Raw genomic sequence first — 112073 nt, forward strand, 5'->3', positions numbered from 1 at the left:
GGTTCGTCGGGCTCGAGCGGTTCGTCTGGCTCGAGCGGTTCGTCGGGCTCGAGCGGCTCTTCGGGCTCGAGCGGTTCGTCAGGTTCGAGCGGTTCGTCGGGCTCCAGCGGCTCTTCGGGCTCGAGCGGTTCGTCCTCTTCGTCCTCGTCGAGCAGCTCTTCCAGCTCGTCGTCCAGCAGCGGCTCGTCGGGCTCTAGCGGTTCTTCGGGTTCGACCGGTTCTTCGGGTTCGACCGGTTCCTCGGGTTCGACCGGTTCTTCGGGTTCCACAGGTTCCAGCGGATCGTCTTCGTCTTCGTCGAGCAGCTCGTCGTCGTCGAGCACCTCATCGGGTGCGACTTCGACCGGCAGCTCGTCCAGCTTCGGCGGCACCAGCAGCGGCAGCAGTGGCTCGACCGGGTCGAGCAGCAGCACCGGCTCCTCCGGCTCGTCCAGTTCCTCGTCCTCGTCGTCGAGCAGCTCTTCCAGCTCCAGCGGCGGCAGCAGCTCGACCGGTGGTACGGACGTTCCTGCTCCGCCAGCGATCCTGCTCTTCGGTGCAGGCGCGGTGGCCCTGGCAGCACGGCGTCGCTTTGCCAAGCGCAAGGACGATGCAAAGCGTAAGGCGGCCTGATCGGTCGGCAGCGTCCGTCACCGCTGCCTGATCATCAGCCGTTTTTCAGAAAGGGCGATCCCGGCACAGCCAGGGTCGCCCTTTTTTGCTGCGCGGCGCGCGCGATTGCGCATTGCATCCGGGCAGGCGGGCAGGGCATAGGCTGGGCGCATGCACGACATCAAATTCATCCGCGAAAACCCCGAAGCCTTTGACGCTGCCCTCGCGCGCAAGGGGCTCGATCCCGTAGCTGCCGAGATTATCGCGCTTGATGCCAGGCGCCGCGAAGCGCTGAACGAATCGCAGGCTGGCCAGGCCCGCCGCAACGAGGCGTCCAAGCTGATCGGTCAGGCGATGGCGCAGAAGGATACGGCGAAGGCTGATGCGCTCAAGGCGGAGGTCGCAGACCTCAAGACACGGCTGGCCGATCTGGAAGAACAGGCCAGGGCTGCCGACGCGGCGCTCACCGAACGGTTGGCGATTCTGCCCAACCTGCCTGCCGCCGATGTACCCGAAGGCGCGGACGAGGCCGGCAATGTCGAGATCAGCCGCTGGGGCGACCAGCCGCAGTTCGATTTCGATCCGAAGGAACATGCCGATATCGGCCCTGCTCTGGGCATGGATTTCGAGACAGCAGCCAGGATTGCAGGGGCGCGGTTCACCTTCATGCGCGGCGGCATCGCCCGGATGAACCGGGCTTTGGGCCAGTTCATGCTCGATGCCCAGGTGGCGCGCGGCTATCACGAGTGCGCAACGCCCTATCTGGTGCGCGACGAGGCCGTGTTCGGCGTCGGTCAGCTGCCCAAGTTTGCCGAAGACCTGTTCCAGACCACCGATGGCCGCTGGCTGATTTCCACATCCGAGGTCAGCCTGACCAACAGCGTGCGCGAGCAGATCCTCACGGCGGCCGAGCTGCCGATCCGGCTGACCGCGCTGACCCCGTGCTTCCGGTCTGAAGCCGGCTCTGCCGGGCGTGACACGCGTGGGCTGATCCGCCAGCACCAGTTCGAGAAGGTCGAGCTGGTCACCATCGCCGCGCCCGACCAGTCCGAAGCCGAGCATGAGCGGATGTGCGCCGCCTCCGAGGCAATCCTCCAGGCGCTGGGTCTGCCGTATCGCAAGATGCTGCTGTGCGCGGGCGACATGGGCCAGGCAAGCCGCAAGACCTATGACCTCGAGGTCTGGCTGCCGGGCCAGAATGCCTATCGGGAAATCGCCAGCATCTCCAACTGCGGCGATTATCAGGCGCGGCGGATGAACACCCGCTTCCGTCCCGACGGCGAGAAGGGCACCGAGTTCGTCCACACGCTCAACGGTTCGGCGCTCGCGATCGGACGCACGCTGGTGGCGATCGTCGAGAACTATCAGCAGGCCGATGGCTCGGTGCGGGTGCCGCCTGCGCTGGTGCCGTATATGGGCGGGGTTGACGTTCTGACGGCCTGAGGTATCTCCCCTCCCTTCAGGGAGGGGAAGGTTCAGCTTGCTGAACCGGGGTGGGCTGGGAGCACGATATCCTGCTCAGGCCCACCCCGGCTTCGGCTGCGCCTCCGCCCCCCCCTCCCGCAAGCGGGAGGGGAGAGAGACGATCAGAACTTCGCGCCGACCTGGACGCCGTACATGCGCGGTTCGCCCGCGATGAACGTCGCCGTACCGAATGCGCCGCCGGTGTTGCCCGCGTCGATCAGGTACTTCTCGTTGAACAGGTTGCGTGCAAACGCGGTGACCTCGAATGCGCCGTCGTTGAAGCGGACGCCCGCGCGGGCATGTGCCAGCACATAGCCGTCTTCGCTGATCGCAGGGGTATTGGGAATCTCGAAGAACTGCTCGCTGCTATAGGTAACGGTGGGCACGAAGAAGATCGACGCGCTGTCGCTCACCGGCACGTTGACGTCGATTCCGGCAGCGGCGGTGTGCTTCGACTGCAGACGGAAGCGATTGTCCTGGAACGCCGGGTCGGGCGATTCGATCTTCGCATCGATGAACGCATAGTTGGCAAACATGCGGACATTGGGGCTCAGTCGCAGCGCAGCTTCGACCTCGACGCCGAAATTGCCAGCATTGCCTGCATTCACCGGGACGACCTGGCCCTGCTCGTTGAAGAAGCTGGTCTGGAAGTTAGAGTAATCCTGGTAGAACGCGCCAACCGAGCCGCTGAACGCGCCGAACGCGCCCTTGATGCCGCCTTCATAGTTCCACACCGTTTCCTGGGCGACCAGGGTATAGGCGGGAACAGGACCGGTTGCCGTGGCACGTGCGCTCAGGTTGAGCACCGGCGCACGGCGGCCATTCGACACAGTGGCATAGACGTTGACCGCATCGCTGATCCGGTAGAGCACGTTGAAGCGCGGTAGCCATGCGTCGAAATTGTCGCTCTCGCGGAACGTCTGGCCGGCTGTGTCAACCGCGCCAAGCAGCGACACGCCACGAGCACCCAGTCCCGCAAAGATCTGGCTGCCCGGCTGGATCGCGCTGTATGTCGATGTGCGCTCTTCATAGAGATAGCGCAGGCCTGCGGTCAGCTCGAGACGTTCGGTGACATCGAACGTCATATCGGCAAAGGCCGAATAGCTGGTGTTCTTGCCGCCGTTGGTGAACTCGCTCGAATAGGGCAGTACGCTGGCCGCACCACGGGTCAGGATCGTGGTGGCACCAAGCGAGCGCGTCGGGCTGTTGAGTGCGGCGCACGTCTGGCTGGGCGCGACTCCGAGTGCACCGGCTACGCCTGCCCGAACGGGAGCAAAGGCGGCAAACGGCGCGCAGCTGATGTACGTGCCTTCGTCGGTGACGAACGGGACGCGCTGGGTGCCCTGTTCATGGAAGACGTTGAAGCCGAAGAAGCCGCGCAGGCGATCGCTGTTATAGGCAAAGCGGGTCTCGTAGCTGAACTGCTCGCCCTCGGCGTCTTCCGAAAATTCGAGGAAGAACAGGCCCGAGCCGTCGGCGTCGAACACCTCGAGGCTGTCGAACTTGCGATAGCCGCCGATCGCGGTCAGCGACCAGTTGTCGCTCATCGGGGTCTCGAAGGTCACGCTGGCGTCATAGACTTCGCGCTTGAGGCCCAGCTCGGGCAGGCCGAGGATTGCCTCGCTGAGCGCGCGCGGCGCACCGCCGACTTCGCCGACACGGAACGGGTCGGTATTGCCGCCGCTGCGCGGCAAGGTTCCGGAGATGAATGCGGTGCCCGGGTTGCGCTGCTGTTCATAGTTGAAAACGAAATCCATCGTGCTGCTGTCGGTCGGCCAGATGCGCAGCGAGCCACGCACCGCGAGCTGATCGATGCCGTTGAGATCATCCTGACCTGAACGGATGTCGCGTGCCGAGACGGTACCGGGATCGTTGGCGATGTTGCGGATATAGCCATCGCGCTTCTTGTACGATGCAGCGATGCGGCCGGCGATCTTGTCGTTGCCCGCGTTGATCATCGCGCGGCCTTCATACAGGTTGAAATTGCCATAGCTGCCACGAATGTCGGCCTTGAAACCCGGTTCGGGCTTGGCGGTGATCACTGAAATTGCGCCGATCGTTGCCGCCGTGCCGAACAGGGTCGCCTGCGGTCCCTTGACCACCTCGATCCGGTCGATGTCGAACAGGTCGAAATACGATCCGCGCGAACGCGAGACGTCGATGCCGTTGAGGTAGATCGTCACGCGCGGCGCGACCTGCGCGCTGCCCGAATCCGAAGTGATGCCGCGGATCACGAAGCCGGGGTTGTTGGCGCTCTGCTCCTGGATGTTGAGACCGGGAATGAACGCCGAGAGCTCGTCGAATTCGTCGATGCCGATGCTGTCCATCTGATCGCCAGTGATGGCCGAGACCGTGATCGGCACATCCTTGATAGACTGTTCGCGCTTCTGTGCGGTGACGATGATGAGATCATCATTGGTCGCATCGGCATCGGCCTGTTCCTGCGCGAGCGCGGGGCTGGCGGACAGCGCCATGGCGAGCGCAAACAGCGAAGCTTGAAGGGGATACGAAGGCGAGTGACGCATCGGGGCAAATCCTCAGATTGGAGTGAATGCCCGCGCCTTGCCCGCAACCGGCGACTTTTGTGCGTCGCATCAATTACCGATTTGTGGCGGTTTGGAGTTTCATTTGTAACATGCGGAGGCGCGCACAGGTGCCGTAGCGGAAAGCGCTTCAACGTTTCCTCACGACAAGGCGCCACCTCTCCCACGGCAGGAGAGGCGAGCGGGGAAAATGCAATCGGAAAAGGGGCTTAGCCCTGAAGCACCAGCCTGTGGTTGGTGTCGAAATCGCCCGAGACCAGCTCGGCAATCGCTTCGGCCACGACTTCAGGCTGCTTGACCGTGCTGGGGTCTTCGCCGGGATAGGCCTTGGCGCGCATATTGGTGCGGGTGCGGGCGGGGTCGACAATGGCGGTGCGGATGCCGCTCAGGTTGCGCATTTCCTCGCCATAGGATTGCAGCAATATCTCGAGCGCGGCCTTGGAGGCACCATAGGCACCCCAGAACGCGCGAGGGGCAGTGCCGACTGAGCTGGTGAGGGCGACGACGCGGGCCTTGCCGCTCTTGCGCAGCATCGGATCGAAATGCGCGATCATCGCCTGGCTGCTCAGCACGTTGAGCGTCATCAGCCGGTTGAACTCGGCACCGTCGATGGTGGTGACCGGACCCAGTGTGCCCAGCATCGCGGCGTTGAGCACCAGCATGTCGAGCGCCTCCCAGCGTCCGCTGATCGCGACCGCGAGCCGGGCAATGCTCTCGCCGTCCGACAGGTCGAGCGGCGCAATCGTCGCGCTGCCGCCCGCTTCGAAGATCGCATCTTCGACAGCTTCGAGATCCTTGGCGGTACGCGCCGTAAGGATCACGTGCGCGCCGCGTGCGGCCAGCGCCTTGGCAGTCGCGGCACCAATGCCACGGCTTGCACCTGTCACCAGGGCGAGCTGCCCATCCAGTACCTTGTCCGTCATGAAGAGTGTCCTCAGCCAGCGACCCGTTCGGCCAGCAGGGTCAGCTGGTTGGGCTGATCGCGCTCGGCAAGGTCGGTGAGGGTGGTGGGATAATCGCCAGTGAAGCAGGCGTCGCAATAGCGCGGGCGGTTGTCGTCGCGGCTGGCTTCTCCCAGTGCGCGATACAGGCCGTCGATCGACAGGAACGACAGCGAATCCGCCTGGATGAACTGACGCATTTCCTCGATCGACTTCTGCGCGGCGAGCAGCTTGGAGCGTTCGGGCGTATCGACGCCATAATAGCAGCTGTGCATCGTTGGCGGGCTGGCGATGCGCATGTGCACCTCTGCCGCGCCTGCATCGCGCATCATCTGCACGATCTTGAGCGAGGTGGTGCCGCGCACGATGGAGTCATCGATCAGCACCAGCCGTTTGCCGCTGATCAGCGGCTTGTTGGCATTGTGCTTCAGCTTCACGCCCAGATGGCGCACGCCGTCGCCCGGCTGGATGAAGGTGCGACCGACATAATGCGAGCGGATGATGCCGAGTTCGAATGGCAGGCCGGATTGCTGGGCATAGCCGATCGCTGCCGGCGTTCCGCTGTCGGGCACGGGGACGACCAGATCGACATCGACCGGGTTTTCCATCGCCAGCTGCGCGCCGATGGCCTTGCGCACCGAATAGACCGACGAGCCGTCGACGATCGAATCGGGGCGCGAGAAATAGACATGCTCGAAGATGCAGGGGCGCGATGCCTTGTCGGCAAACGGCCGGTGCGAGCGGATTTCGCCATCGCTGACGATCACCAGTTCGCCCGGATCGACACTGCGGACGAATTCCGCGCCGACAATGTCGAGCGCGACGGTTTCCGACGCGAAGATCACGGCATCACCGATACGGCCCATCACCAGCGGACGGATGCCCAGCGGGTCGCGACAGGCGATCATGCCGGCCTCGGTCAGGCAGATCAGCGAATATGCGCCTTCGACCTGCTTGAGCGCATCGATGAACTTGTCGAGCAAGGTCCGGTAGCGCGACGTGGCGACCAGGTGGATGATCGTCTCGGTGTCCGACGTCGACTGGAAGATCGATCCGGTCTGCACCAGATCGTGCCGCAGCTTCATGGCGTTGGAGATATTGCCATTGTGCGCGATGGCAAAGCCGCCCGATGACAGCTCGGCATATAGCGGCTGCACATTGCGCAGCGCGGTCTCGCCGGTGGTGGCATAGCGGACATGGCCGATCGCCGAATCGCCCTTGAGCGCGCGCATCGTATCTTCGGAATCGAAGTTGCCCGCCACATGGCCCAGGGCCTTGTGGTTGTGGAAATGGCGACCATCAAAGCTGCTGATGCCAGCGGCCTCCTGCCCGCGATGCTGCAGCGCATGCAGCCCCAATGCGGCCATCGCGGCGGCATCGGTGGCTCCGGCCACGCCAAACACGCCGCACTCTTCGCGCAGCTTGTCGTCTTCAAAAGGATGTGTGGTGATCATGTCGCGCGCCCGATTCGGTTGTCGCTGGCTGGTTCGCGACCCCCTATAGGCAGGGGAAAGGCGTTTGTCTTGCTTTTGTCACAGGTCATTTTTCGTTAACCGTGTTGCACGCCGCGCTGGGTGCGATTAACCGGGCGGAATGGCGGATGTGCGTGAAACCGGGCTGGCCCTGGACCCCAGATATGATGCTGCAGGGCTGATCACGGCCTGCGTCACCGATGCAGGCAGCGGCGCCTTGCTGATGGTCGCGCATATGAATGCGCAGGCGCTGCAGCTGACGCTGGACACCGGCGAGGTGCATTTCTGGTCCCGGTCGCGCAAGAGCCTTTGGAAGAAGGGCGAGTCCTCAGGCAACGTGCTCAAGCTGGTCGAGCTGCGGATCGACTGCGATCAGGACGCGGTCTGGGTGATGGCTTCGCCCGCCGGGCCGACCTGCCACACCGGTGCGTCGTCGTGCTTCTATCGCCGGGTGGCGAGCGACGGGTCGCTGGAGCGGATTGCATGAACCGCGCGCTCGCTCTGGTCTGCCTTTTGGTGGCGGCGTGCAGCGAGACCCAGGCCGGTGGCGAGGTGGACATGGTGACCCCGCTGGATGCGGCCGCGATCGATGCCGGCGTGATCGCCGATCCGCAGGTGATCGACCTTTCCGGCAGCTATGCCGATACCGGCGGGACCGGGAACGATGCCTTTTGCGCGCGGGGCAGCCGCGATCAGGGGTACAAGGTTGGCGTGCTGGTGACCTTTGGCAGCGGCACTCAGTGCGAGGGCACGGGTCGCGCGGCGTTGCAGGGCGAACGAGCCCGCATCAGCCTCAGCCGCACGGCCAATGGCGAGGCGATCGCCGGATGCAGCTTTGACGCGTATTTCGATGGCAGCGCGCTGGCTTTGCCCGGCAGCGTGCCCGCTGCCTGTGCTGCGGTCTGCAGCGACCGCGCCAGCCTGGCTGGGGCATCGTTCGCGTTGATCGAACAGGGCGATGCTGCCGCACGTGGCGCTGCGGGGCGTGACATGCAGAAGCTGTGCGCAGACTGATTCTGCTTGACGTTTACGTCAAGGGAATGTAGCTCAGCTCTCATGCACGACCGTTCGACACTTGGCCGCATCGACACCCCCGATCTTCAGAACCGGGATAGCTACACCATCTCCGATCTTTCGGACGAGTTCGGTGTGACCGCCCGGGCGCTGCGCTTTTACGAGGACGAGGGCCTGATCGCGCCCGAGCGCAAGGGCCTGACCCGGGTGTATTCCAAGCGCGACCGCGCGCGGCTCGCCTGGATCATGCGTGCGAAGAACGTGGGCTTCAGCCTCGGCGAAATCCGCGAGATGATCGATCTGTACGACATCGGGGACGGCCGCCGCGAACAGCGCCGCGTCACGCTGCAGCGCTGCAAGGAGCGCATCGCGCTGATGCGCAAGCAGAAGAAGGATATCGAGAGCTCGATCCAGGAGCTTTCGCAGTTCGTGAAGATGGTCGAGCAGGTGGAACGCGCCGACCTCGCCTGACCGACCAGTGCGTTTCCGGGCGGTTGCCAGCAAGGACCACGCCCGCATTTCCAGGCCACACACGGCCTGCTTTTGACGTTGAACCTTGAGAGGACAGCCAGATGCCCAAATATACCGCCCCTGTGCGCGATACGCAGTTCATTCTGACCGAAGTTCTGGGAATCGAGAAATATTCGAACCTGCCGGGTTTCGACAACGCCGCTCCTGACGTGCTGTCCGCCGTGCTCGAAGAAGCCGGCAAGTTTGTCGAGGAAGTGCTGTTCCCGCTCAACCAGGTCGGCGACCTCCAGGGCTGCACCCGCCACGCGGACGGCACCGTGACCACGCCCGATGGCTTCAAGGCTGCGTACGAGCAATATTGCGAAGCGGGCTGGGGCACGCTGGCCGCACCCGAAGAGTTCGGCGGACAGGGCATGCCGCATGTCGTCGGCATCGCGTTCGAAGAGTTCATGTCGTCGAGCAATATGGCGTTTGCCATGTATCCCGGCCTCACCCACGGCGCAGTCTCGGCCATCCTTGCCAAGGGCAGCCAGGAGCAGAAGGAAAAGTTCGCTCCTAACATGATCAGCGGCAAGTGGAGCGGCACGATGAACCTCACCGAGCCGCAGTGCGGCACGGACCTGGGTCTCATCCGCACCAAGGCTGTTCCGCAGCCCGGCGGCACCTATGCCATCACCGGCACCAAGATCTTCATCTCGTCGGGTGAGCATGACCTGACCGAGAACATCATCCACCTCGTCCTCGCCAAGACCCCCGACGCGCCCGACAGCGTCAAGGGCATCTCGCTGTTCATCGTGCCCAAGTTCATCGTCAACGACGATGGCTCGCTGGGTGAACGCAACGCGGTGTCGTGCGGATCGATCGAGCACAAGATGGGCATCCACGGCAACTCCACCTGCGTGATGAACTATGACGGCGCGACCGGCTATCTGGTGGGCGAAGAGAACAAGGGCTTGGCTGCGATGTTCATCATGATGAACGCCGCACGCCTCGGCGTCGGCGGGCAGGGCCTGTCGATGGGCGAAGTCTCGTACCAGAACGCGGTGCAGTATGCCGGCGACCGTCGCCAGGGCCGCGCGCTCACCGGTGCGCAGGATGCCGATGAAAAGGCCGACACATTGTTCGTCCACCCGGATGTCCGCCGCATGCTGATGGAAGCCAAGGCGATCAACGAAGGCCTGCGTGCGCTCATCCTGTGGGGCGGCCTGCAGGTCGATCTGACGCACAAGGCGCAGACCGAGGAAGAACGCGTCGCCGCCGACGACATCATCAGCCTGCTGACCCCGGTGATCAAGGGCTATGGCACCGACAAGGGCTATGAGATCGCCACCAACATGCAGCAGGTCTATGGCGGCCATGGCTATATCGCCGAATGGGGCATGGAACAGTATGTCCGCGATGCCCGCATCGCCATGATCTACGAAGGCACCAACGGCGTGCAGGCGATGGATCTGGTCGGCCGCAAGCTGGCGCAGAACGGTGGCCGTGCGGTGCAGACATTCTTCGGCATCCTTGACAGCGAATGCGCCGAGGCCAATGGCGACGAGCGCCTGGCCGATTTCGCCGGGCGTCTGGAAAAGGCGGCGGGCGAGCTCAAGGCCGCCACGATGTGGTTCATGCAGAACGGCATGATGAACCCCAACAATGTCGGCGCAGGCGCGCACAGCTACATGCACATAATGGGCATCGTGGCGCTGGGCCTGATGTGGCTGCGCATGATGCGCGCTTCGATTGCCGCGCTGGATGCGGGCACGGGCAACGCGGTGTTCTATGAGACCAAGCTCAAGACCGCGCGCTACTTCGCCGAGCGGATCATGCCCGATGCCGGCGCGCTGCGTCGCAAGATCGAGGCGGGATCGGAGGCGATCATGGCGCTTGAGCCCGAGCTTTTTGCTGCCGCATAACCGTCAAAACAGCTGCTAGCTGTTCTCAGGGGCGCTTCCGGGAGACCGGGAGCGCCCTTGTCATTTGGTTTTGCGATGAACCGAGCAGATCTTTGGTCGCTGATTGAAAACCGAGTGGCGCAGACGGCCCGTGTGGTGCGCGCCGGACAGACGCGCATTTGCGCCACTCTGCCGGAACCTGCTTTCCTCGCGTCCGGGCGCCCCAGCCGGGCAGGAACACAGGCATGGCTCTCTCGTTGATGCTGCGGAGCGAAGATGACCCTCCACAATATCTTAAAGGCCCTGCCGAGGGGTCACATAACGAGGAGTAAATCTCATGAAGAACACGATTTTTGGAGCCCTGATTGCAGCCGGCGCACTGGCCGCAACCCCCGCCATGGCACAGGAAATGACGCCTGAGACCCCGGCCACACCAACCCAGGAAGCGCCAATGACCGAAGCGCCGGCCACCGACAGCCAGGTTCCGCCCGCCACCCTCGATTCGAACGGCGACGGCACGATGGACGCCTGGGATCGCAACGGTGACGGCACTGCTGATGCCTGGGACACCGACGGCGATGGCAAGCCTGACAAGGCCGATCCGATGGAAGCCGCCGAATAACAGTTGCCCTCATCGGGTCGCAACGGAAGGCTGGGAGAGCAATCTCCCAGCCTTTTGTTTATTCGTCCCCCTTTGTCGGGGAACAACAATAACGGAAAATTTTTTGGTGCTAACAGCACTTTAGCTGCGCCACGCTTTCCTGATGGCGGATGTGTTAATACCTGTTTACCACCAAAATTGATCTTTTTGCATGCCGGAAACGCCTGATTAACCCGCTTTGGCTATGTCGTCTCCCACGAGTTGTTTTACCTTTTTTGGGAGAAAAGGAATGCAATCAGGATTGCAGGAGAGGCTTGAGTTTTACGGACTGGACCACAACGATCGTTCCACCTTCCGTCGGGTCAAACGGTCACTGAGCCGCCACGTCAACCGCGCTTTGGAAAAATTCTATCGCAAGGTCGGGGCTCTGCCCGAACTGAAGACGTTTTTCTCCGATCCTTCGCGGCTCGACTACGCCAAGAACGCACAGCACAGCCACTGGATGAAGATCTTCGGTGATGGCCTTACCGACGACTACATGAAGCGTGCAGTCGGTGTCGGCCAGGTCCATGCGCGGATCGGCCTGGAACCCAAATGGTATGTCGGCGGCTATGCGCTGATCCTGGAAGAGATGATCCACGGGATGATCTCGCCAGGCTACCTTCGTTTCATGCCGGGTCGTCGCAAGCTGGCACGCGATGTCGCAGCGCTGGTCAAGGTCTCGCTGCTCGACATCGATGTCGCGCTGTCGACATATTTCGTCGAAGCCGAAGAAAAGGTCCGTGGTGTCGTACTGGGCCAGATGGGCACTGCACTCAAGCAGCTCGCACAGGGCGATCTGACGGCCCGGATGGACGGCCTGCCGGTCGATTATGCGCAGGTCGAGACAGATTTCAACGCGGCGACGGCTGCGTTGCGCGAAACTCTGATGGCGGTGAGTTCCAGCGTGGGCGTCATCTCGTCGGGCAGCGGTGAAATCCGCTCCGGCGCAGATGATCTGGCCTCGCGGACCGAAGAACAGGCCGCATCGCTTGAGGAAACCGCCGCAGCGATGCGCGCAGCGACCGACATGGTGCAGGAAACCACCCGCAGCGCGGTTGCGGTCAATGCCGAAATGGCAAAGATGCAGGCCGAAGCAACCGAGGGCGGCGTTATCGTCGGCAAGGCAGTGGGTGCAATGGACTCGATCGAGAAATCGTCGAGCGAGATCGGCAAGATCATCACCGTGATCGATGGCATCGCGTTCCAGACCAACCTTCTGGCGCTCAACGCCGGTGTCGAGGCGGCGCGTGCGGGTGATGCCGGCAAGGGCTTTGCCGTCGTTGCGCACGAGGTGCGGGCGTTGGCCCAGCGCTGCGCTGATGCCGCACATGAAATCAAGGTGCTGATCAGCAACAGCACCGAACATGTCGACAATGGCGTGAAGCTGGTGGGCGAGACCGGAACCATGCTCACCCGCATTGTCGAACGCGTCGGCGAAGTCAGCCATGTGATTACCCGGATCGCTTCCTCGGCAGAAAGTCAGTCGGCCAGCATGATCCAGGTCAACTCTGCCGTGGGCGACATGGACAAGATGACCCAGCAGAACGCGGCCATGGTCGAAGAGACTGCGGCATCTGCGCGCAGCCTGGCCAGCGAAGCAGAAGAGCTGGCGACCAAGGTTGCTCGCTTCCGGTTGGGTGAAGTGCCGATGGCCCCCATCCAGCGCAGAAGCTATGCCGCCGCGCCCAGAAAGCAGGCGCGTGTCCCGATGGTCAGCGGCAATCTGGCCTTGAAGGACGAGGACGACTGGTCCGAGTTCTGATCGCAGTCCAGTTCCGCATCAGCAGTCGCCGGAACCCGTGCTCCGGCGACTGAATTGCGCAAATTTTCAGCTATGGTTTACCTTCGCTTATTGTCTCGCTGGCATAGCTGGCACGGCGTTTGTCCCATAGGAGGCGTCTGATGATGCACATCGATCCCAAGCAGCTCCGCGCCGAATCTGTCGCGCTGGGTGCGATCGAGTGCAGCTTGGTTCCTGGTGTTTCTTCTGCGGTTGGCAGGCTGGCCGCGCTGGCACCAGCCAGCCATGCATTCCTGCGAGACGGCTGGTTCTGCCGGGGTGAGCCGGAGGCGCTGACGACGCTGGTGGCCCGGCGCGGCGATGGGAGCGAAATTCTGGCCCTGCCGATGCGCCAGCTTGGCCCGCCAGGGTTCAGGGCGCGTTCGCTGGCGGGAAGCTATTGGCCGTTTCGCAGTGCCGCGATCGATCCGAGCATCGGCGTGGGCGATATGCGCGCGGTGCTCGATCATCCGATAACGCAGGCGGCCATCGGTCCGCTGCTGCGGATCGGCCCGGTCTATCAGGACGATCGTCTGGCCCAGCTGGTGGTCGCGGGCGCCGATGCCGCAGGTTGGCATGTGCTGATCCGCGACATGGGGCAGAGCTTTGTGCAGGATCTGCCCGAGCCCGGCGCGCCGGATGCATGGCCCAGCAAGTCGCGCCGAAAGAAGGTGCGGCGCATGGCGGCACGGCTCGAGGAGCAGGGGCCACTGACTGTGCGGATTGTGCGCGGCAGGGACTGGTCCGACGGCATTTTTCAGGATCTTGTGCGGATCGAAGAGAACAGCTGGGTCGGCAAGCGTACTGATCGCAGCGGCGCGAAGTTCCTCAATCCGCACATGCTGGCGCATTGGCAACGTGCCGTTGTCGACCCGAAGCTGGCCAGCATGCTGTCTGCGGCGCTTTTGTATGTCGGCGACCGGCCAATCGCCTTCTCGCTCGATCTCACCTGCGGTACCGTGCAATACGGCATTGCCAGCAGCTATGACGAAGAGTTCGCCGCCTATTCGCCGGGCCAGATCGTCACCGTCCATGCGATCGATGACAGCATCGCCCATGGCGTCCGCACCATCGACTGGGGCGCAGGCGACAGCGGCTACAAGCAGGAGCTGGGCGCACGCCCAGGTTCGCGCATTCACGACATGCTGCTGGTCCGCAGCGCATCGGTGGCCGCCGCCTTGCGCCCCCGGTGGGAGGAATCGAGCGGCTCGGGTACACGCGCCATCGTGGCTGGCCTCGCCGATGCCATCAAGGTCTCGGGGCTCCCGTCCAGCCTCACCCTGCGGCGGCTGCTGATGTCGGGCCTTGCGCTGTCGGCGGCAGCATCGATGCTGGCCGACTAGCCCTCGGGCTGCACGATCGGGGGCGTGGCTGCACCGCGCCGCTTGCGCCAGCGCCGTCGCTGCCGGTAAGGGTGGCGAATGCTGAAACCGCTTTTGCTCCTCGCCGCAGCCAGCGCTGCCTTGTCATTCCCCGCTTTTGCCCAGACACCGATCTCGGTCGATCCCGATCAGCTGACGCAAACCGTTCGAACTTTGGCCTCTGACACGTTCGAGGGGCGCGCCCCCGGCACGCGCGGCGAGGACCGGACATTGGGCTATCTGATCGCGCGGTTCGAAGCTTTGGGGCTCGAGCCTGCAGGCCCCGACGGCGGCTGGCTGCAGAAGGTGCCGCTGCTCCACACGCGGCTGCAGACCGCGCGTCGGCTTGATTTTGAAACGCCAGGCGGCGCTGTTCCGGCAAAGCCCGCCGAAGACATCTATATCTCGACCATCCGGCCCGAAGACACAGCGAAGATCGACAACGCGCCCCTGGTCTTTGTCGGCTATGGCGTGAAGGCGGACGAGCGCGGCTGGGACGATTTCAAGGGTGCAGACCTCAAGGGCAAGGTCGCGGTGTTCCTGATCAACGATCCCGATTTCGCCGCCCAGCCGGGAGAGCCCGCTGCGGGCAAGTTCGGCGATCGCACGATGACCTATTACGGGCGCTGGACCTACAAGTTCGAGGAAGCCGCGCGCCAGGGTGCGGTTGCTGCGCTCATTGTCCACAACGCCGCGGGCGTCGGCTATGGCTGGAACGTGGTCATCAGCGCCGGCGGCGAGAATTACGATATCGTTCGCGCGCCCGAGGCGCTGACCAGCCTGAAGCTGCAGGGCTGGCTCTCTGCCGAGATGTCGACCCGGCTGTTTGCGGCAGCAGGGCTGGATCTGGCGAAGCTCGAGGTCGCTGCCCGCTCGCCCGGATTTCGTCCGGTCGAGCTGAAGGGCGTGAGCTTGAACGCCGACATTCCCGTCGTGCCTGAGGTCGTCACCAGCCACAATGTGCTGGCGAAAATCCCCGGCATCGTTCAGCCCGAAGAGGTCGTGATGATCGGTGCCCACTGGGATGCCTATGGCGAGGGCAAGCCGGATGCGCAGGGCCGCATCTACCGCGCCGGTGCCAATGACGACGCTCTGGGCATCGCCGGCATGATCGAGATCGCGCGCGCGATGAAGGCGCAGCCCGCGCCTCGACGGTCGGTGGTGTTCGGTGTCTGGACGGCAGAAGAACGCGGTCTGCTGGGCTCTGAATATTATGCTGCCAACCCCGTCTATCCGATGGCGCAAACGGTCGCCAATCTGGGGCTCGACATTCTGCAGACCGCAGGCGCTGCGAATGATGTCGTGCTGGTGGGCAAGGGGCAGAATACGCTGGAAGACGATATGGCGCGCGTCGCGGCCACCCAGGGCCGCACCGTGACGCCCGAAAGCCTGCCTGAACGCGGGCTGTTCTACCGCGCCGACCATTTCTCGTTCGCCAAGCGCGGCGTGCCGGTGATGCTGCTGATGGGCATCGCGGGCGCTTCCGACCTCAAACAGGGCGGTAGCGCGGCCGGGCAGGCGTGGATCGATGCCTATACCGGCCGGTGCTATCACCAGGCCTGCGATGCGTGGGGGCCGGACTGGAACCTCGACGGCGCGGTGCAGGATATCGAACTGGTCGGAGTGATCGGTGCGGAACTGGCCAATTCCGCGCGCTGGCCGCAATGGAAGGCTGGATCGGAATTCAAGGCCATCCGCGATAAGGCGGGCGTGCCCACGCAGTAAGGTCGCCCTGTTGGTCAGGCGAGCGCGGCGGCCGAAATCACGTGACGCCCAAGCCTCGCCGCCACAGCCGCCTCGATCAGGGCATGAGCGATATTCTCGGCCGGGCTGATCCGCCATCCGCGCGGCAGCACGGGGCCAGCACGCGCAGGATCGCTTCCGACATGCGCTCGGCGGCGCGGAACTCGTCACGCTCGCCACCGATCAGCCCGGGGCGGTGACCTAGGTGATACGCGGGTCGGCCTGCGCCCTGGCAAGTACGATACCGCCTCCACGCCCGGTAGCCCCTGCAATCAGCAATGTCGCCCGGCATTCGCCGCGCAGCTTGCGGTTGGACGCTTCGATGAACGCATTGTCTATCGGCTTGACAGGGCGGGATAGGTCCAAGACCACACCGCGCTGGTAAGCTCGTTGCGCAGCCGCAGCCCCAATGGCCCAAAATTCAGGTGGCAGAGCAGCGGCACTCCCCAGAATTCGAACGAATGCCTTGCCGCTAGCGGGGCCATGATTTTCATCGCAGACAGACGACCACCGTTACTCCGGCGTTGAGGTAAATTGCTGCAGTCGATCGACCGCACCATCGGGTGAGGCTAGCAGCAGCATGTTTGCAAGCAAGTTGACTGCGCCAAGAGTGGCCGGCCTGTCTGGGAGAATCATGTCCGACAGCGTCAGTCCGCGAATGGCCCAGACCATCAATCGCATGACAGAACGCGCGGTTGCTTCGTTACCGCCATATTCTGCACGCAACTTGCTCAAAGCTCCTTCTTCAGCGGCCTTTTGCGTTGGGCCGACCATACGGGCCAGATCAGGATCACTGCGTGCCGCCTGAAGGATTTCAAGCACCGCCACGCCTGACGGCCGGGACAGTACGGACCAGAGAATATTTGGCCATTGCGAAAGCCGGTCCATTTCAGGCGATTGCACAATATCCTGATATTGTGCCATTTCATCCTCGAAAACCATCTTGACCACCGCCGCCATCAACTCCGCCTTGGTGTGGAAGTGATGCAGAAACGCCCCGCGCGAAAGACCCGCACGTTCTGAGATTATCGCTGTGGTGACAGCGGAATAGCCAAGATCATAGATCGCCGAAACCGAGGCACGGAGCAGTGCTGCCCTTGTCTCGGCTGATCGTTCTTCCTGCGTGCGACGTATCTTCAAGCCCTGATCCCTCCGGCTGCAACCTGCATGAAGCTCTTCCACGCATCCACCGAATTGTTCAAGGTACAGAAAAAACATTCATGCTTGAATGAATGTTTGTTTGTCTATAACCGGCAGCCGAGTTCAAAAGGACTGAAGGGAGAGTGATGTGAAAGCGTTAAAACTGTTTTTGGGGGTAAGTGCCGCAGCGATTGCCATGCCGGTCTGCGCGCAGGACGCCAGCGATGGCGCTGAAGGTGGCTTGGGCGAGATCGTTGTGACTGCGCAGCGCCGCAGTGAGAGCATTCAGAAAATCCCGGTCAGCCTTACGGCCGTAGGCGCCGATGAATTGCGCACGCGTCAGATCAACGATCTGGTCGGTGTGGCTCAGGCCGCGCCCAGCTTGCAAATCGGCCTTGATGCCAGCTTTTCGGTTCGCGGGGTCGGTACGCTGGCTTTTGCAGGAACGATTGATTCAAGCGTGGCGTTGGCGATTGACGAGGTAAACCTCGGACGTCCGAATTTGGGTACCCCGCTGCTGATGGATGTAGAACGGGTCGAAGTGCTCAACGGCCCACAAGGGCTGCTGTTCGGAAAGAACGCCTCGGCCGGCCTGCTCAACATCGTCACCGCAAAGCCGCGTCTGGGCGAGTATTCGGGTGGCAGCGATGTTGAGCTGACTTTCCGCGAAACGCCCGGGGCCGATCGCAACGCGCCCGGCATCATTGCACGACAGGTCCTGAACATCCCGGTCAGTGAAAATTCCGCACTGCGTGTCAACGCGCTCTACGGCTATCAGGAGCCGCCGGTGACGCGGATCGATACTGTCCAGCCAGGCCGTCGCGATGATCGCAACCGTCGCAATCTTCAGCTCAAGGCCAAGTATCTGCTCGAAGCGACCGACGCGCTCTCGCTTTATGTTATCGGCGATTACAATCAATTGACCGGCGCAGGCGCATTCTTTGACACGACGTGGCGAGCTTTTGGTGCCGGCAGCACCCGCCGCGAGATTTACGAGAATGCGGGTGGCACCGCAGGCCCGGACAACTTTCTGCTCACCGGCGATGGTGGCGCCTTCCGTGATATCGATACCGGCGGAGCGCAAGCGACAATAAGCTATGAACTGGATTCTGGCCTTGAACTGTCGAACATCTTTGCTTGGCGCTATTTTTCGAACAAGCAAAGCCTCGATGTCGATTTTCTCCCGGTTGACGAAGTCAACGTCAACGCCACCGATGCGCGCTATGACCAATATTCCAACGAACTGCGTCTTGCACTGCCCGCCGATGCACCACTCAGCGGGCAGGTTGGCCTGTTCTACTTCAAATCCACGCTCGACCAGTCGAGCGAAATTTACGGAAACATAGGCTTTCCGTCGTTCCTGCTGCCACAATATCCATTCTGCGTCGGTGCAGTGGCAACGCCCGGAGCTCCTCCGGGAACCTGCTCGGTCAGCAACAGCTTCTTCCTGGGCCGCGATGCCGACCTTGTGCTCGATACACAAAGCTACGCGGCGTTTGGTCAGCTAACCTACGAAGTGTCGCCTGGCCTGCGCCTGATCGCTGGTGGACGCTATACGCGTGATGAAATTCGTCTCGACCTTGCTCACGGACGTCGCAACTATTTCGTCACCCTATCTGGCCCCAACGGGCGCTATCGCGAAGCCTTCGATGTCAATAACTTCAGTTGGAAGCTTGGCGCGCAATACCAGGTAACCCCCGATATTCTGCTCTTCGGCTTCCAGGGCCGTGGGTACAAGGGGCCGGGTTTTAACGACACCGCCATCGCCGCTGCAAACGGCACGGCCTTTGTGCCCGCGATCCAGCCCGAAATATCGAACACCACCGAACTTGGCATCAAAACGGCCTTTTTTGATCGCAAGTTGACACTGAACGTTTCGCTCTACCGCACCATATTCGACGATTATCAGGTCCAGTCACTCGATACCGTGCTGCAGACGTTCGTTGTGCAGAATGCGGCAAAGGTGAAAACGCAAGGCATCGAGGTGGGCTTTACCGCCCGTCCGGTGCCCGGACTTTCGATCAATGGCGGCATGTCGTTCCTAGATGCCAAATTCCAGAGCTTCTCCGGCGCGCAGTGCTATTCAAGCCAGCCAACGCCAAGCTGCGCAACATCGGGTACGTTCGATGCCGCGGGCCTGAGCCTGCCGGTTTCGCCAAAATTCACATCAACCGTGCAGGCAGTCTACGATCTGCCGGTAAGCGGTGATGTGGTGCCGTTTCTGCAGGGCAACTGGTATCACCGCTCGTCGGTGAACTACATCCTGAATGGTGCGCCCGGTGGTTTATTCCGGGCGGTAGACACGTTCGGTGCAAACATTGGCGTGAAGGTGGGCAGCACCTTGCAGGCCAGCCTGTTCTGCAAGAACTGCACAAACCAGCATATTCCTCAAAGTATCGGGTTGAATTCTGGCGAGGAAAATGACGGTATCACATCATACGGACAGGTCTTCGGGTTGGATTCTGTGAGGTCTTTCGGACTTTCTCTGTCCCTGCGATACTAAAAGCCAAGGGCCGGGGTGGAAGGTCCACCCCGGTCTATTCTGCATGATGGTGCAAACGTACCTAACGAAGCAGCGAGTTTTACACATCATGATGATCACCCGGCGAGCCTTTTCCGGCCTTGTGGCAACTGCAGCGCTCGGGGCTGCCAGCCCTGCTATCGGCACCGCCAGGTCCCGCACCCCGTTCCCCAAGGGCTTCCAGTGGGGCGTTGCCACATCCGGACACCAAACGGAGGGTGACAATACTGCCAGCGACATCTGGTGGATGGAACATGCTGAACCCACGCTCTTTGCCGAGCCTTCCGGCTCAGCCACCGCCAGCTTTGATCTATGGCCTGCCGATCTTGATCTTGTCAAAAGCCTAGGTTTCAACACCTATCGCTTCTCGCTCGAATGGGCCCGGATCGAGCCTGAAGAGGGCCTGTTTTCGCAAGGCATGATCGCGCACTACCGCCGCATCATTGAAGGGTGCCACACCCGCGGGCTGGCCCCGGTCGTCACTTTCAACCACTTCTCGTGCCCGCGCTGGTTTGCGGCACTCGGTGGATGGACCAATCCAGCTGCGCCAGACCTGTTTGCGCGCTATTGCGAACGTGCCACTCAGGACCTCGGTGCCGGTATCAGCCATGCGGTGACTTTGAACGAACCGAACCTGCCCACGATCCTCTCGTGGATTGGCCTTCCACCTGCGCTTTACGAGGGTCACGCTGCCATGCTCAAAGCAGCAGGCGCAGCACTGGGGAGCCATAACTTCTCGGGCGGCTTCATGCTTTCGCGAGATGAACATCTCCCCATGATCCCGATCATGGGCGCAGCCCACCGCAAGGCGCGGGAAGCGATCAAGAATTTGCGGCCCGACCTTCCGGTCGGCCTTAGTCTGGCGGTGTCAGACGATCAGGCCACTGGCGTGACCACGATCCGCGACCGCAAGCGCGCCGAAGCCTATGAACCATGGTTTGCCTTTGCCGCGGATGATGATTTTATCGGTGTTCAGAATTATGACCGGACACGGTTCGATGCCAAGGGCGCACTCCCGCCGCCTGCCGGCGCCGTGCTGAACCAGATGGGGGCCGAGGTCCATGCCCCGTCGCTCGGCGGTGCGGTGCGCTATGTCCATCGCGCATCAGGCAAACCGGTTCTCGTCACTGAACATGGTGTAGGCATTGCCGACGATGCTGTACGGGTGCCATTCATTCTCGATGCGCTGGAAAGTCTGCGCGTGGCGATGGCGGATGGCGCAGAGGTGCTTGGCTACATTCACTGGTCCTTGTTCGACAATTTTGAATGGTATTCAGGCTATACGCCCCGGTTCGGACTGGTGGAAGTGGATCGCCAGACGTTCAAGCGCACGCCGAAGCCCAGCGCGTTTGCACTTGGGGCCATAGCAAGAAACAACGGTCATTAGACGCTCGAGGATGCACCATGCAGACGATGGTGTAGCTGAGATAATCGAGAGCTGCGATGCTCGCCTCGACCTCGCCCTTGGTGCGGTTTTAGAGCAGGCTGGAGGTCGCATCCGCGCCGATGGCGGAGACCAATGCAAAGCCCTGCGCGCCGTGCGCCCTGGCTGCGCGCGCGACAGCGAGCGGATAGTCATGATCGACGCGGACAAACGCCTCAGCCGCCCCCGCCTTGGCGCGCGTCGTCCCCAGCGCGCAGATGACGGCATCGCAGCGCCACCAATCGGCATTCAGCGGTAGCGCCTCGAAATCGGCGATGGGATTGGTGAGCTTCGCATGCGGCGGCAATGCGCGGCGTGTCGGTGCGATGACGTGGGTGATCCGCGGGTCATCCAGCGCGCGTGCGAGGGTTTCTCGCCCGACCAGGCCCGTTGCGCCAGCGATGAGAAGGGTGCTCATGGGCGTGCCTCCGTCGAGCCATTCATGCGCCGATACGGCGAAACATGAAAGCTGCCCAATCCGCACTCTCGCGAAACAGAACATGTGCGACGAAAGGAAAAATGGTGGAGCCTAGCGGGATCGAACCGCTGACCTCTACACTGCCAGTGTAGCGCTCTCCCAGCTGAGCTAAGGCCCCATATGCGCCGGTTTTGGGTCCCCGGCGTCGGGAAGGACAGCCCTTTAATCGAGCCATCGAGTGGTGGCAAGGGGCTAATTTCGCCCCTTGCCGATATTTCCGTGAAGCCCGATGGCCTCAGGTTTCCTCGTCCTTGTCGTCGGCTGCCGCCACGCCCAGGTCGTCGTCTCCGCCCAGGTCGACATCGTTGTCCGGCGAATCGCCGTCCTCGTCGATGTCCAGATCCTCATCGGCCAGATCCACGTCCTCCTTCTCGATGACCTTCTTCTTCTCTTCCTCGAAGGGCAGCGGCTGCTTGGACTTCAATACCGGTTCGGGCGTCCAGCTGTTGCCGCAATTGATGCAGGAAACAGGGTCGTCCTTGCCAAGATCGTAGAAGCGGGTGCCGCATTTCGGGCAACTGTGTTTGGCGCCCCATTCAGCCTTGATCATGAATAATGCCTCGGTTTTGGTAGGTGTTTGACAATGTGTGGAGAGCTGCATGCTTCCGCAAGGCGGCACGCGCCATGTTCGGAAAATCGGCGTGCGCCTTGCCATAGCTTTGCGCCGCTGTCAAAAGCTGCGTCGTTTTTCCTCCCCGCAGCAGACGCCTGCCCAAACCGGATTGCTTTGAACATCATGGCCCATCACACTCAGGAGGCCGCAACCCCGCGCCGCTTTTCCGCAGGCTCTGCGCTGACCGGAACGATCCGCGTGCCCGGCGACAAGTCGATATCGCACCGCGCGCTGATGCTGTCGGCGCTGTGCGTGGGCACCAGCCGCATATCGGGGCTGCTGGAAGGCGAGGACGTGCTGGCCACCGCCGCTGCCATGCGGGCCATGGGCGCGGATATCGTGCGCGGGGATGACGGCATCTGGACCGTGCACGGCGTTGGCGTGGGCGGGCTGATGCAGCCTGCGACCGCGCTCGACATGGGCAACAGCGGCACGTCGACCCGGCTGCTGATGGGGCTGGTCGCCAGCCACCCCATCACCGCGATGTTCACCGGCGATGCGTCACTGAGCCGCCGCCCGATGGCGCGCGTCACCGATCCGCTGGGCCTGATGGGGGCAGAGTTCAACGCCAGCCCCGGCGGCACGCTGCCGCTGATGGTGCGCGGCATGCACCCGGCGGTGCCGATCAGCTATCGTCTGCCGGTGGCGTCGGCGCAGGTGAAATCGGCAATCCTGCTCGCAGCATTGAACACGCCGGGCACCACCACGGTGATCGAGCCGGTGGCGACACGCGACCACAGCGAAAAGATGCTCAAGGGCTTTGGGGCGGACCTGGTGGTGGAGACCGATGCGGACGGCGTACGGCACATCTCGGTCACCGGGCCGTGCGACCTTGCCGCGCAGGACATTGTCGTGCCTGGCGACCCCTCCTCGGCGGCGTTCTTTATCGTTGCCGCGCTGATCGTGCCGGGATCGGACCTGACAATCGAGAATGTCGGCATGAACGTCACCCGCACCGGGCTGATCACGATGCTCGAGCAGATGGGCGGGCAGATCGAACGACTGAACGAGCGCACCGTGGGCGGTGAGCCGGTGGCGGACCTGCGCGTGCGGGCCAGTGCGCTGAAGGGCATCACGGTTGACCCCGTGATCGTGCCGAGCATGGTCGACGAGTTTCCGGTGGCCTTCATCGCGGCAGCCATGGCGGAGGGGACCACGATCACCAGCGGGCTCGACGAGCTGCGGGTCAAGGAATCGGATCGGCTTGCCACCATGGCACGCGGGCTGGAGGCCATCGGCGTTGCGGTCGAAGAGCGCGAGGACGGATTGGTCATCACCGGCAGCGGCGGTGCGTCTTTGCGGGGCGGCGGCCTGGTCGCAACGCTGCTCGATCACCGCATCGCGATGAGCTTTGCCGTGGCAGGGCTCGTCAGCGCCGATGGCGTCGAGGTCGACGACACCCGGCCGATCGCGACCAGCTTCCCCGATTTTCTCAGCCTGCTCGATAGCGCGCAGGGACAGACATGAACCCGCTGCTGGCCAATGTCATCGGCGTCATCGGCAGCGTGCTGTTCATGGGCGCGTTCGTCTATGCCAACCGGGTCGAGCAGATCGACAAGCTGCTGTTCAACGCGGTCAATCTGGTGGGCGCGGTGCTGTTGCTGATCTCGCTGTCGGTGCATTTCAACCTCGCGGCGGTGGTGCTGGAAACCGCCTGGGCGCTCATCGCCCTGGCGGGGATCGTCAAGGCGCTCCGCGAGCGGCGGGGGACAGCGAAATGATCATCGCGGTGGATGGCCCCACGGCCAGCGGCAAGGGAACGATCGCCAAGGCACTGGCCGCGCATTTCGGCCTGCCGCATCTCGACACCGGGCTGCTCTACCGCGCCGTGGGGGTGATGACGGTGCGGCTGGGCGGCGATCCCGACAATCCGGACGAGGCGCTGGCGGGCTGTGCATTCGACGATGCGCTGCTGGACGACGAGCATCTGCGCTCCGAAATGGCCGGCGGGCTCGCCAGCCGCGCCTCGCGCCATCCGGCAGTGCGTGCAGCCCTGCTCGAGCGGCAGCGCGCGTTTGCCGCGCAACCTGGCGGCGCTGTGCTCGACGGGCGCGATATCGGCACGGTGATCGCGCCCGGGGCCGAGGCCAAGCTGTTCGTCACCGCCAGCGTCGCGGCGCGCGCCGGGCGCCGTTTCAACGAGATGCTGCGGCGGGGCGAGGCGGTGACGCTGGAAGAGATTGCGGCCGATCTCGCCGCGCGCGACGCCCGCGATTCGAGCCGTGCGGTGGCGCCGCTTAAGCCTGCGGACGACGCGGTGCGGCTCGATACCAGCGACCTGACGGTGGGCGCGGCGATCAATTGCGCGATCCAGATCGTCGTCGATGCACTTGCCCGTTCAGGCAAGCCCGTCTGACGCGCTGGAATCACGGCGTATTCTTTCCGCGCCGCGGATTGTTACGATGTAGCGTCAAACCATCACAATAAGTTCACACAACCGCCGCTGAACTATTATCAACGCACGCTACGCCCCTGCAACAGTCTATGCGCGGGGAGTGGCATGCAGCGTTGGTCAGCACTTGTTGCATGTTACAATGAACAGGCATTTCTGCCCGAGATGCTCGCCTCGCTTCTGGCGCAGTCGGTCCCGTGCCGGATTGTCGTCGTCGACAACGGGTCGACCGACCTCACGCTGACGCTTGCCAAGGATCTGTTGAGCGGAGTGCCGGGGGCGACAGTCCTCAGCGAGACGCGGCCGGGGCAGGTGCATGCCCTGGCGCACGGGCTGCGGCATATCGACACCGAATTCGTTGCGATATGCGATGCAGATACCCTTTATCCCGCCAATTATCTCGCGTCTGCCACGCGCCTGCTCGACCGACCGAACCGCAACATCGTTGCCGCCTGTGCCTGGCCGCGGACCCAAGCGTCGTCGGTGCTGGCCAATGTGCTTGCTGCCGGTCACAGGTTGGCCGCGCAGCGGCTGATGCCGCGGCAGAACCATGTCAATGGCGGCAGCCAGACCTTTCGCACCGCCGCGTTGCTTGCCGCCGGGGGCTATGACGCCGCGATCTGGCCCTATGTCCTCAAGGACCATGAACTGATGAACCGGGTGCTGCATTTCGGTGACCAGGCGATGTCGGGCGACTTCTGGTGCAGCCCATCGCCCAGGCGCGGCGACCGGCGCCGGGTCCGTTGGACGCTGACCGAGCGGCTGGCCTATCACACGTCGCGGTTTCGGGCGCGCGATGCGTTCTTTCACGACTGGCTGGCCCCGCGGCTCGAAATGCGCGGACAGCGCGACACGGTGCTGCGCGACCAGCCCTGGAACGCGGCATGACCCGGCCGGCATCGCCCACTGCAGAGCTGACGTTGCCGGGACTCAACGGAGCGGCCTTGGCCCTGCCGCGGCTTGATCCGGACCGGCAGTGGCGCGCGCGCTGGTTCACCCGCGCGGTGTCGCTGGCGCTGCTGGCACTGGTCGCAGTACAGATCAGCGCGCTCGACCTGTCGGTGCTGACCAGCTTGAAGACCCAGCACCCGGGCTTCTGGCTGGCGTTTCTGGCGATGTATTTCACGTTGCCGGTGGCCGACCTGATCATCTTTCGTGGGCTATGGGGGCTACCGCTCCAGGGCTTCGGGCCGATCCTGCGCAAGCGGATCGGCAACGAGCTGTTCCTGTCCTATTCGGGCGAGGTCTATTTCTATTTCTGGGCCCGCCGCCATGCCGGCCTCACCAGTGCCCCGTTCGGAGCGATCAAGGACGTCAACATCCTCTCGGCGCTGGTGGCGAACTTCGCGACGCTGGCGCTGCTCTGGCTGGCATGGCCCTATATGGCAGGGCTCTTCCCCGGTCGGTTCGATTCCATCATCTGGGGGTCGGTCGCGCTGGTCCTCGCGCTGACGATGATTGCCTTCTTTTTCAGGGGCCGCCTGTTCACGCTTTCGCAGCGACAGCTCGTCTGGGTGGCGCTGGTGCATCTTGTCCGCATCACGCTGACGACGGCGTTGCTGGCCCTGGTGTGGCATCTGGCCATGCCCGACGGCCCGATCGGCCTGTGGCTTGAGCTGTCGGCGCTCCGGCTGGTGGTGATGCGGCTGCCGATGCTGCCTTCCAAGGACCTTGTTTTTACCGGGATCGCGATTTTCCTGTTCGGGTCCGATGACGAGATCGCGGTGCTGATCGCGCTCACGGCCGGGCTGACGCTGGTGACGCATATCCTGCTTGCGACGGTGCTGGCGATCACCGGGCTGTTCGATTCCAACGACAAGCCGGGAGAAGCGGCATGACCCGGGGCATCGCTGTTGCGTTCATGCTCGCCCTTGCGCCGATGGTGGCGGGCAACAGCTTTCCCGTGCCGCCAAGGGCGGAGCGCGGCAAGGCGGGCGCCCCCTGCCGACCCGGCGAAACGGGGCCGGCGGTGCGCGTGACCATAGCGGGGATCAAGGATGCCAAAGGCACGTTGCGGCTTGAACTGTACCCCGCCAATGACGCGGATTTCCTCGCGCCCGACAAGGTGCTGATTGCCTCCGGCAAGCCCTTTCGCAGGATCGATCATACCGGGTTTGGCAAAGGCAGCAGCGTGCTGTGCATCCGCGTCCCAGAAGCGGGAACCTACGCGTTGTCGGTGCTGCATGACCGTGATGGCGACGGCAAGTTCAGCTTTCTGGGCGATGGTGTCGGGTTCTCGCGCAATCCCAAGCTGACCCGCTCGAAGCCCAAGGCCAGCAGCGTGGCGCTGCGTGTTGGCCCGGGGGTCGAGGAGGCGCGGATCGTGATGAACTACCGGCGGGGACTGGGCTTTGGCCCGGTCGGGAATTCCTGATGCGGATCGTCGACGTCTGCGAGTTCTACGCCCCCCAGGGTGGCGGTGTGCGCACCTATATTCACGCCAAGCTCAATGCCGCTGCGCAGATGGGCCACCAGGTCGTGGTCATCGCGCCGGGGCCGGAGGACAGGATCGAGCACTGGCCGGGCGGCGGGCAGATCATCACGCTCAAATCGCCGCCGCTCCCGTTCGACCCGCGCTATGGCATGTTCTGGCACGAGGCTCCCGTGCATGCGCTGCTCGACCGGTTGCAGCCCGACGTTCTCGAAGCCTCCTCGCCGTGGCGCGGGGCCTGGGTGGCGGCGTCCTGGCGCGGCGCGGCGATGCGATCTTTGTTCATGCACCATGACCCTCTGTCTGCCTGGGCCTATCGCTGGTTCGATGCGATGGCGCCGCGCGACACCATAGACCGGCATATCGGCTGGTTCTGGCGCTATCTGCAGCGGATGTGCGGCAGTTTTTACACGGTCATCTGCGCCGCCCCCAGTCTGTCGGCCCGGCTGACGCAAGGCGGGATCGGCAACACGATAACGATCCCGATGGGTGTGGATGCCGGGGTGTTCTCGCCGTTGCTGCGCGATGAAGCGTTGCGCGCCGAGATGCTGGCGCTCACCCGGCTTCCACCTGCAGCCACGCTGGCCATTGCGGTTGGGCGTCATACGCCCGAAAAGCGGCTGCCCTTGATCATCGATGCCAGCACCCATGTCGCAGCAGAGGTGCCTTTGGGCCTTGTGCTGATCGGGGACGGGCATCAGCGCGCCCAGACGCTCGACCATATCGGCCACAATCCGCATATCTACGCGATGGCCCCGACGCGCGATCGCGGCTTGCTCGCGCGCATTCTCGCCAGCGGCGACCTGCTGCTGCACGGTTCGTCTGCCGAGACCTTCGGGCTGGTGGCTGCCGAAGCACGTGCCTCCGGTCTGCCGCTGGTTCTGCCCGATCAGGGCGCGGCCTGCGATCTGGCGCATGCCGATCATTGCGAGCTGTACCAGTCGGGCAATCGCCGGTCGGCAGCCGACGCCATCCGCCGCATGCTGGCGCGCGATCAGGCCGTGCTGCGTGCAGCGGCGAGGGATCGGGCGCTGGTGGCGCGCACTTTGACCGCACATTTCGAAGATCTGTTCGCCCATTATGCGGCCAGGCTGTCACCCTGCCAGGAGCAGGCGGCATGACCGGGCCGCTTGGGCCAGCGCGCATGCGCCCGAAGCGTTCGGCGGGCGCGGCATGGTGGCAGCTCGTCATGGGGCCCGGCCCGCTGCTCATTCGCGTGCTGATCTGGAGCCAGCGCAACGCCCGCCCCCAAGATCTGGCCGATGATGCTGTGCAAGCCGAAACCCCGCAGGTGGTTTCATCCCAGCCCAGTTCGAACTGCCCCGACCGCACCGCGACGCGCTCTTGCTAGATACCGGTGATTTGACTATAGGGCAGGCCGTCCAAAGAGCCGTAGAGCTGGTGGACGGCAGGACGCAGGGCGAACAATCGCTCAAGTCTTAGATGTGTCGATCATCGTGAACATCGCCCGCGCCGATCACGGCCCGCGCGAGTGTTTGCGCTTTTCCCATATCCAGCTGCCGCCGTCAGAATGCACGCTTTTCGGGCGCTTTCCGGTGCATTCGGCTCGGGGGGCAGGTTGGGCCAAGACCGCCGGAGACAACCGGCTGGCCGGACAAAACAGTTTAAGGAATACAGGATTTATGGCCTCTACGGCATTTCCCAGCCGCGATGATTTCGCAGCACTTCTCGACGAATCACTGGGCGGCGGCGCTGCTACCGACGGTGGATTCGAAGGCCGCGTCGTCAAGGGCACGGTTACCGCAATTGAAAACGACAAGGCTGTCATCGACGTTGGCCTGAAGTCGGAAGGCCGCGTGGCACTGCGTGAATTCGCAGCGCCCGGCCAGGACCACGGCCTGAAGGTCGGTGACGAAGTCGAAGTCTATGTCGACCGCATCGAAAATGCCGATGGCGAAGCGATGCTGTCGCGCGACCGCGCACGCCGCGAAGCCGCATGGGACAAGCTGGAAAGCGAATTTGGCGAAGGCAAGCGCGTCGAAGGCGTGATCTTCGGTCGCGTCAAGGGCGGCTTCACCGTCGATCTCGACGGCGCCGTGGCCTTCCTTCCCGGCAGCCAGGTCGATATCCGCCCCGTGCGCGATGTCACCCCGCTGATGGACATTCCGCAGCCGTTCCAGATCCTCAAGATGGACCGTCGTCGCGGCAACATCGTTGTCTCGCGTCGCGCCGTTCTGGAAGAAACCCGCGCAGAACAGCGCACCGGCCTCATCCAGTCGCTGGCCGAAGGTCAGATCATCGACGGTATCGTCAAGAACATCACCGATTACGGTGCGTTCGTCGATCTGGGCGGCATCGATGGCCTGCTGCATGTCACCGACATCAGCTACAAGCGCATCAACCACCCCAGCGAAGCGATCACCATCGGTGAGACCGTCAAGGTGCAGATCATCCGCATCAACTCGGAAACGCAGCGTATCTCGCTGGGCATGAAGCAGCTCGAAAGCGATCCGTGGGAAGGCGCCAGCGTCAAGTATCCCGTGGGTGCCAAGCTCACCGGCGCTGTCACCAACATCACCGAATATGGTGCGTTCGTCGAGCTGGAACCCGGCATCGAAGGCTTGGTGCACGTTTCGGAAATGTCGTGGACCAAGAAGAACGTCCACCCCGGCAAGATCGTTTCGACCAGCCAGGAAGTCGATGTCATCGTTCTGGAAGTCGATGCCGAAAAGCGTCGCATTTCGCTGGGCCTCAAGCAGGCACAGTCGAACCCCTGGGACGCCTTTGCAGACAAGCACCCCGTGGGCAGCGTCGTCGAAGGCGAAGTCAAGAACGCGACCGAATTCGGTCTGTTCATCGGCCTGGATGGCGACGTCGACGGCATGGTTCACATGTCGGACATCGCCTGGGGCATTTCGGGTGAAGACGCGCTCAACCTCCACCTCAAGGGTGAGCAGGTCAAGGCGATCGTTCTGGACGTCGATGTCGAAAAGGAGCGTATCTCGCTCGGCATGAAGCAGCTGGAAAAGGGTGCCCCTGCCGTTGGCGGTTCGGACAGCTCGAACCTGCGCAAGAACGAAGTCGTCACCGTCACCGTGCTCGAAGTGCGCGACGGTGGTCTGGAAGTCCAGGTTGGCGAAGACGGAGCCACCGGCTTCATCAAGCGCAACGATCTGGGCCGCGATCGCGACGAACAGCGTCCCGACCGCTTCCAGGTTGGCCAGAAGCTCGATGCGATGGTCACCGGTTTCGATCGCTCGCGCAAGCCGACCTTCTCGGTCAAGGCCCATCAGCTGGCTGAAGAAAAGCAGGCTGTTGCTCAGTACGGTTCGTCCGACTCGGGTGCGTCGCTGGGCGACATCCTGGGTGCCGCGCTCAAGCAGCGCGAGGACTAAGCACAAGTCCCGGCTCGCCCCATCCGGGCGGACCTTGTTTCAAAAGGGGGCATCGGCGAGCAGCCGGTGCCCCTTTTTACATCTGTCGGCCCCATCTGGGCGGCCTTTGCCAAGAACGGCGTTGAACTGAGCCGCGATTTCTGACAGCATAAAGCCGTTGGACTTCCGTTCGCGGCCGTCCGGCACATGCACCTGCGCCAACCGTTTGACGGCACGGCGTATTGGCTTGTCGGGGGGCTGGTCAATTGATTAACGGGCGGAGCTTCTGGGCGTGCTTCGTTGTACCCATCCCGTCGTGTAATCGATTGCAGGAGATTGGCCATGATACGATCGGAGCTTCTGGAACATCTTGCGGACGAAAATCCGGAGCTGCGGCCTGAAGAAATCGAAAAGATCCTCGACATTTTCTTCCAGAATATCATCCAGCGCCTGTCGGAAGGTGGACGCGTCGAATTGCGCGGGTTTGGCGCATTTTCCACTCGCGCGCGCGAGCCGCGCAAGGGCCGCAACCCGCGCACCGGGGAAGCGGTGGACGTGCCCGCCAAGCGCGTGCCCTATTTCAAGCCAGGCAAGGAAATGCGCGCCAGGCTCAATACGGACTGACGCGACCGAAAGCGTCCAAATGCGCCGCAGTCGCGATCGGGCTTGCCGCGCAATTCGTTCCCGGACTATAGACGCAGCCGTTCGTGCGGGCGTGGCGGAATGGTAGACGCAACGGACTTGAAGACAAACTGAGTGCACGCGGAGAAATCTGCGCTGTAGAACTGCTCAAATTCGGGGAACCCTGTCAGATGGCAATCCCGAGCCAAGCCCGGTCGAACAGCCGGGAAGGTGTAGAGACTAGACGGGCAGCACCTAAACCCTGCGTGATGCAGGGCAGGGTGAAGGGATAGTCCAGACCCCGAACGCTTCGGACGGAGCGGCGGCGAAAGCCGTAGCGGGTAAGAAAATCCGTCGGGCTTTGCCCGTGGGGGTTCGAGTCCCCCCGCCCGCACCAACATCCCAGGCGGCTTTGCCCCCAGGCAGCTTCAATTAGCATCAGGCGGCGCTGCGTTTGCCTGCGGAATGATCGTAGGAGCTAATGGCGCAGTTACGCCCGGCCGCCTTGGCCTGGTACAAGGCCTGGTCTGCCCGCGCGTACAGTGCCTTTGCGGTATCACCCGGCCGCCATCCCGCCACGCCCAGGCTGGCGGTGATATCCAGCGCCAGATTGCCGTGCACATGGAAAGGCTGCTGCGCAATCGCTGCGCGAACCCGTTCGGCAATGGCATCGGCGACTGCGGGGCGGGCGCGATCGAGGACGATCATGAACTCCTCGCCCCCCATCCGGCCCAGCGCGTCACCGGGTCGCAAAAGCGCCTGTACGCGAATGGCAAGGGCGCGCAGCGCATCGTCACCTGCGACATGGCCATAACGGTCGTTGATCGATTTGAAACTGTCGATATCGAGGATCAGTACCGCCAGCGCACTTGCCGGGCTCATCCGTTCGATGCGGCCTTCCAGTTCAGCCAGAATCTTGCGCCGGTTGGCGACGCCGGTAAGGCCGTCCAGCTCTGACAACAGCCTCAGTTTTTCATTGGCATCGTTGAGCGCGCGGGTGCGTTCTGCGACCCGTTCTTCCAGCTGGGAGTGCGATTGCCGAATGGCGCAGGCCATGGTCTCGAAGCGGCCAACCAGTTCGCTGACCTCATTGCCCCTGCGCGGGCCCTGGGGCAGTTCCAGCATCGATTCAGCCGCCAGGCCACGGGTGATGCGATTGGCATCGCGTGACAGGCGGCGCAGGGGCTTGGCCACCAGCTGGCGAAGCACCAGGGTCACGATCAGCAGGCAGATCGACAGCGCAATGACCGCCATCGCGGCAATCCGCGGGATCGGTCGCAGTGCTTCTTCAAGGATCAACTGTTGCGGCTTGACCGTCAGCGCATACCAGCCTGCTCCGGGGATCGGGCGCAGCGATACAAACGCTTCCAGCGCGGTTGCCTCGCCGGTGTAGCCTGTCTTGCCGTGTTTGCTGACCAGCTTCCACAAGGCGGCCAGCTCGGGCGTGTCGCTGGTGGTGATATCCAGATAGCCAGCGGTTTCCTGGCTGTGCTGCAGCGTGTAGCTGGGGTGATAGATCAGCCGGCCCTCGCGCGAGATGAGGATGACGTTTTCATCGACGGGTCCGGCAAAGCGGCCTGCTGGTGCAATCTGGTCAAGCGGTATCGAGGTGCCAAAGGTGCCTGCATGCATCCCGTCGCGATCGACGGGGGTCATGCACCCGGTTGTCCAAACCTCCTGATCCGCAAGCGAAATCAGCGATTGCAGCCCGGTGCACATCATCTTGCGCGCAGGGTTGGCGGGCAGCGTCGAGATGGTGGCAAATTCGCGGTCCTGGAAATCGAAATTCGCAGGCGCCGTCTTGCGATAGTATTCCAGCCGGTCGGCCCTGTCGGGCGCGAAGATCACGATGCCGTTGCGGGGCGTGAAATAATACAGGCTTTCCAGTTCGAAGCGGCTGCCTTCGCCCAGCCTGCGAACGGCATGAGTGGCAGCGACGAGATCGCGCACCGCCTCGTCATCGCGTTCGATCGCTGCGGGAATGAACCCAGCCATGCCCTGCGTCATGCCGATCGCCGATGGCCCGCCTTCAAACATCGCATCGGTGCTGCGCCGTGTGCCGTCGCGATAGCGCGGATACAGCAGATCGAATTCGCGGCGGGCCTGCGCCGTCGACAGCGCTGCCCGCTCTGTCCGGAACAGTGCGATCGCCTGGGTCTGGGTCTTGGCGATCCGGTCAAACTGGTCGGCGAGCTCTTCCACGACCTTCGCATTGCGCTGGTCCAGCCGCGCGAGCGATTCGTCGATGGCTATGGCATGTTCCTGCTCGAATGCGATCAGTGCCGTTGCAGCGATCACAAGCGTAAATCCGGCAGCGAGGCTCAGTGCGGTGCGCGTGCTGACCGATAACGTGCGAGACCAGGATGACAGGCGGGCGAGCATGGCGCCTTGTGCATGCTTTTGGTTAATTAACTGCAAATACAGACACATTGGTGGTCAATTGCCGGTAATATCCTATCGTTGCGAGCAGGAACGGCCGATGTTCCGACGGCTGGCAACGGGTGTGATGCGGGTCATGGTTTGACCGGTCAAGTCGGCTACGGTAGCATGTAACAGGGTCGTGAGCGGTTCCTGTATGGAGAGGCTTGGCGATGGGTAGAACAATCTTGAACTCTGCAGTTCGGGCAGCAGGTTTCGCTGCGATCATCGCGCTGGCGCTTCCCGTGCCGGCGCAGGCGCAGTTTGGCGGTCTTTTGCGATCCAAGCCCAGGGCAAGCGGCAAGACCGCGACGGGCTGTGACGACAGCGCAGGCAAGGCGGTGGGGCGTTCGGTGCTGGGCGGCGTCCTGGGCGGGCTGGCAAGCCGGGCAGGGCTGCCCAGCTTTCTGCCGACGCCCGAAGTCGCCGGGCTTCTGACCGATGCCATCGCCTGCAAGCTGGAGCCCGAGGAGCAGAAACAGGCGGCCGACGCGACGCTGGAGGCAACGCGCGGCGAAGAGGTGGGCAGCACCTCTACCTGGACCAGCGATACCCGCCAGAACGTATCGGGCACCTCTACCGTGCTGGGCAAGACCCAGCTGGCCGATGGCTCGACCTGCATGAACGTCAACGATGTCATCATCGTCGAGGGCGAGGAGACCACGGTATCGAAGCGCATGTGCAAGAAGCCGGGTGCGGCGCGCTATGAAATCGCGCAGGCCTGACAGCGTGCGAGTCCTGCACCGGATAGGCTTGAGCGTTGTGGCAGCGGCGCTGCTGTGCGGCCAGTCGCCGGTGAAGATGGACCCGGCCAACCCCAGCTGCCCGCAGTCGCCCGACTGGTCAGCGAACAAGATCATGGCGCTCAAGGTCGTCAAGAAGGGCGGGGCGCAGGTGCTGCTCGCCGAAGGGCCGATCGACCAGACGCTGCCCGACCGGCTGAAAAAGGCGCTCGCCGACAATCCCGATATTGCCGAGATCTGGCTGCGTTCGCCCGGCGGCAACGCGCGCGCTGGCAATGCGGCAGGCCGCCTGATCCGCGGCGCGCCGGGGCTGGTGACGCGCATTCCGGCGGGCTGGACGTGCTTTAGCGCGTGCAATTTCGTGTTCATGGGCGGCCAGCTGCGCGTGGTGGAGCCCGGCGGCAACTTCATGGTGCACATGTTCACGATGACGGGCGACCGCGATGCGATCGATCAATCGGTGGCGCTGGGCACCGAGACCACGGTCGAGCTGATCGGCGATATCGAACAGGAAAGCGCATTGCTCGCCAGCGAGGACAACGACTTCCTCATCCGTATGGGCGTCTCGCGCAAGCTGCTCACCGACATCATGTACAAGCAGAAGGCGGTGGCGAGCGGCGGAGGCGGCGACCAGTCCACCCGCCGGTGCCTGACGCAGGACGAGGTGTTCAAGTACAACGTGGCGAACGTGCAGGAGTGAGGCGCGTGCGCGGCTTCAGGCCCGCGCGCTGAGCAGCCACACCTTGTTGGCCATCATCACGCCCTTGCCCGGCACATGCCGCTGCCCGAACAGGCTGACGAGGTCGCTGTGGGCGCGGGCGAGCGTGTCTGCGCCTGCCTCAGCCAGCGCGCGGCCGATCGCCATCGAAGCCAGCGCAAAGTCCGCTGCTTCGTCCGGCGTGGCACCGGGGCCGCCGATCGCCTGCTCGCCCTGATACGGCTCAATGTCGGGCGCGGAAAACCCGGCGTGCGCCAGGATGTCGCGGACATAGTCCAGATCGGCAAAGGCGAATGGGCCGGGTGCGCGCGGATCGGGCGAGGGGATGTCGATATGCGACCGTGCGACGCCCATCAGCTCCATCATCCACGGATTGTCGCGCGGCGCCGCCCAGATGGCCAGGTCGATCCGCCCGCCGGACCTGATCAGGCCGTGCAGGTTGGTGAAGGCGGCATAGGGATCGGCAAAGAACATCGACCCGAAGCGCGAGATCAGCCGGTCATATGGCGCATCGTCGAGCGCGACGGTGGCGGCATCGGCGCAGATGAAGCTGACATTGGGATGATCCGTAGCGCGGCGGCGCGCCTCGTCGATCAGATCGGGCGAGATATCCAGCCCCAGCACCGCACCCTCCGGCCCGGTCGCGCGCGCGGCGGCGAGCGAGGTCAACCCCCCGCCACAGCCCAGATCAATCACCCGCTCCCCCTGAGCAATGCCTGCGCGCGCGAGCAGCGCGTCCCCGATGGGCGCGATCATGCCCTCGAACAGGTCGATATGGGTAAGCCACTTGCGCCCCATCTCGCCCGCCCAATCCTCGCCCTTGAGTTCGTTGGGGTCGGCGGTGGCGGTCATGGCGGGCTCTCCTGTGGTTATGTCGGAGAGGTTAGGGGGTGGTGGGGCGAGGTCAATGGGGAAGGTGCGCGCTCAAGCGGCCTTCAACGCCTCACGCGCGGCAGTGCCAATATCGGCGTTTGGCAGAATGCAAATTTCGGTATATCAACTGCAAAGCAATTGGTTCTGAAATTAAGGACTGCAGCATGTTGGCAACGCAGGGCACCGTAGGCATGGCCTGCTCTTATCTGGACTCGTTGACGCCGTCATGAACGCTCCCTTCAACCCTCTCTCTCTCGGATTTTACACCGTCCAAGACGCAGCGCGTCTGATTGAAGTCGGTAGTGCTCAACGCATTCGCGGGTGGCTTTCCGGCTATCCTCGCCGAAAGGTGGGGCCATTGCTCGTGCGTGACTACGAGCCGATAGGGATTGCCCAAGAAATGAGCTTCCTTGATCTAATGGAAGTTCGGTTCGTAGAGCATTTTAGAGATATTGGCGTGAAGCCTCAAACGCTCCGTCGTTGTATCGAAGTTGCTAGAGAAAAATTCAACGAGGATAAGCCCCTTCTAAAGCAAGGTGTCTTGTTTATCCCGACTGATGATCGACGTAAAGTTGTTGTCGAGGAGGTTCTAAAGCCGGTAGCAAAGGAACATAGGGACCGGAAGCTTTGGAATCTGGTCGATAGAAATTATGAATTTAACGACTTTATAGAAGGTTCTCTCGCCCGAGGCTTGGCGTTTGACCCGACAACTGAAATGACGTCGGAATGGCGGCCTAGGGTTATCGATTTCCCGCATGTTGTCATCGACCCTCGTGTCGCCTACGGTCAACCAACTGTGCCGAGCGGGGTTCCAACTAGCGTCCTATTTGACGCGTGGCGTGCAGAAGGCGAAGAAGTCAATCCCGTCGCTGATTGGTTTAATGTGCCAGTGGATCAGGTTCAAATGGCTGTGGGCTTCGAAAAGCTATTGATGCACGAGGAGCAGGCGCTCACTCCGTGACAAGAACGCGTGTGGCCTTGGACAGTTGCTTGTCGGAGCGATTAGTAGGGGTTCTAAATACACTCTACGGCCATAACGGATTCGAGTTTCTTCACGTAGGTAATCTTGTTCCTCCAAAAACAAAAGATGAGCACTGGGCGGATGTCTACAAAACATTTGGTGGTAAGATTGTTATTTCCGGAGATTGCAAAATAGCCTATAGACCGCATGAAGCGGTTGCATTTATTGACAATGGGTTTGTGTGTTTCTTCCCTTGTAAAGGGTGGGGTGATTTGCGCGGGCATGAGCAGGCAGCAGTTCTTGTACACCAGTGGCCCACTATGGTTCGTTGGGCGAAAGAAAATCCTGAGCCTGCATGTTGGCGGTTCAGCTTTGGCGGGAAGAATGGCGATCTTAGGTTGATCGACGCTCCCATGAGGAAATTAGAGATTCCCGATGATGTGCTCGAAGCAACTCCCCGGCGCGTTGCGAAGCGAAAAACTTAAGAATTGGTGCAAGAGTCAGAGGCGGACCGAAAAAAATCCTGCTGGGGAGAGCAGCTAGGTAGGGCCTCCAATTACAAACCGGTAGAGTGAGCCAGAATGACCAAAACAACACTGATTTTGTTGGCTACAGTCGGCGTTACGATTCCTGCGGCTGCATCCGCCGGATATGATTGTGAGAGTTCTGTTGAGGAATATAACTCCGCACTTGACGATATAAGTTCGTACCTACGTCGCTATTCGACCTGCGTGTCGTCGAGCAAGGGGACTGATGATTGCTCTACCGAATTCCGGCGATTGAGATATGCGCAAGACGCGTTTGAATCTGCCGTGTCGGATGTATCGTCTTACTGCGAGCTTTAGCGTCGCAAATTATGAACCTGCCAATATGCCCCCCCCTCAATGAAAATCCCGCGACTTCGGCAGTACCCTGGCATCCCGCGGATGGCGTGAGGGCACCGGCCGCGCCACCTCATCCCCCCGCGCCAGTGGTGGCGTGATCGCGCCATCGCCGCGCACCTGCGTCAGCGTCGCGAGCAGGTCCGTCCGATCCACCACGCGGTTGGCCATCAGGTGGACCACGCCTTCGCGGCTGCGTTGGAGGACGCCTTCGACCTGCATGAGCCGTGAGGCCATCACCGCGCGGCGGTAGCGTTCGAACAGGCGGGCCCATAGCACGATGTTGGTGACGCCGGTTTCGTCCTCGATCGTCACGAAGATCGCGTTGCCCTTGCCGGGGCGCTGGCGGACGAGGACGATGCCGGCGGTGCGCACGGTCTTGCCCGCCTTGGAATTGTTGGTGTCCTCGCACGACAGCACGCCGTCTTCGCGAAGGCCTGCGCGCAGGAAGGCCATCGGGTGGTCCTTCAGCGACAAGCGCAGCGTCTGGTAATCGGTCACCACCTCTTCGGACGCGGGCATGATCGGCAGCTGCATGTCGGGCTCGTCGCCCAATTCACTGACGAGGGGCTCGCGCGCACGCGCTGCAGCGAACAGCGGCAGTTCGCCCGAGGGCGTACGCCGCACCTCCCACAGCGCCTGCCGCCGCGACAGCCCAAGCGATCCGAACGCATCGGCATCGGCGAGCAGGCGCAAGGCGGCAGACGGCAGGTCGGCGCGGCGCGCGAGCATCTCGACCGAGGTGAAGCGGCCTTGTTGCTCGCGCGCGGCGACCAGAGCCTCGGCCCAGGCGATGCGGAAGCCATCCATCTGGCGATAGCCCAGCCGCAGCGCCAGCCGCCCGTGGCCATCGCGCTCGAGCGCATTGTCCCAGCCGCTCATGTTGATATCGATCGGGCGCACCTCGACCTGATGCTCGCGCACATCGCGCACGATCTGCGCAGGCGCGTAAAACCCCATCGGCTGCGAATTGAGCAAAGCGCAGGCGAAGACCGCAGGCTGGTGGCACTTGATCCAGGACGACACATAGACCAGCCGCGCGAACGACAAAGCGTGGCTCTCGGGGAAACCATAGCTGCCGAAACCCTCGATCTGCTTGAAGCAGCGCTCGGCAAACTCGGCGGTATAGCCGCGCGCGGTCATGCCCTTGACCAGCTTCTCGCGGAAATTGTGCATCGTGCCCACGTTGCGGAAGGTCGCCATCGCGCGGCGCAGATGGTTGGCCTCGCCCGGGGTAAAGTCCGCCGCGACGATCGCCAGCTTCATCGCCTGTTCCTGAAACAGCGGCACGCCATAGGTCTGGCCGAGCAGCGTCTTCAATTCATCCGGGTCGTGCGGCGGCGCGGGCGAGGGGTATTCGACCGGATCGATGCCCGAACGGCGGCGCAGATAGGGGTGGACCATGTCGCCCTCGATCGGCCCGGGGCGCACGATCGCGACCTGCACGGTGAGGTCGTAGAGCGTGCGGGGGCGCAGGCGCGGCAGCATGTTCATCTGCGCGCGGCTTTCCACCTGGAACACGCCGATGCTGTCGCCGCGGCACAGCATGTCGTACACCGCCGGGTCGTCTGCCTCGAGATCGACGGTGAGGTCGTGCTCGCCCAGGCCATGCTGGCGCATCAGCGCGAACGCCTTGCGGATGCAGGTGAGCATGCCCAAGGCCAGCACATCGACCTTCATCAGCCCGAGCGCATCGATATCGTCCTTGTCCCACTCGATGAAGGTGCGGTCCTCCATCGCGGCGTTGTGGATCGGCACGGTCTCGTCAAGCCGGTCCTCGGTGAGCACGAAACCGCCGACATGCTGCGACAGATGCCGGGGGAAGTGCAGGATCTGGTCGACCAGATCGCGCAGCCGCACGATCGCGGGATTGTCGGGCTCGAACCCGGCCTCTTCATAGCGTTTTTCCGCCATCGAGGACGAGAAGCTGCCCCAGATCGTGCTGGTCAGCCGCGCGGTGACATCCTCGGAAAAGCCCAGCACCTTGCCGACCTCGCGCACCGCGCTGCGCGGGCGATAATGGATCACGGTCGCGGCGATCCCGGCGCGGTGGCGGCCGTAACGCTGGTAGATGTACTGCATCACCTCTTCGCGCCGCTCGTGCTCGAAATCGACATCGATATCGGGCGGCTCGGCGCGCTCTTCGGAGACGAAGCGCGAGAACAGCAGGTCGTGCGTCACCGGATCGACCGAGGTGACGCCGAGCAGGAAGCAGACGATCGAGTTGGCCGCAGACCCGCGCCCCTGGCACAATATCGGCGGATCGCGGGTGCGGGCGAAGCGCACCAGATCGTGCACGGTGAGGAAATAGCAGGCGTATTTCTGCTGTGCGATGAGCGCGAACTCCTCGTCGAGCATCTTGCGGACCTTTTGGGGCAGCTCCCTACCGTACCGATCGCGCGCCGCCTCAGTCACCATATGCTCGAGCCAGGCCTGCGCCTCCCAGCCTTCGGGAACGGGTTCGAGCGGATATTGGTAGCGCAGGTCGTCGAGGGTGAAGGTGATGCGGGCGAGGAGAGCGGTGGTCTGTTTGACCGCTTGCGGACAGTCGGCGAACAGGCGGGCCATCTCGGTGGGTGGCTTGATATGGCGCTCGGCATTGCCCTCCAGCACGCGACCGGCGTTGGCGAGCGTGGTGCCCGCGCCGATGCAGGTCAGCACATCGTGCAGCGGACGCTGCTCAGGCGCGGCGTAAAGCGCGTCGTTGGTGGCGAGCAAAGGCACGCCGGTGGCCTCGGCAAGGCGGATCATCCGGGCGAGGTGGCGGCGGTCGGCGCCCTTGCGCGGCATGGTGACGCCGATCCAGACACGATCCGGCGCGGCGGCGTGGAGCGTCTGCAGGACGGGGGCATCATGGGCTGAGGCCATCACGATCAGCAGCAGGTCGTCGAGGTGACCCAGCAGATCGGGCAGGTGCAGCGTGCAATCGCCCTTGGTCGCGCGCAGGTTGCCGATCGTCAGCAGCCGGGTCAGCCGCCCCCAGCCGTGGCGCGTCGCGGGATAGGCGATAATGTCCGGCGTTCCATCGGCGAACACCAGTCGCGCGCCGACCACCAGCCGGAGTGGGGGCGGGGGCACGCCGATCTCGGCGGCGGCCTTGTGCGCATCGCGCAGCGCGATATGCGCGCGGACCACGCCGGCCACCGTGTTGCGGTCGGCGATACCGATGCCTGCAAGCCCCAGTTCGATCGCGCGCGCGACCAGATCCGCCGGGTGCGATGCCCCGCGCAGGAACGAGTAATTGCTCGCGGCGACCAGCTCGGCGAAGGCGGCAGTCATGCAAACAACGCGTTGTTTATGGGCCTTTTTGTCATGCGAAAAGGCCGTGGACATACCAGCGCGGATCGGGCTTTTCGGCCTCGTACAGGCCGTGGCGGAAGATCCAGAAGCGCCGTCCGCGCGCGTCTTCCACCCGGTAGTAATCGCGCGTCAGGCCGGGGCTCTTGCCCGGCGCGTGCTTCCACCATTGCGCCGCGATCCGCTCGGGCCCCTCGAAGCGCACGACATGATGCTGCTGCCGCCGCCAGCGGAAGCGGTGCGGCGGGCCGTCGGGCACCTCGGCGATCACCTCGATCGGCTGTGGCGGATCGAACAGATGAATGGGCCGGCTCGGCGGTTCGCCTGCTTGCGGGGCGTCCCATGCGGCGGGAGCGGGCAGATCGACCGCGGGCAAAGTGAGCGCTGCCTGTTCGGGGACATGGCTGTCGCGCGGCTGGAAACGGCGGATCGCGCCGCGCCCCAGCCGGCTGCTCAACCGATCGACCAGCGCGGCCATGGCTTCGTCGGCTGTGCTGCCGCCCTCCAGCTGCAACTGCGCCGGGGTCAGCGGCTCGATGCGCGGCACCGCCAGCCGGATCATGTCGAAGCCGAAGCCGGGATCGATCGGATCGGACAGCGCATCGAGCCGCTCGTGCAGCAGCCGCATCAGCACATCCGGATCGCGCATCGGCAGGCTGCTCTCGGTCGCCAGGTCGAAGGTGCGGCCATCGCTGCGATAGAAGCGAGCGGTGAACCGCCGCCCGCCCATGCCGCGCTGTTCGAGCGCGATCTCTGCCTCTTGCGCGAGCTCGCCGATCGCTGCCATCGCCGCTTCGGTGCGCGCGATCGGCTCGGCAAAGCGGCGCTCGAAGCGCAGGGCAGGCGCGGTGCGGCGCGGGGTGATGCGGCTGTCGGCGCTGCCCAGCAGCCGGTCGAGGCTGTCGACCAGATCCGCGCCAAAGCGCGCGGCGAGCGGCGCGCTGGGCCGCATCGCAAGGTCGCCGATGGTCTTGAGCCCGGCGCGGATCAAGGCGGTCTGCGTCTCTTCCTCGATGCCCAGGGCGGCGACCGGCAGGCGACGCAGCAGCGCATCGGCGTCTTCCGGGCGCGCCGAGGGCAGACCGGGGGCAAAGCGCGCCAGCGCCTGCGCCGCTTCGGGCGTATCGCCGCAGCCGGGGCGGCAATCGTCGGAAAAGCGCGCGAGATACTGCTCCGCCGCCGCAACCAGCGCCGCCTCGCCGCCGAACAGATGCGCGCAGCCGGTGATGTCGAGCACCAGCATGTCGGGCGGATCGGTGGTAACCAGAGGCGTGAACCGGTCGCAATGATCGGCCAGCCGCTCGATCCACGCCAGGTCGGCCAGCGGATCGTGGTGCAGCACGCGCAAGTGCGGAACCTGCGCGCGCGCATCGGCGAGCATCAGGCCCGGCGCGATGCTGAGCGCGTGCGCCTGCGGGCAGGCAGCGGCGATGCGCATCGCGCCGCGCACCTTCTCCACCAGCACCAAAGGCGCAGCGCCGTCCCCTATGCTACCGGGAGCGCTATCCGGCGCGTCGCAGGGGAGTTGCTGCCGGGCCAGCCGGTCGACCGGCAGAAAGGGGAAGAACAGCGCCAGATAGCGCCGCTGCGCCTCCCGTTCCGGCGGTGTTTCCGGCTGCCCCTCCACTGGGGGAGGCATCTGCAAGACAGGCTTGTTCACGGTTCCACTCCACGCGCCATCGGCCGCCCGCCGGGCGTCCGCGCTGGCGCAGCAATTCTATTCCCCAGGCAGGATAGCCTGGCGCATTGGCTTCCATCGGCAGCGATGGCGCGGCGGCCACCTGCCAGCGGGTCTGTGCGGCGCTGGGTGAGGGCACAGCGGCGATGCGCAATGCGATCACCGTGACGCCCGAGGCCTCCGCCGCCAGCGCCAGCCGCCGGCTCGCGGTGAGGTCGAGCAGCCGGGGTTCGCGCCACAGCTCGACCACCGCCACGCTCACCTCGGGGCAGCGCACCACATCGGCAGCCGCGCGCAGCACCGCCAGCGGATCGGGCATGATGCCCAGAATGACCTGCGCGGGGTGCAGACCGATCTCGGCCAGCCCCGGCGCGTGCAGCCTGCCGCCCTGTTTTTCCGCCTGGCTCTCGCGCAGCCAGACCAGGGTTCCGCCCAGCCGCAGCGCGAGCGCGACGACAAACCCGGTTGCGCACCCGGCGTCGTCGGCCTCGCCCGCAAACACCTCGTGCACCCGCCCACGCGCCAGCCCGCCGCCCAAAGCCGCATCGATGCCATCATGCCCCGTCCGCACATATCCTGCGGCCTGCGCCTGCGCGCCTGCCGCCTGCACCCGCTCGATCCGGGCAATCCGGCTTTTGAGAGACTCGAGGGAATCGCGGAACGGGGACATTTGTTCTTATTATGTTCCATTTTGCGGAACGTCAAATGTCTGTCGCACCAGCGCAGCCAAGCCCTTGTGCTGCTTACGAATTGTTAACCCTTCACGTTAATAGTCTGTTGAACTGAGTTAACAGGCCTCAACGGGGGACAGCATGACGCATACCGATCAAGACATCGCCATCGCACGGACCCTGCTGCAAGAGGCGATGCTGCTTCAGGAGGCGGGCAATGTGCTCGCCGCCGAAGAGCGCTACCGCATAGTCATCGATTATGGCTATCGCACCGCAGAGGTGCTGCCGATCCTGGCGTGCCTGCTGGGCCAGCGCGGCGCGAATGCCGAGGCGCTGGAGCTGTGGGATACGCTGCTCGCGATCAACCCCGAACATGCCGTGGCGCATCATGAAAAGGCGCTGATCTACAGCCGCACTGGCCGGATCGATCTTGCCATCACCGCGCTCAAGGCGAGCTGCGCTGCCGACAACACCAACCCTGTTGCCGCCAACAATCTGGCGGTGATGCTGTCCGATGCCGGTCGCAGGGCCGAGGCGCTCGAGCAGTTCCAGCGCGCATTGGCTCTGCAGCCGGGCAACATCCATATCGAACACCAGATCCGCCGTCTGAGCGCCGAGATGGTGCCGTTCTGGCATATCCCGATGCTCAACGACGTGCGCCGCAACGATGCGTTCGAAGCCGCCATCATCGCCGCGCTGGCCGAGACCGGCCCGGACGCCCGCGTGCTCGACATCGGCACCGGCAGCGGCTTGCTCTCGATGATGGCGGCGCGCGCAGGCGCACAATCGGTCACCGCGTGCGAGATGGTGCCGATCATCGCCGACATGGCGCGCAAGATCATCGCCGACAACGGTTATTCGGAACAGATCACCGTCCACACCGCGCCATCGAACGAGCTCAAGGTCGGCGAGCATCTCGACGAGCGCGCGGACATTCTGGTCTCCGAAATCCTCTCGAGCGATCTGCTCACCGAGCATGTCATCGATACCTTTGAAGACGCGCACGCGCGCCTGCTCAAGCCCGATGCGATCGTCATCCCGCGTGCCGCCTCGGCGATCGGCTGTCTGGTCGAAAGCCAGGTTCTCGCCGATTATGTCTTCGTCGATCAGGTCTCGGGCTTCGATATCTCGCGCTTCGGCGCGCTAGCCTCGCCCCGGCTGCCGATCCACGGCACGATGACCGACTGGAAGCGGCTGTCTGCCGATGTCGAGCTGGTCCATATCGACCTTACCCGCAAAGCCCATGCCAGCGACCTGCACCTGCTGCAGATCAACGTGCTCGAAGACGGCATCGCCAGCGGCATCGTCCAGTGGATGCATGTCGACCTCGCCGAAGGCATCACCTTCGACAACCATCCCGACGGCTATACCGACGGCGGCTGGCTGCAGATGCTGCACAATTTCCCCGAACCGATCGCGGTCAAGGCGGGCGATGTGCTCAACGTCGCGGTGGGCCACGACCGCGTGACGCTGATCGTACGCCCGCTCGAGGTGATTGCTGCGGTGGCACAGGCGCAGGTGGCGTAACGCACACCCAAAACTCCCCTCCCTGCAAGGGAGGGGCAGGGGGTGGGTCAGCACCGCTGGCGTCTATTCGCCCCGGCTCGCTGACGCTCGCACCCACCCCTAACCCCTCCCTTGCAGGGAGGGGAACGCGCATTGATGCGCCCGTTCAATCATCACGCCACCGCTTTTCCGTGGGAACGCCCTACTACCCACACCCGCTCATCCTGAGCCGCGGGCTTCAGCCCGCGAAGTCGAAGGACCCGCGCCCACGCTGGCCGTATAGCGGGGCCTTCGACAGGCTCAGGCTGAGCGGAGCATGGCATGGAAGATCGCCGCGAGATCAGCCGATCGGTAACAGACCCTATTGCGGAAATGGGGCTGCAAAGCGATATTCAAGCAATGGTTAGCCGAGCAAGAAGCCTGCTATTGATAGCGATTTCTGTGATCGCAGGAATATGTGCTGGCTGGTATCTCAGAGAACAACGGGACATCGACGCTTGTTTGCATGCAGGCGGCCGTTGGGAAATGCCTGGCGGTTATTGCATGGGCGCCATGTTCGGTTCACCTGAATACTAAGTCCGCTTTTCTTCAACGGCTCTTGTGAACACACCCGCACAACGCGCTGACAGCCGAGTACACCCTCAAGCCTCCAGCTCGACATCCCAATACAGCCAGTCGTGCCAGCTCTCGTGCAGGTAATTCGGCGGAAACGCGCGGCCGCGTTCCTGGAGTTGCCAGCTGGTCGGGCGGATCGGTTGGACCATCAGGCGCATGTTCGCTTGCGCCGGCGTGCGCCCGCCCTTGCGCATGTTACAGGGTGCACACGCGGTGGCGACGTTCTGCCAGGTGGTCTTGCCGCCCAGGCGGCGCGGGACGACGTGGTCGAAGGTGAGATTGTGCGGCGATCCGCAATACTGGCAGTGGAAGCGGTCGCGCAGGAACAGGTTGAAGCGGGTGAAGGCGGGATATTCGGACGGCTTCACATATTGCTTCAATGCGATCACCGAGGGGATCTTCATCTGGATCGTGGGTGAGTGCACCTCGCGCTCATAGGTCTCGATCACATCGACCCGGTCGAGGAAAATGGCCTTGATCGCGGTCTGCCACGGCCAAAGGCTGAGCGGGTAATAGCTCAAGGGGGTGTAATCGGCGTTGAGAACGAGGGCGGGGCAGCTATCCGGGTGCCGGATAAAGTCGGGGTGCGGGTCCCTTATGGCCCGTTCAATCAAATCGGGATGAAACATGGTCGGCTTAAACCCTCTCCCATTCGTCCGCGCTGCTTCCTATAAACCCAAGTGCGTGACAGCCCCATGACAAAAATGCGGTAACAGAATTTACGGTTAATCAGCATGCCGACACGACCAAGGTCAAGAGGGCACACCCACGATATATGGTGATAACTGCGCACATTACACCCAAGCCATGGAAGTGCAGGCCATGATGCGCACCCGCTTTGCCCCCAGCCCCAATGGGGCGCTGCACCTGGGCCATGCTTATGCCGCGATGTGCGCGCATGACTTGGCGCGCCAGATAGGCGGCGCATTCCTGCTGCGGATCGAGGATATCGATGGGGTGCGCTCGCGTCCCGATCTGGTCGAGGCGATTTTCGCGGACCTCAGTTGGCTGGGGCTGACCTGGGATGGCGCGGTGCTGTTCCAGTCGACGCGCCTTCCCGCCTATGACGCGGCGCTGGCGGAACTGAAGGCACGCGGCCTGCTCTACCCCTGTTTCTGCACGCGCAGCCAGATCGCTGCGGCGGGCGCGCAGCCGGGGCCGGAGGGTCTGGTCTATCCCGGCACCTGCCGTGCGCTGGGCGAGGATGAACGCGCCCATCGAGTCGCGCTGGAACCGCACGCCTGGCGGCTCGATATGGCCGGCGCCATCGCGCAGACCGGGCCGCTCGTCTGGCACGACATGCAGGCGGGCGATCAGGCCGCAAGGCCCGAACTGTTCGGCGATGTCGTGCTGGCGCGCAAGGATGCGCCCGCGAGCTATCATCTGGCGGTGACACTCGACGATGCGCACCAGCAGATCAGCCATGTCGTGCGCGGCGCAGACCTGTTTGCGGCCACTCATGTGCACCGGTTGCTGCAGGCTCTGTTCAGCCTTCCGGCGCCGGTTTACAATCACCACCGGCTGCTTGCAGGTGCAGACGGGCGCAAGCTCGCCAAGAGCGAGGGGGCCGCTGCCCTGGCGTCATTGCGCGAGGCCGGAGCGGACGGACTGGCGCTGCTGGAAATTTTGCGAAAGCCGTTGCTTCCTTCTGGCATTTCATGGGCCGAGCCCTCATATACCTCCCCATGAACATCATCATCATCCTGGCGATTGTCGCTCTGGCAGTCATGGTTCTGGTCAGCCTTGTGCGTGGCCTCGTTTCCTTCATCCAGATGACCGAGGAAGACCTCAAATCGCCCGGCGTCGGTCGCAGCCACCAGATGCAGAACAAGATGATGTTCGCGCGCGTCAAATATCAGGCGATGGCGATCGCTGCGGTTGCCGTGCTGATGCTGGTGAACCGCTGAGCCCTTCGGGTCGACAGGCGGCAACAGCAGATGGTCAAGCTCAACAAGATCTATACCCGTACCGGCGATGATGGCACCTCGGGCCTTGTCGATGGCTCGCGCGTCGCCAAGGATTGCCCGCGCATGGCCGCAATCGGCGATATCGACGAACTCAACAGCGCGCTCGGCCTTGCCGTGGTCGCCTTGGGCGAGAGCGAATTCACCGCCGATCTGGTGCGCGTTCAGAACGACCTGTTCGATCTGGGCGCTGACATTGCAACGCCGGGCGACGATTTCACGCCGTCCGAAATGGTGCTTCGGATCGTGCCCCAGCAGGTCGAGTGGATCGAACAGCGGATCGATGCGGTCAACGATTCCTTGCCGCCGCTGCGCAGCTTCATCCTGCCCGGTGGAAGCCCTGGCGCTGCCGCCGTGCATCTCGCCCGCGCCATCGCGCGCCGTGCCGAACGCACCCTGGTTTCGGCCTCGCACGACGGATCGATCAATCCGTCGGCGCGTATCTACGTGAACCGGCTGTCGGACTTCCTGTTCGTCCTCGCGCGCCGGATCAACAATGGCGATGATCCCCTTTGGGTGCCCGGCGCGTCGCGGTAAACTGCCGTTCGCCGGTCAGCGATAAACGGGGAGACAGGACGATTATGAACGCAACGGCCTCCACCACCCCGATAGCCCATAGCTCGGCACTGATCGGCCAGTTTGCCCAGGTCCGCGCATTGTCTCTCGCGCTGACCGAGCCGCTGTCCGATGCCGACGCCACGGTGCAGTCGATGGACGATGCCTCGCCCGCCAAATGGCATCTGGCGCACACCAGCTGGTTCTTCGAGACCTTCATCCTGCGCGACCATGTACCGGGTTATCAGCCGTTCGATCCGGCCTATCATTTTCTGTTCAACAGCTATTACGAGGCCGAGGGCGCGCGCCATGCGCGGCCGATGCGCGGCATGCTCACCCGGCCAACGCTGGAAAACATCCGCGCCTATCGGGCGCATGTCGATGCGGCGATGGTCGAGGCGATGCCCGCTTTCGGTAACGAAGTGCTGGCGCTGATCGAACTGGGGCTCAACCACGAACAGCAGCACCAGGAACTTTTGCTGACCGACATCCTGCACCTTTTTGCGCAGAACCCGCTGAACCCCGCGATCTGGCCGCCTGCGCCGATCGCATCGGTTGAGCCGCAGCCGGTGGAATGGATCGAAGGCCCGGTGGGGCGCGTCGAGATCGGCCATCATGGCGACAGGTTTGCGTTCGACTGCGAAGGGCCGCGCCATTCGGTGTGGCTCACCCCCTATGCGCTCGCCAATCGGCCTGTCAGCAATGGCGAATGGGCCGCGTTCATCGCCGATGGCGGTTACAGCCAATCGCGCCACTGGCTGTCCGACGGCTGGGCCTGGGTGCAGGCGAACGGTATCACCGCACCGCTGTACTGGCACAAGGATGCCGAAGGCGGCTGGCAGCAGTTCGGTCTCGATGGTTTGCGCAGCGTCGATCCCGCAGCGCCTGTGTGTCACATCAGCCTCTATGAGGCGGACGCCTATGCCGCATGGGCCGGCGCAAGGCTCCCGACCGAAGCGGAGTGGGAAGCGGTTGCCGCCAGCTGCGATCCGCTGGGCGGCAACCAGCTCGAGATCGCTGGTCCGGTGCGGCCTCGCGCCGATGCGGCATCCGCGATGTTCGGCAATGTCTGGCAATGGACCGGGAGTGCCTATCGTCCCTATCCCGGCTTCAAGGCGGCAGAGGGCGCGGTGGGCGAATATAACGGCAAGTTCATGTCCGGCCAGTTCGTGCTGCGCGGCGCCAGCTGTGCAACCCCGCGCGGATCGGTGCGTCCTAGTTATCGCAACTTCTTCTACCCCCATCAAAGATGGCAGTTCACCGGCCTCAGGCTGGCCAAAGACCTGAGCTGAACGACCGCAGGAGCGCATCCCTTGGCTACCATGTTCCAGACCTCCGACGTTTCGGATCAGGCACCATCGGGAGAGGCGGATCCTGCCTTTCGGGATGATGTGCTGGCCTGTTTCCGCAGCTCGCGCCGCGCCATTCCGGCGCGCTGGCTGTATGACATGGCGGGCTCAGAGCTGTTCGAGGCGATTACCGATCTGCCCGAATATTACCCCACGCGCACCGAGACGGCACTGCTGAAGCAATACTGCGGCGAGGTGGCTGCGCACGGCGGGGCAGGCCGCGCGGTGGTGGAATTCGGATCAGGCTCTTCGGTCAAGACGCCGCATCTGCTGCGCGCGATCCAGGGCGAGCACTATGTGCCGATCGACATTTCCGGCGATTTCCTGCGCGAATCCGCGGCCTCGCTGGCAGCTGATTTTCCAGCGCTGCAGGTACATCCGCTTGAGGGTGATTTCATGCACCCGCTCCAGCTGCCCGATGAAATTGCCGATGTGCCCAAGCTGGGCTTCTTCCCCGGCTCCACGATCGGCAACATGGTCGCGCGCACCTCGCTAGACCTGTTGCGTTCGATGCGCGAGACGCTGGGCGAGGGGGCGATGCTGCTGATCGGGATGGACCGGATCAAGTCGCCCGATATCCTGATCCCCGCCTATGACGATGCCCAAGGCGTGACGGCCGAGTTCAACCTCAACCTGCTGCGCCGCATCAACCGCGAGCTGGACGGCGACATTCCGGTCGAACGTTTCCGCCATGTTGCGCGCTGGAACGACAGCTACGCCCGGATCGAGATGCATCTGGAGGCGCTGGAGGATGTCGCGTTCGAGGTGCTGGGCGAACGCTTCAGCATGACCAGGGGCGAGACCATCCACACCGAAAACAGCCACAAATACGGTGCCCGGGACGCGCGGCTGCTGCTCCGCTCGGGCGGCTGGACGACCTGTGCCGAATGGACCGATCCGGATGACTGGTTCGCGCTGATCCTGGCCGAGGCCAAGCCTTTCCAGCGCGCGCCCTGAGCGCCGGTTACCAGTCCAGCCTGTTGCCCTGATAGTCGAGGAACGAGCCGGTCGCCGACGGCGTCAGACCTGCGATGACATTGCGCAGGCCGGTGACGCTGGTGGTCGCATCGATCTGCGCGCCCGGGCCGCCCATGTCGGTCTTGACCCAGCCGGGATGGACCATAGCCAGTGCCAGCCCCATGTCCTTCCAGTCGATGCTGAGCGAGCGCCAGGCCGCGTTGAGCGCCGCCTTGGAGCTGCGATAAGCCAGAAGGCCGCCGCTGTCGTTGCCTGCAATGCTGCCCAGCGTCGATGACAGCGCGATCATCTTGCGCTGCTGCGAGGCGAGAACGTTGTCCTTGAGCCGGATCGCGAGTTCGGTTGGCGCGATCACGTTGGTCGACAGCGCCTCGGCCCAGCCTGCACGATCGAACGCCTGAGGGCCGAGCATGCCGGCATTGGCGATCAGCACATCGATCGGTCGGTCGCCCAGCGCGACCTGCAAGGCATCGAGCCCCGCCGGATCATTTGTCTCCAGCGCATGCACCTCGGCACCGGTGGCTTGCAGCGCCGTCGCTGCCTCGGGATCGCGCGCCGTGGCGATGACGGTCCAGCCATCGGCCGCATATTGCCGCGCGAATTCGAGGCCGAGGCCGCGATTGGCGCCGGTGATCAGGACGGTAGGCATATGGTGTCTCCGGGTTGGCTTCAGTTGGCCAGATGCTTGAGGATCAGGTACCAGTGGTCCAGTCCGGCGTAGAAATCCTCGACGCGAATGCGTTCGTTGAGGCCGTGTGCGAACATGTCGGCATCGCGCATAGCAGCGCCGCTGATCGCGACGGTGTTCAGTCCCAGGGCGCGATAGTGCATGCCATCGGTACCGCCCGACTCCATGTACGGTGCTATCACCATGTCGGGGAAGCGCGCGTGCACCCCTGCCTTCACCGCGCCAAGCACTTCGGCGTTCAGGCTCGAGGCTGGGCTTTCGACGACATCCGTGGCCAGCTTGAAGGTGACCTTGTCGTTGCCGATGACCTTCTTCAGCGTTGCCTCGGTCGCAGCTGCGCCACCTTCGCCGGGGAAGATGCGGCAGTTGACCGTGGCGGTCGCCGATTGCGGCAGCGCGTTTTCGGCATGGCCGCCCTTGAGCATCGTGGCGACGCAGGTGGTCGACAGCATGTTCGATGTGGCGGGCGAGGCGAGCAACGTCGCACGCGCAGCCTCGTCAGCCGGGTTGCGCGCAAACGTGAGCATCGCTTCCCCCAGCGGGCCGGGCGTGATCTTGCCGAGTTCTGCAAACGAGCCGCGTGTAATCGCGTTGTCGCGCACCGGGAAGCGATAGGCCTCGATCGCCTTCAGGGCCGAGGCGAGCTCATAGATCGCGTTGTCGGGCCGGGGGCGCGAGGAATGGCCGCCGGGGTTGGTCACGGTCAGCTCGAACGTGGCGAAGGTCTTTTCCGCCGCCTGAACGCCGAACATGATCGGCTTGAAGTCCTCGGTCAGCCGGATGCCACCGGCATCGCTGTTGAGCACCAGCGCCGGCTTGATCGTTTCGGCGACCTGCTTGGCCTGCGCGCGGGTGCTGATCATCCCGGTTTCCTCATCGCCGGAAAAGACGAGGATCAGGTCGCGACTGGGCGTCCAGCCTTCCTTCTTCAGCCGGATGAAATTGTGCGACAGGCTGGCGATGCCATATTTGTTGTCCAGCGTGCCGCGCCCGAAGAAATAGCCGTCCTCTTCGGTCAGCGTGAACGGAGGGCGCTCCCAGTCTTCGGGCAGCGCCTCGACGACATCCATATGGCCCAGCAGCACGATGGGCCCGGCCTTGGGCTTTCCCTTTGCGCGGTAGGTGACCATCAGGCCCTGGGTGGCCTCGCCATCGCTGTCGTAATCGGTGATCGCAATGTCGGCTTCGGGAAAGCCGGCCTTGACGAATTCGCCCTTCAGGTACGCGACCATGGCCGGAACCTGCTTGTGACCGCGTGCTGTGCGGAAACCGACGATGTTGCGATACAGCTCGCGCGCGGCCTGTTCGTGGGCGGTGCGCTCCTGGGCCTGCGCGGGAAGGGCGGTCGTGCCCGCCATCGCCATCATGCTGGTTGCCAGCGCCAGTTTGATCATCATCTTCATGTCGATACCCATCCCCTGATGTCTCGCCAAAGCGCATTGAAGCGCCTATAGCGGTGCCACACTCTTGGAGAGCAATTTATGTCGGCCCACAACCCTTCTCTGCGTCCCTGGCGGGATATCGATCGGCGCAAGTGTCGCCAGATCATGGTGGGTAACGTGCCCGTAGGCGGAGACGCACCCGTCACCGTGCAGACGATGACCAACACGCTGACCTCCGACGCGAAGGCGACGATCGACCAGATCCGCCGCTGCGAAGAGGCTGGCGTCGATATCATCCGCGTGTCGTGCCCCGATATCGAATCCACTGCCGCGATGAAGCAGATTGTGCGCGCCTCGAAGGTGCCGATCGTCGCGGACATCCATTTCCACTACAAGCGCGCGCTGGAAGCTGCTGATGCGGGCGCGGCGTGCCTGCGCATCAACCCAGGCAATATCGGCTCGTCCGACCGGGTCCGCGAGGTCGTCAACGCCGCCAAGGCCAACGGCTGCGCGATCCGCATCGGCGTCAACGCCGGGAGCCTCGAGAAGGACCTGCTCGAAAAGTACGGCGAGCCATGCCCCGAAGCCCTGGTCGAAAGCGCGCTCGACCATATCAGGCTGCTGCAGGACCACGACTTTCACGAGTTCAAGGTGGCGGTGAAGGCGAGCGACGTGTTCCTTGCGGTCGCAGCGTACCAGCAGCTCGCCGATGCGGTCGACTGTCCGCTGCACCTGGGGATCACCGAGGCCGGCGGTCTGATTGGCGGCACGGTCAAGAGTGCGATCGGCATCGGCAATCTGCTCTGGGCCGGCATCGGCGATACCATCCGCGTCTCGCTCTCGGCAGAGCCCGAGGAAGAGGTTCGCGTCGGCTATGAAATCCTGAAATCGCTGGGCATCCGCACCCGCGGCGTTCGCATCGTGAGCTGCCCCAGCTGCGCGCGGCAGGGCTTCGACGTCATCCGCACGGTGCAGAAGCTCGAAGAGCGGCTGCAGCACATCAACACGCCGCTGTCGCTTTCGGTGCTCGGCTGCGTGGTCAACGGACCCGGCGAAGCGCGCGAGACCGATATCGGCCTGACCGGTGGCGGCAAGGGCAAGCACATGGTGTATCTCTCGGGCATCACCGATCACACGGTCGAGGATGAAGGCATGGTCGATCACATCGTCCGGCTGGTCGAGGCCAAGGCCGCAGAGATCGAGGCAGAAGCCAGCGATGCCGGCAATGCAGAGGTCGTGGCGGCGGAATGACCATCTCGATACGGCTGGCAGAGCCCGGCGACGAAGGCGAAATCCTGCGGATGGTCATCGCGCTCGCGGTCTATGAGCGTGAGCCCGATGCGGTGCAGGCAACCGTGGATTCGCTGCGGACGACGCTGTTCTGCGACAACCCCCAGGTGTTCGCGCATCTGGCCGAGATGGATGGCGAAGTTGTTGGGCTGGCTTTGTGGCTGCTGACCTACTCGACCTGGACCGGGGCGCCCTCGCTGTATCTGGAAGACCTGTTCGTTGCTCGCCGGGCACGCGGCACCGGCCTTGGCCGGGCGCTGCTCTCGACGCTGGCGCGCGAGGCCAAGGCGCGCGGCTGCGCGCGCATGGACTGGGCGGTGCTCGACTGGAACGAGAAGGCCAAGGACTTCTACCATCATATCGGCGCGCACCATTCGCAAGGCTGGGAGCCGTGGCGGATCGATGGCGAAGCGCTGGACCGGCTGGCGGAGGGCTAGGTCGTTGCGGTCAAACAGGTCTCGTGTTAGCCTTCGGGACCCAAGGAGGCCAGCATGACCTATTCGGCGAAACTGATCAAAGGCGGCAAAATCGTTATCCCGGCCGAATTGCGCCACGAACTTGGTTTTGCTGATGGCGACCGACTGGTGTTCGAGCGCGACGGCGAGACATTGGTTATCAAAAGCTATCGGCAGGTGGTGCGCGAAGTTCAGGACGTCTTTCGTCCTTTCCGACCCACCGATGGCCGCCATGTGGTTGACGAGCTGATTGCCGAGCGTCGGTCGGAAGTGCGCCGGGAGGAAGCGGAATCAGCGGTACAGCAAGGGCTTGAGACGCGGGAATGATCTTTGCTCTGGACGCCTCTGTTGTCTTGGCCGTGATCTTTGACGAGCCTGGCGGCGAGGAAGCTGTCGATCTGATGAGCGAAGGCATCATGTCGAGCATCAATTACTGTGAAGTGATGACGCGGTGCCTTGAGCGTGGCGCTGATGGTGCGGTGGTCGAACGCCAATTGGCGCGCCTGGGCATCGCCATTGTACCGTTTTCCATCGCCGAGGCGCGTCTTGCAGCCGAGTTGCGCAAGCCGACGCGCCATCACGGGCTGTCTTTGGGGGATCGTGCCTGTCTCGCCTTGGCGCTGCACCGCAACATAGGAGCGCTCACGGCAGACCGGCAGTGGCATGGTCTTGAGCTTGGCATGGATATCCGACTGATCCGCTGATCCACGCCGCGCCTTAACGGTTTTTTAGCCGATAACGCCCATCGTCGCTGCATGCACAAAGCCGCAACCCTCGCCAAGCCCTCGCGCCAAGATGTCGCCCTTCTGGCGGTGCTGCGCTTCGTCGTGGTTTCCGGATGCGCAAGCGCGCTGATCCTGGCGCGCTACCCGCTGCCGCTTTAATCCGCGAGCTTGCGCTCGATACCCTGCCACAATTTCGCATAGGCTTGCGCCGCCGGACTTTTCGGATCGAACGCGCCCACTGGCTTGCGCTCTTCGGCCATCCGTTCGACCGAGCTTGCCATCGGGATGACCGGCCAGTCGGGATAGGTTTCCAGCGCCTGCTTGTGCAGTGCGCGCCTGCGATCGACCATCACGAACACCGGCAGCATCGGGGCGTGCCTGCCAGACTTGCCATCGAGATAGGTCTGGACCTCGACGAAGGCACGCTGGGAAAGCGGCGAGGGGATGATCGGCACGATCACCAGATCAGCCGCGCGCAGCACCTGATCGGATGTTTCACTGAGGCCCGGCGGGCAATCGAGGATGATCCGGTCATAGCTCTTGCCAAGGCCATCGAGCAGCTTTTTCAGCCTTTTGGCCTTGCCGATCTCGAACAGCAGCCGGTCTAGCCCGCGCAGTGAATGGTCCGCCGCGAGCAGATCGAGCCCTTCGATCTGCGATGGCCGCACCAGCTTGTCCGGTGAAACGTCGCGTGCGAAGATCGACCGTGCCTCGTCCTTCACCGCGCGGTCGTTGCCGATCAGATGGGTGGCCGCGCCCTGCGGGTCGAGATCCCACAACAGGGTTCGCCGGGACGAGAGGACCGCCGAGCACCAAGCCAGATTCACCGCGCTGGTGGTCTTGCCGACGCCGCCTTTCAGATTGTAGACGGCGATGCTGTGCATCCGGTCCCCCATGTCAGCCCCCCGGTTGCGCTGCCGGTGGGGCAGCGGGCGCGGCAGCACCGCTAGCCGCAGATTGTGTCACTGCTGTTTCAGGCAGGTTCAATCCGGTCTTGTCCAGCCAGGCGCGCAGATCGGCGACCGTGCGGACAGGGTCTTCTTCCATCGGCAAGTGGGCGAGATCGTCATAGGTCACCAGAGTGTCGTTGGGCAGCTGGCGCGCAAACCAGACGGCGTTGGCGAGCGGGATCAGCGTGTCCTTCTTCCCCCACAGGATCAGCGAGGGCATGGTCAGCCCGGCAAATTCCATCGCATCGGCCGGACGGCGGGGAAAGTCGCCGCGCGCCACGGTGGCCTCGCGGTTGCCGGGGTGGCGCAGCAGCTTCCAGTACAGATCGACCATTTCAGGCGTGATGATGGATGGATCGCCAACCGATTGCTCGAGGCTCTGCTTGATGATCACGCGCGGGGTGAAAACCTTCAGGATCGGGCGAACCGCCGCGCTCTGCGCCAGCTTGAAGCCGATCGGGATCTTGGTGGGCTTCGCCTCGGGCGCGCCCGAGGCGTCGATCAGCACCAGCCCTGTCACCCGCGCGGGGTATTTCAGCGCCATGTTCCACGCGACCCAGCCGCCCATCGAGTTGCCCGCCACCACATAGCGGTTGATGCCCAGCCGGTTCATCACTTCTGCGCCGGTGTCACGAAAGGCTTCGGTGCTGTAATCGCCCTTGACCTGCGCGCCCGTCAGGCCGTGGCCCGGCTGGTCATAGCGCACGACGCGATAATCCTTCTTCAGGTCATCGACCCATCCCTGCCAGGTGTGCAGCGAGGCATTGGAGCCATGAATGAGCAGAATGGCCGGAGCATCGCGCGGCCCCTCATCGCGCACATGTACGCTCTGGCCATTGGGCAGTTCGATGAATTGCGAGGGCGGCTGGCCATATTGCGCCTGCAGCTCGCTCGGTTCGATATCGGGCGCATAGCCCCAGATGCCGAGGCCGATGGCGGCGACGATCACCAGAATAAGCAGCCATTTCAGGAATTTGAGCATAGAGGTTCGGTCCTCGCGGCGGCACTGCAGCATCTTGATGCTAGGACTATCGCGCTGTCAATTCCAGCAGATTGCCATCGCTCCGGGTGCCAGCCCCCCAGAGAGAGGTAGGCGTTATTTTCTGTTGCAGTTAAGAATGCCTATCATTAGTGCGAAGCTCGTTGAGAACGAGAATCGCTGGCATATGGTTGCAGCGAAATGGGGCAAGGCTTCACACAGATGAATTTGCGGATTGCGGGCGTGTTGGGCGCGGTGTCGGTTCTGGCCATCGCTTCGGGCTTGGCGCCTGCCTATGCTGCCGATGCCGGCACGACTGCTGCCACCGACGACATCGATAGCGTGGAAGACCAGCGCGAGATCATCGTGACCGGACGCAGCGAAGGCTATCTGGCGCTGGATATCGTGCGTGCAGCCAAGACGCCGACCCCACTGGTCGATATTCCCCAGGCGATTTCGGTCTATACCCGCGAGCAGATCGAGGATCAGGCGCTACAGGATCTGGCCGATGTGCTGCGCTATACGCCCGGCGTTTCATCGAACCAGGGTGAAGGGCATCGCGACCAGATTTCGATCCGTGGTCAGGATACCACGGCGGACTTCTTCGTCGATGGCGTGCGCGACGACGTGCAATATTATCGCCCGCTCTATAATCTGGAACGCGTGGAAGTTCTCAAGGGCTCCAACGCTCTGCTCTTCGGGCGCGGCGGCGGGGGCGGGGTGATCAACCGCGTCAGCAAGACCCCGGTACTGGGCGAAACCTTCTATGGCGGTTCCGCCTCGGTCGACAGTTTTGGTGCTTTTGCCCTCACCAGCGACATCAACGCAGCGCTGGGCGAGACCGTCGGCCTGCGGCTCAACGCGATGTACGAGGAGTTTGACAACCATCGCGACGTGTATGAAGGCAACCGCATTGCCATCAATCCGACTGCAGGTTTCAGTATCGGTGAGAAGACACGCCTGCTGCTCTCCTACGAATTTGTCGATGACGACCGCATTGTTGATCGCGGCATCCCCTCGACCACCGGTGGGACCATTGCAAACCCTGCGCGGCCGGTAAGCGGTTTCTATCGCACCTTCTTCGGCTCGCCCGAGGCGAACCTGGCGTCGCTGGAAGCACACATCCTGCGTGGGCGGCTGGAACACAGCTTCACGGATGATCTGCGTTACGACATGACCGTGCAATATGCGGATTTCGACAAGTCGTACGGCAACCTGTTTGCCGCAGCCAGCAATCTGGCTGGCGGACGCGTCACGCTCGATTCCTATCGCGATGCCACGCAGCGCGAGAATTTCTTTGTTCAGGGCAATCTGGTGTGGACGGGCCAGACCGGGCCGTTCAGCCACACTTTGCTGGCCGGTTATGAATATGGCGACCAGCAGTCGGCCAATAGCCGGCAGAACGGCCGTTTTGCCACCAGCGGCACGAACACGGCGACGTTCGCGTTTTCCGACCCGCTGGTCATTCCGGCGGTGACCTTTCCGGTCACCAACCGCAACACGGTGTCAAACGTCACCTTCTATTCGGTCTACCTCCAGGACCAGATCGGCATCGGCGAGCATTTCGATGTGGTGCTGGGCGCGCGCTACGACCGGTTCGAGATCGACGTCAACGATATCCAGGCCGGGCGGCAGCTGTCGCGGACGGATACCGAATGGTCGCCCCGGCTGGGCCTGATCTTCAAGCCGTTCGAGGCGATGTCGTTCTATGCCAGCTATACCAAGACCTTCCTGCCGCGATCGGGCGACCAGTTCCTCAGCCTGACGCCGGCACAGGCGACGCTGGCCCCCGAAGCGTTCGACAATTACGAGATCGGCGCAAAGTGGGACATTGCGAGCAACCTGCGTGTCTCGGCCGCCGTGTTCCAGCTCGATCGCGAGAACGGCGTCGTCGTCGATCCCGCCAATCCTGCCAACTCGCTGCTCACCGGCAGCCGCACGCGCGGCTTCGAGGCGCAGTTTACCGGCCAGATCACGTCTGCCTGGCAGGTCAATGCGGGCTATTCGTACCTCGATGCTGATGAGCGCGGCCGCGTGGTCGCAGGGGCCATCGCCAACCGTTCGATCGGTCAGGTGCCGCGTCACATGGCCAGCCTGTGGAACCGCTATGATGTTAGCGACCGGCTGGGCTTTGGTCTGGGTCTCACGCACCAGGCCAGCCAGTTCGCCAGCATTTCGAACACGGTCAAGCTGCCTGCCTTCACTCGCGTCGATGCAGCGGTGTTCTTCAAGCTCAGCGACCAGATCGAGGCGCAGATCAACGTCGAGAACCTGTTCGACGAACGTTATTTCCCTGCCTCGCACAACGACAACAACATCACCACGGGCGAACCGATCAACGCCCGCTTCACGGTCCGCGCGCGCTTCTGATCGCGCGCGGAAGGCCTGCCTTGGCGTCAGTGCGCCAGCAGCAGTGGGATGTTTGAATCCTTGAGGAAATAGCGCGTCACGCCGCCCAGCAGCACCTCGCGCAACCGGCTGTGCCCGAACGCGCCCATGACCAGCATGTCCGCGCCGATCTCGCCGGCGACATTCTCGATCACCTCCTCGATCGACAGCAGGCCGCGCTCGCGTTCGATCAACTCGCTGCACACGCCATGGCGCGAGAGATATTCGTTCGCCTCGGTCGACGGGAAGCCGCCAGCCTTCTTGGGCTCGACGATCGAGACCAGGTGCACCGACTGCGCGTTCCTGAGCAACGGCACGGCCTGACGCACGGCGCTGGCCGCTTCATGGCTGCCGTCCCATGCGATCAGCACCTTGCCGCCGGTGTGAAGCGCCTTGAGCGTGGTCGGCACTGCCAGCACCGGGCAGCGCGTTTCCACCGCCACATCGGCGATCGAGAGCAGCGGATGCGGGCGAACGTTGCGCTGGGTGTTGTCCAGCGACAGCACGATGACATCGGCCAGCCGCGAGGCGCTGATCACCGCCTGGGTGACATCGCCGTCATAGGCCGTCCAGTCCCAGGGCAGGCCCTCGATGCTCATCTGCGCTTCGACCACAGCGCGCAGCTTGTCCTCATCGGCGCGCAGCTGCTCCAGCATGCCGCTGGGCACGTAACTGCCGCCCATGGGGTCCATCACGATAAAGCCGGACAGAGGCGTGGCCTGCAGAAAGGTGATGTGCCCGTTCTGGCTGCGCGCCAGATCCAGTGCGACCTGCAAGCGGGATTCGAATGCCTTGCCGCCATCGGCGTAAACCAGAATGGATTTCATCGCGCTCTCTCCTGTTTTGATGTTCGCAGCCTGCGCCTTTGTGTCGCCGGATGCATTGATTCAAATCAAGCGGGTGCTGGAAAAAGCGCAGCCGGGCCGCTAGGGCTTGGGCGATAACGCGAATCACGGAATCCTGCCGCCGAGCGGCTGTTTTTCACCTCATGCTCCGGAGACATCTCGTCATGCAGAAAATCTATCCCGATGCCGCATCCGCTCTGGAAGGTCTGCTGTTCGATGGGATGCATATTTGCGCCGGTGGTTTTGGCCTGTGCGGCATTCCCGAGCGCCTGATCGATGCGATCCGCGATGCCGGCACCAAGGACCTCACCATCGCCAGCAACAACGCCGGTATCGATGGCGAGGGGCTGGGCAAGCTGCTGCGCACCCGCCAGGTCAAGAAGATGATCTCGAGCTATGTCGGCGAGAACAAGGAGTTCGAGCGGCAGTATCTGGCGGGCGAGCTCGAAGTCGAGTTCTGCCCCCAGGGCACGCTCGCCGAACGCTGCCGCGCGGGCGGCGCGGGCATTCCCGGCTTCTACACCAAGACCGGCGTCGGCACCCAGGTGGCCGAGGGCAAGGCGCACAAGGATTTCGACGGCCAGACCTATATTCTGGAACGCGGCATCTATGCCGACCTGTGCATCATCAAGGGCTGGAAGGCCGACACATCGGGCAACCTGATCTTCCGCAAGACCGCACGCAATTTCAACCAGCCGATGGCAACCGCGGGCAAGATCTGCGTCGCCGAGGTCGAGGAAATCGTCGAGACCGGCAGCCTTGACCCTGATTGCATCCATCTGCCTGGCATCTATGTGAAGCGCCTGATCTGCGGCGCGCCGTACGACAAGAAGATCGAGTTCAAGACCGTCCGCGAGCGGGCTGCAGCGTGACAGGCGCCAACCTTCTCCCCGGCTGTGGGAGGACCAAGGCTATCGCTGTCCTCGCTGCCCTGTCTCTGTCCGCCTGCACCATGACCGTCGTCGAGGCGCCCGCCGCTCCGACTGCGCCTGCTGCCGCCGCTGTACCGTCCGTCCCGATGGGCCAGCAATGGCTCTACGGTTCGGCAGAAGGCGCGATCTCGATCCGGCAGACGTACGCCCAGCTGACCAGCTACGCGCTTGCCAAGGCCAAGGCACGTCCCGCCGACAGCGTGATCATCGACGAGGCCACCGGCAAGCCCTTCGCCTGCGGCAACAAACCGCTCGCAGCGGTGTTCGATGCCGATGAAACGCTGATATGGAATATCGGCCCGATGCGCTGGTTCGCGCTGACCGGCAGCGAATTCGACGCCAAGACCTGGGACCAGTGGGAAAAGACCGGCACCGGCAAGGCGGCCGCGATGCCCGGCGCTCTCGAGGCGATGGCCGCGTTGCGCGCCGCCGGCATCACGCCGATCGCCAACACCAACCGCTCGGCCACCAACGCCGCTGGCAGTGAGCAGACGCTCGCCGCAGCTGGGCTGGGCGAATTCAAGCATGGCGAAACCTTGTTCCTGATGGGCGACGATGCCACCGGATCGAGCAAGGACCAGCGCCGTGCCACCATCGCTTCGCGCTGGTGCGTGGTGGCAATGGCGGGCGACCAGCTTGGCGATTTCCGCAATGCGTTCAACAAGCCCGAAGCCCCACCGCTCGCGCGCCGGACCATGGCCACTGCCGCGCCTTTCGATGGCCTGTGGGGCAATGGCTGGTTCCTGTTTGCCAACCCGGTGTACGGCCCGTCCATCCGGGGTGGCTTCGACGATATCTTCCCGCCGGAAACGCGCTGGGAACCCCAAGACCAGCAAGGAGCGAGATAACATGCCCTGGACCCGTGACGACATGGCGGCGCGCGCCGCAAAGGAACTCAAGGACGGCTATTACGTCAACCTCGGCATCGGCATCCCGACCCTGGTCGCAAACCACGTGCCTGAAGGCATCGAGGTGACGCTGCAGTCGGAAAACGGCATGCTGGGCATCGGTCCGTTCCCGTTCGATGGCGATGAAGACCCCGACCTCATCAACGCGGGCAAGCAGACGATCAGCGAGCTGGCCTCGTCGAGCTATTTCAGCTCGTCGGACAGCTTTGCCATGATCCGCGGCGGGCATATCGACTTGACCGTGCTGGGCGCGATGGAAATCGCCGAGAATGGTGACATCGCCAACTGGATGATCCCGGGCAAGATGATCAAGGGCATGGGCGGCGCGATGGATCTGGTCGCGGGCGTGAAGAAGATCATCGTGGTGATGGAGCACACCTCCAAGAACGGCGATCCCAAGTTCATCCCGGCCTGCACGCTGCCGCTGACCGGCAAGAACGTGGTCGACATGATCATTACCGACCTGTGCGTGTTCCAGCGCCCCGATCACGACAGCCCATTCAAGCTGATCGAACTGGCCCCGGGCGTCACGGCAGAGGATGTCGCGGCCAAGACGACGGCACATTATACCACGTGAAGCGCGGCACGAAGCTGGGCCTGGGCGCGCTGCTGGCCGCACTGGGCGGCTTCGGAGCTTATGCTGCCACGACGTCGCCGCCACTGCTGCTGAGCCAGCTCGATGCCGTCATGGGTGGCGGCAAGGGGGCTGCTCTGGTCGCCGAGGCGGTACCGTTCGGCGACCACGGCCAGACGCTCGATGTCTGGCGCGCCGCCGATGCCAGGGATGGCGACAAGCGCCCGGTCTTGATCTTCTGGCACGGCGGAGGCTGGGTGAAAGGCGCGCGCGCCGATTACGCCTTTGCCGGGCGTGCCTTTGCCCGGCAGGGGTTTGTGGTCGTCGTGCCCGATTACCGCAAGGTGCCGCAGGTGCGCTTCCCCGCGTTCATCGAGGACGGGGCCGATGCGGTCGCCTGGACCCGCGACAATATCGCCCGCTTCGGCGGCGATCCCGATACCATCGGCTTTTCCGGCCATTCGGCGGGCGCGCATACCGCGGTGCTGCTGGCGCTCGATCCGCGCTGGCTGACCGCGGCGGGCGTCGATCCCGGCATCGTCAAGGCGGTGGTGGGATTGAGCGGGCCGTATGATTTCTACCCGTTCACCACCAAACGCTCGATCGATGCCATGGCGGACTATCCCCAGCCCGATGTGACGCAGCCGATCACCTTCGCGCGGGCCGATGCGCCGCCGATGCTGCTGATCACCAGCAGCAACGATACCACGGTGCGCCCGCGCAATGCCATCAACCTGCATGCGCGGCTCAAGCAGGAGGGGGCGGTGGCCGAGTTGATCAACTATCGGGGGCTCGATCACGAAGAGGTGGTGATGGCATTGTCCAAGCCGTTCCGCGGCAAGGGACCGGTGCTCGCCGACAGCACCCGCTTCCTCAAGCAGCACCTGAAACGTCCGGAGTAACCATGGCGTACGCATTGTTCACCGCGAACCGCAATTATTCGAGCTGGTCGCTGCGGCCATGGCTGCTGATGCATGCGCTCGATATTCCGTTCGATGACCGGCTGGTGCCCTTTGCCGGGCCGGACAACGCGGAAGAGTTTCGCGCCTTCGCGCCCAACGGCAAGGTCCCGTGTCTGCACGACGATGGCGTGATCGTCTGGGATTCGCTCGCCATCACCGAATATCTGGCCGAACGCCATGCCGGCGTCTGGCCGAGCGATCCAGTCGCACGGGCCTGGGCGCGGTGTGCGGCGGCCGAGATGCACTCGGGCTTTTCGGCGCTGCGTAACATCTGCCCGATGAGCGTGGGTGTCCGCGCCGACCTGATCGCCATTCCTGCTGCCCTGCAAGCCGATATCGACCGGATTTCAGAGCTGTTCACCGAAGGGCTTGATCGGTTTGGCGGCCCCTGGTTGGCAGGCGCCGAGTTCAGCGCGGTCGACGCGTTCTTCGCTCCGGTCGCCTTCCGGGTGCGCAGCTTCGGCCTGATCCTGTCCGATGCCGCCAATGGCTGGCTCGGACGGGTGCTGGGTCACCCGGCGATGATGGAATGGGAAGCAATGGCGCTCGCAGAGACCTGGCGTGACCCGGCGCATGAAGATGAAATTGCGGCAGTTGCAACAATCTCGGCGGATTATCGGGCGACGGCCTGAGCGATCTGCGCGGATCTGCCGATCATTTGATCCGCTTGCCGTTCCACACCGCCCCTTCGACATATTCATAGTCGCAATACGACCAGATTCCGGTCCAGCCGGTGCCCGCACTGTTCAGCTCGAAGCGGATGCGGCCCCAATAGCGGCTGCCCATCTTCTGCGTGTCGCAGGCGTAGTCAGACGCGGACTCTACCCAGAACCCTTCGATCACACCATTTTCGATCTTGCCGGTGATGCGGCCGTCGTCGGTGACGTACGATCCGCTGATGCTGCCCTGCTTGTCCTCGGCAAGCCGAACGATGCCAAAGTCGGTATCCCAGCTGCCGGTCACCGCAGGGACTGCGGCCTGCGCCATCGCGGCAGCGGATAGCAGGGTCAGCACGGACATAGTCTTGAAGGCTGTGGGCATAGACGGGCTCTCCTGTTGTTTTCAAAAAAAACGTGAGGAACAATGGCCAGAGCGTAGCAGGTCTGCCGGGCAGTGTTGTGACACTTGGCACACAGGTCAAGCGCCTATCGCAGGCCTTGCTGCGCGGCCATGAACCGGTGATCCGGACAGGATCGTCGACGGGCTGAATCCGGCAGGCTTGCTCTTAAGCATTTTACAGGGCAAAACATGTAAAGTGGCTGACATGCGGGCGATAATGCATGAGAGCCGGGGCGCAATTTTACTATCGGAGACAGCATGAAGCACTGGCTGCGAAGTCCTGCTGTATGGACGGCCAGCGGCATTGCGGCAGGCGCGTTGCTGATCGGCCTCAACGTGTCGCGCGGCGGCGGGGTCGTCACCGGTACACCCGCGATCGCGGCGCAGGCCAGCCAGCCGCTGATCGACGACAACAACCTGCCGCTTGCGCCGGAGCGCTGGCAGGGCAAGGTCGATTACGCCGCGCTCGACGGGCGCATCCAGCGGATGATGCAAGATCCCGAGATGGTCGGCCTGGCGGTGGCGACGGTGGAGAACGGCCGGCTGGCATTCGTCAACGGCTATGGCTTTGCCGATCGCGAGGCGGGATTGCCGGTGACGCCGGATACCGTCTTCCGCTGGGCTTCGGTGTCGAAGGGTGTCGCGGGGACCTTGGCCTACAGGCTGGCCGAGCAGGGCAAGCTCAGCCTGTCCGCACCGCTTGCCACGTTCAATACCAGCCTGAAACTTGCAGGCGGCGCAGAGAACCGGTTGGCTATTCCGGATCTGCTGGCGCACCGGCTGGGGCTGGCGCGCAATGCCTATGACGGCAAGCTGGAATCGGGTGACTCGGCGCCGATGCTGCGCAACATGCTGTCGACCGTGCCGCAGCAGTGCCTGCCGGGCGACTGCCACAGCTACCAGAACGTCGCTTATGATGCGTTCAGCGAGATCGTCGGCAATGCGACCAACATGCCGTATGAAATGGCGGTGACGCAGCTGCTGTTCGCTCCATTGGGCATGAAGAGTGCAGGGCTGGGCATGACCAACCTCACCGGCGCGCGCAACTGGGCGCGGCCTTATCGACGCGGCGGGGTGCAGGTACTGTCCGATGCCTATTTCCGCGTGCCCGCCGCCGCCGGGGTGAGTTCGAACATCGTGGACCTTTCACGCTGGATGCAGGCGCAGATGGGGCAGTCGCCGCAGGTCGTTTCGGCCAATGTTCGCGCCGAAATCCACCGCCCTCGCGTCGCCACCTATCGCGGCGGACGCAGCGGGCCGGATTCGCTGATCATCAGCCACGGCTATGGCCAGGGCTGGCGCAGCCATATCTATGACGGCCACTGGCTGGTCGGCCATGGCGGCGCAGTCAACGGCTATCGCGCGGCGATGTGGTTCGATCCCGCCACGCAGACCGGTATCGTGATGCTGTGGAACAGCGGCTCGACCCGGCCCTTCCGCCTGCCGTACGAGTTTTTCGACCAGATCTATGGCCGCCCGTACAGCGACTGGCTGGAGATGGACAAGGACCCGCGCATGATGGCCCCCCAGGCCATGCCGCCCGCGCAGATCGCCAATGCGGTGACCACCGCCGACTGAATTCGACGTTTCCAATCATAACAACAACCAGAACCGACCGGAGAGACCTGCCATGAGCGTTGTGCTGCACCATCTTGAATATTCGCGTTCCACCCGGGTCATCTGGCTGCTGGAGGAAATGGGAACGCCCTACGAGATGGTGCGGCACCAGCGCGACCCGCAAACCTTTCGCGCCCCGCCCGAGCTGGCGCAAGTCCATCCGCTGTCAAAGGCGCCGACGGTGATCATCGATGGCCATGTGATGGTCGAATCGGGCGCGATCATCGAATATCTGATCGAACGTTTCGGCAGCGAGACGCTGGCGCCGGCCAATGCCAAGGATCGCCCGGCCTATCTCGAATGGCTTCATTTTGCCGAAGGCACGATGTCCGGCCCGATCATCTTCACCGCGCTGGGCCCACGCTTTGGCGGTCTGGGGCCGATGCTGGGCGGTTTTCTGGGGGCGGAGGTCACCAAGCTGCTCGACCATGCCGACAAGGCGGTGACCGATCACGAGTTCCTGGTCGGCGACCGGTTGAGCGGCGCAGACATCAACATGGCCTATCTGCTCGAAGTCGCCGATGCCAGCAAGCTGCTGGGCGAGCGTCCGGCGCTCAGGGCCTATCTGCAGCGGCTGCGCGAGCGCCCGGCGTACCAGAAGTCGATCGAGATCGGCGGCCCGATGATCTTTGCCGCAATGGGCGGCTGATCGTCCCGAGGTCTGTCAGGCGAGCGCCAGGCCGGGCAACCATTCGGCCCACAGCCCGATCTTTTCCGCGTGGATCTGCTCGCCCTGTTCTGGCTGGACCGGCACCAGCAGCATCGTCGCATTGGGTGCCAGCTGGCCGATCAGGTGGCGGTCGGCCCGGATGACCTGGCCGATGCGGGGATAGCCGCCGGTGGTCTGGCCTTCGCAGCCGATCAGGTACGGCATGCCATCGGGCGGGCACTGGATGATGCCGGGGAAGACCGCGCCGCTGCGGATCGGCGCTGCGGAATTGAGGTCGATCGCCGTACCCTGCAGTTTCAGCCCCATGCGGCTGGAGCGTGACGACACGCGCCAGCGCTTGCGCGCCAGTGCCGCCATGCCCAGCGCCAGCCGCTCGCTTTCCGGCCCCGCCACCACGCGCAGCACGAAGCCGTGCCCGAAAAAGGGTTGCAGTTCGGCCGGTGTCACGAGGTCTGCGACAATGGTGTCGCCATGGTCGGTCGGGATGACATCGCCATCAGCCAGTGCGCGGCCTTCCATCCCGCCAAAGCCGGCTCCGATCAGCGTGGATTGCGACCCCAGGACAGGGGCGAGCGCGATCGGCGCGGACAGCGCCAGATAGACCCGGCATCCCGCCCAGACCCGGCCGATGGAGATGGTGTCGCCCGCCTTGAGCTGGAGCGTGTGGTGCGGCTCGGCCTCTTCGCCGTTGATCTCGACCTGACAGGGGGCGCCGGTGACAGCCACCGCCATGGCGTGGTCGGCGCGAAATTCTGCCGGCCCCAGCGTGATCTCGATCGCGGCAGCATCATAAGGCTTGCCCACCAGCCGGTTGGCGAGCGCAAGGCTCAGGGTATCGGCTGCGCCGCCCGATGGCACGGCCAGTCGGCGCAACGAACGGAACGGTCCTGCCTGAATGCTCGACTGCAGCCCGGCCTTGATGACGGTGATGCTCATGCCGCGCCCCCCGTCCGCCGGGTTAGCTCGCTCGAATCGATCCGCTCGAAGCGCACCGGTTGCCCGGCCTTGAGCAGGGCAGGCGAAGGCGCATGCGCATCGAAAAGGGTCTCGGCGATCCGCCCGATGATCGGCCACCCGCCGGGCCCTGCATGCGGATACAGCCCGCAATGCTGGCCCAGCAGCCCGACCGACCCAGCCTCGACATGCGCGCGCGGGTCGGACAGGCGCGGGATATCAGGCGTTGTAGCGTCGCACACCAGATAGGCAAAACCCGGCTGAAAGCCCAGCATGGCGACCCGCCAGTCCTGCGCCATGTGCCACGCGGGCAGCGCATCGGTCGTCAGGCCCAGCAGTTCGGCGACGATATCGGCATCATGCGCCCAGGGCTGTTCGTAGCAGATGTGCAGCGTCGCCGCTGAAGGGCTGGCCGAAGCGGTGTCTTCACTGTTGCCTTCGAGCAGGGCGAGCGCGGTCGTTTTCGCGGCATCGAGCGTGCGTTGCTGCGGGTTCCAGCTGAGCGACAGGCTATCCAACCCCGGCACGATATCATCCCAGCCCTGCGCCTCTGCCGCCATCGCCAAGGCTGCGACCCGATCGGGCGGCAGCGCCTGGATCATCAGCCAGTCATCGGCGCAGAAGATCGGCTGGGACATCGGGCATCTCTCCGGGTGCTCTTATCGTGATGCCTATGATTGCCATCTCCCCAGCGATCCGCAAAGCGGTTTGTTCCGATCCGGGACTGTCGGAATGGATGCACAAGGTTTGCGCCATAACATGGATCAGGCTGCCGTCCTGTGCGCGCAGCGGCTGGCCGGTGGCGATGGCGATCGCCTGGGCAGCGCGGGCATCGTCGCCTGTGATCAGCGCGCCTGGGGCGTTGCGCGGGATCAGGCGGCGCGCGGGCGTATAGCCCCGATCGACAAAGCCCTCCGGGATGAAGCGCGCGCCCACGGCTTGTGCGGCCGCATCGCCCGCGCCGTGCGCAAGACCAACCTGCGCTAGCTGCGGGAAGGCGGTGTGCAGCGCGCCTGTGACTGACAGCGCCAACTCGGGCCGGTCGGCCAGGTCGTTGTACAGCGCGCCGTGCGGCTTGATGTGGGTGAGGGGAATGCTTTCGGCCCGTGCGATGGCCTGCAGCGCGCGCACCTGTGCGACCAGCGACTCGATCAGATCGGGCAGGGGGATGGCGAGCGAGGTCCGGCCAAAGCCTGCACGATCAGGGTAGGAGGGGTGCGCGCCTGCTGCCACCCCGGCATCGCGCGCGGCGCGCAGCATCACCGCCATGCTCTGCTCGTCGCCGGCATGGCCGCCGCAGGCGATGTTGCAGCTCGATATGTGCTGCATCAGCGCGATGTCGCGGCGCTGCTCATCCGGCTCCTCGCCCAGATCGGCGTTGAGATCGATCCAGCCGGTCATGGCCACACGCCCGCAGCGCGTAGGATCAGCCGGAGCCCGAGCCCCGTGCACACTAGCACCACTACAGCGCCCGCCACGTTTGCTAGCGGGCCGTTGGCAAGCGCCCCCAGGCTGGCACGGCGCGAGGCAACCCACAGAAGGAAGGCGGCGAGGATCGGCAGCAACAGCCCGTTGGCCGACTGTGCGATCAGAATCAGCTCGACCGGATTGACCGAGAAGACGGCGAACACCGTGCCGATGGCGATCACCGCCAGCGCGGTGCGCTTGAAGATGCGCGTGCGACGCTCTGGATTGCCGCTGCTCCCCAGCATCTCGGCGAGCACATAGCCGGTGGCAAGCGGCGCGGTGAGCGCGGAACTGAACCCGGCGCCGACCAGCCCCAGCGCGAAGACAATCCGGGCGGACGATCCGAACAGCGCCTCCAGTCGCAGCGCAACATCGTCGAGCGGGCCGGCGCCGGTGCCTTGCATCGCGGCGGTGGCGGCGCCCATGATCACCACGGCCATCGAGAGCAATCCGCCCAGTGTCACCGAGACGGCGGTGTCCCTATTGGACGCCGCCAGCCCCGCGCGGTCCGCGCTGAACTGGCTGCGCACCGACGCTGCATGAAGGAACAGGTTGTACGGCACCACGGTCGTCCCGATCAGCGCGATCGCGGTGAACACGCTGGCGCTGGGCAGGCTGGGGATCAGCCCGCGCGCAGCGGCGCTCCAGTCGACATCGATCACCGCCAGCCCGCCGATGAACGCCAGCGACATCGCCAGCACCAGCGCAATCAGCAGCTTTTCAAGCCAGGCAGGCTTGCCGATGATCACCAGTATGGCCGCCAATGCTCCGACCGCCAGCGCACGCAGCGGTGCTGCGAGCGTGTCGTCACCCATCCCCAGCAGCGCCAGCCCCAGCCCGGTGCCGCTGATATTGCCCGCCTGATAGGCCGAATTGCCGATGGCGAGCGCAGCGAAGATCAGCGCTGCCATCGCCCATCGCACGGGCGGGCTGGGGGCAGCGGCCAGCGTCGCCTCGGCCAGCCCCTGGCTGGTCACGATCGCCACGCGCGCTGCCATGTTCTGCAAAATGATCGTGGCAATTGTTGCGAACACCAGTGCCCACAGCAAGGCATAGCCAAAGCCGATCCCTGCGCTGGCGCACGCGGTGACCGTGCCGGGGCCGATAAAGGCCGCGGTCACCAGCATGGCAGGGCCGGGGCGATAGCCGGCGGTCGTCACCAGCCCCAGGGTCTTTCGCGGTACCATTTGGTGATGACGTACTTCGTCCCCTCGCGCACCTTCATGCCATGGTGGATGGTGGCAGGGTTCAGGCTGCCATCGGGCCGCCGGTTATTCCAGGCGACCAACTTTCCGGTCTCGGGCTGGATCGACTTGCCGATGGTCTTGAACCGCGTTGCGCCGCCTGCGATCGGCTCGTTGAGATAGATCATGAACGTCCAGGTCCGTTGCCCCGCAACGCTCGTGAACCGTTCGAAGTCCTCGCCGCCCGGCTCGAAATAGTCGGTATGCGCCTTGAACTCCTGCCCCACGGCATAACGCTGGCCCTGCATCGTCTCGCCGAACGGCAGGTCGATGCCCGACAGTGCACTCAACCGCTGGTCGAGCGCGATGACGTCGGGGTCATCGCCGCGCATGTCGCACGTTTCGGAGGTACGGAAATAATGGTCGCCATTCGGGTCGGCGATGGTCGAAGGGCGGCGGTCGGCATCGATCTTGGCGACAAAGCGCGCGCATTCCTCTGCCGAAAGAAAATTGCGCAGGATGAACAGCTCCATGCGCGGCGTCGGCACCTTCTGGATGCCCGGAATCGTCATCAGCGCGGCGATATTGCACTGGTTGCTGGCGGTCTCGCTGTCGCTCATCGTCCCCATTCGCATCGCAGCCATTGCCTGCCCCCCAGATAGCCAGCAAGCGCAGCGCGCTCAAGGCGCAAACGGCTGGCGCGGCAAGGGATTGGCGGCTAAATGATCGCCCATGCGGCGGCACCCCCGATCCACCTCCGGCCAGACCGGTTTCAGCCTGCTCGAAATGCTGGTCGCGCTGGCGGTATTCTCGATCGCGGCGCTGGCGCTGATCAAGCTGCAGGGGGCCAGCCTGATGCAGACCGCAGAGCTCGACAGCCGCCTGTACAGCGAGATCATGGTGCGCAATCTGGCGGTCGAGGCGTTGACCGACCCCAACCCGCCTCCGCTCGGCGATAGCCAGGGTTCGGCCACCAATGCGGGGCGCAATTTCACCTGGCGGCGCACGACGACCGTGATGGAAGGCGGTGAACTGCTCAAGGTCGATGTCGCTGTGAAGCAGGCGGCCGGGCCAGAGGTGACGCTCAGCGTGATCAGGCCGGTGTTGTGAGCCACGATCTGACCCACCTCGGTTTGTCCCGAACCCCTCGGCTGGCTGGCAAGCCAGCCGCTCGGGATACACTTCTCGGCAGGGCCGAGACGTCGAGGGACGTTGCGCATGCGCCCCTCGACTTCGCTCGGGGACGCGGAGAGGTAAGTGCCTCGGCACGCCCAAATGGCTTCACCCTTGTCGAGATGATGGTTGCATTGTTCATCTTCGGCATGATCGCCAGCGCATCGGTGCTGCTGCTCCGCCAGACCGTCGAGGCCGAGGCGCGCAGCGCGGTGCGGCTGGAAGAGATGGGCGATATCCGCCGGTTTTCCGCCATCATGGCGCAGGACATGACGCTGATGCTGCCGCGCCCGTCGCGCGATGCTGCCGGCAGTGACCGGGTCGCCCTGATGAGCGGCGATGGCCTGTTGCTCGGCTTTTCGCGGCAGGTGCCGCAGATCGACCCGCAGCCCGGCAGCTCCAGCCTTCAGAGGGTCGAGTGGTCGGTGAGCGATGGCAGGCTGACGCGCGCGATCGCACCCAAGGCCGATGGCGCGACGACCCAGGCCGGTGTTCAGATCCTCGAGGGAATCGCTTCGGCGAGGCTGCGGTTTCGCGACAGGCAGGGCGTGTGGCAGGCGGACTGGCGACCCCAGCGTACCGACGAACTGCCGATCGCAGTTGAACTGACTCTCGTGCAGACCGGCAACGCAGCGCGACCGCTGGTGCTGCAGTTCCTCGTCGCAGGCGGCGGGGCATGAGCGCGCCACGTCTCCGCATCGCCCGGTCCGAACGCGGGATCGCCTTGCTCAGCGTGCTGCTGCTGGTCGCGGTGATGGCGATCGTCACCACGCTGATTCTCGACCGGGTGAACCTTGCGGTGCGGCTGGCGGGCAATGCCGACGCTGCCGACCGCGCCCGCTTTGTCGCATTGGGTGCCGAAAGCCTGGCAGCGCGCCAGATCAAGCGACAGCTGGACCTCAGCCCTGCGCGAACGGTGAATGCCGGCGGCTGGATCGGCGCGCCCATGGTGCTGCCGATCGATGACGGCACGGGCGCCATCGTGACCGCCACCGTGCGCGATGGCGGCAACTGTTTCAACCTCAACTCGGTGGTCGAAGGCGAGCCGGGCAGTCTGGCCGCGCGGCCCGTCGGCATCGGTCAGTTCGCCGGGCTGATGCAGGCGCTGGGCGTGGCATCCGACGAGGCCCGCGGGCTGGCCGATGCGCTGGCCGACTGGATCGATACCGACCAGCAGCCCTTGCCAGCCGGAGCCGAAGACCAGTTCTACAGCCAGCAGGACCAGCCGTATCGCACCGCCGGGAGGCTGCTGGGCGACAAGGGTGAGGTGCAGGCACTGCGGGGCATGACGCCGCAACTGTACGCCCGGCTGGAGCCGTGGATCTGTGCGCTGCCCGATGCGGTGCTCTCGCCGATCAACGTCAACACGTTGTTGCCCGAACAGGCCCCGCTGATCATGATGCTCGCCCCCGGCAAGATCCCGCTCGACCGCGCGCGCAGCCTGATCGCGGAGCGTCCGCCGCTGGGCTATGCGCGGATCGCGGACTTCTGGCGGCCGCTGGCGCTGCAATCGCAGACCTTCGGGCCAGAGATCGAATCGCAGCCGCAGATCGTCAGCCGTTGGTTCGAGCTGGATCTGGTGATCGCCCAGGGCGAAAGCCGTTGGCGGCAGACCAGCCTGCTCGATGCGCAGCTGACCCCGGCACGGATCATTTCGCGCAGGGTTGGCGAGCCTTGAGGCGGCTGCTAATTTAATTTCGTTTTGATGACGATTGATCCTCATTTCCCCTTGCATTGCAGCCCTGATTTGTAAGATAGCGAGCGCCTTCAATCGTCGCTTGACGATCGTTGCCACGCGCTCCTAAGGAGCGCCTCCGCGTGGCGTGTGCAGTGTGTGGCGACCGTAGCTCAGTTGGTTAGAGCGCCGGTTTGTGGTACCGGAGGTCGGGGGTTCGAGACCCCTCGGTCGCCCCATCTGCCCTTGAAATCGAGGCTTTCCAGCCTCCGCCGCGTCATGACCAGCCGGGGGAGACGGGCGCGTGCAAAGCTATTGGGATCTGCCGGACTTTGATGAGCACGAGGCCGTGCAGTATGTGCACGACCGCGCATCGGGTCTTTCGGCGATCATCGCCATCCATTCGACCAAGCTGGGCCCCGCAGGCGGCGGCACGCGCTTCTGGCATTATGCCGACAAGGGCCGCGCCGTCACCGACGCGCTGCGCCTGTCGCGCGGCATGAGCTACAAGAACGCGATGGCCGGCCTGCCGATGGGCGGCGGCAAGGCAGTTATTCTGGCAGACAGCGACAACCGCAAGACCCCCGAGATGCTCGCCGCGTTCGGTGACGCCATCGAGGCGCTGGGCGGGCGTTACGTGACTGCCGAAGATATCGGCATGTCGGATGCCGACATGGTCGCGATCAGCCAGCGCACCAGGTTCGTCTCTGGCCTGCCGGTGCAGGATGCGAATTCCGCAGGCGGCGACCCGGGTCCGTTCACCGCCAAGGGCATCTTCCTGGGCGTCAAGGCGGCCGTCGCGTTCAAGCTGGGCAGTGACCGGCTGAAAGATGTTCGGGTCGCGGTGCAGGGAACCGGCAGCGTCGGCGGCGGACTCGCCCGGCTGCTGGCGGCAGAAGGCGCAAAGCTGATTCTGGCGGATGTGAACGCAGAGCGCGCTCAGACGCTGGCCGACGAACTGGGCGCTGAAACCGTGCCCGCCGATCGCATCATGCAGGTGGAGGCGGACGTGTTCAGCCCGAATGCGCTGGGTGCGGTCCTCGATTCGGAAAGCATCGAAAAGCTCAACGTCGGTATCGTTGCCGGCGGCGCGAACAACCAGCTGGCGCGCCCGCACCATGGCGACATGCTGATCGACCGCGACATTCTTTATGCCCCCGATTACGTGATCAATGCAGGCGGCATCATCTCGGTCGCTTTGGAATATTTCGCGCAAGCCGAAGGCCGCGCCGCGCAGGTGGCAGAGGTGCACGCGCGTCTCACCGGCATCCCGCAGCGCCTGACCGGCATCTGGCAGGAAAGCCGCACGACCGGCGAATCCCCGGCGACCGTGGCCGACCGCATGGCGCAAAAGCTGATCGGGCGCGGTTGAGTCACGGTTATTGTTTCTCGCTAACACCTCCGCTTAGCCTGAGCCTGTCGAAGGCCCCGCTACACGGACAGCGTGGCCGCGCGGCTTCCGACGACACGGGCTGCGCTGGATGAGCGGAGAGGGGTTCAGCGGAATATCTGCATCTCCCATCACGCAAATTCCCTTGAGGCTGTGCCAGCATCGTGGCAACAAGGGACGACGCCGATATGCCTCGGCGCAAGGAAGCTGACGCACTTTTGCTCATGCACGGTTTTGCCAATCCTACGCGCTTTCTGTCGATAGCCCGTCCGCTGACTCCGGCGCTGATGGTCACGGGTGTGATCATGGTCGCCACTGGCCTGTTCCTGGGCCTGTTCAACGCGCCTGCAGACCGGTTGATGGGCGAAACGGTGCGAATCCTGTACATTCACGTGCCCGCCGCATGGCTGGGCATGGCTGGATGGACCAGCATTGCCATCGCCAGCCTGGTCGAACTTGTCTGGCGGCACCCGCTGGCGGGAATCGCTGCGCGCGCGTCAGCCCTGCCTGGCGCCTTTTTCTGCGCGATCTGCCTGGCCACCGGTTCGATCTGGGCGCGGCCGACCTGGGGCACCTGGTGGGTGTGGGACGGGCGGCTGACCTCGATGCTCGTGCTGCTGTTCCTGTACCTCGGCTATATGGCGCTCGCCGATGCCAGCCAGAAGGATGCCGCCGCCGGGCGCACCGGTGCGGGCCGGGTCGCCGCGATCTTCGGGCTTGTCGGCGCGGTCAACGTGCCGATCATCAACCGCTCGGTCGTATGGTGGAACAGCCTGCACCAGCCGGCCAGCATCACCATGGGCAAGTCGGCCATTGATCCGGCGTTCCTGTGGCCGCTGGGCATGGCCGTCATCGGATTTTCGCTGATCTTCGGCGCCATCGTGCTGATGCGCATGCGCACCCTGCTCGCCGATATCCGCATCGAGGCGCGGATGCGCAGGCTGGCAGCGGCATGACCCAGTGGACCTATGTCATTTTGTCCTATGCGCTCGGGATCAGTGGCACAATTGGCCTGATCGGCTATTGCTGGGTCGCATTGCGCCGCGCAGAAGCGCGGCTTGATGCGCTCAAGCGCAAGTGAACCGGACACATTTCCCAATGCCCAGCCCGATGAAAGCCAAGCACCAGCGTCTCGTACTGATCTGCATCGCCTTTGTCGGCCTGATCGCCGCCGGGCTGATTGCGGCTTATGCGCTGCGCGATCAGGCGAGCTATTTCTATACCCCAGGCGACATCGCAGAAAAGGGCGTCGAGCCGGGCCAGGCGATCCGCCTTGGTGGCATGGTGCAGACCGGATCGATCAAGACCCGTGCCGATGGCGTGACCATCGATTTCATTGTCGAGGACGGCAAGGGTACCGTTCCGGTCCGCTTCACCGGCATTACCCCCGACCTGTTCGTAGAAGGCTCGGGCGTTGTTGCCGAAGGCCGCATGGACAAGGCCGGCTTCTTCGTCGCCGACAACCTGCTCGCCAAGCATGACGAGAATTACGTGCCGCGCGAGATGCGCGACATGACCAAGGCGGATGTCAAAGAGGTAGCGGGTACGGTGCAGCAGCCATGATTGCGGAAATCGCGCTTGCGCTGCTGTGGCTTGCCGCTGCTCTGGCGGTACTTCAACTGGGGCTGGGCAGCTATGCGCTGACCGCGCGCGGCGCAGAATTCCTGCGTGCGATCCGCCCGATTGCGGTGGTGCAGGGGTTGCTGGTGGCCACCGCCTTCGCGCTGCTCATCGTGCTGTTCCTGCGCACCGACCTGTCGGTCAAGCTGGTCGCGGCCAACAGCCATTCGCTCAAGCCGATCATCTACAAGGTGGCGGGAGCCTGGGGCAACCATGAAGGCTCGATGCTGCTGTGGGTGACCGTGATGGGGCTGGCGGGCAGCTTTGTCGCCCTGCTCGAACGGCGGCTCAACGAGCGCACGATGGTAGCGACGCTGGCGGGCCAGGCGTTTGTGAGCCTTGGCTTCTACGCCTTCATGCTGTTCTCCTCGAACCCGTTCGAGCGGCTGAATCCCGCGCCAGTGGAGGGCAATGGCCTCAACCCGCTGCTGCAGGACCCCGGCCTCGCCTTCCATCCGCCGACGCTCTACATCGGCTATGTCGGGCTTTCGATCGCGTTCTCGTTCGCCATCGGCGCGCTGGTCACCCGCGATGTCGGCCCGGCCTTTGCCCGTGCGATGCGGCCCTGGGTGATGGGCGCATGGATTTTCCTGACGCTCGGCATCACCGCAGGATCGTGGTGGGCCTATTACGAGCTCGGCTGGGGCGGCTGGTGGTTTTGGGATCCTGTCGAGAACGCCTCGCTGATGCCGTGGCTCGCGGCGACTGCGCTGCTCCACTCCGTGAGCGTGCTCGCGACGCGCAATGCGCTGAAAGCCTGGACGGTGATGCTCGCGGTGGTTGCGTTCTCGATGTCGATGGTCGGTACCTTCCTGGTGCGCTCGGGCATTCTGACCAGCGTGCATGCCTTTGCGGTCGACCCGGAGCGTGGCAGCTTCATCCTGGCCTTGCTGGCGATCTATATCGGCGGCGCACTGGCGCTGTTCGGGCTGCGTGCCTCGACTGTGACCGAAGGCGCGCGCTTCCATCTGTTCAGCCGCGAAGGCGCGCTGGTGATGAACAACGTGCTGCTCGTCGGCGTGCTGGGCATCGTGCTGATGGGCACGCTCTATCCGCTGGTGACCGAAGCGTTCGGCACCAAGGTTTCGGTGGGCCCGCCCTATTTCAATCCGGTGAGCGCGATCTTCGTCTTCCCGATGCTCATCATCATGGCCGCCGGCCCGCTGATGCGCTGGCGGTCGGACAATGGCCGCAAGCTCACCAACCTGATGGCCGCGCCCGCGCTGGCCGCCGCCGCCGCACTGGCGCTGGTGGTGGTGTTTGCAGGCGATATCAATCTGCTGCCGCTGCTGGGGCTGGTGTTTGCCGCAGGCCTTGCGATCGCGAGCGTGCTGCCGCTGTGGAAGCGCAATTTGCGGCGCACACCAGCGCACATTTACGGCATGGTGATCGCGCACCTGGGAATCGCGGTGGCGCTCGCCGGCATGGCGTCGGAAAGCGCGTTCAACACCGAAAAGCTGGTGGCCAGCGAGTTCGGCCAGAGCCACAAGGTGGGCCCCTGGAACATCGAACTGCAGGGCGTCAAGCCGGTGGCAGGGGCCAACTGGACCGCGCTGGAGGCAAGGCTGGTCGCGCGCTATGGCGACAGCAATGTGCAGACCGTTCTGGCTCCGCAGTCGCGCATGTTCTCATCGCCGCCGACCGCGACCAACGAAGCGGCACTGCTGACTCGCTGGAACGGGCAGCTCTATGTCGTGCTGGGTGAAGAGGGCGAAGATGGCCGCTGGCAGCTGCGCCTGTGGTGGAAGCCGTTCGTGCCGTTGATCTGGTATGGCGGATTGATGATCGGCTTGGGCGGCATCCTGGCGCTGGTCGGACGCACTTCGCGCGATCGTCGTCGCAAGGACCAGCCCGAGTTCGAACCGCTGGCCGAGCCCGCTGAGCCGACTCCCGCCGGAGGCCGTGAGGCGCTGGCATGAAGCATTGGGCCATCTGGTTGCCGCTGGCGCTGTTCGGCGTGCTGTTTGCGGTGTTTGCATCGGGGCTGATCGCGCCGGGGGACCGGACGATCGTGTCGCAGATGATCGGCAAGCCATTGCCCGATTTCGACCTACCGCAGGCGGTGCCGGATCGCCCGGCGGTCGCTCGTGCGGACTTTGCCGATGGCAAGCCCAAGCTGCTCAACGTCTTTGCCAGCTGGTGCGTGCCGTGCGTGGCCGAAGCGCCGTATCTGCAGCAGCTCGCCGATGCCGGGGTTCCGATCTACGGCGTTGCCATCCGCGATCGGTCGCCCGATGTGCAGGCGTTCCTGGCGCGCAACGGCAACCCCTACGCGCGCATCGGCGCGGACGATGTCAGCAAGATCCAGTTCGATCTGGGCTCTTCGGGTGTGCCCGAGACGTTCGTCATCGATGGCAAGGGTATCATTCGCTACCAGCATATCGGCGATATCCGGCCCGAGCACGTGCCCATGATCCTGCAGAAGCTGAAGGAAGCGCAGTGATCGTGCACGCTGTTTGCGCCCCTCATCCGTCTGTCCCGAGCGTGTCGAGGGACCTTTCGCAGCGGTTGCGCGCACGTCCCTCGACTTCGCTCGGGAACGCGGTGAGGGTATTGCTTATCATGTTCGTTGCGGCCTTCATGGTTCCCGCATCAGCCCAGGACACGCTCCCGCCCGCGCCTTATGCCTACAAGCAGCTCGATGACCCCGCCAAGGAAAAGTCCGCGCAGGATCTGATGATGACCTTGCGCTGCCTGACCTGCCAGAGTCAGTCGATTGCCGACTCGGACGCGCCGATGGCGGGCGACATGCGCCATCAGGTGCGCCAGCGGATCGAGGCAGGCGAAGACCCGGAGGCGATCCGCGCGTGGCTGATCGAACGTTATGGCGACTGGGTGTCCTATGAGCCGCAAGTCACCGCGATGACCTGGCCGCTGTTCGCCGCGCCGATCGTGCTGCTGCTGATCGCAGCCCTGCTGCTGCGCAAACGTTTTGGCCGGGCACGGGCCGCTGGAGACAAGAGCTGATGGCCTGGGTTATCGTCGCGCTGGTCGCGATTTGCATCATGGCCGGCATGATCTGGCTGGGCAAGCTGCCGCGCAAGGCGTGGGAACTGGCTGGCGCGGCCTTGTTCATCGGCATCGCGGGCTATGCCTGGCAGGGCCAGCCCTCGCTTGCCGGATCGCCCAAGGAACCTGTCGAGAAGCTGGGCATGTTCGACGAGGACCTCGCCAAGCAGCGCGATGGCATGGGCGGCAATTTCGGTGATGCCCGCGCCTGGCTGGTGCTGGCCGATGCGCAGAGCCGCCAGGGCAAGTTCGCCACGGCCGCCACAGCGCTCAGCAAAGGCCTCGAGACCTATCCCGACGATGTCGACCTGTGGGTCGCGCTCGGCAATGCGCTGGTCGGACACAGCAACGGCCTGCTGACCCCGGCATCGCAATTTGCCTATCAGAAGGCGGCAACGCTGGCTCCGGATCATCCGGCCCCCCCGTTCTTTCTGGGGCTCGCGCTCGCGACATCGGGTCAATTGCAGCAGGCGCGGACGATCTGGGCCGAGCTTCTCGAGCGTTCGCCGCCCGAGGCGGAATGGCGCGAAGACCTCACCGGACGACTCGCGCGGATCGATAGCCTGATCGCTCAGCAGAACGGCGCGCCCGCACCCGGCATGCCCGGATCAGTCCCACCGTCGGACGGGCCAGCGCAACCCGTTGAATCGCAACCGTAAACCATCCTTTGCGATTATATTGCACCGCATCATGGCGCATGCTAATCCGCGTGCCATTGCCGATTTGGCGATAGGCGAAAGGGGACGATGAGCGCAGGCGGCCTTGGCTTCATGCGTTCGCACACTGCCCGATGATTACAGACACTCCTTCAGAAACGCCGCCGCAGCCGCAAACCGCCGGATCCATGGCAGGTGAGCAGGTCGCGCAGCAGGCGGGCAACGCTGATACCCACAGCAGTTCGGTGGCTTTGCTGGCGTTCGGCGCGATCGGCATCGTCTTCGGCGATATCGGCACCAGCCCGATTTACGCTTTCCGCGAAACCTTTGCCGGGCATCATCCGCTCACCCCTGATCGCGAACACATCTTCGGTGTCGTGAGCCTGATCTTCTGGTCGATGACCTTGGTCGTCGGCGTCCAGTATGTCAGCATCCTGATGCGCGCCGACAACAAGGGGCAGGGCGGCAGCCTGGCACTCGTCGCGCTGATCTCGCGCAGCATCGGGCGGACCAGCTATGGCTGGCTGCTGATCCTGCTCGGGGTATTCGCCACAGCACTATTCTACGGCGACAGCATGATCACGCCTGCCATTTCGGTGCTGTCGGCGGTCGAGGGGCTGACTGTGGTCAACCCCGGCCTGCAACCTCTGGTCATCCCGATCGCGGTCGGCCTGCTTGTCTTCCTGTTCTTCATCCAGTCGCGCGGCACGGCCAAGATCGGGACGCTGTTTGCGCCGATCATGGTATTGTACTTTGCCACCATCACGGCGCTCGGTGTCTATCAGATCGCCTTCAACCCGCAGATTCTGCTCGCGCTGAACCCCTGGTACGCGGTGCGTTTCTTCATCAACGATGGCTGGTTTGCGTTCCTGGCGCTGGGTTCGGTCGTGCTGGCGGTGACCGGCGCAGAGGCGCTGTATTCGGACATGGGCCATTTCGGCCGCGGACCGTTGCGCCTGTCCTGGTTCGGCTTTGTCATGCCCGCGCTGCTGATCAACTATTTCGGCCAGGGCGCGATGATCATCGGCATGACCCCGGAGGTAGCGGTTGAGACGATCAAGAACCCGTTCTTCCTGCTCGCGCCCGATATCCTGCGCCTGCCTCTGGTCCTGCTGGCGACCTGTGCGACGTTCATCGCCAGCCAGGCGGTCATCTCGGGCGCATTCTCGATCACCCACCAGGCGATCCAGCTGGGCTATATCCCGCGCCTGTCGATCAAGCACACCAGCGCGTCGGAAAGCGGCCAGATCTACATTCCGCTGATCAACTGGGTGCTCATGATCGCGGTGCTGCTGCTGGTGCTGACCTTCCAGAGCTCGAGCAACCTGGCGGCCGCCTATGGCATCGCGGTGACTGGTGCGATGCTGATCGACACCTGCCTGATGGCGGTGCTGCTGATCGCGATGTGGAAATGGAAGCTGTGGATGGCAATTCCCGTCATCGTCACCTTCGTCGTGGTGGATGGCGCCTATTTCCTCGCCAACGCGACCAAGATTCCCGATGGTGGGTGGTTCCCTCTGGTCATCGGTGCGTTCACCTTCACGTTGCTGACCACCTGGGCGCGCGGGCGCAACCTGATGCGCGAGACGATGATCGAAAGCGCATTGCCGATCGAGGTGTTCGTCAAGTCGGCACAGGGATCGGCCACCCGGGTCAAGGGCACCGCGATTTTCATGGCGTCGGCCACCACCGGCGTGCCGACCGCACTGCTGCACAACATGAAGCACAATAAGGTGATCCATGACCGCGTGGTCATCCTCACCGTGCAGATCATGGAAGTGCCCTATGTCACCGAGGCCAACCGTTTCCATGTCGAAAGCCTGGGCCACGGCTTTTATCGCATGATCCTGCGCTATGGCTTCATGCAGTCGACCGATGTGCCTGCTGCGCTCAAGGACGTGAAGGACCTGTGCGGTGGCAAGTTCGAGATGCTGCAGACCAGCTTCTTCCTCTCGCGCCAGACGCTGCTCACCGCCGAAAGGCCCGGCATGCCTGTATGGCGCGAGAAGATCTTCGCCTGGATGCTGCGCAACTCAGCCAGCCCGATGGAGTTCTTCAACCTGCCGTCGAACCGTGTGGTCGAACTGGGCAGCCAGCTGGAAATCTGAGGGGATCGGCCATGATCGTGATTGCAGGCTTCTATCGTTTTCCGGTCGATCAGCTTGACGTGGTCAAGCCCGCGATGGCGCGGATGATCGAACTGAGCCGCGCAGAGCCGGGCTGCGGCCATTACGCCTTTGCGCACGATGTGGTGGAGCCCGGGCTGATCCGGGTCAGCGAATCCTGGAAGGATGAAGCTGCGTTCAAGGCGCATGCCACCAGCGAGCATATGGCCGAATGGCGCGCTGCCAGCGCTGCGCACGGTATCTACGACCGCACGATCACAGGCTATGAGGTCAGCGCCGAACGCCCGCTTTGAGGTCCCCCTTCCCTGCGAGGGAAGGGGAGGCTCAGTCCGTCAATGATATTGGCGAATCAGTAGTTCGAACGCGCCAGCAGCGATTCCTTGGCGGCGTTATATTCGCGGGTCAGGCGTCCGACCATGTCGGCGACGGTGTCGACCTTATCGACCGCGCCGATGCCCTGGCCGCTGCCCCAGATGTCGCGCCATGCCTTGGCCTCGGTGTTGCCGCCCGAGCCGAAGTTCATCGTGCTGTAATCGCCCTTGGGCAGGTTGTCGGGGTCGAGCCCGGCATTGACGATCGACTGGCGCAGATAATTGCCCGAGACACCGGTGAACAGGTCCGAATAGACGATGTCCGAAGCCTTGCCTTCGACGATGCCGTTCTTGTAGCCCTCGTCCGCGCGGGCCTCTGCCGTCGCGATGAAGGCCGAGCCGATATAGGCGAAGTCCGCTCCCATCGCCTGCGCCGCCAGAATGGCAGCCCCGTTGGCGATCGAGCCTGACAGCGCGACCGGACCAGTGAACCACTGGCGGATTTCCTGCATCAGCGCGAAGGGCGAGATCGTGCCGGCATGGCCGCCTGCGCCGGCGGCGACCGGGATCAGGCCGTCCGCTCCTTTTTCGACCGCCTTGCGGGCGAAGCGGTCGTTGATGACGTCGTGCATGGTGATGCCGCCCCAGTCGTGCACTGCCTTGTTCAGGTCTTCGCGCGCGCCCAGCGAGGTGATGATCATCGGCACCTGCCACTTGGCGCAGGTCATCAGGTCGGCCTCGAGCCGGTCGTTCGATTTGTGGACAATCTGGTTGACCGCATAAGGCGCAGCGGGCGCATCAGGGTTGTCGCGGTTGTACTCGGCCAGTTCCTCGGTGATCTGGTGCAGCCATTCGTCAAGCTGCGCCTGGGGCCGCGCGTTCAGCGCCGGAAACGATCCGATCACACCCGCCTTGCATTGCGCAATGACGAGCTCGGGGCCGGAAATGATGAAGAGCGGCGACCCGATGACGGGCAGGCGCAGTTTGTCGCAAAGCGGTGATGGCATGGTCATGCCCGCGACATTAGCTTAGGTTTATGGGGTGTCCAGAGGCATTCTTAATCATCCGATTAAGTTTTGAATGAAAACGGCTTGGGCCATTCAAAATCCTCCCCGAGCTTGCTCGGGGAGGGGGGCCGTTCGCGCAGCGAATGGTGGAGGGGCTCTGTGCCGACGGTTGCTAAGAGCCCCTCCACCATCCTTCGGATGGTCCCCTTCCCCCAGTCAAGCTGGGGGAGGATTTAAGCGATCAAATCTCCTCGAGCGCGCTCAGGACAGCCTTGATCGAGGCGGTCGCGACGTCTTCATCCACGCCGACCCCGAAGCAGGGCGAGCGCCCATCGACCGCGCATTCGACATAGGCCGCGGCGCGCGCCTTGGAGCCCGCGCCGATCGCGTGTTCGCGGTAATCGGCGATATCGATGGCAATGCCCAAAGCCGCCGACAGCGCGTCGACCACGCCCGAGATCAGGCCGTTGCCGCGCCCGCTGACCGGAATTTCCTTGCCGCCCGCGATGATGCGTCCGACGAACAGCCGGTCGTTGCCTGCCTTGCGCTCTTCATAATCGACCAGCCGGTACTTGCCTTCACCGTCGAGCCGATAGCGCGTCTGGAACGCCTGCCAGATGTCGCTCGAAGACAGCTCCATGCTCCTGGCATCGGCCAGCGCCTGCACGGTCTTGCTGAAATCGGCCTGCAGGCGCTTGGGCAGCTTGAGGCCCTGATCCTGCTCGAGCACCCAGGCGACGCCGCCCTTGCCGCTTTGCGAATTCACACGGATCACCGCTTCATACGACCGCCCGATATCGGCAGGGTCGAGCGGCAGATAGGGCACCTGCCAATATTCGTCGTTGCGCATCTCTTGCGCGGCAAAGCCCTTCTTGATCGCATCCTGATGGCTGCCCGAGAACGCGGTGAACACCAGTTCGCCCGCATAAGGGTGCCGCTCGGGGACCTTGAGCTGGTTGCAATATTCCACCGTCTTGACGATCTCGTCCATGTCCGAGAAATCGAGGCCGGGGTGCATGCCCTGCGTGTACATGTTGAGCCCCAGGGCGACGAGATCGACATTGCCGGTGCGCTCGCCATTGCCGAACAGGCAGCCTTCGATGCGGTCCGCGCCTGCCATCAGGCCCAGTTCGGCCGCGGCAATGCCGGAGCCACGATCATTGTGCGGGTGCAGGCTGATCACCACGCAATCGCGCTTGCTGATATGGCGGCACATCCATTCGATCTGGTCGGCATAGATATTGGGGCTGGAGGCCTCGACCGTCGCGGGCAGGTTGAGGATCAGCGGCTTTTCCGGTGTCGGCTGCAACACCTCCATCACCGCCTCGCACACCTCCAGGCTGAAATCGAGTTCGGCGGTGGAGAAGGTTTCCGGCGAATATTCGAAATGCCAGTCGGTCTGCGGGTACTTGGCCGCCTGCTCCTTGAGGATGTTCGCGCCTTCGACCGCGATCGCCTTCACGCCGGCGCGGTCGAGCCCGAACACGATTTCGCGCCAGGCGGGCGAGACGGCGTTGTACAGGTGCACGATCGCACGGTGGACGCCCGCCAGGCTCTCGAATGTCTTTTCGATCAGGTCGCGGCGCGACTGGGTGAGCACCTGCACGGTGACGTCGGCGGGGATATTGCCCTCATCGACCAGCCCGCGGATGAAATTGAATTCGGTCTCGCCGGCAGAGGGGAAGCCGACCTCGATCTCCTTGAGGCCGATCTTGACCAGCAGATCGAAGAACCGCTGCTTCTTGGCCGCGTCCATCGGATCGATCAGCGCCTGGTTGCCGTCGCGCATGTCGGTGGAAAGCCAGCGCGGCGGCGCGGTGATCACCGCATCGGGCCAGGTCCGGTTCGGCAGGTCGACGCGGGGAAAGGGTCGGTATTTTTGCGAAGGATCGTTGAGCATCGGCATGGCTGAGAGGCGCCCCTGTTGGAATGATGGTGCGTTAAGGGTGGCCAGCACGGAGCGCAACCGGTGATCGGTGCGGCGGTAGCTGGCGGGTGAAAAAGCCCTTAGGCGTGGCGCGCCAAAGAGGCGCACACGGTCGGTACACGCCTAAGGGCGTGTAAGTCGCAGTCCAAGAAGGAGGGCCGATCCGGTCATAATGTCAGCGTCATTGCGGGAATGAGCGGAATTGCGCAACAAAAAAATGGTGAGCAGCGAATGCGCGATGGGGAATATCACGCGTCCGCTCAGGCTGAGCGGGGTGGGTAAGGGCAAGGCACCCTCCCCGGCGCGCTGCCGGGGAGGGGTTTTGCCGAGGACGTCTACTTGCGCTTACTGCTTTTCGAAAGCGACGCTGATGTCGAGCTCGACCTCGTCGCTGACCATCGGCAGCGCGTAATTGATGCCGAAGTCGCTGCGCTTGATGGTGGTGTCGGCTTCAAAGCCAACGGTGGCCTTCTTGTTGAAGGGGTTGGCGCCCGCGCCGGTGAATTCCGCGTCGAGCACGACTTCCTTGGTCACGCCGTTCAGCGTCAGGTTGCCGGTGATCTTGGCGGTGGTGCCGGTTGCGACGACCTTGGTCGACACGAAGCGCGCGTCCGCAGGCGCAGGACCGAAGAAGTCGGGCTTGCCGCCGTCCTTGCCCGCGCGCAGCAGGTGGCTGGTGAGACCCGAGCTGGCGGTGGTCACCTTGCCGACGGGGATGGTGACATCGACGGTCGCGGCATTGGGGTTGGCCGGATCGATGGTCAGTGTGCCTGCGACATCACCGAAGATGCCGAAATAGTCGTTGAAGCCGAAATGGTTGACTTCCCAACCGATCAGCGAGTGGCCGGGGTCGGTCTTGTAGGTTCCGGCGGTGACGCGGGTCGCGTCCTTCTGGCCGGGCAGCTGCATGCCCTGGCCGATCAGCGGCGTGGCGGCGACGAGAGCGAGGATAGCGAGAGTCTTGCGCATGACGAACTCCTTGAGGCGGGGGGATAGGAAACCGGAAACTGGGTCTCGCATCGCTTCAAGTCAATCGTTCATCCGCGCAACACAGCGTTTACGTTCTGCCATCCAGACCGGCACGGACCACGGCATAGATCCGGTCCAGCTGCTCGGCGGTGATGCAATAGGGCGGCATGACATAGACCGTGTTGCCCAATGGACGGATGAGTACGCCATTTGCCTTGCCGAATGCACCCAGATGCACGGCCCAGTTAGACAGGTAACCGCTGGCATCGGAGTGCAGGTCGAACGCGGCGATCGTGCCGCATTGACGCGTGCCGGCAACCTGAGGGTGGCCCGCGATATCTGCCAGCGCGCGTGTCTGCATCGCCGCCAGATCATCGATCCGCTGCTGCACCGGCTCGTCGCGCCAGATCGCCAGATTCTCGACCGCTGCGGCGCAGGCGATGGGGTTGGCGGTGTAGCTGCTCGAATGGAAGAAGCAGTCGGCGCGGTCCTGCGACCAGTGCGCCATGAAGATTTCCTCGCGCGCCAATGTCACCGCCAATGGCACCGACCCACCGGTCAGGCCCTTGGACAGGCACAGGATATCTGGGATCACGCCCGCCTGCTCGCACGCCAGCATCGTGCCGGTGCGGCCCCAGCCGGTCATCACCTCGTCAGCGATGAACAGCACATCATGGGCCGCGCAGATCGCCGCCATCTGCGCCAGCACATGCGCCGGATACATCAGCATGCCGCCCGCGCCCAGCACCAAAGGCTCGCCGATGAACGCTGCTGCGCCTGCCTTGCACGCCGCCTCGAGCGCATCGAACGTCGCCTGTTCGGCCCCTTCAGCCGGGAAGGGGACGGCGGTCACATCGAACAGCAACGGCGCATAGGGGCGGTTGAACACGCCGCGCGCGCCTACCGACATCGCGCCGATGGTGTCGCCGTGATAGCTGTGTTCCATCACGATGATGCCCTGGCGCGGTTGCTTTCGGTTGTGCCAGTAACCCAGCGCCATCTTCAGCGCGACCTCGACCGCCGTGGAGCCGGAATCGCTGAAGAACACGCGGGTCAGCGGCTCGGGCGTGATGTCGATCAGCCCGCTCGCCAGCGTTTCGGCGGGCGCGTGCGTCCAGCCGGCAAAGATGATCTGGTCGAGCTTCGCGCTCTGCGCAGCGATCGCGGCCATGATGCGCGGGTGCGCATGGCCGTGCGTCGTCACCCACCAGCTGGAGATCGCATCGATCCATTGGCGGCCATCGGCGCTGTGCAGCACCGCACCTTGCCCGCGTTCGATCAGCGGTATTTCCTCGCCCAGACCATGCTGGGTGAAGGGGTGCCAGACGGGGGAGGGGGTCATGCGAAATCGGCGATATCGAACCCGGCGGCAAAACCGGCACGCAGGGTCTCGGGCGTCAGTTCGGGCAGCATGTCCAGCCGGCCCAGGCGGCGCACGCCCGAGATTGCCGGGATGGTCGCCTCGCTGTCGGGCATGGCATCGCCGATAAAGGCAATGCCGTGGATCGGCACCTGGCGGGCGCGCAATGCCTCTATCGTCATCAGGCTGTGGTTGATCGTGCCGAGCGCCGTGCGCGCGCAGACGATCACCGGGATCTGCCAGCGCGCGAAGATATCGGCATACAACACCGTGCGCGTCACCGGCACCAGCGCGCCGCCTGCGCCTTCGATGACCAGAGGTGCATCGATGGTAGGCGGGTTCAAGGCATCGGTATCGATTTCCACGCCGTCGATCTCGGAGGCGAGGTGCGGCGAGGCGGGCGTCACCAGACGCCAGGCTTCGGGCAGCGTCGATTCCGGCACCATGCGTTCGATGAAGGCGGTGTCGGTCCCGCCCTCCAGCCCGGATTGCACCGGTTTCCAATAGCGGGCCTTCAACGCCTGAACGAGGGCGGCACTGAACACCGACTTGCCGATATCGGTGTCGGTACCTGTCACAACAAAACGCGGTTTCATGCGGGGATCATGATCCTGTCGAGTGATTCGGAGAGCGCGCCGATATCACCCTTTGTCACGTTGCGGGTAATCGAAATTCTGAGGCGTGCCGTGCCCTGCGGTACCGTCGGCGGGCGGATGCCGCGAATGTCGAAACCCTGGCGCTGCAGCGCGGCGGCAATTCGCATCGTGCGGCCATCCTCGCCGATGATGACAGGCAGGATCTGTGTATCCGATGGCGCAGCGCCCAGCCGGGGAGCGAGAAGATCGCGCGCCTGGGCCACCCGTGCGAACAGGTCTTCGCGCCAGTCGTCATGCGCTGCGACCAAGGTAATCGCGCGGCGGGTCATGTGCGCGACCAGTGGCGAGGGCGCGGTGGAAAAGATGAACGGGCGGGCGCGGTTGACCAGAAAATCGATGATCACGCGGGGCGCGCAGATCAGCGCGCCTTCGCAACCCAGCGCCTTGCCGCAGGTGTGCAGCGTGATGACGTTCGGCTGGCCGGCCAGCGCATGGGCCAGGCCGGCGCCAGCAGGACCGAATACGCCGGTGGCGTGCGCCTCGTCGACCACCAGCACGGCATCGTGCCGCGCAGCGACATCGGCCAGATCGCCGAGCGGCGCGCGGTCGCCGTCCATGCTGTAGAGGCTCTCGACTGCGATCCAGACGCGCCCGGTGCCGCCCGCCAGCCGCCAGGCGATGATCGCATCGTCAAAGGCCTGCGGGTCGTTATGGGCAGCGGGCCGACATTCGGCGCGCCCCAGCTTCATGCCGTCGTGCGCGCTCGCGTGGATCAGCGCGTCATGTACCACCAGATCGCCGCGCTGCGGCAGCGTGGCGAACAGCGCGGCATTGGCGGCAAAGCCGGTCGCGAAGAACAGCGCGGCCTCGCTGCCGAAATGCGCTGCGGCTTCGGCCTCCAGCGCCTCGTGCGCTGCATGGTTGCCACGCAACAGCCGCGATCCGCCCGAGCCTGCGGGCAGGCCCAGCGCCATGCCCTCGCGCAAGGCATCATGCAGCAGGGTGGATCCAGCCAGTCCCAGATAATCGTTCGAGGCAAAATCCTTGCCCTCGCGGGGCCCAAGCGCACGCAATCTCGAACCCCTTTTCAGGGATTCGAGTTGCGCGGCATGGTCCTCGAAAAAGGGCGTGGTCAAGAACGGCTCAGTTCTTGGCTTTGTCGACCAGCTTGTTGGCGCCGATCCACGGCATCATTGCACGCAGCTGCGCGCCGGTCTTTTCGATCGGGTGGGCGGCCGCCAGCTTGCGCGCGGCCTTCAGTTCGGGCTGGCCTGCGCGGTTGTCGAGAACGAAGTTCTTGACGAAGCGGCCCTGCTGGATGTCCTCCAGCACGCGCTTCATTTCGGCCTTGGTCTCCGCGGTGATGATGCGCGGACCGGTGGTGATGTCGCCATATTCGGCGGTGTTGCTGATCGAATAGCGCATGTTGGCGATGCCGCCTTCATACATCAGGTCGACGATCAGCTTCACTTCGTGCAGGCATTCGAAATATGCCATTTCGGGCGCATAGCCTGCTTCGGTCAGCGTTTCGAAACCGGCCTGGATCAGGTGGGTCAGGCCGCCGCACAGCACCGCCTGCTCGCCGAACAGATCGGTTTCGCACTCTTCGCGGAAGTTGGTTTCGATGATGCCGCTGCGGCCGCCGCCGACGCCCGATGCATAAGCGAGCGCGATGTCATGCGCGTTGCCCGAAACGTCGCGTTCCACCGCGATCAGGCAGGGCACGCCGCCGCCGCGCACATATTCGCTGCGCACAGTGTGGCCGGGGCCCTTGGGCGCGATCATGATGACGTCGAGGTCTTCGCGGGCTTCGATCAGGCCGAAATGGATGTTGAGGCCGTGCGCGAACGCCAGCGCCGCGCCGGGCTTCATGTTGGCGTGATAGTCATCGGCATAGATCGCGGCCTGATGCTCGTCGGGTGCCAGGATCATGACGATATCGGCCCAGGCGGCGGCATCGGCGTTGCTCAGCACCTTGAAGCCTGCGCCTTCGGCCTTGGCGGCGGTGGCGCTGCCGGGACGCAATGCGATGGCAACATCCTTGACGCCGCTGTCACGCAGGTTCTGCGCATGGGCATGGCCCTGGCTGCCATAGCCGACGATGACGATCTTCTTGTCTGCGATCAGCTTCAGGTCGCAGTCGGAATCATAATAAACGCGCATAACCTAGTCATTCCCTGTCTTTACCTCCTCTCCCTTCAGGGGAGAGGATACCGAAACTTGGCAGCTCGCTGCCTAGTGGAGGTTGGAGAGGGCCGTTCAGCCCCTCTCCCTGGCGCTTCGCGCCCTCCCTCTCCCCTGCAGGGAGAGGGGTAATACTAGCCCGCCTCGGCCCCCCGGGTCATGGCAACAACGCCAGTGCGGGCGACCTCGACCAGCCCGACCTCGCGCATCAGCGCAATGAACTGGTTGATTTTCTCGACCGATCCGGAAATCTCGAAGACGAAGCTGCTGGTGCTGGTATCGACCGGGCGGGCGCGGAAGATGTCTGCCAGGCGCAGCGCCTCGATCCGGTGCTCGCCCGCGCCTGCGACCTTGACCAATGCCAGTTCGCGCTCGACATGCGGTCCCAGCTCGGTGAGGTCGGCGACGCGGTGGACGGCGACCAGGCGGTCGAGCTGCGCAATGATCTGGTCAATCACCGCAGGCGGGCTCACGGTGACGATGGTGATGCGGCTGGTGGCGTGATCCTCGCTGATATCGGCCACCGTCAGGCTTTCGATATTATAGCCGCGCGCGGTGAACATGCCCGCGATCTTGGCGAGGATGCCCGCCTCGTTGTCAACGGTCACGGTCAGAACGTGCCGTTCGGATGCCTGTTGCTGGATGTGCATGGGGCGATCTTTCAGAAGGGGTGAAAGCCGATGCTGCCCGGGGCAGAATGCCGCGCTAGCAGGTCGGACAAATCGGCTTTCGCCAATGGGACGGCACGGGGAGGGCAGAACCGCATCAGACGAGGGCCTTTGCTTCGTCTTCCATGGTCCCGGCAACCTCGTCGCCATACAGGATCATGTCGGTGTGCGCCGCGCCCGAAGGGATCATCGGCAGGCAGTTGGCGAGCTTGGCGACGCGGCAGTCGACCATCACTGGCCCGGGATGATCGATCATCGCCTGAATGCCCGCGTCGAGTTCTGCCTGGTCGGAAATGCGGATGCCCTTCCAGCCATAGGCCTCTGCCAGCGCGACGAAATCGGGCAGCGCATCGGAATAGCTTTCCGAATAGCGGCTTTCATAGGTCAGCTGCTGCCACTGGCGCACCATGCCCATATATTCGTTGTTGAGGATGAAGATCTTGACCGGCAGGCGGTATTGCGTCGCGGTGCCCAGCTCCTGGATGTTCATCTGGATCGAGGCCTCACCCGCGATATCGATACACAGCGCACCCGGATTGCCCAGTTGCGCGCCAATCGCGGCGGGCAGGCCATAGCCCATGGTGCCCAGGCCCCCCGACGTCAGCCACTTGTTGGGTTGTTCGAAGCGGAAATACTGCGCCGCCCACATCTGGTGCTGGCCAACCTCGGTCGAGATGATCGGGCTCTGATCCTTGGTCAGCGCATACAGCCGTTCGATGGCGAGCTGCGGCATGATTTCGGAAGCGCTGGGCGGATAGGCCAGGCATTCGCGCGTCCGCCAGCCGGCGATCCGCGCCTGCCATTCGGACAGGTCGTTGGGCGCATGGCCCATCGCGTTCAGCGCATCGATGATCTGACGCAGCACCGTCGCGCAATCGCCGATGATGCCCAGGTCCACCCGCACCGTCTTGTTGATCGACGACCGGTCGATATCGATGTGGATCTTCTTCGACGTCGGCGAGAAGGCATCGAGCCGTCCGGTGACGCGGTCGTCGAAGCGCGCACCGACGCAGATCACCAGATCGGCGCGGTTCATCGTCATGTTGGCTTCATAGGTGCCGTGCATGCCCAGCATGCCCAGCCAGTCGGGATGCTCGGACGGAAACGCGCCCAGGCCCATCAGCGTCGAGGTGACCGGCGCGCCGGTCATCCCCTGCAGTTCGCGCAGCAGCGTGCTCGCCTCGGGCCCTGCATTGATGACGCCGCCGCCCGAATAGATCACCGGGCTGGTCGCCTCTGCGATCATGCGCGCTGCGGTCGCGATATCGTCTGCCGTGCCTTCCTTGACCGGCGCATAGCGCAGGTTGGGGCGGGCAGGGGTGTCCGTGTCATGCGGCGCGCTGGCGACCTGGACATCCTTGGGAATGTCGATCAGCACCGGGCCGGGGCGGCCCTGGGTCGCGATGTGAAACGCTTCGCGCACCGTCGATGCGAGCTTTGCCGGGTCCTTCACCAGATAATTGTGCTTGGTGCAGTGGCGGGTGATGCCGATGGTGTCGGCTTCCTGAAAGGCATCGGTGCCGATGAGGTTGGTCGCGACCTGGCCGGTGATGACGACCATCGGGATCGAATCCATCAGCGCATCGGTAATGCCGGTGACCGCATTGGTCGCACCAGGGCCAGAGGTGACCAGCACGACGCCGGGCTTTCCGGTGGCGCGGGCATAGCCCTCTGCCGCATGCGCTGCCGCCTGCTCGTGCCGCACCAGAATGTGGCGCAGCGAAGGGTGCCCGAAGATCGCGTCGTAAATCGGCAGCACCGCGCCGCCAGGATAGCCGAAGATCACCTCGACGCCCTGTTCGACCAGCGTTTCAACCAATATCTGCGCGCCGCTCAATTCGGGCATGATGAAAGCCTTACTTCTTCAAAAAACGTGGGCCCGCTTAGACAATACGGGCCAACGTTGCAAAACCATAAGCTGCCAACCGTCTTGCGCCGATCGACACTAGCGAAAATCAACCCGGCGCAGGAAACCCGCGCCGGGTTGGTGAAAAGTGTGACGTGTCGAAGGACGCTGGCAGCAACGTCGTGACCCATTCGCTCTAAGAGACATAAAATGCTGCGTCAATACCTAATTGTGAAACAAAATATCAAAATCTACGTTATCACTATCCGAAAGTGCTTCCGTATACCGTTTCCAGCTCTCCGGTGGCTGGTTGCGGAACCATGTGTATTGGCGTTTGGCATATTGCCGGGTCGCCAGCTGGCCCTGTGCGAGACACTCGGCGTGCCCGATCTCGCCGCGCAGCAGCTTTGCAACCTCAGGCACACCGATGGCGCGCATCACCGGCAGATCGGGCGACAGCTGCCGCGTCAGCAGCGTTTCCACCTCGGCCAGCGCCCCAGCCTCCAGCATCAGCGCGAATCGCTGGTCACAGCGTTCGAGCAGCCAGTCGCGCGGCGGTTGCAGCACCAGCGGGCGCAGCGTGATCTGGTCGCCGATGCCGCCCACCTTGCGGGCCTGCCAGTGCGTGATCGGCTGCCCGGTGGAGCGCACGACCTCGAGCGCACGGGCGACGCGCGTGGTGTCCGCCGCGTTGAGCCGCGCCGCGCTCGCCGGGTCTTCGCGGGCAAGCGCGGCATGGGTCTGGTCGACCGGCATCGCGCGGACGGCCTCGCGGATCGCGGGATCGATTTCGGGAATGGGGGCGATGCCGTGCAGCAGCGTCTGGAGATACAGGCCGGTACCCCCCACAAGGATCGGCAATGCGCCCACTGCATGCACCGCTGCGATCTCGGCGCGGGCGTCCGCTGCCCAGCGTGCGGCGGAGCAGGCCTGGGCGCCATCGATATAGCCGAACAGCCGGTGGTCGATCCCGCCCATCTCCACATCGCTGGGTCTGGCCGACAGGATCGCAAGATCGGCATAGACCTGCGCGCTGTCGGCATTGATGATCACCGCGCGCTCGCCGCGTTGCTCCAGCCAGCGCGCATAGGCGACCGCCAATCCGCTCTTGCCGCTGGCGGTGGGTCCGGCAATAAGCGCCACCGCCGGACGGCTGTGTCCGGCTGCATCGGGGGAAGTATTTGTGCCCATAGCCACGCTGATAGCAGCAGAGCCCCTCCCAGCGGGAGAGCTAAACGCTGCCGCCGACAGATTGCATCACGCCGGCCTGGTGGTCGGGGCGAACCATTGGATCGAACCCGGGCTGGTAGGCGAGTTGCGCTTCACCGGCGATCTTGCCAGCGCCAATGCTGCGCTCGATCCGCTGCGTGGCGTTGCCGATGTGCTGGTGCTGGACGAAGCCGTACGATCACCCCGCCTGCTGATGTCCGACATGGACAGCACGATGATCGCCAACGAGTGCATCGACGAGCTGGCCGATTATGCCGGCGTCAAGCCGCAGGTCGCCGAGATCACCGAACGCGCGATGCAGGGCGAGCTTGATTTCGAGGCGGCGCTGCGTGAACGCGTCGCGCTGCTCAAGGGGTTGAGCGAGCATGTCATCGCCGATTGCCTGGTCCAGCGCATCCGCCCGATGCCCGGCGCGCGGACTTTGGTGCGCACCCTGTCGCAGCGCGGCGCGGATTGCGTGCTGGTCTCGGGCGGCTTTCATTCCTTTGCCGATGTCATCGGCGCGGAGCTGGGCTTCCACGCGGTGTTCGCCAACCGGCTGGTGATCGAGCATGGCCATATGACCGGCGAGCTGGAGGGCGGCATCGTCGATGCTGCGCGCAAGGCGGCGATCCTGATGGACCAGTCTGCCCGGCAGGGGCTTGCGCCGGAGCAGGTGATCGCGCTGGGCGATGGCGCCAACGATATCCCGATGCTGAAGGCGGCAGGGGCGGGAATCGCCTATCACGCCAAGCCCGCAGCCATCGCCGCCGCCGACGCGCATATCGCGCATGGCGACTGGACGGCGCTGCTCCACGCATTGGGCATCCCGCGCAGTGAGTGGAGCGATTAGGCCCATGGAAAAGGGGTGCGGCGATCGCTCGCCGCACCCCTTCGTGCTTTTCAGCCGTGAACCCGAAGATCAGCCCTGCAGCAGGCGCATGATTGTCATCGCCTGTTCGCTGCCCGACTGGGGGACGGTCTCGCCGGTGCGGTCGGTGATCTTGTCGAAGATGCGCGCGACGCCTTCGGCGGTGCGCTCGCCCTCGGGAAGCGCCGCGCCCTGGGTCATCGTGACATAGGCCGCGTGGAACGCACCTGCGCCTGCGCCGATGATCATGTTGGTCGGCGCGTCTTCCGACACCAGATAGACGGCGGCGGGAACGACGTTCTCGGGCTTGAACTGGGCGAAGGCTTCGGGCGGGAAGATGTCTTCGGTCATGCGCGTGCCGGCGACCGGCGCCAGCGTGTTGACCTTGATGTTGTTCTTCGCGCCTTCAAGATACAGCGTCTTGGTGAGGCCGGCGAGGCCGAGCTTGGCCGCGCCATAATTTGCCTGGCCGAAGTTGCCATAGAGGCCGGTCGACGATGCGGTCATCAGGATGCGGCCATAGTTCTGCTCGCGCATGGTTTCCCACACCGCCTTGGTGCAGTTGGCCGAGCCCAGCAGGTGAACCTTCACCACCAGATCGAAATCGGAAGGCTCCATCTTGGCAAAGCTCTTGTCGCGCAGGATGCCGGCGTTGTTGATCAGGACGTGCACGCCGCCCCAGGCTTCCTTGGCCTTGGCGACCATTTCGACCATCTGCTCGTATTCGGTGACGTTCCCGCCATTGGCCATGGCCTCGCCGCCAGCGGCCTTGATCTCTTCGACCACCTTCGCGGCCGCATCCGAGGTGCCGGTGCCGTCGCGGGCACCGCCCAGATCGTTGACGACGACCTTGGCGCCGCGCGCGGCGAGATCGAGCGCATAGGCGCGGCCCAGGCCGCCGCCTGCGCCGGTGACAATGGCAACGCGGTCCTTGAAACTGATGGTCATGGCAAGCATCCTCTCGAACATGGTTTACACGGGGCGCGCGACAAATCCGCGCGGAATGGCGCGGGTTTTAGCCATGTTGCGCCGCTTGGCAAGCACCAAGCTGTGCCCGCAGAGGCTCAGGCGCGATTGACGTTCGCGTAAAGCCAGGGTGACGTTACGGCGATCAGGCCAGTTCGCTGTCCAGCGCATATCCGGCAGAGCGCACCGTGCGGATGATATCGGGCTGGCCATGCGCGTTGAGCGCCTTGCGCAGCCGCCGGATGTGCACGTCGACGGTGCGAATCTCGATATCGCTGTCGTGCCCCCAGACGCTGTCGAGCAGGCGCTCGCGCGAGAACACCCAGCCGGGATGCTCGAGGAAGTGGCGCAGCAGGCGGAACTCGGTGGGGCCGAGCGGAATGGTCTGCCCGGCGCGCTTCACCTTGTAGCCCACGGTATCCATCTCGATATCGGCAAAGCTCAAGGCCTCGCCCGCCAGCGCCGGACGCACGCGGCGCAGCACCGCATTGACGCGCGCAATCAGCTCGCGCGGAGAAAAGGGCTTGGTGACATAATCGTCCGCGCCGATATCCAGCCCGCGCACCCGGTCTTCCTCTTCGCCGCGTGCCGACATCATGATGATCGGGATGTTCGAGGTATCGTTGTCGCGGCGCAGGCGGCGGCAGACCTCGATGCCCGACAGGTTTTCGATCATCCAGTCGAGCAGCACGATATCGGGCCGCTCCTCGCGCGCGATCAGCATGGCCTCTTCGCCATCGGGGGTGTGGCTGACGCGAAAGCCTTGTTTGTCGAAGTGCCAGGACACCAGCTCGGAGAGCGCCATGTCGTCTTCAACCAGCAGCAGATGAGGAGTCGTCATCGTGTGTGTGCTTTCTGTAACAAAAATTCCGGATCAATCGGCTCCGGGGGCCAGTGCATCATCGCCGCGCTCGCGTTCGTTCATCGACTGGCCGGTCACCGCGAAATAGACCATCTCGGACACGTTGGTGGCGTGGTCGCCGATGCGCTCGAGATTCTTGGCGATGAACAGCAGGTGCGTGCCCGCGCCGACATGCTCGGGGTTCGAAATCATGTGCGCGATCAGCGCGCGGAAGATGCTGTTGTAGAAATCATCGACCGTCTTGTCCTGCGCGCAGACCGCGACCGCGAGATCGGCGTCGCGCCTGGCAAACGCGGTAAAGGCATCATCGACCAGCTGACGTGTCGCATCGGCCATCGCAGGCAACAGGCGGGCGGCATCGATATGCTGCGCCGGATCGATCAGGGCGACCCGCTTGGCGATATTCTTGGCATAATCGCCGATGCGTTCGACCACGCCCGAAATCTTGAGCGCCGCGACCAGTTCGCGCAGATCGTCGGCCATCGGGGCACGCAGCGCGATGGTCTGGATTACCATCCGGTCGATCTGCTCTTCCAGCGCATCGATGCGCTTGTCGCCTTCGACCACCTGACGCGCCAGATCGAGATCATGGTTGGTCAGCGCGGTCATCGCGCCTTCGACCGCCTTTTCCGCGCGTCCGCCGATTTCGGCGATCAGTCCGCGCAGCGTGGCAAGGTCGCCGTCAAAGGCCTTGAGCGTGTGTTCGTTCTGGCTGTGGTTCATCAAATTATCCAGTTCATCGCGGTGCCGGAGAGGGCGGTCAGGGGCAGTGTCGCCTCATTTGCCTGTCCGGACGCTTAAGCATGTAGGGCATCAGCCATAACGGCCAGTGATGTAATCGCGGGTCCGTTCTTCACGCGGGTTGGTGAAGATATCGGAGGTGTCGCCGTATTCTACCATGGTTCCCAGGTGGAAAAACGCTGTCTTCTGTGAAACACGCGCGGCCTGCTGCATGTTGTGCGTCACGATGACGATCGCATAACGCCCGCGCAATTCGTGGATCAGTTCCTCGATTTTCGCCGTGGCGATGGGGTCGAGCGCCGAGCACGGTTCGTCCATCAGGATGACCTCGGGATCGACCGCGATGGCGCGGGCGATGCACAGCCGCTGCTGCTGGCCGCCGGAGAGCGCCGTGCCGCTGTCCGAAAGCCGGTCCTTCACCTCGTTCCACAGGCCTGCGCGCACCAGCGAGTTCTCGACGATCTGGTCGAGCTCGGCCTTGTTGGGGGCAAGGCCGTGAATGCGCGCGCCATAGGCGACATTGTCATAGATCGACTTGGGGAAAGGGTTGGGCTTCTGGAACACCATGCCGACGCGCGCGCGCAGCTGGACGACGTCCATCTTGCTCGAATAGATATTCTCTCCGTCGAGCGTGATGTCGCCTTCCACCCGCGCGATCGGAATCGTGTCGTTCATCCGGTTGAGCGTGCGCAGGAAGGTCGATTTGCCGCAACCCGAAGGGCCGATGAACGCGACGACATTGTCCATGTCGATGTCGATCGAGACACCCTTGATGGCCTGCTTGTCGCCGTAGAAGACCTTGACGTCGCGCGCGGACATCTTGGGGTTGGTGCTGGATGTGGCGGTATTGTCGAGCATGGATCGGGTTACCATCGCGTTTCAAAGCGGTTGCGCAGATAGACGGCAATCGCATTCATGGTGAGCAGGAAGACGAGCAGGACGATGATTGCGGCGGACGTCTTTTCGACAAAGCCGCGGTTGACCTCGTCCGACCACAGGAAGATCTGCACCGGCAGCACCGTGGCAGGATCGGTCAGACCATCGGGCGGGGTGGTGGTGAAGGCGCGCATGCCGATCATCAGCAGCGGCGCGGTTTCGCCCAGCGCGCGCGCCATGCCGATGATCGTGCCGGTCATGATGCCGGGGATCGCCAGCGGCAGCACGTGGTGGAACACGACCTGCACCGGGCTGGCACCCACGCCCATCGCGGCCTCGCGGATCGAGGGCGGCACGGCCTTGATGGCGTTGCGCGCGGCGATGACGATCACCGGCATCGTCATCAGCGCGAGCGTCAGACCGCCGACGATCGCGGCAGAGCGCGGCATCGAGAAGAACTGCAGGAACACCGCCAGACCCAGCAGGCCGAAGATGATCGAAGGGACGGCGGCCAGGTTGTTGATCGATACCTCGATGAGGTCGGTCAGCCAGTTCTTGGAGGCATATTCTTCCAGATAGACGGCTGCGAGCACACCGACGGGGAAGGCTAGGAACAGCGTGACCACCATCGTGATCAGCGACCCTTTGAGCGCGCCCCAGATGCCGACCTGCGCCGGATCGGTGCCATCAGAGCCCGTGAGGAAGCGCCAGTTGAACGTCTGGCGCACTTCGCCCGCCTTGCGCAGCGTGGCGTAATCGGCCTCTGCTTCGGGCGTCGAATTGTCCTTGGCGGCGCGGTCGATATCGCTGGAGGTGGGCAGCCAGACCTTTGTCTTGCTCATCACCAGATTGGGATTTTCGGTCAGCTGGTCGCGCAGCGCCGTCCATGCAGTGCTCGCGAAAAAGCGCGCGCCATCCTCGCCATATTGCGCCTGCACGGCGTTGTCGAAGATGCGGCGCACATCGATCGAGGCCATGGTTGCGGCGAGGCGCGGCTGGGTGAGCTGCTCGGGCGAGATGCTGCCGGTGGCGGCGGGCAGATCGACGGTCAGCGTTGCCTCGGTGCTGATGAAGCCTTTCGCGCCGTTGCCGACCATCACCACCAGCAGGAAGGCGAGGAACAACGACGACAGGGCGACCGCGCCTAGACCCATCCATTTGAAGCGCCGTTCGGCCGCATAGCGGCGGGCGATGCGCTTTTGCATGGCCTCACCCATCCAGTCGGTCTTGGTGCGACCGGTGGCAGGGGTTTGCGGGTTTGCAGGCATGATGGCGGCCTCAGTCATAGGCTTCCCGATACTTCTTGACAATCTGGAGCGCGACGATGTTGAGCAACAGCGTCACGATGAACAGGGTGAGGCCGAGCGCAAAGGCCGCCAGCGTCATCGGGCTGTTGAAATCGGTATCGCCGGTCAGCAGCTGCACGATCTGGGTGGTGACGGTGGTGACGCTTGCAAAGGGATTGGCGGTGAGATTGGCAGCAAGCCCTGCGGCCATCACCACGATCATCGTCTCGCCGATCGCGCGGCTGACCGCGAGCAGTACGCCGCCGACCACGCCGGGGAGCGCTGCAGGGATCAGCACCTGCTTGATCGTCTCGCTCTTGGTTGCACCCATCGCCAGCGATCCGTCGCGCATGCTGCCGGGGACCGCGGCGATGCTGTCATCGGCCATCGATGAGACGAACGGGATGATCATCACGCCCATCACCAGCCCTGCGGCCAAAGCCGATTCGGACGAGGCGTCGGTGATGCCGATCGCCACGGCGAAGCTGCGCAGCGCAGGCGCCACGGTCAGCGCGGCGAAATAGCCGTACACGACGGTGGGGACGCCTGCGAGGATCTCGAGGATCGGCTTCATCCACTTGCGGACGTTGGCGCTGGCATATTGGGTGAGGTAGATCGCGCTCATCAGACCGAGCGGGATCGCCACCAGCATCGCGATGATCGCGCCGATGAACACCGTGCCCCAGAACAATGGCACCGCACCGAAGCCGGTGGCTTGGCCATCGACGACCTTGTCCGACGGGTTCCATTGCAGCCCGAACAGGAATTCGAACGGCGAGACGAGGTTGAAGAAGCGCACCGTCTCGAAGATCAATGAGGCGACGATGCCGAGCGTCGCCAGAATGGCGATCAGCGATGCGAGCAGCAGCGCCAGCATCACGGTCCGTTCCACCTGGGTCCGCGCGCGAAAATCGGGGCGAATGCGGGTGAAGGCATAAGCCGCTCCTGCAAAGCACAGCAGGAACGCGGCGAGCGCGCCGATCATCGCATAATTGCGGTCGGCATCGGCGTAGAGCGGTGCCAGTTCGCGCGCGGCGTCGTTGAACACCTTGACGTCGGGATTGCGCGAGAGCGAGCGCGCTTCGGACAGGATCGCGGCGCGTTCGAACGCATCGGTCGGCAGCTGCGCGGCGAGCGGGCTTTCCAGCACCGCATAGCTGCCCAGGGCAGGGGCAACGGTGCTCCACACCAGCATGAACAATATGGCGGGGACCACCGCCCACATCGCGGCGTACCAGCCGTGATAGCTGGGCAGCGAATGGACGCTGGCGGCGCCCTGCTGGATGAAGCGTCCGGCGCGGGCGCGCGCGAACACCCAAGTGATCAGGCCAAGGCCGGCGATCAGGAACAGGATGGCGGTGCTGGTCATGATGGGCCTATTTCAGCTCTGCGCCGTCGAGCGCGGTGAGCGACTGGATGCGGCCCAGCATGTCGGTGCGGACCTTGTCGGGCGCCGCGATCAGGCCGATGCGGGTCAGATAGCCTTCATTCTCGCCGCCGCGCAGGAACTCGGCGACGAATTCGCGCAGGCCGGGAATGACGTCGACGTGCTTTTTCTTCACGTAGATGTACAGCGTGCGTGCGCCAGGATATTCGCCGCTTTCGATGGTCGCATACGACGGCTCGACCCCGCCGATCGGCACGCCGCGCACCGTGTCGGCATTGTCGGCCAGATAGCTGTAGCTGAAGATGCCGACCGCATCGGGGTTGGTCGAGAGCTTCTGGACGATCAGGTTATCGTTCTCGCCGGTGTCGGTATAGGCCTGGTCGGTCCGCACCGAATGGCAGATTTCCTCGAACTTGTCCTTGTTGCTGTCCGACAGTGCCTTGACCGCAGGATCGGCCTTGCAGCCCTTTTCCATGATGATCTCTTCCAGCGCGTCGCGCGTGCCGGATGTGGAGGGCGGGCCGAAGATGTTGATCCGCGTGTCGGGCAGGGCCGGGTTGATCGCGGGCCAGCGCACGGCGGTGTTGGGGCCCTTGCCGAAAGGCTGGGCGGCGAGCGCGGTGTAGAATTCCTCCACCGTCAGCGAGATCTTGGGGCCGTTCTTCGATTGGGCAAGCGCAATGCCGTCAAAGCCGATGACGATCTCGATCACGCCGTCGACGCCATTGGCGATGCAGCGTTCGAACTCGCTCTTCTTCATGCGGCGCGAGGCGTTGACGATATCGGGCGTATTGGCGCCCACGCCCGCGCAGAACAGTTCCACGCCGCCGCCGGTGCCGGTCGATTCGAGGATCGGGGAGCGCCGCTCGGGATCGAAGTTGACGAATTCCTCCGACACCTTCTTGGCGAACGGGAATACGGTCGAGGAGCCGACGATGCGGATCTCGCTCCGGCTGCTACCCTCGTTCGTCGAGGCAGGGTCCTGGCATCCTGCCAGCGCCAAGGCTGGAAGGCAGGCAAAGACAAGCTTCCTGATCAAAACTGAAACCCCTCTCTGGGCGATGAAATGCCGCCGTATGTCCAGCAATGGCTGGCGATGGCGCCGGGCAGGACAGAATCGCGCGATGCGGTGCATGTCCTTTGGCCCCCTCAGGCCTTTGCCGTTAGGCAGGGGCGGTTGCCCGAAGATGACAAACGGATGACGTTTTTATGACACGGCCCCGGTCAGGGGCTGGCAAGTCGGTTCAGGCGGGGACCGCAGCCTCGCCTGTCGTGTTGCCCGTCTCGGTCTGTGGCCCGCGCGGATCGGCGGGCAGGGTGATGGTAATCGTCGTGCCGCGCTGCACCACGCTGTCGATTTCCAGCCGTCCGCGATGGCGCTCGACAATATGTTTGACGATCGACAATCCCAGGCCGGTTCCGCCGATGGCGCGGCTGCGGCTGGAATCGACTCGATAGAATCGCTCGGTCAGGCGCGGCAGATGCTCCGGCGCGATGCCTTCGCCGCAATCGCTCACCGACAGCCGCACCAGCGCGGAATTGCGCGATGTACGCAGCCGCATCGTCACCGGCGTGCCGGGCTGGCCGTATTTCATGCTGTTCGACACCAGATTGTGCAGCAACTGCGAAAGCTGCGCCCGGTCGCCGCGCAAGGGGGGCAGATCGGGCCCGACATCGACGACGATATCCGCGCCGCGATCAGGCTGGCTGTGGCGCAGCACCGTCTGCACCTCGTGCATCAGATCGGGCAGGTCGATCGGCGTATCGGGCACGCGGAACTTCTCCGCCTCGATCCGCGACAGCGAAATGAGGTCGTCGATCAGCTTCTGCATCCGGTTGGCTTCGCGGAACATGACGTTGAGAAAACGTGCGCGGGTGTCCGGGTCCTCGCCCGCTTCCTTGTCTTCCAGCGTCTCGATGAAACCCTTGATCGATGCGAGCGGCGTGCGCAGTTCGTGGCTGGCATTGGCGACGAAATCGGTCCGCATCCGCTCCACGGCATAGACGCCCGAGCGGTCCCACAGGTGCAGGATGCGCTCGCCGTCGGGCATGTCGCGCACCAGCATTTCCCAACGCTGGTCGCGGCTGCCGATGCCGACCAGCTGGATCGGCCCCTCGTTGGTCTGCAGGCTTTCGGCGAGCAGATCGGCGGCGGCCGGATGGCGAATGACCAGGCGGATGTCCTCGCCCACGCAATATTCGCCCAGCAGCTTGCGCGCGGCACTGTTGGCACGGCGCACCGTGGTGCCGGTCAGCACCAGCACGGGATCGGCGAGGCCATCGATGAAGCCGGTAAAGTCGCGATGCTGGCTGATCGGCTTGATTTCGGGCTCGCGGATCGGGGCGGCGGCCTGGGGATTGTACTTCGCCGGGCTGGACAGGTCGGCCATCGCGACGATCGCGACGAGTCCCGCAGCAAAGCAGATCATTGCCTGTTCTATGCCATTGCTGCCGAACTGGCTGATCGCCACCCCTGCGCCGAGCAACGCCGTCGCAAGAAGAAATCGACCGCCGTTCAGGCCCGTTTCGCTGGCGTCTCCCATAGGCGCTGGCCTATACCAGCGTTCCGCTCAGCACGCCATTGATGATCCGTGGTAACGCGCAATTTACCCTCGGGCGGCATCCTGTCCCGCAGAAGGACAGGCGATCAAATGGCTTGCCTTGGCGCAACGAAGCTTCTTTAGTTGAAATCAAATATGTGTCTGCACGGGTGGGGCACAAAGAAAGTACAGGCATGAGCGGTCAAGACGGCATTCCGGGTGAAGGCAGGCATGATGATGCCGCCAAGGGTAGCGAGCGCGGTGTGGCGACACGCCGCACGCTGCTGATCGGGGCGGTGGCAACCTCTGCCGTGGTCAGCATCCGCCCGGCGCTGGCGCAGACCGCAGGGTCGGTGCTCAACTGCCAAATTCCGGTGCCCGAGCGCGGCAAGGGCATGTTCATTGATCCCACGGGCAAGCTGGTATCGCCCGATACGCCGGGCGCCTTTCCGCCATCGCCGCGCGATTTCACCGGAGAAGAGGTGCGCAAGGCTCTGCAGGGCCGCAATCTGCCCGGCACCACGCGCGAACAGTCGCAGGCGTATCTCAACTATATCCGCAAGCTGCAGAACGGGCAGAGCGGCTTTACCTGCTACGCCTCGCTGCAGATGCCGCGCCGCTGATCCTCGCTGACGGGCCATTGCATGCCATCCGCTTATGCCGCACTGCCTGCCAGCGCCCTCAAGCGCGTCACGCTGGGCGGGCTTGAAGCGATCTACCATCTGCCTTCGGGGATTACCCATCTGCTGGCCGAGCCGGTGCCCGACTTGCTTGATACGCTCGCCGCGCAGGCACCGGGCCGGTACCTCACGGCCGGCGAGGTTCTGGGCCTGATTCGCGAGCGATTCGATGTGGCTGGCGACGATCCCACAGAGCAGCCGCAAAACGTGCTGGCCGAGCGGCTGGCAGAGCTCGCGGCGCTGGGTCTGGTCGCGGTGATGCACCATGCGTGACACGCTTGCATCAGCGCGATGCAAATCTGCATCGGCCAGGCTCTAAGCCCCTGTTTCCATTTTGTCCGCGCCCGCCCTCGCGATATGGCGCGAGGCATGCGCCACTCCTGTTCCATCGCTGTAGGCCCGGCCCGATTCCGCATCGGCAGTGACTGGCGCGCGCCGATCGATCAGCTGCGTCAGCTGTATGCCGATTATCCGATGGAACAGTCGGTCCCGGACTTTACCGTGCGGTTGCAGGCGACATCGGTGCTGCGCCGCGTGATCCGTCCGCAGGTGGCGATCGCAGGCGACTTCACGTTGCCCGATGCTGCGCCGCTGCCGCTCGAACAGGGGTTGCTGGCTGCCGAGATGGCGATGAACCTGCAGATGGCCCTGGGCTGGCGCCGGCACCTGCTGCTGCATGCCAGCGCGGTATCGCGCAATGGCCGCGCAGTGATCATGACCGGGGTCTCGGGGGCGGGAAAGTCCACGCTCTCTGCGCTGCTGGGCGAACGCGGCTGGCGATTCCTGGGTGACGAGTTCGTGCTGATCGATCCTGATACCGGCAACATCGCGCCGTTCCCGCGCCCGATCAGTCTCAAGAACGAGTCCATCGCCTCGATGGAACGAGAGGTCGATGATGACACGCGGTTCGGCCCGGTCATGCATGATACGCCCAAGGGCACGATCCGCCACCTGCGCCCACGCGCGGAATGGGTCGAGCAGATGGCGCGTGAGACGCGCCCTGCGCTGCTGCTGTTCCCGCGCTTCGGCTATGCCCGCGCGGTGCGCCGGGTCGACGAGGCGGAGAGCTTCGTCCGGCTCACTCAGGCATCGACCAATTATGTCGCTCTGGGCGAGCGCGGGTTCGATGCGCTCACTGGTCTGGTTCGCTCGGTGCGCGCCTGCGCGATCGACTATGCCGATGGTGAGGAGGGGGCCGAGTTGGTCGAGCGGCTCTGGTCCGAGCAGGGCACCAGACTGGGCGACCGGGCCGCCGCCGCATGACCGATGGCTGGTCGGTTGCGCGCGCGCTGACCGATCCGGCATCGGTGGCCGGTCTCGATTCGACCGGCTGGACGCAGCTGCTGTCTGCTGCGCGGGCACTCTCGTTGATCGGGACGCTGGCGGAAGTTCTTGCCGATGCGCCGCTCCCGCCCGATGCTGCCCGCGTCCTCGCGGATGTGCGTCATTCCAACGTCACCGGCCAGCGCCAGGCCTTGTGGGAGGCCGAAAGCGCGCGCATGGCACTGGCCGATTATCCGGGCCGGGTGGTGCTGCTCAAGGGCACGGCCTTTGCCGCCGCCGGATATGACGCCGCATTGGGCCGGTCAATCGGCGATCTCGACATATTGGTGGCGCGCGACGGGCTCGATCAGGTCGAGGCGCTGCTGCTCAAGGCCGGCTGGGAGTGGGTCAAGCCCGATCCCTATGATGACGCCTATTACCGCCAGTGGATGCACGAGTTGCCGCCACTGATCCATGCGACGCGCGACCGGATGATCGACGTCCACCATACCATCCTGCCGCTGACGGCGGGGCCGACGCCCGATGCCGCTGCGCTGATCGCCGATGCGCGGGCGCTGCCGTCGGGGCTGTATGTGCTGTCACCCGCCGACATCATCTGCCACGCCGCGGCGCACCTCATCGCCGATGGCGACCTATCGGGCGGCATGCGCAACCTGTGGGATATCGACCGGCTGGTGCGCCAGTTCATCGTGGAGGAATCGGGTTTCTCGGACACGCTGGCCGAGCGTGCGAAGCTGCATGGGCTGACCGATGCGGTGGGGCGGGCGCTGAGGCTGTCGGCGCAGCTGTTCGGCACGCCGATCGTTTTCAGGCAGGCGCAGGGGGGCAGCGGGTCGGTGCCTGCCATCGACTCGCTGTTCCTGCGCCGGATCACCGCCGTCGATGGCTGGGGACGCAAGACCCGCAAGCTCACCCGCCAGGCGTTCTACATCCGCTCGCACCTGCTGCGCATGCCGCCCGCGATGCTGGCGCGGCACCTGTGGACCAAGTGGCGCAAGGGCCACCGGGGTTAATCCTGCAGCCTGCGCCCCATGCTGATGCGGGGTTCTTCGGCATAGCCAAGGCGCGCATAAAAGGCTGCGACCGCTTCGTTGGTATCGCGCACCTGCAGGTTCACCTTGGCGCATCCCAGTGCGCGCAGCGCCGCCTCGGCCGTCCGAACCAGCCGTGTGCCCAGGCCATGACGTTGCTCGCCGGGCAGCACTGCGACCGAATACAGCCAGCCACGATGCCCGTCATATCCCGCCATGATGGTGCCCACGACCTGCTCGCCCAGCAGGGCAACCCAGAAGAGTTCGGGCTGGAACGCCAGTTTTTGTGGGATGGCGACCCGTGCGTGGTTGTGCGGTGGGTCGTCCGGAAAACAGGCGTCCCAGAGCGCCTCGACGCCGGAAAAATTGCGTGGATCGAACCGGCGTATGGTTATCGGCAAGCAATCCGCTCCAGTATCGGAATGAACTCGTCATAATGATCGATGATCGCATCGGCGCCCAGTTCGTCGACCGGCTGGTGCAGAAAGCCGAAGCTCACCGCGACGCAGGGGATGCCCGCATTATGCGCGGCCATCACGTCGTAGATGCTGTCGCCGATGAAGGCGGCGGGCGTGACACCTGGTTCACCGCCGCAGCGGCGGATCATCTCGTCGATCGGTGCGCGGTCGGGCTTGGATTTGCCCTTGCCCATGGTATCGCCGCCGATGACGCAGGCGAAACGGTCGATCAGGCCGACCTCGGTGAGCAGCTTGACCGCGAACCGTTCGTACTTGTTGGTGACGATGGTCATCTTCACCCCCATCGCATCGAACCGCGCCATCGCGTCGAGCAGGCCCGGATAGGGCGGGGACCCTGTCCCCAGATTTTCGCCATAATGGTCGAGCAGGATCGGCAGGTACTGGCGCAAGGCTTCCGGATCGGTGTTGCCCGAACGCTCCAGGCCGACCTGCAGCATGTGCTTGGCACCCAGGCCGACCATCGGTTTGATCTCGTCCTGGCTCAGTGCCGGCAGCCCTGCCAGCGCTAGTGTATGGTTGACCGATACGGTCAGTTCCGGGCTGGTGTCGAGCAATGTGCCATCGAGATCAAAGCCAATGATTTGGTAGGGAAAGTCTGTCATGGGAGCCTGCATCGCCCGAAAAAGGTGGAAGATGCAAGCGGTTCGTGGCAAGGGTTTGTTCGATCTGCTTTGGGAAACGCGGAGAACGTAGAGTATGGGTGAGCAGGCGCTGGCTGCGATCATTTTGGCGGCGGGCCAGGGCACACGGATGAAGTCCGATCTGCACAAGGTGCTCCACCCTGTTGCCGGCCTTCCGATGCTGCATCACCTGCTGGAAAGCCTGAGCGCGGCGGGGGCCGCACGTCAGGTCGTCGTTGTGGGAGCACGGCGCGAGCAGGTGGAGGCATCGGTGGCTGGCCGGTCTGTGCAGACTGCGCACCAGGCCGAGCAACTGGGCACCGCTCATGCGGCGCTTCAGGCGAAAGACGCCTTGGCCGACTTCGACGGCGTGGCGATTGTCTGCTTCGGCGACACGCCCTTCCTCAGGCCTGACACCATAAGCCGCCTGACCGATAGATTGTCCGCGCCCGATGCGCCGCGCGTCGCGGTGCTGGGTTTCGTTCCCGATGACGCCAAGGCCTATGGGCGGATCATCGCCGACGAGCAGGGCAGCATTGCCAAGATGGTCGAGTTCAAGGATGCCAGCGAGACCGAACGCGCAGTAAAGCTGTGCAATTCGGGCGTCACCGCCGTGCGCACCGCCGATCTGTGGCCGCTGCTCGAACGCGTCGGCAACGACAATGCGGCGGGTGAATACTACCTTCCCGATATCGTCATGCTGGCGCTGGCCGATGGGGATCGCGCCGTGGTGGTCGAGACCGATCCCGACGAGCTGATCGGCATCAACAGCCGCGCCGAACTCGCCGAAGCCGAAGCCATCTGGCAGGCGCGCCGCCGCGCGCAGGCGATGGCCGATGGTGCCAGCCTGATCGCGCCCGATACGGTCTGGTTCGCGCATGATACCGTCGTCGGCCGCGATGTGGTGATCGAGCCCAATGTCGTCTTTGGCCCCGGCGTGACCATTGCCGACAATGTCGTGATCCACGCGTTCAGCCATCTCGAAGGCGCGACCATCGCCAGCGGTTGTTCGGTCGGCCCGTTCGCGCGGCTGCGCCCCGGCGCGGAGATGCAGGAAGGCGCCAAGGTCGGCAATTTCGTCGAGATGAAGAAGGCCGTACTGGGCCCCGGCGCCAAGGCCAGCCACTTGACCTATCTGGGCGATGCGACTGTTGGCGCGAACGCCAATATCGGCGCGGGCACGATTACCTGCAATTATGACGGCTATTTCAAATACCAGACGGTGATCGGCGAAAACGCGTTCATCGGATCGAACAGCGCGCTGATCGCCCCGGTGAAGATCGGCCGCGATGCGATCGTCGCAGCGGGCAGCGCAGTCTCGCGCGATGTCGCCGATGGCGAACTTCGCATGGTCCGCGCCGAGCAGCTCGTCAAACCCGGCTGGGCTGACCGCTTCCACGATGCGATGCGCAGAAAGAAGCGCGAGGGCAAGTGAGGCGGCATCCGCTTCTACCAGTATTCATTGTCTGCATGCTCGTGTTCGCGCTGATTGCGTTGACGGTGTGGCGCGCGATCAAGTGCGAGGCGTCTGGAGGCGCGCTGACCTCGACGATACGCCTCGGCCAGTGCATGCAGCTTGACATGATATCATGATATGATATCAGTATATCATTATGCCCAGTATCCTCGCCGACCTTCCTCAAGATGACATCGAATGGCTCGACCAGCTGGCTGCCGTGCCGGGCAAGTCGCGGATGCAGGTTTTGAGCGTGGTTGTAAGGTGGTGTTGTCAGCAGAACGAGGGCCAGCCATGCGAATCCTGACCGAAATTCCCGACGAAGATATCCAGAAGCTCGACGCTATTGCTGCCAAGGGTAAGAAGTCGCGGGCAGCCACGATCCGCGATGCCGTGAAGCTTTATCTCGTGCAGAACAGCGAGGATCGAAGCTGGATAGAGCGTGGGGCTGGATATTGGAAGGGACGCGACGATATTGGCGATGCCATCGAATATCAGCGGGCGATGCGCGAGGATCGTCGCCCTTATGATGATATTTGAACCGTGTCTGACCCGTTTTTCGATACCAACATCCTGATCGACTGGTTGTGGGACAAAGCCCCCGCAATTGCCGAGCTTTCCCGGTACAGCCGTCACAGGATCAGTCGGATCGTGTGGACTGAAATTCTGGCGGGCGAGCCCTTGGAAAGGCGCGATACCATCCGGCAATTGATATCGTCGTTCGATGTGGTGGAAATTGATGCGCGGATCGCAACTGCAGCGGCCGATATCCGATATCGGACAAAAATGAAGCTGATGGACGCCTATATCCTCGCTACCGCGCAGGTGAACGGCGCTATTCTCATTACACGAAATACCAAGGATTTTCCCGCAGAGATGCCGGGCATCCGCGTTCCCTACCAGCTTTGAAAGGCCCTTTGTTGCATGTGCGGTATCGTTGGAATCCTTGCCCGTCGTGATGTCGTTGCCGATCTGGTCGATGGCCTGAAGCGGATGGAATATCGCGGTTATGACTCGTCGGGCGTGTGCACGGTGCACGATGGGCAGCTGGTGCGCAGGCGTGCCGAGGGCAAGCTGCGCAACCTGGTCGATGTGCTGGCAAAGGATCCGGCACCAGGCCATGTCGGCATCGCGCACACCCGCTGGGCGACGCACGGCGCGCCGACCACGTCGAACGCGCACCCGCATGCCACCGCCGAGGTGGCTTTGGTCCACAATGGCATCATCGAGAACTTCAAGTCCCTGCGCGATGCGCTGATCGCGCGCGGGCGGGTGTTCGAGAGCGAGACCGATACCGAAGTCGTCGCGCACCTGGTGAGCGAACGGGTCGAGGCGGGCGACAGCCCGCAGGACGCGGTCAAGGCGGTGCTGCCGCAGCTGCGCGGTGCGTTCGCGCTCGCCATCGCCTTCCGCCAGCACCCCGATCTGCTGATCGGCGCGCGGCTCGGCTCGCCGCTGGTGCTCGGCTATGGAGACGATGAGACCTATCTGGGATCGGACGCGCTGGCGCTCGCCCCGCTGACGCAGCGCATCGCCTATCTCGAGGAGGGCGACTGGGTGGTGCTGACCCGCGAGGGCGCGCAGGTCTATGATGCCGACAATGCGCCGGTGGAGCGCGAGATCACGCTGTCGGGCGTCACCGGCGCATTGATCGACAAGGGCAACCACCGCCACTTCATGCAGAAGGAGATCTTCGAGCAGCCGGTGGTCGTGGCGCAGACGCTGCAAAGCTATATCCGCTCGGTCGAGCAGAAGGTGGCGCTGCCGCAGATGGACTTCGAACTGTCCGACATCGACCGGGTGACGATCATCGCCTGCGGCACTGCATCCTATGTCGGGATGATCGGCAAATACTGGATCGAGAGCCTCGCGCGCGTTCCGGTCGAGGTCGATGTCGCGTCGGAGTTCCGTTACCGCGACCCGGTGCTGAGCCCCGGCATGCTGGGCGTGGTCGTCTCGCAATCGGGCGAAACCGCCGATACGCTGGCGGCGCTGCGCCACATGAAGGCGGGCGGGGTGACCACCGCCGGGATCATCAACGTGCCGACCAGCTCGATGGCGCGCGAGGTCGATCTGCTGCTGCCGACGCATGCCGGTCCCGAGATCGGGGTGGCCTCGACCAAGGCGTTCACCTGCCAGCTGGCGGTGATGGCGGCGCTCGCGGTCAATCTGGCGCGCGCCAAGGGACGGCTGAGCCAGGCGGAGGAAGCCGAGATCGTGCGTCACCTGATCGAGGCGCCGGCGGCGATCAATGCGGCGCTGGCGCACGATGCCGAGATCGAGGCGATGGCGCACACTATCGCGCAGGCGCGCGATGTGCTGTATCTGGGGCGCGGGCCCGATTATGCGCTGGCGCTGGAAGGCGCGCTGAAGCTCAAGGAAATCAGCTATATCCATGCTGAGGGCTATGCCGCGGGCGAGATGAAGCACGGCCCCATCGCGCTGATCGACGAGGCGGTGCCGATCATCGTCATCGCACCCTCTGGCCCGCTGTTTGAAAAGACGGTGAGCAACATGCAGGAGGTGCGCGCGCGCGGCGGCAAGGTGGTGCTGATCTCGGACGCGCAAGGGCTGGCCGAAGCGGGCGAGGGGTGCCTCGCCACCATCGAGATGCCACGCGTTCACCCGCTGATCGCGCCGCTCGTCTATGCCGTGCCGGTCCAGCTGCTCGCCTATCACGTCGCCGTCGCCAAGGGCACCGACGTCGATCAGCCGCGCAACCTGGCCAAGTCGGTCACCGTGGAGTGAGGTAACAGCGCGATGTCAGCAGAATCGATCACGGTTGCAGGTGGCTGCCATTGCGGTGCGGTTCGGTTCGAGGCGGAGGTACCGCGCACCGTCCGTCTGCTCTCGTGCAACTGCTCGATGTGCGCCAAGACAGGCTTTCTCCATCTCATCGTGCCGCACGCGGATTTGCGTCTGATATCGGGCGGTGAAAGCCTGACGAGCTATCGGTTCGGCACCGGTCGGGCCGAGCATCTGTTCTGCCGGATCTGCGGGATCCGCAGCTTCTATCAGCCGCGTTCGCACCCCGAAGCCTGGTCGGTTGATCTGCGGTGCCTCGATGAAGGACACGGATTGGCCACCGAGATCGAGGCATTCGATGGGCTCAACTGGGAGTCGGCGCGCGCCGCCTTGGCCGACGATTGATTTGCAAATCCTGCAAGTGCAT

The 112073-nt window shown here is 63.9% G+C and carries 112 protein-coding genes and 2 tRNA genes; 69 read left to right on the plus strand and 45 right to left on the minus strand.

Annotation, left to right across the window (positions count from 1 at the left end; translation table 11 throughout):
- A partial coding sequence (locus D618_RS19975) for a hypothetical protein (protein WP_017669760.1) occupies nucleotides 1-578 on the minus strand: 578 nt, incomplete at its 3' end.
- Between the two features lie 184 nt (nucleotides 579-762).
- On the opposite strand from D618_RS19975, the gene serS reads away from it, so the two are divergent.
- Nucleotides 763-2034, plus strand: a complete 1272-nt coding sequence (serS, locus tag D618_RS0101755; protein ID WP_017669762.1) for a serine--tRNA ligase — start codon at nucleotides 763-765, stop codon at nucleotides 2032-2034.
- Nucleotides 2035-2177: 143 nt separating this feature from the next.
- Here the strand turns inward: serS and D618_RS0101760 are convergent, their stop codons facing one another.
- The 3 genes from D618_RS0101760 to purF form a co-directional block, all read right to left on the minus strand.
- A complete protein-coding gene (locus tag D618_RS0101760) occupies nucleotides 2178-4529 on the minus strand; it encodes a TonB-dependent receptor (RefSeq protein WP_040370109.1) in 2352 nt (783 codons plus the stop codon).
- 278 nt (nucleotides 4530-4807) lie between these two features.
- The gene (locus D618_RS0101765) at nucleotides 4808-5521 is read right to left on the minus strand and encodes an SDR family NAD(P)-dependent oxidoreductase (RefSeq protein WP_017669764.1); all 714 of its coding nucleotides are present in this window, start codon (nucleotides 5519-5521) and stop codon (nucleotides 4808-4810) included.
- 11 nt (nucleotides 5522-5532) lie between these two features.
- A complete protein-coding gene (gene purF, locus D618_RS0101770; RefSeq protein ID WP_017669765.1) occupies nucleotides 5533-6993 on the minus strand; it encodes an amidophosphoribosyltransferase in 1461 nt (486 codons plus the stop codon).
- A gap of 139 nt (nucleotides 6994-7132) precedes the next feature.
- Between purF and hisI the strand changes: the two genes are divergently transcribed.
- The 8 genes from hisI (at nucleotide 7133) to D618_RS0101810 (ending at nucleotide 15888) form a co-directional block, all read left to right on the plus strand.
- The gene (hisI, locus tag D618_RS0101775) at nucleotides 7133-7498 is read left to right on the plus strand and encodes a phosphoribosyl-AMP cyclohydrolase (RefSeq protein WP_017669766.1); all 366 of its coding nucleotides are present in this window, start codon (nucleotides 7133-7135) and stop codon (nucleotides 7496-7498) included.
- Nucleotides 7495-8025: a hypothetical protein gene (locus D618_RS18875; RefSeq protein WP_017669767.1), complete on the plus strand. Its 531-nt coding sequence runs from the start codon at nucleotides 7495-7497 to the stop codon at nucleotides 8023-8025. Before hisI ends, D618_RS18875 begins: the two co-directional genes overlap by 4 nt.
- Before the next feature lie 42 nt (nucleotides 8026-8067).
- A complete protein-coding gene (locus D618_RS0101785) occupies nucleotides 8068-8496 on the plus strand; it encodes a MerR family DNA-binding transcriptional regulator (protein ID WP_017669768.1) in 429 nt (142 codons plus the stop codon).
- A gap of 101 nt (nucleotides 8497-8597) precedes the next feature.
- A complete protein-coding gene (locus tag D618_RS0101790) occupies nucleotides 8598-10400 on the plus strand; it encodes an acyl-CoA dehydrogenase C-terminal domain-containing protein (protein WP_017669769.1) in 1803 nt (600 codons plus the stop codon).
- A gap of 316 nt (nucleotides 10401-10716) precedes the next feature.
- The gene (locus D618_RS17410; RefSeq protein ID WP_017669770.1) at nucleotides 10717-11001 is read left to right on the plus strand and encodes a hypothetical protein; all 285 of its coding nucleotides are present in this window, start codon (nucleotides 10717-10719) and stop codon (nucleotides 10999-11001) included.
- Between the two features lie 280 nt (nucleotides 11002-11281).
- On the plus strand, nucleotides 11282-12784 hold the full coding sequence (locus D618_RS0101800) for a globin-coupled sensor protein (protein WP_017669771.1): 1503 nt from the start codon (nucleotides 11282-11284) through the stop codon (nucleotides 12782-12784).
- Nucleotides 12785-12924: 140 nt separating this feature from the next.
- Nucleotides 12925-14145, plus strand: a complete 1221-nt coding sequence (locus tag D618_RS17415) for a GNAT family N-acetyltransferase (RefSeq protein ID WP_017669772.1) — start codon at nucleotides 12925-12927, stop codon at nucleotides 14143-14145.
- A 78-nt stretch (nucleotides 14146-14223) separates the two neighbouring features.
- Nucleotides 14224-15888, plus strand: coding sequence for a M20/M25/M40 family metallo-hydrolase (locus D618_RS0101810; RefSeq protein ID WP_017669773.1), 1665 nt, complete (start codon nucleotides 14224-14226; stop codon nucleotides 15886-15888).
- 531 nt (nucleotides 15889-16419) lie between these two features.
- Here D618_RS0101810 and D618_RS0101815 read toward each other — a convergent pair.
- A complete protein-coding gene (locus tag D618_RS0101815) occupies nucleotides 16420-17124 on the minus strand; it encodes a TetR/AcrR family transcriptional regulator (RefSeq protein ID WP_017669774.1) in 705 nt (234 codons plus the stop codon).
- 70 nt (nucleotides 17125-17194) lie between these two features.
- Between D618_RS0101815 and D618_RS0101820 the strand changes: the two genes are divergently transcribed.
- Both D618_RS0101820 and D618_RS0101825 read left to right on the plus strand, forming a co-directional pair.
- Nucleotides 17195-19549 (plus strand): TonB-dependent receptor, encoded by a 2355-nt coding sequence (locus D618_RS0101820; protein ID WP_026091175.1) that lies wholly within the window; start codon nucleotides 17195-17197, stop codon nucleotides 19547-19549.
- Nucleotides 19550-19637: 88 nt separating this feature from the next.
- Entirely contained in the window at nucleotides 19638-20954 is a 1317-nt protein-coding gene (locus D618_RS0101825; RefSeq protein WP_017669776.1) for a family 1 glycosylhydrolase, read from the plus strand.
- A gap of 88 nt (nucleotides 20955-21042) precedes the next feature.
- Here D618_RS0101825 and D618_RS17420 read toward each other — a convergent pair whose 3' ends face one another.
- The 3 genes from D618_RS17420 to D618_RS0101840 form a co-directional block, all read right to left on the minus strand.
- Nucleotides 21043-21408, minus strand: a complete 366-nt coding sequence (locus tag D618_RS17420; protein ID WP_017669777.1) for an NAD(P)H-binding protein — start codon at nucleotides 21406-21408, stop codon at nucleotides 21043-21045.
- Between the two features lie 102 nt (nucleotides 21409-21510).
- Nucleotides 21511-21586, minus strand: a tRNA-Ala gene (locus D618_RS0101835).
- Between the two features lie 117 nt (nucleotides 21587-21703).
- Nucleotides 21704-22018, minus strand: a complete 315-nt coding sequence (locus tag D618_RS0101840; RefSeq protein WP_017669778.1) for an FYDLN acid domain-containing protein — start codon at nucleotides 22016-22018, stop codon at nucleotides 21704-21706.
- A 186-nt stretch (nucleotides 22019-22204) separates the two neighbouring features.
- Between D618_RS0101840 and aroA the strand changes: the two genes are divergently transcribed.
- From aroA to D618_RS0101890, 10 genes are all read left to right on the plus strand, one after another.
- Entirely contained in the window at nucleotides 22205-23548 is a 1344-nt protein-coding gene (gene aroA / locus D618_RS0101845) for a 3-phosphoshikimate 1-carboxyvinyltransferase (protein ID WP_026091177.1), read from the plus strand.
- A complete protein-coding gene (locus D618_RS0101850; protein ID WP_017669780.1) occupies nucleotides 23545-23802 on the plus strand; it encodes a hypothetical protein in 258 nt (85 codons plus the stop codon). The genes aroA and D618_RS0101850 overlap by 4 nt, the downstream gene beginning before the upstream one ends.
- Nucleotides 23799-24437 (plus strand): (d)CMP kinase, encoded by a 639-nt coding sequence (locus D618_RS0101855; RefSeq protein ID WP_017669781.1) that lies wholly within the window; start codon nucleotides 23799-23801, stop codon nucleotides 24435-24437. Before D618_RS0101850 ends, D618_RS0101855 begins: the two co-directional genes overlap by 4 nt.
- Before the next feature lie 144 nt (nucleotides 24438-24581).
- Nucleotides 24582-25361, plus strand: a complete 780-nt coding sequence (locus D618_RS17425; protein WP_040370087.1) for a glycosyltransferase family 2 protein — start codon at nucleotides 24582-24584, stop codon at nucleotides 25359-25361.
- On the plus strand, nucleotides 25358-26311 hold the full coding sequence (locus D618_RS0101865; protein ID WP_017669783.1) for a hypothetical protein: 954 nt from the start codon (nucleotides 25358-25360) through the stop codon (nucleotides 26309-26311). The genes D618_RS17425 and D618_RS0101865 overlap by 4 nt, the downstream gene beginning before the upstream one ends.
- Complete coding sequence (locus D618_RS0101870) at nucleotides 26308-26847, plus strand: DUF2141 domain-containing protein (protein WP_017669784.1); 540 nt, start codon at nucleotides 26308-26310, stop codon at nucleotides 26845-26847. The genes D618_RS0101865 and D618_RS0101870 overlap by 4 nt, the downstream gene beginning before the upstream one ends.
- Complete coding sequence (locus tag D618_RS0101875) at nucleotides 26847-28025, plus strand: glycosyltransferase (RefSeq protein ID WP_017669785.1); 1179 nt, start codon at nucleotides 26847-26849, stop codon at nucleotides 28023-28025. Before D618_RS0101870 ends, D618_RS0101875 begins: the two co-directional genes overlap by 1 nt.
- The gene (locus D618_RS0101880; protein WP_026091178.1) at nucleotides 28022-28255 is read left to right on the plus strand and encodes a hypothetical protein; all 234 of its coding nucleotides are present in this window, start codon (nucleotides 28022-28024) and stop codon (nucleotides 28253-28255) included. The genes D618_RS0101875 and D618_RS0101880 overlap by 4 nt, the downstream gene beginning before the upstream one ends.
- 292 nt (nucleotides 28256-28547) lie before the next feature.
- On the plus strand, nucleotides 28548-30260 hold the full coding sequence (gene rpsA / locus D618_RS0101885) for a 30S ribosomal protein S1 (RefSeq protein WP_017669787.1): 1713 nt from the start codon (nucleotides 28548-28550) through the stop codon (nucleotides 30258-30260).
- A gap of 321 nt (nucleotides 30261-30581) precedes the next feature.
- Nucleotides 30582-30863, plus strand: coding sequence for an integration host factor subunit beta (locus tag D618_RS0101890; RefSeq protein ID WP_017669788.1), 282 nt, complete (start codon nucleotides 30582-30584; stop codon nucleotides 30861-30863).
- 435 nt (nucleotides 30864-31298) lie between these two features.
- On the opposite strand, the gene D618_RS18880 is transcribed toward D618_RS0101890, so the two are convergent.
- A complete protein-coding gene (locus D618_RS18880; protein WP_017669789.1) occupies nucleotides 31299-33242 on the minus strand; it encodes a GGDEF domain-containing protein in 1944 nt (647 codons plus the stop codon).
- A gap of 209 nt (nucleotides 33243-33451) precedes the next feature.
- Here D618_RS18880 and D618_RS0101900 point away from each other — a divergent pair, with 209 nt between their 5' ends.
- A complete protein-coding gene (locus tag D618_RS0101900) occupies nucleotides 33452-34003 on the plus strand; it encodes a hypothetical protein (RefSeq protein WP_152414491.1) in 552 nt (183 codons plus the stop codon).
- 37 nt (nucleotides 34004-34040) lie between these two features.
- A complete protein-coding gene (locus tag D618_RS0101905) occupies nucleotides 34041-34721 on the plus strand; it encodes a hypothetical protein (protein WP_238550570.1) in 681 nt (226 codons plus the stop codon).
- Between the two features lie 15 nt (nucleotides 34722-34736).
- Here the strand turns inward: D618_RS0101905 and D618_RS0101910 are convergent, their stop codons facing one another.
- Complete coding sequence (locus tag D618_RS0101910; RefSeq protein WP_017669792.1) at nucleotides 34737-35591, minus strand: class I SAM-dependent methyltransferase; 855 nt, start codon at nucleotides 35589-35591, stop codon at nucleotides 34737-34739.
- 247 nt (nucleotides 35592-35838) lie between these two features.
- Here D618_RS0101910 and D618_RS0101915 point away from each other — a divergent pair, with 247 nt between their 5' ends.
- Both D618_RS0101915 and D618_RS19615 read left to right on the plus strand, forming a co-directional pair.
- The gene (locus D618_RS0101915) at nucleotides 35839-36573 is read left to right on the plus strand and encodes a hypothetical protein (RefSeq protein ID WP_017669793.1); all 735 of its coding nucleotides are present in this window, start codon (nucleotides 35839-35841) and stop codon (nucleotides 36571-36573) included.
- Nucleotides 36570-37058 carry a hypothetical protein gene (locus D618_RS19615; protein ID WP_152414492.1) on the plus strand — a complete coding sequence of 163 codons (489 nt, stop codon included), beginning with the start codon at nucleotides 36570-36572 and terminating at the stop codon, nucleotides 37056-37058. The genes D618_RS0101915 and D618_RS19615 overlap by 4 nt, the downstream gene beginning before the upstream one ends.
- 396 nt (nucleotides 37059-37454) lie before the next feature.
- Here the strand turns inward: D618_RS19615 and D618_RS0101920 are convergent, their stop codons facing one another.
- From D618_RS0101920 to D618_RS19985, 3 genes are read right to left on the minus strand one after another with little or no spacing between them, the layout of a single operon-like run.
- A complete protein-coding gene (locus tag D618_RS0101920; RefSeq protein WP_017669794.1) occupies nucleotides 37455-40733 on the minus strand; it encodes an error-prone DNA polymerase in 3279 nt (1092 codons plus the stop codon).
- A gap of 31 nt (nucleotides 40734-40764) precedes the next feature.
- Entirely contained in the window at nucleotides 40765-42327 is a 1563-nt protein-coding gene (locus D618_RS0101925; RefSeq protein ID WP_026091180.1) for a DNA polymerase Y family protein, read from the minus strand.
- Complete coding sequence (locus D618_RS19985; RefSeq protein ID WP_017669796.1) at nucleotides 42254-43099, minus strand: hypothetical protein; 846 nt, start codon at nucleotides 43097-43099, stop codon at nucleotides 42254-42256. Before D618_RS19985 ends, D618_RS0101925 begins: the two co-directional genes overlap by 74 nt.
- Nucleotides 43100-43241: 142 nt before the next feature.
- Between D618_RS19985 and D618_RS0101935 the strand changes: the two genes are divergently transcribed.
- Nucleotides 43242-44627 (plus strand): protein arginine N-methyltransferase, encoded by a 1386-nt coding sequence (locus tag D618_RS0101935; protein ID WP_017669797.1) that lies wholly within the window; start codon nucleotides 43242-43244, stop codon nucleotides 44625-44627.
- Nucleotides 44628-44927: 300 nt separating this feature from the next.
- The gene (locus tag D618_RS19625) at nucleotides 44928-45182 is read left to right on the plus strand and encodes a hypothetical protein (protein WP_152414494.1); all 255 of its coding nucleotides are present in this window, start codon (nucleotides 44928-44930) and stop codon (nucleotides 45180-45182) included.
- Between the two features lie 65 nt (nucleotides 45183-45247).
- Here D618_RS19625 and D618_RS0101940 read toward each other — a convergent pair whose 3' ends face one another.
- The gene (locus D618_RS0101940) at nucleotides 45248-45850 is read right to left on the minus strand and encodes an HNH endonuclease (protein ID WP_033925969.1); all 603 of its coding nucleotides are present in this window, start codon (nucleotides 45848-45850) and stop codon (nucleotides 45248-45250) included.
- A 193-nt stretch (nucleotides 45851-46043) separates the two neighbouring features.
- On the opposite strand from D618_RS0101940, the gene gluQRS reads away from it, so the two are divergent.
- The 5 genes from gluQRS to egtD are packed head-to-tail and all read left to right on the plus strand — an operon-like array spanning nucleotide 46044 to nucleotide 50046.
- On the plus strand, nucleotides 46044-46910 hold the full coding sequence (gene gluQRS / locus D618_RS0101945) for a tRNA glutamyl-Q(34) synthetase GluQRS (protein WP_238550566.1): 867 nt from the start codon (nucleotides 46044-46046) through the stop codon (nucleotides 46908-46910).
- Nucleotides 46907-47128, plus strand: coding sequence for an HIG1 domain-containing protein (locus D618_RS0101950; RefSeq protein WP_017669800.1), 222 nt, complete (start codon nucleotides 46907-46909; stop codon nucleotides 47126-47128). Before gluQRS ends, D618_RS0101950 begins: the two co-directional genes overlap by 4 nt.
- A gap of 30 nt (nucleotides 47129-47158) precedes the next feature.
- Complete coding sequence (locus tag D618_RS0101955) at nucleotides 47159-47722, plus strand: cob(I)yrinic acid a,c-diamide adenosyltransferase (RefSeq protein ID WP_017669801.1); 564 nt, start codon at nucleotides 47159-47161, stop codon at nucleotides 47720-47722.
- Between the two features lie 44 nt (nucleotides 47723-47766).
- A complete protein-coding gene (gene egtB, locus D618_RS0101960) occupies nucleotides 47767-49032 on the plus strand; it encodes an ergothioneine biosynthesis protein EgtB (protein WP_017669802.1) in 1266 nt (421 codons plus the stop codon).
- 30 nt (nucleotides 49033-49062) lie between these two features.
- A complete protein-coding gene (gene egtD / locus D618_RS0101965) occupies nucleotides 49063-50046 on the plus strand; it encodes an L-histidine N(alpha)-methyltransferase (protein WP_017669803.1) in 984 nt (327 codons plus the stop codon).
- 7 nt (nucleotides 50047-50053) lie between these two features.
- Here egtD and D618_RS0101970 read toward each other — a convergent pair whose 3' ends face one another.
- Both D618_RS0101970 and D618_RS0101975 read right to left on the minus strand, forming a co-directional pair.
- Nucleotides 50054-50716: an SDR family oxidoreductase gene (locus D618_RS0101970; RefSeq protein ID WP_017669804.1), complete on the minus strand. Its 663-nt coding sequence runs from the start codon at nucleotides 50714-50716 to the stop codon at nucleotides 50054-50056.
- 20 nt (nucleotides 50717-50736) lie between these two features.
- On the minus strand, nucleotides 50737-52158 hold the full coding sequence (locus D618_RS0101975) for a M20/M25/M40 family metallo-hydrolase (RefSeq protein ID WP_238550567.1): 1422 nt from the start codon (nucleotides 52156-52158) through the stop codon (nucleotides 50737-50739).
- Nucleotides 52159-52236: 78 nt separating this feature from the next.
- Here D618_RS0101975 and ispG point away from each other — a divergent pair, with 78 nt between their 5' ends.
- Genes ispG through D618_RS20110 form a run of 5 tightly spaced genes read left to right on the plus strand, consistent with a single transcriptional unit; the run spans nucleotide 52237 to nucleotide 54766 of the window.
- Nucleotides 52237-53388: a flavodoxin-dependent (E)-4-hydroxy-3-methylbut-2-enyl-diphosphate synthase gene (gene ispG, locus D618_RS0101980; RefSeq protein ID WP_017669806.1), complete on the plus strand. Its 1152-nt coding sequence runs from the start codon at nucleotides 52237-52239 to the stop codon at nucleotides 53386-53388.
- The gene (locus D618_RS0101985; protein ID WP_017669807.1) at nucleotides 53385-53864 is read left to right on the plus strand and encodes a GNAT family N-acetyltransferase; all 480 of its coding nucleotides are present in this window, start codon (nucleotides 53385-53387) and stop codon (nucleotides 53862-53864) included. Before ispG ends, D618_RS0101985 begins: the two co-directional genes overlap by 4 nt.
- A 54-nt stretch (nucleotides 53865-53918) precedes the next feature.
- A complete protein-coding gene (locus D618_RS0101990) occupies nucleotides 53919-54209 on the plus strand; it encodes an AbrB/MazE/SpoVT family DNA-binding domain-containing protein (protein ID WP_017669808.1) in 291 nt (96 codons plus the stop codon).
- Nucleotides 54206-54586 carry a type II toxin-antitoxin system VapC family toxin gene (locus tag D618_RS0101995; protein WP_017669809.1) on the plus strand — a complete coding sequence of 127 codons (381 nt, stop codon included), beginning with the start codon at nucleotides 54206-54208 and terminating at the stop codon, nucleotides 54584-54586. The genes D618_RS0101990 and D618_RS0101995 overlap by 4 nt, the downstream gene beginning before the upstream one ends.
- A gap of 51 nt (nucleotides 54587-54637) precedes the next feature.
- Nucleotides 54638-54766, plus strand: a complete 129-nt coding sequence (locus D618_RS20110) for a hypothetical protein (protein WP_017669810.1) — start codon at nucleotides 54638-54640, stop codon at nucleotides 54764-54766.
- Here the strand turns inward: D618_RS20110 and D618_RS0102005 are convergent.
- Both D618_RS0102005 and D618_RS17435 read right to left on the minus strand, forming a co-directional pair.
- A complete protein-coding gene (locus tag D618_RS0102005) occupies nucleotides 54763-55491 on the minus strand; it encodes a ParA family protein (protein ID WP_026091183.1) in 729 nt (242 codons plus the stop codon). The two genes, D618_RS20110 and D618_RS0102005, sit on opposite strands and share 4 nt — an antisense overlap.
- A 13-nt stretch (nucleotides 55492-55504) precedes the next feature.
- Nucleotides 55505-56539 carry an alpha/beta hydrolase gene (locus D618_RS17435; RefSeq protein WP_017669812.1) on the minus strand — a complete coding sequence of 345 codons (1035 nt, stop codon included), beginning with the start codon at nucleotides 56537-56539 and terminating at the stop codon, nucleotides 55505-55507.
- Nucleotides 56540-56758: 219 nt separating this feature from the next.
- Here D618_RS17435 and D618_RS0102015 point away from each other — a divergent pair, with 219 nt between their 5' ends.
- A complete protein-coding gene (locus D618_RS0102015; protein ID WP_017669813.1) occupies nucleotides 56759-58906 on the plus strand; it encodes a TonB-dependent siderophore receptor in 2148 nt (715 codons plus the stop codon).
- A 26-nt stretch (nucleotides 58907-58932) separates the two neighbouring features.
- Here the strand turns inward: D618_RS0102015 and D618_RS0102020 are convergent, their stop codons facing one another.
- Complete coding sequence (locus tag D618_RS0102020) at nucleotides 58933-59751, minus strand: universal stress protein (protein ID WP_017669814.1); 819 nt, start codon at nucleotides 59749-59751, stop codon at nucleotides 58933-58935.
- Nucleotides 59752-59933: 182 nt separating this feature from the next.
- On the opposite strand from D618_RS0102020, the gene D618_RS0102030 reads away from it, so the two are divergent.
- The 5 genes from D618_RS0102030 to D618_RS0102050 all read left to right on the plus strand — a co-directional run bounded on the left by D618_RS0102030 (nucleotide 59934) and on the right by D618_RS0102050 (nucleotide 63777).
- Nucleotides 59934-60641, plus strand: coding sequence for a CoA transferase subunit A (locus tag D618_RS0102030; RefSeq protein ID WP_017669815.1), 708 nt, complete (start codon nucleotides 59934-59936; stop codon nucleotides 60639-60641).
- Nucleotides 60642-60721: 80 nt separating this feature from the next.
- The gene (locus tag D618_RS0102035) at nucleotides 60722-61549 is read left to right on the plus strand and encodes an HAD family acid phosphatase (RefSeq protein ID WP_017669816.1); all 828 of its coding nucleotides are present in this window, start codon (nucleotides 60722-60724) and stop codon (nucleotides 61547-61549) included.
- 1 nt (nucleotide 61550) lies between these two features.
- Complete coding sequence (locus D618_RS0102040; RefSeq protein WP_026091185.1) at nucleotides 61551-62186, plus strand: 3-oxoacid CoA-transferase subunit B; 636 nt, start codon at nucleotides 61551-61553, stop codon at nucleotides 62184-62186.
- Nucleotides 62183-63085, plus strand: a complete 903-nt coding sequence (locus D618_RS0102045) for an alpha/beta hydrolase (protein WP_017669818.1) — start codon at nucleotides 62183-62185, stop codon at nucleotides 63083-63085. Before D618_RS0102040 ends, D618_RS0102045 begins: the two co-directional genes overlap by 4 nt.
- Nucleotides 63086-63087: 2 nt before the next feature.
- Nucleotides 63088-63777, plus strand: a complete 690-nt coding sequence (locus D618_RS0102050; RefSeq protein ID WP_026091186.1) for a glutathione S-transferase family protein — start codon at nucleotides 63088-63090, stop codon at nucleotides 63775-63777.
- A gap of 22 nt (nucleotides 63778-63799) precedes the next feature.
- Here the strand turns inward: D618_RS0102050 and D618_RS0102055 are convergent, their stop codons facing one another.
- Nucleotides 63800-64165: a hypothetical protein gene (locus D618_RS0102055; RefSeq protein ID WP_017669820.1), complete on the minus strand. Its 366-nt coding sequence runs from the start codon at nucleotides 64163-64165 to the stop codon at nucleotides 63800-63802.
- A gap of 297 nt (nucleotides 64166-64462) precedes the next feature.
- On the opposite strand from D618_RS0102055, the gene D618_RS0102060 reads away from it, so the two are divergent.
- Together D618_RS0102060 and D618_RS0102065 are read left to right on the plus strand one after the other, a co-directional pair.
- Nucleotides 64463-65782 (plus strand): serine hydrolase domain-containing protein, encoded by a 1320-nt coding sequence (locus D618_RS0102060; RefSeq protein WP_017669821.1) that lies wholly within the window; start codon nucleotides 64463-64465, stop codon nucleotides 65780-65782.
- Between the two features lie 52 nt (nucleotides 65783-65834).
- Nucleotides 65835-66470, plus strand: a complete 636-nt coding sequence (locus D618_RS0102065; RefSeq protein ID WP_017669822.1) for a glutathione S-transferase family protein — start codon at nucleotides 65835-65837, stop codon at nucleotides 66468-66470.
- Between the two features lie 15 nt (nucleotides 66471-66485).
- Here the strand turns inward: D618_RS0102065 and D618_RS17440 are convergent, their stop codons facing one another.
- The 5 genes from D618_RS17440 to D618_RS0102090 are packed head-to-tail and all read right to left on the minus strand — an operon-like array spanning nucleotide 66486 to nucleotide 70716.
- Nucleotides 66486-67427, minus strand: a complete 942-nt coding sequence (locus tag D618_RS17440) for a biotin-dependent carboxyltransferase family protein (RefSeq protein WP_017669823.1) — start codon at nucleotides 67425-67427, stop codon at nucleotides 66486-66488.
- Nucleotides 67424-68083 carry a carboxyltransferase domain-containing protein gene (locus D618_RS18885; protein ID WP_017669824.1) on the minus strand — a complete coding sequence of 220 codons (660 nt, stop codon included), beginning with the start codon at nucleotides 68081-68083 and terminating at the stop codon, nucleotides 67424-67426. Before D618_RS18885 ends, D618_RS17440 begins: the two co-directional genes overlap by 4 nt.
- Nucleotides 68055-68846: a 5-oxoprolinase subunit PxpA gene (locus D618_RS0102080; RefSeq protein WP_017669825.1), complete on the minus strand. Its 792-nt coding sequence runs from the start codon at nucleotides 68844-68846 to the stop codon at nucleotides 68055-68057. Before D618_RS0102080 ends, D618_RS18885 begins: the two co-directional genes overlap by 29 nt.
- Nucleotides 68843-70099, minus strand: coding sequence for a divalent metal cation transporter (locus D618_RS0102085; RefSeq protein WP_017669826.1), 1257 nt, complete (start codon nucleotides 70097-70099; stop codon nucleotides 68843-68845). Before D618_RS0102085 ends, D618_RS0102080 begins: the two co-directional genes overlap by 4 nt.
- Entirely contained in the window at nucleotides 70069-70716 is a 648-nt protein-coding gene (locus D618_RS0102090) for a 2OG-Fe(II) oxygenase (RefSeq protein ID WP_017669827.1), read from the minus strand. The genes D618_RS0102085 and D618_RS0102090 overlap by 31 nt, the downstream gene beginning before the upstream one ends.
- 112 nt (nucleotides 70717-70828) lie before the next feature.
- Between D618_RS0102090 and gspI the strand changes: the two genes are divergently transcribed.
- The 14 genes from gspI to D618_RS0102160 all read left to right on the plus strand — a co-directional run bounded on the left by gspI (nucleotide 70829) and on the right by D618_RS0102160 (nucleotide 82038).
- Nucleotides 70829-71206, plus strand: coding sequence for a type II secretion system minor pseudopilin GspI (gene gspI, locus D618_RS0102095; RefSeq protein WP_017669828.1), 378 nt, complete (start codon nucleotides 70829-70831; stop codon nucleotides 71204-71206).
- A complete protein-coding gene (gene gspJ, locus D618_RS17450) occupies nucleotides 71203-71949 on the plus strand; it encodes a type II secretion system minor pseudopilin GspJ (RefSeq protein ID WP_255342546.1) in 747 nt (248 codons plus the stop codon). Before gspI ends, gspJ begins: the two co-directional genes overlap by 4 nt.
- Nucleotides 71946-72947: a type II secretion system minor pseudopilin GspK gene (gene gspK, locus D618_RS0102105; RefSeq protein WP_017669830.1), complete on the plus strand. Its 1002-nt coding sequence runs from the start codon at nucleotides 71946-71948 to the stop codon at nucleotides 72945-72947. The genes gspJ and gspK overlap by 4 nt, the downstream gene beginning before the upstream one ends.
- Nucleotides 72948-73106: 159 nt before the next feature.
- Nucleotides 73107-73183, plus strand: a tRNA-His gene (locus D618_RS0102110).
- Between the two features lie 65 nt (nucleotides 73184-73248).
- On the plus strand, nucleotides 73249-74316 hold the full coding sequence (locus tag D618_RS0102115; RefSeq protein ID WP_017669831.1) for a Glu/Leu/Phe/Val dehydrogenase dimerization domain-containing protein: 1068 nt from the start codon (nucleotides 73249-73251) through the stop codon (nucleotides 74314-74316).
- Nucleotides 74317-74558: 242 nt separating this feature from the next.
- Nucleotides 74559-75290: a heme ABC transporter permease CcmC gene (ccmC, locus tag D618_RS0102120; protein WP_017669832.1), complete on the plus strand. Its 732-nt coding sequence runs from the start codon at nucleotides 74559-74561 to the stop codon at nucleotides 75288-75290.
- Nucleotides 75287-75415, plus strand: coding sequence for a hypothetical protein (locus tag D618_RS20115; RefSeq protein WP_017669833.1), 129 nt, complete (start codon nucleotides 75287-75289; stop codon nucleotides 75413-75415). Before ccmC ends, D618_RS20115 begins: the two co-directional genes overlap by 4 nt.
- Before the next feature lie 29 nt (nucleotides 75416-75444).
- Nucleotides 75445-75897, plus strand: a complete 453-nt coding sequence (gene ccmE, locus D618_RS0102130) for a cytochrome c maturation protein CcmE (protein ID WP_026091189.1) — start codon at nucleotides 75445-75447, stop codon at nucleotides 75895-75897.
- The gene (locus D618_RS0102135) at nucleotides 75894-77873 is read left to right on the plus strand and encodes a heme lyase CcmF/NrfE family subunit (RefSeq protein ID WP_017669835.1); all 1980 of its coding nucleotides are present in this window, start codon (nucleotides 75894-75896) and stop codon (nucleotides 77871-77873) included. The genes ccmE and D618_RS0102135 overlap by 4 nt, the downstream gene beginning before the upstream one ends.
- A complete protein-coding gene (locus D618_RS0102140; protein WP_017669836.1) occupies nucleotides 77870-78397 on the plus strand; it encodes a DsbE family thiol:disulfide interchange protein in 528 nt (175 codons plus the stop codon). The genes D618_RS0102135 and D618_RS0102140 overlap by 4 nt, the downstream gene beginning before the upstream one ends.
- Before the next feature lie 119 nt (nucleotides 78398-78516).
- A complete protein-coding gene (locus tag D618_RS0102145; RefSeq protein ID WP_017669837.1) occupies nucleotides 78517-78921 on the plus strand; it encodes a cytochrome c-type biogenesis protein in 405 nt (134 codons plus the stop codon).
- Nucleotides 78921-79622 carry a tetratricopeptide repeat protein gene (locus D618_RS0102150; protein WP_017669838.1) on the plus strand — a complete coding sequence of 234 codons (702 nt, stop codon included), beginning with the start codon at nucleotides 78921-78923 and terminating at the stop codon, nucleotides 79620-79622. Before D618_RS0102145 ends, D618_RS0102150 begins: the two co-directional genes overlap by 1 nt.
- 185 nt (nucleotides 79623-79807) lie before the next feature.
- A complete protein-coding gene (locus D618_RS0102155) occupies nucleotides 79808-81727 on the plus strand; it encodes a potassium transporter Kup (RefSeq protein ID WP_017669839.1) in 1920 nt (639 codons plus the stop codon).
- An 11-nt stretch (nucleotides 81728-81738) separates the two neighbouring features.
- Nucleotides 81739-82038, plus strand: a complete 300-nt coding sequence (locus tag D618_RS0102160) for a putative quinol monooxygenase (RefSeq protein WP_017669840.1) — start codon at nucleotides 81739-81741, stop codon at nucleotides 82036-82038.
- A 56-nt stretch (nucleotides 82039-82094) separates the two neighbouring features.
- Here D618_RS0102160 and D618_RS0102165 read toward each other — a convergent pair whose 3' ends face one another.
- The 10 genes from D618_RS0102165 to miaA form a co-directional block, all read right to left on the minus strand.
- Entirely contained in the window at nucleotides 82095-83069 is a 975-nt protein-coding gene (locus D618_RS0102165) for a nitronate monooxygenase family protein (protein ID WP_017669841.1), read from the minus strand.
- Nucleotides 83070-83304: 235 nt separating this feature from the next.
- Nucleotides 83305-84969, minus strand: coding sequence for a 2-isopropylmalate synthase (leuA, locus tag D618_RS0102170; RefSeq protein WP_017669842.1), 1665 nt, complete (start codon nucleotides 84967-84969; stop codon nucleotides 83305-83307).
- A 366-nt stretch (nucleotides 84970-85335) separates the two neighbouring features.
- Nucleotides 85336-85959 (minus strand): YceI family protein, encoded by a 624-nt coding sequence (locus D618_RS0102175; RefSeq protein ID WP_017669843.1) that lies wholly within the window; start codon nucleotides 85957-85959, stop codon nucleotides 85336-85338.
- An 88-nt stretch (nucleotides 85960-86047) separates the two neighbouring features.
- Nucleotides 86048-87301 (minus strand): adenosylmethionine--8-amino-7-oxononanoate transaminase, encoded by a 1254-nt coding sequence (locus D618_RS0102180; protein ID WP_017669844.1) that lies wholly within the window; start codon nucleotides 87299-87301, stop codon nucleotides 86048-86050.
- The gene (bioD, locus tag D618_RS0102185) at nucleotides 87298-87915 is read right to left on the minus strand and encodes a dethiobiotin synthase (protein WP_017669845.1); all 618 of its coding nucleotides are present in this window, start codon (nucleotides 87913-87915) and stop codon (nucleotides 87298-87300) included. Before bioD ends, D618_RS0102180 begins: the two co-directional genes overlap by 4 nt.
- Nucleotides 87912-89051, minus strand: coding sequence for an 8-amino-7-oxononanoate synthase (locus D618_RS0102190; protein WP_026091191.1), 1140 nt, complete (start codon nucleotides 89049-89051; stop codon nucleotides 87912-87914). The genes bioD and D618_RS0102190 overlap by 4 nt, the downstream gene beginning before the upstream one ends.
- Before the next feature lie 7 nt (nucleotides 89052-89058).
- Complete coding sequence (ilvC, locus tag D618_RS0102195) at nucleotides 89059-90078, minus strand: ketol-acid reductoisomerase (RefSeq protein ID WP_017669847.1); 1020 nt, start codon at nucleotides 90076-90078, stop codon at nucleotides 89059-89061.
- Between the two features lie 155 nt (nucleotides 90079-90233).
- Nucleotides 90234-90749 carry an acetolactate synthase small subunit gene (gene ilvN, locus D618_RS0102200; RefSeq protein WP_017669848.1) on the minus strand — a complete coding sequence of 172 codons (516 nt, stop codon included), beginning with the start codon at nucleotides 90747-90749 and terminating at the stop codon, nucleotides 90234-90236.
- A 115-nt stretch (nucleotides 90750-90864) separates the two neighbouring features.
- On the minus strand, nucleotides 90865-92613 hold the full coding sequence (gene ilvB, locus D618_RS0102205; protein ID WP_017669849.1) for a biosynthetic-type acetolactate synthase large subunit: 1749 nt from the start codon (nucleotides 92611-92613) through the stop codon (nucleotides 90865-90867).
- Between the two features lie 225 nt (nucleotides 92614-92838).
- Nucleotides 92839-93804, minus strand: a complete 966-nt coding sequence (miaA, locus tag D618_RS0102210) for a tRNA (adenosine(37)-N6)-dimethylallyltransferase MiaA (protein ID WP_026091192.1) — start codon at nucleotides 93802-93804, stop codon at nucleotides 92839-92841.
- 79 nt (nucleotides 93805-93883) lie between these two features.
- On the opposite strand from miaA, the gene serB reads away from it, so the two are divergent.
- The gene (serB, locus tag D618_RS0102215; protein WP_017669851.1) at nucleotides 93884-94675 is read left to right on the plus strand and encodes a phosphoserine phosphatase SerB; all 792 of its coding nucleotides are present in this window, start codon (nucleotides 93884-93886) and stop codon (nucleotides 94673-94675) included.
- A 69-nt stretch (nucleotides 94676-94744) separates the two neighbouring features.
- Here the strand turns inward: serB and D618_RS0102220 are convergent, their stop codons facing one another.
- The 8 genes from D618_RS0102220 to D618_RS0102255 form a co-directional block, all read right to left on the minus strand.
- Entirely contained in the window at nucleotides 94745-95641 is an 897-nt protein-coding gene (locus tag D618_RS0102220) for an SDR family oxidoreductase (RefSeq protein WP_026091194.1), read from the minus strand.
- A gap of 163 nt (nucleotides 95642-95804) precedes the next feature.
- Entirely contained in the window at nucleotides 95805-96500 is a 696-nt protein-coding gene (gene phoB / locus D618_RS0102225; RefSeq protein ID WP_017669853.1) for a phosphate regulon transcriptional regulator PhoB, read from the minus strand.
- A 33-nt stretch (nucleotides 96501-96533) separates the two neighbouring features.
- On the minus strand, nucleotides 96534-97244 hold the full coding sequence (gene phoU / locus D618_RS0102230) for a phosphate signaling complex protein PhoU (RefSeq protein WP_017669854.1): 711 nt from the start codon (nucleotides 97242-97244) through the stop codon (nucleotides 96534-96536).
- Nucleotides 97245-97334: 90 nt separating this feature from the next.
- Nucleotides 97335-98135 carry a phosphate ABC transporter ATP-binding protein PstB gene (gene pstB, locus D618_RS0102235; protein WP_275450219.1) on the minus strand — a complete coding sequence of 267 codons (801 nt, stop codon included), beginning with the start codon at nucleotides 98133-98135 and terminating at the stop codon, nucleotides 97335-97337.
- On the minus strand, nucleotides 98129-99424 hold the full coding sequence (gene pstA, locus D618_RS0102240; RefSeq protein WP_017669856.1) for a phosphate ABC transporter permease PstA: 1296 nt from the start codon (nucleotides 99422-99424) through the stop codon (nucleotides 98129-98131). Before pstA ends, pstB begins: the two co-directional genes overlap by 7 nt.
- On the minus strand, nucleotides 99417-100793 hold the full coding sequence (pstC, locus tag D618_RS0102245) for a phosphate ABC transporter permease subunit PstC (protein ID WP_017669857.1): 1377 nt from the start codon (nucleotides 100791-100793) through the stop codon (nucleotides 99417-99419). The genes pstA and pstC overlap by 8 nt, the downstream gene beginning before the upstream one ends.
- A gap of 7 nt (nucleotides 100794-100800) precedes the next feature.
- Nucleotides 100801-101814 carry a substrate-binding domain-containing protein gene (locus D618_RS0102250; protein WP_017669858.1) on the minus strand — a complete coding sequence of 338 codons (1014 nt, stop codon included), beginning with the start codon at nucleotides 101812-101814 and terminating at the stop codon, nucleotides 100801-100803.
- A gap of 241 nt (nucleotides 101815-102055) precedes the next feature.
- Entirely contained in the window at nucleotides 102056-103354 is a 1299-nt protein-coding gene (locus tag D618_RS0102255; RefSeq protein WP_017669859.1) for an ATP-binding protein, read from the minus strand.
- 191 nt (nucleotides 103355-103545) lie between these two features.
- On the opposite strand from D618_RS0102255, the gene D618_RS0102260 reads away from it, so the two are divergent.
- The 4 genes from D618_RS0102260 (at nucleotide 103546) to D618_RS0102275 (ending at nucleotide 106328) form a co-directional block, all read left to right on the plus strand.
- Nucleotides 103546-103974 carry a hypothetical protein gene (locus D618_RS0102260; protein ID WP_017669860.1) on the plus strand — a complete coding sequence of 143 codons (429 nt, stop codon included), beginning with the start codon at nucleotides 103546-103548 and terminating at the stop codon, nucleotides 103972-103974.
- 21 nt (nucleotides 103975-103995) lie between these two features.
- On the plus strand, nucleotides 103996-104304 hold the full coding sequence (locus D618_RS0102265; protein WP_017669861.1) for an HPr-rel-A system PqqD family peptide chaperone: 309 nt from the start codon (nucleotides 103996-103998) through the stop codon (nucleotides 104302-104304).
- A gap of 96 nt (nucleotides 104305-104400) precedes the next feature.
- Nucleotides 104401-105294, plus strand: a complete 894-nt coding sequence (locus D618_RS17455) for an HprK-related kinase A (protein WP_017669862.1) — start codon at nucleotides 104401-104403, stop codon at nucleotides 105292-105294.
- Complete coding sequence (locus tag D618_RS0102275; RefSeq protein WP_017669863.1) at nucleotides 105291-106328, plus strand: nucleotidyltransferase family protein; 1038 nt, start codon at nucleotides 105291-105293, stop codon at nucleotides 106326-106328. Before D618_RS17455 ends, D618_RS0102275 begins: the two co-directional genes overlap by 4 nt.
- Here the strand turns inward: D618_RS0102275 and D618_RS0102280 are convergent.
- A complete protein-coding gene (locus D618_RS0102280) occupies nucleotides 106325-106747 on the minus strand; it encodes a GNAT family acetyltransferase (protein WP_017669864.1) in 423 nt (140 codons plus the stop codon). The genes D618_RS0102275 and D618_RS0102280 overlap by 4 nt on opposite strands.
- Nucleotides 106738-107427, minus strand: a complete 690-nt coding sequence (locus tag D618_RS0102285; RefSeq protein ID WP_017669865.1) for an HAD hydrolase-like protein — start codon at nucleotides 107425-107427, stop codon at nucleotides 106738-106740. Before D618_RS0102285 ends, D618_RS0102280 begins: the two co-directional genes overlap by 10 nt.
- Before the next feature lie 94 nt (nucleotides 107428-107521).
- On the opposite strand from D618_RS0102285, the gene glmU reads away from it, so the two are divergent.
- From glmU to D618_RS0102320, 5 genes are all read left to right on the plus strand, one after another.
- A complete protein-coding gene (glmU, locus tag D618_RS0102290; RefSeq protein ID WP_017669866.1) occupies nucleotides 107522-108880 on the plus strand; it encodes a bifunctional UDP-N-acetylglucosamine diphosphorylase/glucosamine-1-phosphate N-acetyltransferase GlmU in 1359 nt (452 codons plus the stop codon).
- Between the two features lie 219 nt (nucleotides 108881-109099).
- Nucleotides 109100-109441 (plus strand): ribbon-helix-helix protein, CopG family, encoded by a 342-nt coding sequence (locus D618_RS0102305; RefSeq protein ID WP_238550568.1) that lies wholly within the window; start codon nucleotides 109100-109102, stop codon nucleotides 109439-109441.
- A gap of 3 nt (nucleotides 109442-109444) precedes the next feature.
- Nucleotides 109445-109810, plus strand: a complete 366-nt coding sequence (locus D618_RS0102310; protein ID WP_017669870.1) for a type II toxin-antitoxin system VapC family toxin — start codon at nucleotides 109445-109447, stop codon at nucleotides 109808-109810.
- A gap of 15 nt (nucleotides 109811-109825) precedes the next feature.
- Nucleotides 109826-111649, plus strand: a complete 1824-nt coding sequence (glmS, locus tag D618_RS0102315; protein WP_017669871.1) for a glutamine--fructose-6-phosphate transaminase (isomerizing) — start codon at nucleotides 109826-109828, stop codon at nucleotides 111647-111649.
- Between the two features lie 12 nt (nucleotides 111650-111661).
- Nucleotides 111662-112051 (plus strand): GFA family protein, encoded by a 390-nt coding sequence (locus D618_RS0102320; protein ID WP_017669872.1) that lies wholly within the window; start codon nucleotides 111662-111664, stop codon nucleotides 112049-112051.
- Nucleotides 112052-112073 lie beyond the last annotated feature (22 nt).

Source organism: Blastomonas sp. AAP53, assembly GCF_000331245.1.
Lineage (GTDB): Bacteria > Pseudomonadota > Alphaproteobacteria > Sphingomonadales > Sphingomonadaceae > Blastomonas.

Bases quoted from the DNA above. Each gene is read 5' to 3' on its own strand.
- serS (WP_017669762.1), top strand. From the start codon at position 763: ATGCACGACATCAAATTCATCCGCGAAAACCCCGAAGCCTTTGACGCT.
- D618_RS0101760 (WP_040370109.1), bottom strand. From the start codon at position 4,529: ATGGCGCTGTCCGCCAGCCCCGCGCTCGCGCAGGAACAGGCCGATGCC.
- D618_RS0101765 (WP_017669764.1), bottom strand. From the start codon at position 5,521: ATGACGGACAAGGTACTGGATGGGCAGCTCGCCCTGGTGACAGGTGCA.
- purF (WP_017669765.1), bottom strand. From the start codon at position 6,993: ATGATCACCACACATCCTTTTGAAGACGACAAGCTGCGCGAAGAGTGC.
- hisI (WP_017669766.1), top strand. From the start codon at position 7,133: ATGGCGGATGTGCGTGAAACCGGGCTGGCCCTGGACCCCAGATATGAT.
- D618_RS18875 (WP_017669767.1), top strand. From the start codon at position 7,495: ATGAACCGCGCGCTCGCTCTGGTCTGCCTTTTGGTGGCGGCGTGCAGC.
- D618_RS0101785 (WP_017669768.1), top strand. From the start codon at position 8,068: ATGCACGACCGTTCGACACTTGGCCGCATCGACACCCCCGATCTTCAG.
- D618_RS0101790 (WP_017669769.1), top strand. From the start codon at position 8,598: ATGCCCAAATATACCGCCCCTGTGCGCGATACGCAGTTCATTCTGACC.
- D618_RS17410 (WP_017669770.1), top strand. From the start codon at position 10,717: ATGAAGAACACGATTTTTGGAGCCCTGATTGCAGCCGGCGCACTGGCC.
- D618_RS17415 (WP_017669772.1), top strand. From the start codon at position 12,925: ATGATGCACATCGATCCCAAGCAGCTCCGCGCCGAATCTGTCGCGCTG.
- D618_RS0101810 (WP_017669773.1), top strand. From the start codon at position 14,224: ATGCTGAAACCGCTTTTGCTCCTCGCCGCAGCCAGCGCTGCCTTGTCA.
- D618_RS0101815 (WP_017669774.1), bottom strand. From the start codon at position 17,124: ATGTTTTTTCTGTACCTTGAACAATTCGGTGGATGCGTGGAAGAGCTT.
- D618_RS0101825 (WP_017669776.1), top strand. From the start codon at position 19,638: ATGATGATCACCCGGCGAGCCTTTTCCGGCCTTGTGGCAACTGCAGCG.
- D618_RS17420 (WP_017669777.1), bottom strand. From the start codon at position 21,408: ATGAGCACCCTTCTCATCGCTGGCGCAACGGGCCTGGTCGGGCGAGAA.
- D618_RS0101840 (WP_017669778.1), bottom strand. From the start codon at position 22,018: ATGATCAAGGCTGAATGGGGCGCCAAACACAGTTGCCCGAAATGCGGC.
- aroA (WP_026091177.1), top strand. From the start codon at position 22,205: ATGGCCCATCACACTCAGGAGGCCGCAACCCCGCGCCGCTTTTCCGCA.
- D618_RS0101850 (WP_017669780.1), top strand. From the start codon at position 23,545: ATGAACCCGCTGCTGGCCAATGTCATCGGCGTCATCGGCAGCGTGCTG.
- D618_RS0101855 (WP_017669781.1), top strand. From the start codon at position 23,799: ATGATCATCGCGGTGGATGGCCCCACGGCCAGCGGCAAGGGAACGATC.
- D618_RS17425 (WP_040370087.1), top strand. From the start codon at position 24,582: ATGCAGCGTTGGTCAGCACTTGTTGCATGTTACAATGAACAGGCATTT.
- D618_RS0101865 (WP_017669783.1), top strand. From the start codon at position 25,358: ATGACCCGGCCGGCATCGCCCACTGCAGAGCTGACGTTGCCGGGACTC.
- D618_RS0101870 (WP_017669784.1), top strand. From the start codon at position 26,308: ATGACCCGGGGCATCGCTGTTGCGTTCATGCTCGCCCTTGCGCCGATG.
- D618_RS0101875 (WP_017669785.1), top strand. From the start codon at position 26,847: ATGCGGATCGTCGACGTCTGCGAGTTCTACGCCCCCCAGGGTGGCGGT.
- D618_RS0101880 (WP_026091178.1), top strand. From the start codon at position 28,022: ATGACCGGGCCGCTTGGGCCAGCGCGCATGCGCCCGAAGCGTTCGGCG.
- rpsA (WP_017669787.1), top strand. From the start codon at position 28,548: ATGGCCTCTACGGCATTTCCCAGCCGCGATGATTTCGCAGCACTTCTC.
- D618_RS0101890 (WP_017669788.1), top strand. From the start codon at position 30,582: ATGATACGATCGGAGCTTCTGGAACATCTTGCGGACGAAAATCCGGAG.
- D618_RS18880 (WP_017669789.1), bottom strand. From the start codon at position 33,242: ATGCTCGCCCGCCTGTCATCCTGGTCTCGCACGTTATCGGTCAGCACG.
- D618_RS0101900 (WP_152414491.1), top strand. From the start codon at position 33,452: ATGGGTAGAACAATCTTGAACTCTGCAGTTCGGGCAGCAGGTTTCGCT.
- D618_RS0101910 (WP_017669792.1), bottom strand. From the start codon at position 35,591: ATGACCGCCACCGCCGACCCCAACGAACTCAAGGGCGAGGATTGGGCG.
- D618_RS0101915 (WP_017669793.1), top strand. From the start codon at position 35,839: ATGAACGCTCCCTTCAACCCTCTCTCTCTCGGATTTTACACCGTCCAA.
- D618_RS0101920 (WP_017669794.1), bottom strand. From the start codon at position 40,733: ATGACTGCCGCCTTCGCCGAGCTGGTCGCCGCGAGCAATTACTCGTTC.
- D618_RS19985 (WP_017669796.1), bottom strand. From the start codon at position 43,099: ATGTCCCCGTTCCGCGATTCCCTCGAGTCTCTCAAAAGCCGGATTGCC.
- D618_RS0101935 (WP_017669797.1), top strand. From the start codon at position 43,242: ATGACGCATACCGATCAAGACATCGCCATCGCACGGACCCTGCTGCAA.
- D618_RS19625 (WP_152414494.1), top strand. From the start codon at position 44,928: ATGGAAGATCGCCGCGAGATCAGCCGATCGGTAACAGACCCTATTGCG.
- D618_RS0101940 (WP_033925969.1), bottom strand. From the start codon at position 45,850: ATGTTTCATCCCGATTTGATTGAACGGGCCATAAGGGACCCGCACCCC.
- gluQRS (WP_238550566.1), top strand. From the start codon at position 46,044: ATGATGCGCACCCGCTTTGCCCCCAGCCCCAATGGGGCGCTGCACCTG.
- D618_RS0101950 (WP_017669800.1), top strand. From the start codon at position 46,907: ATGAACATCATCATCATCCTGGCGATTGTCGCTCTGGCAGTCATGGTT.
- D618_RS0101955 (WP_017669801.1), top strand. From the start codon at position 47,159: ATGGTCAAGCTCAACAAGATCTATACCCGTACCGGCGATGATGGCACC.
- egtB (WP_017669802.1), top strand. From the start codon at position 47,767: ATGAACGCAACGGCCTCCACCACCCCGATAGCCCATAGCTCGGCACTG.
- egtD (WP_017669803.1), top strand. From the start codon at position 49,063: ATGTTCCAGACCTCCGACGTTTCGGATCAGGCACCATCGGGAGAGGCG.
- D618_RS0101970 (WP_017669804.1), bottom strand. From the start codon at position 50,716: ATGCCTACCGTCCTGATCACCGGCGCCAATCGCGGCCTCGGCCTCGAA.
- D618_RS0101975 (WP_238550567.1), bottom strand. From the start codon at position 52,158: ATGAAGATGATGATCAAACTGGCGCTGGCAACCAGCATGATGGCGATG.
- ispG (WP_017669806.1), top strand. From the start codon at position 52,237: ATGTCGGCCCACAACCCTTCTCTGCGTCCCTGGCGGGATATCGATCGG.
- D618_RS0101985 (WP_017669807.1), top strand. From the start codon at position 53,385: ATGACCATCTCGATACGGCTGGCAGAGCCCGGCGACGAAGGCGAAATC.
- D618_RS0101990 (WP_017669808.1), top strand. From the start codon at position 53,919: ATGACCTATTCGGCGAAACTGATCAAAGGCGGCAAAATCGTTATCCCG.
- D618_RS0101995 (WP_017669809.1), top strand. From the start codon at position 54,206: ATGATCTTTGCTCTGGACGCCTCTGTTGTCTTGGCCGTGATCTTTGAC.
- D618_RS20110 (WP_017669810.1), top strand. From the start codon at position 54,638: ATGCACAAAGCCGCAACCCTCGCCAAGCCCTCGCGCCAAGATGTCGCC.
- D618_RS0102005 (WP_026091183.1), bottom strand. From the start codon at position 55,491: ATGCACAGCATCGCCGTCTACAATCTGAAAGGCGGCGTCGGCAAGACC.
- D618_RS17435 (WP_017669812.1), bottom strand. From the start codon at position 56,539: ATGCTCAAATTCCTGAAATGGCTGCTTATTCTGGTGATCGTCGCCGCC.
- D618_RS0102015 (WP_017669813.1), top strand. From the start codon at position 56,759: ATGAATTTGCGGATTGCGGGCGTGTTGGGCGCGGTGTCGGTTCTGGCC.
- D618_RS0102020 (WP_017669814.1), bottom strand. From the start codon at position 59,751: ATGAAATCCATTCTGGTTTACGCCGATGGCGGCAAGGCATTCGAATCC.
- D618_RS0102030 (WP_017669815.1), top strand. From the start codon at position 59,934: ATGCAGAAAATCTATCCCGATGCCGCATCCGCTCTGGAAGGTCTGCTG.
- D618_RS0102035 (WP_017669816.1), top strand. From the start codon at position 60,722: ATGACCGTCGTCGAGGCGCCCGCCGCTCCGACTGCGCCTGCTGCCGCC.
- D618_RS0102040 (WP_026091185.1), top strand. From the start codon at position 61,551: ATGCCCTGGACCCGTGACGACATGGCGGCGCGCGCCGCAAAGGAACTC.
- D618_RS0102050 (WP_026091186.1), top strand. From the start codon at position 63,088: ATGGCGTACGCATTGTTCACCGCGAACCGCAATTATTCGAGCTGGTCG.
- D618_RS0102055 (WP_017669820.1), bottom strand. From the start codon at position 64,165: ATGTCCGTGCTGACCCTGCTATCCGCTGCCGCGATGGCGCAGGCCGCA.
- D618_RS0102060 (WP_017669821.1), top strand. From the start codon at position 64,463: ATGAAGCACTGGCTGCGAAGTCCTGCTGTATGGACGGCCAGCGGCATT.
- D618_RS0102065 (WP_017669822.1), top strand. From the start codon at position 65,835: ATGAGCGTTGTGCTGCACCATCTTGAATATTCGCGTTCCACCCGGGTC.
- D618_RS17440 (WP_017669823.1), bottom strand. From the start codon at position 67,427: ATGAGCATCACCGTCATCAAGGCCGGGCTGCAGTCGAGCATTCAGGCA.
- D618_RS18885 (WP_017669824.1), bottom strand. From the start codon at position 68,083: ATGTCCCAGCCGATCTTCTGCGCCGATGACTGGCTGATGATCCAGGCG.
- D618_RS0102080 (WP_017669825.1), bottom strand. From the start codon at position 68,846: ATGACCGGCTGGATCGATCTCAACGCCGATCTGGGCGAGGAGCCGGAT.
- D618_RS0102085 (WP_017669826.1), bottom strand. From the start codon at position 70,099: ATGGTACCGCGAAAGACCCTGGGGCTGGTGACGACCGCCGGCTATCGC.
- D618_RS0102090 (WP_017669827.1), bottom strand. From the start codon at position 70,716: ATGAGCGACAGCGAGACCGCCAGCAACCAGTGCAATATCGCCGCGCTG.
- gspI (WP_017669828.1), top strand. From the start codon at position 70,829: ATGCGGCGGCACCCCCGATCCACCTCCGGCCAGACCGGTTTCAGCCTG.
- gspK (WP_017669830.1), top strand. From the start codon at position 71,946: ATGAGCGCGCCACGTCTCCGCATCGCCCGGTCCGAACGCGGGATCGCC.
- ccmC (WP_017669832.1), top strand. From the start codon at position 74,559: ATGCACGGTTTTGCCAATCCTACGCGCTTTCTGTCGATAGCCCGTCCG.
- D618_RS20115 (WP_017669833.1), top strand. From the start codon at position 75,287: ATGACCCAGTGGACCTATGTCATTTTGTCCTATGCGCTCGGGATCAGT.
- ccmE (WP_026091189.1), top strand. From the start codon at position 75,445: ATGAAAGCCAAGCACCAGCGTCTCGTACTGATCTGCATCGCCTTTGTC.
- D618_RS0102135 (WP_017669835.1), top strand. From the start codon at position 75,894: ATGATTGCGGAAATCGCGCTTGCGCTGCTGTGGCTTGCCGCTGCTCTG.
- D618_RS0102140 (WP_017669836.1), top strand. From the start codon at position 77,870: ATGAAGCATTGGGCCATCTGGTTGCCGCTGGCGCTGTTCGGCGTGCTG.
- D618_RS0102145 (WP_017669837.1), top strand. From the start codon at position 78,517: ATGTTCGTTGCGGCCTTCATGGTTCCCGCATCAGCCCAGGACACGCTC.
- D618_RS0102150 (WP_017669838.1), top strand. From the start codon at position 78,921: ATGGCCTGGGTTATCGTCGCGCTGGTCGCGATTTGCATCATGGCCGGC.
- D618_RS0102155 (WP_017669839.1), top strand. From the start codon at position 79,808: ATGGCAGGTGAGCAGGTCGCGCAGCAGGCGGGCAACGCTGATACCCAC.
- D618_RS0102160 (WP_017669840.1), top strand. From the start codon at position 81,739: ATGATCGTGATTGCAGGCTTCTATCGTTTTCCGGTCGATCAGCTTGAC.
- D618_RS0102165 (WP_017669841.1), bottom strand. From the start codon at position 83,069: ATGACCATGCCATCACCGCTTTGCGACAAACTGCGCCTGCCCGTCATC.
- leuA (WP_017669842.1), bottom strand. From the start codon at position 84,969: ATGCCGATGCTCAACGATCCTTCGCAAAAATACCGACCCTTTCCCCGC.
- D618_RS0102175 (WP_017669843.1), bottom strand. From the start codon at position 85,959: ATGCGCAAGACTCTCGCTATCCTCGCTCTCGTCGCCGCCACGCCGCTG.
- D618_RS0102180 (WP_017669844.1), bottom strand. From the start codon at position 87,301: ATGACCCCCTCCCCCGTCTGGCACCCCTTCACCCAGCATGGTCTGGGC.
- bioD (WP_017669845.1), bottom strand. From the start codon at position 87,915: ATGAAACCGCGTTTTGTTGTGACAGGTACCGACACCGATATCGGCAAG.
- ilvC (WP_017669847.1), bottom strand. From the start codon at position 90,078: ATGCGCGTTTATTATGATTCCGACTGCGACCTGAAGCTGATCGCAGAC.
- ilvN (WP_017669848.1), bottom strand. From the start codon at position 90,749: ATGCACATCCAGCAACAGGCATCCGAACGGCACGTTCTGACCGTGACC.
- ilvB (WP_017669849.1), bottom strand. From the start codon at position 92,613: ATGCCCGAATTGAGCGGCGCGCAGATATTGGTTGAAACGCTGGTCGAA.
- miaA (WP_026091192.1), bottom strand. From the start codon at position 93,804: ATGGGCACAAATACTTCCCCCGATGCAGCCGGACACAGCCGTCCGGCG.
- D618_RS0102220 (WP_026091194.1), bottom strand. From the start codon at position 95,641: ATGACCATCAGTTTCAAGGACCGCGTTGCCATTGTCACCGGCGCAGGC.
- phoB (WP_017669853.1), bottom strand. From the start codon at position 96,500: ATGACGACTCCTCATCTGCTGCTGGTTGAAGACGACATGGCGCTCTCC.
- phoU (WP_017669854.1), bottom strand. From the start codon at position 97,244: ATGAACCACAGCCAGAACGAACACACGCTCAAGGCCTTTGACGGCGAC.
- pstB (WP_275450219.1), bottom strand. From the start codon at position 98,135: ATGGTAACCCGATCCATGCTCGACAATACCGCCACATCCAGCACCAAC.
- pstA (WP_017669856.1), bottom strand. From the start codon at position 99,424: ATGACTGAGGCCGCCATCATGCCTGCAAACCCGCAAACCCCTGCCACC.
- pstC (WP_017669857.1), bottom strand. From the start codon at position 100,793: ATGACCAGCACCGCCATCCTGTTCCTGATCGCCGGCCTTGGCCTGATC.
- D618_RS0102255 (WP_017669859.1), bottom strand. From the start codon at position 103,354: ATGGGAGACGCCAGCGAAACGGGCCTGAACGGCGGTCGATTTCTTCTT.
- D618_RS0102260 (WP_017669860.1), top strand. From the start codon at position 103,546: ATGAGCGGTCAAGACGGCATTCCGGGTGAAGGCAGGCATGATGATGCC.
- D618_RS0102265 (WP_017669861.1), top strand. From the start codon at position 103,996: ATGCCATCCGCTTATGCCGCACTGCCTGCCAGCGCCCTCAAGCGCGTC.
- D618_RS17455 (WP_017669862.1), top strand. From the start codon at position 104,401: ATGCGCCACTCCTGTTCCATCGCTGTAGGCCCGGCCCGATTCCGCATC.
- D618_RS0102275 (WP_017669863.1), top strand. From the start codon at position 105,291: ATGACCGATGGCTGGTCGGTTGCGCGCGCGCTGACCGATCCGGCATCG.
- D618_RS0102285 (WP_017669865.1), bottom strand. From the start codon at position 107,427: ATGACAGACTTTCCCTACCAAATCATTGGCTTTGATCTCGATGGCACA.
- glmU (WP_017669866.1), top strand. From the start codon at position 107,522: ATGGGTGAGCAGGCGCTGGCTGCGATCATTTTGGCGGCGGGCCAGGGC.
- D618_RS0102305 (WP_238550568.1), top strand. From the start codon at position 109,100: ATGGCTCGACCAGCTGGCTGCCGTGCCGGGCAAGTCGCGGATGCAGGT.
- glmS (WP_017669871.1), top strand. From the start codon at position 109,826: ATGTGCGGTATCGTTGGAATCCTTGCCCGTCGTGATGTCGTTGCCGAT.
- D618_RS0102320 (WP_017669872.1), top strand. From the start codon at position 111,662: ATGTCAGCAGAATCGATCACGGTTGCAGGTGGCTGCCATTGCGGTGCG.